Origin of the sequence: Pantoea sp. ANP04 (genome assembly GCF_041982285.1) — a bacterium.
GTDB classification, from domain to species: Bacteria; Pseudomonadota; Gammaproteobacteria; order Enterobacterales; family Enterobacteriaceae; genus Pantoea; species Pantoea eucalypti.
On the sequence record NZ_JAUTYS010000003.1, the window covers coordinates 230304 to 345646 of the forward strand.

Here is a 115343-nt window from a genome sequence, read left to right on the forward strand (position 1 = left end):
CGGCGAACAGGCGCTGCAAACCGGCATAGGCGTCGAAATGGAAAAGGGTATCATCCGCATCAAACAGGATGCAGTCCCAGTTATCTATCATTAAAACTCCTTAACACCACTACGGCGTCAGGGCCATGAGAATGGCATCTTCACGACCGCTGGCGGTGGGATAATAGTTGGGGCGACGACTGACCTGATTGAATCCAAGCTGCTCATAGAGCGCAATGGCGGGCAGGTTCGAGGCCCGCACTTCCAGCCACAGCGTCAGCACGTTGCGTTTGATCAGCTCATCGATCAGATGCTGCAACAGCTGGCGGCCATATCCCCGGCGCTGAAAGTCAGGATCGACCGCGATGTTAAACAGCGAGGCTTCGTCCAGCACCACCTGAGTAATGGCAAAGGCGACCATTTTGCCGTCGGCGTCGAGACGTAAATTAATAAAGCGCTCGCCCTGATTGCTGGCAAACGTCTTTTCACTCCAGGGAAACGCGTGGCTACGACGCTCAATGGCAAAGGCCTGCGCCAGGTCGTCAGGGGTGAGTAAAGAGATGGCTGTCATGGTTACACATCTGTTGCCAGAGCGCGCGTTTGGCGACGCCGCTGCTGATCAGTTCATTGAAAGAGGCGCTGGTTAATGCCACGCCATTAAAAGTCTGTTCGCTCTCTACGCCGAGCAGCCAGCCCGCGCAGTTCAGCGTTTCCGGCAGCATCTGCAGCTGATCCGGCGTCACGGTCATTACCTGAGCGGGTTGCAGATTGAGGGTATGCAGCACATCGCGCATCAGCGGTTCATGCAGACCGGGTGGCGCGTCAGCGACAATAATTAACTGCGTGTCCGGTGCCAGCGTGACGGCAATTTCGCCCTGAAGCACGCGCGGGCGGCGCAGCTGATACTGCGTAATTCCCATTTGCTGTAAAAGCCAGTCGCGCCTGGACGTCATGGTGTTACCTGTTCTGCTAGCTGAATGCGACGCTATGCTAGCAAACCCATCGAACATGCGCCAACAAACCACTATAATCCCCGCTCAGATCTTACAGGAGCCCTACATGTCTGCTTTTACCCCGGCCAGCGAAGTCATTCTGCGCCACAGTGATGAATTTACCGCCCGCCATGTTTTATTTGCTGGCGATCTGCAGGATGACCTGCCCGCTCAGCTGGAAACCGCCTCATCCCGCGTTCACACCCAGCAATATCATCACTGGCAAAACCTGAGCCGCCGTATGGGCGAGCAGGCGCGTTACGGAATGGTTGCGCAGCCGGAAGATGTGCAGGGATGCGATACCCTGGTCTACTTCTGGACCAAAAATAAGCCGGAAGTACAGTTCCAGCTGGAGAACCTGCTCTCGATGCTGCCAGTGGGCTGCGACGTGTTCGTGGTGGGTGAAAACCGCAGCGGCGTCCGCAGTGCCGAAGGCATGCTGGAGTCGTGGGTGAAGCTGGAGAAGATCGACAGCGCGCGTCGCTGTGGTCTCTATCATGGTCGCCTCGACAAACAGCCTGCATTCGATGCCAGCACCTTTGGTCATCAGTATCAGCTGGAAGGTCTGACCATTCACACTCTGCCTGGCGTCTTCAGCCGTGACGGTCTGGATAGCGGCAGCGCCCTGCTGCTGTCGACCTTTACCCCGCACACTAAAGGTAAAGTGCTGGATATGGGCTGTGGCGCAGGCGTAATTGCCGCCTCACTGCCTGCCCGTTCGCCTAAAGTACGCCTGTGGCTGTGCGACGTGCATGCCGCAGCCATTGAAGCGAGTAAATTGACGCTGGCCGCCAATGGCATCGAGGGCGAAGTTTTCGCCAGCAACGTCTTCTCTGACGTGACCGGCCGTTTCGACATGATTATCTCTAACCCGCCGTTCCATGAAGGCACCCAGACCAGCCTCGACGCCGCACAGGCGCTGATCCGGGGAGCAGTAAAGCACCTGAACACCGGTGGCGAACTGCGTATTGTTGCGAACACGTTCCTGCCTTATCCGCAGGTGCTGGATGAAGCTTTCGGCAGCCACGAAGTCATCGCACAGACCGGCCGCTTTAAAGTTTATCGCGCCGTCTATGGTCGTGGTGCCAAAACACGATAAGGGCTTTTAACGTCATTAATCGCGTTGCCGGGCTGAAAACGTTGCTTTTTACAGCGATCGTTTCAGCCCGACGAAATAGTTGTTGACGCAAAGAGTAAAATCTCTAGAATGCGCCTCCGTGGTTGTAACATTCTCAGGATGTTACGGGTATGCGAAGGTGGCGGAATTGGTAGACGCGCTAGCTTCAGGTGTTAGTGTCCTAACGGACGTGAGGGTTCAAGTCCCTCTCTTCGCACCAAAATCACATGTTTCATATCGCGAGCACTGCGCGAAGGTGGCGGAATTGGTAGACGCGCTAGCTTCAGGTGTTAGTGTCTTAACGGACGTGAGGGTTCAAGTCCCTCTCTTCGCACCATTGCGGTGATATGAACAGACAACTCGATGCGAAGGTGGCGGAATTGGTAGACGCGCTAGCTTCAGGTGTTAGTGTCTTAACGGACGTGAGGGTTCAAGTCCCTCTCTTCGCACCAACGTTGTCATCCTCTGGCTTTCCTGCTGGTCTCAGCTGCATTGTTGCAGCGTCGCTTTATCCCTTTCCTGTTTTGTTTTTTTCGCGTGGCATTCACTTTCCCGGTCGCGACACCCTGAACACCCGCTTTACGCCTGTATTAACTCAGATGAAAATTCACAGAGACTGCCGCCAGTCCGCCCGCTAACGCCAGGCACGAAGGCAATAACAGATAGTGACGCAGACGCTGGTTAAATAGCATGACGACAGTCAGCAGCAGCGCAACTGTCATCACCAGTCGCCACTGGCTGAAGCTGGGTTCCCATAATGCGAACAGCGGCAGCGCGATGCAGGGCAACAATACGCCCCACGCACTATCCAGTTTTTTACCCAGCGCCCAACTGACGCCCCACAAACCGCAGGCCGCAATAATCGCTATTCCCATGACGCAAACCTCAAATGATAAGCATTCCCATTATCATATGTCAGTTTTGCTTTGCTTGCAGCCTGTTTTTGTCACGCCTGGCAACGAAGATGACAGACCAGTTGGAAAATGCTAGATTGCGACCGATAACACCTTTAATAACAGCACCAGCAATAATTTGCTCACTGTCTGGCACAACCTGTTTATGCCGGCTTGCGCTTTGGTATTTCAGGGTCGTCACGAGTATTTATAATGAAATTACAATCATATGAAGAACTGAAACAGAGTAAATACCGGCTTTCAGTGATGCTTTTTCTGTTTTTAAATATCGCCGTTTCGCTATTTTATCTGCTGCCAATAATGAGCAATGAGAAAATCGATACCACGTTGCCGGTAATTTGTGTCGCGTCTTTTAGCGGCATAATGTTAATTACCCATTTAATATGGTCTAAAGTAAAACTTCCCCTTTTAAATCCTGTCGCGCTGGTGCTGGGCGCGCTCTGGGCCTGGCACATTAATTATCGTTTTCATCAGGTATTCTATTTTGATGGCGGCTTTCTTATTATCAGTTTGATCAGTGTGTTATTTATTAGTGCCATCGCCCTGAGCGATTATCTGGGGGCTTTTTGTCTTCATGTCGCGCCACCGGTGCTCACCGTATTACTGCTTGATAATGGGCAGCATCTGCCGCTGATTCTGCTGACCATTATGCTGCCGCTGATTGGTTTCTCACTCCAGCATCTTATGCGTCGCCGTGCCGACAACTTTACCCTGCGGCTGATGCACCAACTCTATGAAGAGAAAGAGACCTTCAGTGACCTCAGCATGCTCGACCCACTGACCGGACTGTATAACCGTCGTGGCCTGAAGAACCGACTGGACAATATTCTGGAAAACCATGCTGGCAGCCACTATGTGCTGCTGCTGGATATCGATCACTTCAAAGCCTACAACGATAATTATGGGCATGCGATGGGTGATCAGGCACTGGCGCGGGTCTCTGTGGCTATTCGGGATGCAGTCCGTTCACGCGATGTCGTCACCCGCTATGGCGGCGAAGAGTTTCTGGTGTTAATGACCAATGTGAACAGCTCCATCGCCATGAAACTGGCAGAGCGCATCCGTCAGTATGTGCTGGATTTAGAAATACCCCATCTTTTTAATGAGACTGTTTCAACCCACGTCACCATCAGCGCCGGCATTGCGCCTATCTACGATAATGATTTTGATCAGGCGGTAGCCAATGCTGACAGCGCATTATATGTGGCTAAGAATCAGGGCCGGAATACCATTCTTGCCTGGGAAGATCTTCCGCGAAAACAGCATGAGACCTTAACTGAACCTGCCTGATTAAGCACAACTCGGCTGGTAATAACCCTGACATTGCCGCGCTATGGCCGGTTCTGCACTGCGCAGACGGGTTTGTTCGCTGATCGCATTCCCCACCCAATCCCCGATGGCAGCGACGTTTTTTTACGCGACTTGTAGAGTTAATCAATAACGATTATCATTTGCTTTCTTATCTACACTTTTCGCGAGTCGTCATGGCAACCGTTTCAGCTCAGGAACAGCGTTTCAACGCTCAGTCGATGATCTTTCGGCAGAATGACCGTCCACTGGCGGAAAGTCTGCACGAGCAGCTGCAGCAACAGCGTAGTTATCTTCTTGATTCTGTTAAATTCAGCCAGCCCGCTCCGCACGACACGCAGACACTCGTTGCCTGGTCACAATCAGAGGCTTTTGCCCAGCTTATCCAGCGCTACAGCGATTATCTCTATCGCGATCATCCTGATGCGGTTCGTGAAGCAAAGCCGGTGCTCTCTCTGTGGGCGCAATGGTATTTTGGCCTGCTGCTGCCCCCGATGATCATGGCGTTGTTACAGGAGTCGCGCGCGCTGGACTGCTCACCAGAGCATATTCGTGTCGGTTTTCATGAGAATGGTCATCCGGCCACGTTCTGGATTGATGTGCAGGAGGATGAAGAAGCCCGCTATCTTAACCCTCAGCAGCGCATTGATCGGCTGATTCAGCAGCATCTGATCCCGGTGGTTAATGGTATTACTCAGCATGGTGATATCAACGCCCGACTCATCTGGAACAACATGGGCTACTCATTGCAGTGGTTTCTGGGTGAGCTGAAAAGTCAGATCGATGAGACGCTGGTGCTGCAACTGGAGCAGGCGCTATTCTTTAACCAGAAACTGCTGGATGGCAGCGAAAATCCGCTCTACCGCACCATGATCATGCGTAATGGCGAACTGGTCCGTCGCAGCTGTTGCCAGCGGTATCGCATTCCTGATGTCGAACAATGCGGCAATTGCACCCTGAGCGGCAGCTAAACAGACGTAATTACCACGAATTCTCCGTTTATCTCGTTTACAGGCACTGAGGCTTGTGGCAATTTTTACGCCTTCGATCAGCCTGGAGAGAAAGATGAGTCTGGAGTCCGTGCGCCAGTTCTTTGCCGAACACGCCCCTGAAATTGAAATTATCGAGCTGGCAGAAAGCACTGCAACGGTCGGAATGGCTGCGCGCGCCCATGGCGTGACGCCAGGAGAGATTGCGAAAACCCTGTCACTGAAAGTGAAAAACGACGTCGTGCTGATTGTGACACGCGGCGATGCCCGGCTGGACAATCGCAAGCTGAAAGCCGCGCTAGGCGCAAAAGCGCGGATGCTGAGCGTTGATGAGGTTATTAACTGGACCGGCCATCCGGTTGGCGGCGTCTGTCCGTTCGGTCTGGAGAATCCGCTGACCGTTTACTGTGATGTCTCACTGCGCAGTTTCGACGAAGTGTTACCCGCCGCTGGCGCTATCCACAGTGCCGTCCGCATCTCGCCACAGCAGATGGCTGAGCTGACCAACGCCCGCTGGATCGACGTGTGCGAAGCGATGTAATGCTTTGCATCTCTTGATCCAGCCCTGATGCTGCACACCTCCTGACAGCGTTTATCAGCCTTTGAGGGTCATTGCCGCATCATGCAAACCTATCAGGCGCGCCAGTAAGCGGGTGAGTTAATCGCCCATCGCAGTCAGCCGCTTAAAGGCTTCTTCGATGATCGACAACAGCATCGTGTTATCGACGCGGTGCAGCACATGAACCCATGCGCCGCAGTGCTCAGGTACGCCGACAGCAAGCCGTAGCGGCTGACGATAACGCCAGCTTTTACCGCGCGTTGCACCGGGACGTAGCTCGATATCGACACGGTAATCGATGCCAGACGCGACCCGCTGGTTCAGCAGCCAGGCCACAACCAGTGCATCGTGGATCCAGCATCCCGCCAGTTGACGCGTTTCCATGGAATAGTTGATCCATGGACGCAGCGTGTCTCGCACAAAATCGGCCAGCGGATGATCGACAGCAGTAAGACGGGTGAGATCCTGCTGGGTCAGCAGCGTCTGCGTGGTGACATCCATTGGCACCAGCGTCACGGCGGCACCGCTGTGCAATACCTGATGCGCAGCCTCCGGATCCAGGCCAAAATTGGTGTCTTTGATATAATCATCCAGCGTAAACACGCCACCCATGATGACAATTTCTGCCACAGAGTCTGCCATGGCAGGATAGCGCTGCATTGCCAGCGCCACATTCGTCAGCGGACCAATCGCCACCAGGGTAATTTCGCCCGGATTGTCGCAAATCAGTTTGCCCATCGCGTCAGCGGCATCATACGCATCCGCTGCAATATCTGCTGGTTGACGCACGCCCTTCCACAGCTCACTCAGCGCAAGCTGATTGACCCGATTATCCAGCGTTTCACGCCACGGCGCAGGATCTTCCTGTAACGCCTGCGTCGCACCCTGGATGACCGGAACAGACGATCCCAGCCGGACAATCAGATCTTTGGCGACGCGCGCGCCCACGTCGCTGGGTGTATTGCCCGCCACGGTAGTGATTAATTCCAGCGACAGTGCAGGTGAAGCTAATGCCAGCGCAATCGCCAGCCCATCATCGGTGTTGGCACCCGCGATACCGTTGCCGGGATCGCAATCAATAATGATTCTTTTCATATTTTTTATACATTAACTCTGACTTTGCGGCTGGCAACCGCAGGATTCACCGATTTCAAGATAGTGTGGAAACTCCTTCAATTGCGCTTCGCTCTCTCCCTCTTTCAGCATCTGAATCGCAGAGCGGGCCATGTCACGCAGTGGCTGGCGCACAGTCGTTAATGTCGGGACATGAAATGACGAGTGATTGGTTCCGTTAAAGCAGACCAGCGCCACATCCTGTGGCACCCGAATCTGATGTTCGGAAAAGGCGCGAAGCGCACCAATCGCCTGACCTTCGTTACTGGTAAACAGTGCACGCGGCACACAACCCCGCGCGATCATAGCCTGCGCTGCCTCGTAGCCACCCTGAGGGGTGTAGCTGGCGGGAAACATCAGCGACTCATCAATGGGCAGGCCACGATCCTGCATTGCATCACGCCAGCCCTGGATGCGATCCTGTGCATTGAGCATATCGACCGGACCGCTGATAATGCCGACCTGCTGATAGCCGTGACTTAACAGATGCGCCGTTACCTGCCAGGCGGCCTGACGTTCATTCACCCGCAGCATGTTAACGCCCGGCTGTGGCTCAACCCGCTCCAGCATCACCAGCGGCGTACCGCTGGCTTTAATCAAATCAATGTAAGGATGGCGATCGACGCTGTTGTAAAACAGCCCATCCACCTGACGGTTAAGCAGTCCCTGAATTAACTCCAGTTCTCGCCTGCGGTCATCACCGGCATCTCCCAGCAGCATAACGTGACCGTGGTTCATCGACTCCTGCAGCAACATGTGCGCCATGGAGGCGACAAAAGGATTGCCGATATTAGGCACCACCAATCCAAAGGTCTTGGTATTACCGGATGCCAGTGCGCGTGCTGCGGCATTTGGCCGGTAACCCGTCGCTTTAATCGCTTCAAGTACCCGCTGACGGGTGGCCTCAGCGACCGGACGCGGCCCGTTGTTAATGACATAACTGACGACTGCCACTGAGGTGCCTGCCGCTTTCGCAACTTCTCTGCGGGTCACTTTTCCCGTTAATGACTTAGGCACATCATGTCCCTCCATAAAAACAGGCCGCTTTACACGGCCTGCTGGTTGTCGCTCTCTTCTGGCAGATGAGATCCTCAGGTACTGCTAGATGGCATCTTCAGGCAGATTCAGATTTCGCCCTCGCGTCTCAGGCGCGACAAAGGTAGTAAAGAATCCAATGGCGGCCATTGCCGAGAAATAGACTGCAATCGGCCACCAGTGACCGGTATAAGAAAGCATAGCAGCGGCAACAAGCGGTGCGGTGCCGCCGGACAAAATCGAGCCCAGTTCTTTAGCCACCGCCATTTTGGTATAGCGATGATGAACACCGAACATCTCGACACCCCAGGCCGCCTGCACGCCAAAAATACCCAGTGACGCCAGCGCCATACCGACCACGATTACCGGAATCACCAGCATCGGTTCACGGGTATCCAGCAGCGTAAAAGCAGGCCAGGCGTAAAACATCAGCAACAGACAGAAAACGCGATACACGATCCGGCGACCAAAGCGGTCAGAAAGCCAGCCCGCTAAAGGAATGATCAGGAAGCCCAGCAGCGACGCGAGAAACACGGCGGTGGTCGGTACAGACTTATCCACCATCAGCACTTTTGCGACGTAACCCACGATGAAGCCTTGCGCCAGATAGGAAGGGCCGTTTTCGCCGATGCGCAGGCCAACCATGGTCCAGAAAGCGCGGGTACGCTGGAAGAAAGGCCGCTGATCGACCACCGACGCTGCCTTCATGCCAGCACGTTCCGCTTCCATCTCCGCTTTTCTGCGCTCAAACACCGGCGTCTCTCGCAAATGACGGCGAATCCACAATGCAACCAGTGCAATCAGCGCACTGCTGAGGAAAGGAATACGCCAGCCCCACTCCAGCAGGCTCTGCTGATCCATCTGCACCACCAGCAGCCAGACCAGCGAAGCCAGCAGCGTGCCACTATTGGAACCCAGCGCGATCACAGAAGAGACCAGTCCGCGGCGCTCTGTCGGCGCATATTCGCCCAGCATCACCGTGCCGCCCGATAACTCCGCACCCGCGCCGAATCCCTGTGTAAAGCGGAGCAGAACCAGGCAGGCAGGCGCCCATACGCCAATAGAGGCGTAGCCCGGGATTAAGCCGATAAAGGTTGTGGAAGCACCCATCAGAATAATGGTGGAGATCATGACGACCTTTCGGCCTTTGCGATCGCCGAGCCAGCCAAAAAACAACGCGCCGATGGGCCGGGCAACAAAGCCGACTGACCAGGTCGCGAAGCTGGAGAGCAGCGCCATGGCTGGGGTTGATTCGGGAAAGAAGACGTCGCCAAAGATGATACCGGCAGCCAGGCCATAGAGCGCGAAATCCGCGTACTCCATTGCCGTTCCGAGCCAGCATGAGAAAGTGGCTCGCCAGAAATCTTTGCGGCCTGAAGGGGTGTCAAACCGCTCATCGGCGGCTGAAGTGGATGACAGTGATGCCTGCTGCTTAACGGAATTGTGTGCCGTCATAACCCTATCCCTGAATGAGTATGCAGATCGATAAACGCCCGTCCATGGGTCGATTCCCTGATGAAAGCGGAATCCCCCGGTGACGACGTTCAGTGGGCGAACCATGATGAAAGGTTAAAGGATTCCCTGGTGTTGGAATCGTATTCATCGCCCCCTTTCGCCGGTGTATTTTTCACCGGTCGCTTAAACTGAGCGAATATAACTTAACAATCGATGGAGCCTACTGTGCATCGGGCACCGTGAGCAATCACTGGGGACTTAGTGTATCTACGCGCGTAGATAAATCAATAGATCCTGACGATATTTGTTAGAAAAACTTCATTATAACATTCCGTCATCACCCATTTTTTGCGCAAATTCAGCGAGTTAACCGCCTTCTTATTGCACAAAAAAAGTCATCAGCGCCTGTAAGTTATCTGATTCACTAATCATTAAGCACGATAAAAGGGGCAACGTTCCCTTCATCATTTTCAGTTATCGCACGCGCAGATTACCTGCAAATGACACTGGCTGTTTATTCTGAAAAATCACCGTAAACACAGGCAATGCGTTACCCTGACCAAAAGGCCGGACAGAGATACGATGAAAATTATTCTGATGCGACACGGTAAACCTGACCACCAGGCGGCGGGTCGCCAGAGTGTGCAGGCACTGGCTGACTGGTGCGAAGCGTACGATCTGTCACAGGTCAGTGACGGACCGCCGCCGCGCAGCATCGAAATTGCCCGTCAGGCTACGTTTATCGTCTGCAGTCCCCTGCCCCGCGCGCAATCCTCACTGAGCCAGCTCGGTCTGGAACCCCATGAGGTTGATGCGCTGTTCAGCGAAGTCGCCGTGCCGCTGGTGAAAACCGGTGAGGTACAATTACCGACCGTGTGCTGGCTGGCCCTGCTGCGGCTTTTGTGGTTTTGCGGTTATGCAGGCGACGCGGAGTCGCTGCAACATGCACGCAGCCGCGCTTCGGCGGCGGCAGAAAAACTGATCGATCATTCACAGCAAGGCACGGTACTGCTGCTGGGCCACGGCATCATGAACAAAATGATTGCGCGTGAGTTACGAAAACGCGGCTGGCAGGCAGAGAAGCATGCCAGCAGCCGGCACTGGAGCACTGCGATCTATCATCGTCCGTTTATCTGACCGAGCGGAAAATAGCCCAGTACCTCACAGCCCGTGCCAACACGCGGCGTGGCAATGACTTTACGCTGTGCCAGATCGATCACACTCAGCGTGCCATCATCCTGATTGGCAATCAGCAGCTGTTGCCTGTCGGGCGTGAAGCAGCCATCCATCGGCATGTTACCCACGCTGATATCGCCCAGCGGATTCAGCAGATCGTCAAACAGTGTCACCCGCGGTTCCTGATCCCCTATTGCCACCAGCTGTTCGCCATCGGCGCTGAAGCGAACCACCTGACAAGGCTGCTGATGACCCGGCAACGTAATGCGCTGGCGAATACGGTGGCTCTGCCGATCGATCAGATAGAGCAGCGGCGCGTCAGCGGCACTGGCGACCAGATAAGGGTGTTTCGGTGATGCGGCAATGCCCGCAATCGGGCCAGGAAGCAGGATGGTATCGATCACTCGTCCTTCCGCTTCACAGAGATCCACAACGGTGATGGTCGCATCCTCTTCGTTATCGGTGAACAGCTTGCGGCCGCTGGGTGACAGTGTCAGGCGATGCGCATTGTGAGAAGGAATCGGGATAATTTTTTCTACTTTGTCAGTCTGCGGATCGATCACCGCCACGGCGGCACTCTGCTCACAGCAGAGATAGACTTTGCCATCGCGCCCCAGCTGTCCGCTGTGGGGTGCCCGCAGCGGCGACAGATCGATAAAGCCACTGATCTCGCGACGCTGTAAATCAATGACCGCCACTTTATGACCCGGATGCGGGTTATTACCATGAACGCCGTCGCCATAAATAGGGACATAGGCCTTACCCCAGGGGGCCAGCATCAGGAGTTCATGCGGCCGCGGTGGAAAAGCGTTCAGTTCCCGCTCGACCGCGAAGGTTTCCGGATTAAGAAACAGGACGCGATTACCCTGCTTATCGACCGCCAGTAAACCGTAAGCTTCACTCTGCATGCGCACTCCTTTCTCAGTAAGTTCTTCTTAAGCGTAGACAATCCTCTTCAGCCTGTCTGATGCTGCGGATTGATGAGCCGGGCTTACCCCACCTATTAAGTGCAATATTCACGACTGCGGTGACCAGGCCTTATGTCAGCCCGATAATAAAGCATGATATTAAGATATTCCTTAATTAAAGATTTCGTCATATTTAAATAAATGATTAACAGCGACAATATTATTATTTCGCTAAGGTGACCGGATTATTTCCGTATTATCCTAAAATCAAAAAAAGACATAGCTAATGTGTAAATAATGTTTTATTAAAAAGGTGCAGTGCAATTAAACAGCCGTGAGGAAACTTCCGCGCGCTAAACCACTGCGTCGCCACCAGGGAAAACCATTCATTCATTCCCGCACTCATCGGAATTGCAGCCAGTATGCAATGCCAGCCGTTGCCGCCGCACGCGGAACGGGCAGAGCCTGTACTGTGACGGGAAAATAAAAATAACAGGTGCACCATGACTTCACATCGCCAACGTCCAGCGCATAAAATCTGGCGTAACTGGAAAAGAATATCGTTCAGTAGCCAGATGTTATGGAATAAGAAACAGCAGAGACTCTGTCAGGCACCGGAATATGATCCGGGACAGGAAGATAATGTCGTATTGGTCTCGCAGCAGAAAGATCTGCCGGAGATTCCAAAAATTGTCTGGATGGTCTGGCATAACGATCACCTGCCCACCTCAATGGCGCTGAACATCAGTAAAATCCAGCGGGATAATCCCGATCACCAGGTGTATCTGATTACACAGCGCACGCTGTCGCAGTGGCTGCCCGAACTCAGCTTTATCTCTTCGGATCTGACGCTGGCACATAAAAGTGAAATTATCCGGCTTGAGCTGATTCACCGTTATGGTGGCATCGGCATCGACTGCAGCACCCTGCTGTTTGAGAACCTCGCCTGGGTGCATCGCGCGCACGAGGCACGGCCAATGGATCTCATCGGTTACTACCGCGAGCAGTCAACGATGAACCTGCTGGCGCCGGTTACTGAGAGCTGGTTTCTGGCCGCGCCACCGCAAAACCCGTTTATTCGCGAATGGCTGAAACAACTGGCGCCGGTTAAAAACGTCGGTATCCGCAACTATTTCCATGAACTGAAGAAGCGCGATGATTTTCCGCTGATTGTGCAGAATATTGATAATCCCTCGCGCCAGCTCCTGTCGCTGGCACAGCAGGTTGCAATGCGTGAATACCGGCGGGCCAATCTCTATCTGCGTAAAGGCGAAGCCAGCGCCTGGTACTATCAGCGTTTACATGCCGACAGCAGCAGCGCCTTTGCGCAGTCCGTGATGTTTCATCAGCGGCCACAGACGCCACCGCCGATTATCAAATTAACCGGCAACGAGCGGCTACATCTCGATTTCAATCTGCGGCTGGGTTTGTATAACCGCAGCAGTTTGATCGGCGAGATGATGCAGACCACGCCACCTGCGCTGGCATTGCCCTCAGCGGTCAAAGCGCGCGCGTAGCCACTGCGTGAACGTGGTGACCGCGCGGGGGACCTGCGCCGCCCAGGGCCGGACGATCCACAGGCGGGCGGCAAAGGCCTCAACAGGCTGCCACGCCGGCAGCACCTGCCGCAATGTACCGGCTGCCAGCGCCTCACGGGCGCTGAAATCGGGCAGCATCGCAATCCCCAGTCCCTGCAGCGCGGCATCGCGTATCGACTCGCTGTTGTTGGTGGCAAAGCTGCCCTGAATCCGCACCTGCACCTGTTCGCTATCCGTTGTCGTCTCAAACCGCCAGCGCGGTGATTCGATGCCACGTGGGTAGTAAAGACAGTTGTGCTGCTCCAGATCCTGTGGCGACAGCGGTACACCCTGCAGGCTGAGATAGGCGGGTGAGGCCACCAGCAACGTCCGGGTATCGCATAGCGGCAACGCGACATGGGTTTCCGGTAGCGTGTCACTGTGTCGAATTGCCAGATCAAAGCCTTCGCTGCTCAGTGACACGATGCGGTCGGTCACATCCAGCTGCAGACGCACCTGCGGATAGTCACGCAGAAACTCGCCAATGATTGGCACCAGTTGCTGACGGGCAAACGCCACTGGCGCGGTCATCCGCACCAGACCCCGCACAGGTCCGGCGGTATCCCTCACGCTGAAAAAACTCTGCTCGATGCGGGAAAACGGTTCGCGGAGCTCCTCCACCAGCTTCTCGCCTGCTGACGTCAGTCGCACACTGCGCGTGGTGCGCTGTACCAGCAACACACCCGCCATCTCTTCCAGCTCTTTGATTTTCTGACTCATCGCCGCTTTGCTGACGTCGAGCCGCTCTGCCGCGCGGGTAAAACTGCCCTGCTCTGCCAGTACGGTCAGCCAGTGCAGATGATCCCACAGCGCATCCGTTTTCATCTCTTTCATTGTGATTGTTCACTATAGTGAATAATCATTTCAGGCTACGCGCTTTTTCCCGCCGGATAAAGCGGTCACCATAGCGTTATTAATCATGATGAGGAATTCGCTATGCCACTGCTGCAATTTGATGTTATTCAGGGTCGTTCAGAATCCGAACTGCGTACACTGCTGGATGCAGCACACCGCGCTGTGCTTACGGCTTTTAACGTGCCAGAACGCGATCGCTACCAGATTGTTCAGGAAAACAAGCGCTATCAGATGGTGTTTCAGGATACCGGGCTGGGATTTACACGCAGCGATAATCTGGTGATGGTGCGGGTCTATACCAGCCCACGCAGCAGCGAACAGAAACAGCATTTTATGGCGGAGCTGGCACGTGAGCTGCGCGAACATTGTGGTGTGCAGGGCAACGATTTAATGATCAGCTTTATCACCAACGACAAAGGTGACTGGAGTTTTGCCGACGGCGAAGCACAATATCTCACCGGCAAACTCTGAAAAACGTCCTGACCTCTGCTCTGCCGACGGTGCGCGCCAGCCACCGTCACGCCTGATAACCTCCCTTCTGGAATGACAATTAACCAATCTGCTCTCCACCGCACAATTCGGGCCGGATATGTTGCAGCCGGATGACAGCCAATATAGATTGTCGAAAAACCATCCCCCGAAGATGGCTGGTTGCGTGAAGCCTCGCGTAACCCTGAAAAGAGGATTTCCCATTGTCCGAATTGGTGTCCGTCGCCTTGTTTCTGGCCGCTATTGCCATTTATTCCTGTAAAGCCGGGCGTAACAAATTCTGGTTTATTGTTGTTCTGATTCTGCTGGTGCTTTTCGTTGTGCTGAACGCCACCCTTTATGCCAGCAACTATTTTACGGGTGACGGCATCAACGATGCGGTGCTCTATACCCTGACCAATAGCCTGACCGGCGCGGGCGTCAGTAAATATGTGGTGCCGGCGATTGGCCTGATCATCGTACTGTTTCTGCTGTTCTGCCTGCTGTCGTGGATTCTGCGTCGGCGTAAGCGTCCCCATCACATGGGCTGGTCGCTGCTTGCGGCTGTCTGCGCGCTCGGCTCCGTGCAGACCACCCCGGCTTTTCGCCAGGTCGCGACGCTGATTGTGTCGCATACCCAACTGGCGGATTCTGACTTCGACAACTTCTACAGAGTGCCGCGTAATCGCATTGAGCAGCCGCACCTCAACGTGGTTTACATCTATGGTGAAAGCTTAGAGCGCACCTATTTTAACCCGATCGCTTTTCCTGGCTTAGCGCCGGAGTTAAGCCGGCAGAAAGAGCAGAGCATCGACTTCAGCGAAACCGAACAGCTGCCTGGCACCGATTACACTATCGCGGGCATGGTTGCCTCACAGTGTGGCATTCCGCTGTTTGCGCCGTTTGACGGCAATGCATCGGCGTCACTCTCCAGTTTCTATCCCCAGAACGTCTGTCTGGGCGACATCCTGAAAAACTCCGGCTACCAGAACTGGTTTATTCAGGGCGCCGATCTGCGCTTTGCCGGTAAAGATATCTTCCTGAAATCGCACGGTTTCGATCCCGAAAACCTGTATGGTTCGCAGGAACTGAAAAGCCGCGTTGCCGATCCCACCTACCGCAATAACTGGGGTTATTACGACGACACCGTGCTGGATGAAGTCTTTGAGAAATATCAGGAACTCTCACAGGCCGGTAAACCTTTTGCGCTGTTTACCCTGACCGTCGACACCCATCATCCTGACGGGTTTATCTCGCGCAGCTGCGATCGCCGGAGTTATAGCATTGAGGGCAAACCAAACCAGTCATTCAGTGCAGTCGCCTGTTCGCAGGAGCATGTTGCGCGTCTGATTTCGCGCATACAGGCATCACCGTGGTTCAAAAATACCGTGATTGTGGTGAGTTCCGATCATCTGGCGATGAACAACACGGCGCATGCATGGCTGGTTAAACAGCCTCGTCGCAATCTGTTCATGGTGATTCGCGGCGATAAACCGCAGGCGGAGCTGATGGAGGCGAAGCGCAGCACGCTGGATAATGGCGCCACGCTGCTGGATATTCTTGGTGGTGACAATGCGATTGGTCTGGGCCGCAGCAGCCTCTCCTCGATTTCGCTCTCCACCCAGTTCGACGATATGAAAAGTAAGGTGACGAGCTGGAAACCCGACATCATCCAGTTGTGGAACTTCCCGAAAAAAATAGACGACTTCACGGTGGATCAGGCGAAGAATACCTTCAGCTTCTCAGGTACCACCTTTAAATTGCCGATTCTGTTCCGTATCAGTGACAAGCATGTAGAGCCGATGCCGGAAGGAGAATATTCGGCTCCGCTGCGCTATCAGCTGGCCGATTTTGCCGCCGCTGATAAATTCCTCTGGGTCGATCGCTGTTTTAAAATGGCGCGGCTCTGGCAGCCTTCGCTGGCCCTCTCCGGCGATCTCTGTGTGGCGATGGGGCAGCTCGGTGGCACGCCGTCGGTGACGCACGTCGATAAAGCGCAGTGGAAAGGCAACGTGAAGTTCCCGGACGGCGCCGTCAGCGATGCGCGTTACCAGCAGAACCTGGCGCAGCTTCGTATTGAAGATAACAATATTCGCTACATCGCCGACAGCTTCCGGCTCGACGTGCCCGGCGCACCGGAGAGTGTTAAAAGCTTTAGCGGCATCTCACGACCAGAGATCTGGGGACGCTGGTCTAACGCCAATCTCGCACCAGAAGTGCATATCGACTATGTCGATGCGCTGCCCGCAAAGTTCGATCTGGTGATCACCGCGCGCGCATATGGCCCCAATGCACACCGCGCCATTCCGGTTCGGGTCGGCGACCAGCAGCAGTTGCTGTCGCTGGGTGAAGAGATATCGACGCATACCCTGCATTTTGACAATCCAACTGCCAGCCATCGTCTGGTGATTGCACCACCGGAGCCACAACTGAGTAACACCGGCAATATCACCGGTCAGGATCCGCGCAAATTAGGCATTGGTATGGTTGAAATTAAAATCGTACCACAGCCTTAACGCCCGTTTTTCTGGTCACGCCTCTGCGGATTACCGCAGAGGCCCATCACCTCAAATCCTGTCTGACTTAACCGGGTCAGCTCCCTGCTCAGGGCCTGTCGCGCAGCGCTTCCAGCTTCTCGCGCTGCTGACCGTCGGCGGTAAAGTTATCCGCGGCCAGCCAGCGCTGCATCCCCTTTTTCACCTGTGGCCATTCGCTGTCGATAATCGAGAACCAGCGGGTGTCACGCGAACGCCCTTTATAGACGATGGCCTGACGGAACTCGCCTTCAAAACGGAAACCAAGCCGTGCCGCCGCTTTTCGTGAAGGGGCATTACAGCTGTCGCACTTCCATTCATAACGGCGATAACCCAGCGTTTCAAACGCGTAACGCATTAGCAAAAAGTGCGCTTCCGTTGCCATGCGGGTCTGCTTCAGCCGGGGCGAAAAGGTGACATGCCCGACCTCCATCACGCCATGTTCAGGCTGAATGCGCATTAACGACAGGGTGCCCACTGCCTGCTCTGTAGCGAGATCGATCACAGCGAAATGCAGCGGGTCGCGGCTGGCCTCCATTTGCATTGCATAATCCTGAAATGCCTGCCGGTCACTAAACGGCCCCATAAACAGATAAGTCCAGTCACGCTCATCCTCCGCCAGCGACCACGCCTCAAACAGGGCATCGCTATGCCGTGCCACGCTGTAAGGCTCCAGCCGGCACGCCTGCCCAGTGAAAATCTGATGCTGCGGTAATGGACGGGTTCGCCAGTCTGGTAAAGGCTGACCGACCGGCTGACCATATTGATTAGTATGTTGTGACATGCTGCCTCCCGGCTACAGATGATATCTGCAGATTGCCACTATCATGGTGGGTTAAAAAGTACCACAATCATGAAAAATGATAGATCCACGGGAGCAGACGATGAAGCCACAGATCCCCCCTTTGCTGCTGGCTCCATTGATACCAGCCGGCGGTACGACGCTGCAACAGCAACTCTATCAGCGGATAAAACAGGGTATTTTGCAGGGTCAGCTTGCTGCAGGAACAGGGTTACCTTCCACACGTCAGCTGGCACTTGAGCTACAGGTTTCACGTAATACGGTGCTTAACGTCTGGACACAGCTTCAGGCAGAGGGCTATCTGATGAGCGATAGGCAAGGCAGCCGTATCAGCTCACTGGCTTTGCCGGCCCGGCAGGCGGATGACGACACGTTAGCCAGCTGGCCGCTGGCAAAACGGATGGATCCCTTTTATCTAAGTCAGTGGGCCGACACCGGCTCACTACCCCTGCGTCCCGGCATACCCGCCCTGAACCATTTCCCGATGGCGGCATGGCGACGAGCGCTGAGTCAGGTAACGCACCACACACCACCGCAGCTACTCGGCTATGGCGATCCGCTCGGCGATCCCGAACTGCGTGCTGTACTGGCGCAACAGTTGCGGATCACACGCGGTGTACGTTGTGATGCCGGACAGATTGTGATTACCGAAGGTGTGCAGCAGGCGCTTACGCTGTGCGTCGCACTGCTAAGCAATCCGGGCGACCATGGCTGGATTGAAGATCCGGGTTATCGCGGTGCCAAAGCGGCTCTGCAGGGCGGGGAACTTAACGTGATCCCCATCTCCACCGATCACCAGGGGCTGGCCCCTCAGCCGATACACTGGGAACAGACCCCGCCCCGTCTGATCTACACGACGCCCACCCATCAGTATCCCACCGGAGCAGTAATGAGTGCGTCCCGTCGTTTGGCGCTGATTGCTGCTGCGCAACAGCATCAGGCGTGGATTATTGAAGATGATTATGATGGCGACTTCCATTACCACGGTGAGCCTATTATGGCGATGCAGGGCATGACAGATAATGCCCCGGTTATCTACCTCGGCTCATTCAGCAAGACCCTGTTCCCTGCGCTGCGTATCGGTTTTATGGTGCTGCCCGCGCCGCTGGTCAAGCGTCTTCGACCGGCACTGCATCAGATCCTGCGCGGCGGAAACCGTCTGGAGCAGCAGGCGCTGACCCGTTTTATTCTCAATGGTGATTATCGTCGCCATCTGGGCAAAATGCGTCGTCTCTATCGTCAGCGACAGGCATTGCTGCGAACCGGACTACAGCGCGCTGCGGGTCAGGCGATTTCGTTGCTGGGCGGTAACAGCGGTATGCATCTGGTGCTGCCACTCGAGCCTCATCGGGATGACGTCGCCATTACCCGCAAGCTGCACCAGGCTGGCTACGCGCCTGGTGCTCTTTCGACTTTCTATCTGACTGAACCGGTGCAGCAGGGGCTGGTTATTGGATATGGTAACTGCAGAGACACACAGATTACCGCAGCCACAGGCCAGCTAAGTCGATTACTTGGCTGGCCCGGCTAACGTGATCATTTCGCGCTGATGAGGCTGGCCGGTGCGGCAATCGACTGGCGAATCATCAGACGGGCATCAAAGCGCGGCATCGGCCCGACGGCTTCGCCGCGTATCTCTGCAATCAGGCGTCGTGCCGCTTCACGGCCCATCTCATAGACTGGCTGTGCCACCACCGTCAGCGGCGGGGTGACAATCTCACTCCACGGAAAATTGTCATACATAACAAATGAGAGATCGGCAGGGATTCGCAGTCCGCGCTGCGTCACTTCACGCAGCAGCCACATCGCGACCACGCTGTCAGAGGCCACCAGCGCCGTGGGCGGCTGCGGACGCTGCCACAGCTCGGCCACGATACGGGCGATTTCCACTTCATCCAGCGCGTTCACTTTCACCAGCGTCGGATCAAATTCCACACCCGCGGCGGCAAAGGCCTGCATCATGCCGCCGACGCGCTGGGCGACTGGCGTCAGGCCAAAATCGCCTGGCGTGCTGTAGTCGGTTGCCAATGCCATGCTGGTGATATAGGCGATATAACGGTGGCCTGCCTCCAGTAACCGGGCGGTGGCGTCTGCGGCGACATCAGTAAATTCGCAGCAGATCGCCTCTACTTTAAGGCCATTCACAGCGCGATCAAACAATTTCACTGCTCTGCCCTCCTCCAGAACCTGAGTCAGGTGACTGTTGAGATGGTGCTCTGAACAGCAGGGCGCAACGATAATGCCGTCAACCCGCTTTTCCAGCATCACCCGCACCGCATCCTGCTCAGCCTGCAGCTTTTCATCGCTGTTACTGAGCAGCAGATGGTAACCGGCCGTGCGCGCCACATCGGCCATGCCGCGCAGCGCCAGGCCAAAGTGGGGATTTTCGATATCGCCGACAATCACTCCAATGGTATTGGAACGTCCTGTGTTCATGCTGCGGGCCAGAGCATTCAGACGGTAGCCCAGCGCGGTGGCGGCGCTGTTGACCCGCTCCTGCACTTCATCACTGACTGCCCCATAGCCTCCCAGCGCGCGCGCCGCCTGAGCTTTAGAGACTTTTGCTGCGCGTGCCACATCCGCCACGGTAGGCGCTTTCGATTGCCGTTTCTGACTCGTCATAATTATTTTGAATCACAGGTTGATGACAGGAATATTGACGCCGAAAAAAGGCTGTGCTTAAACTCATTGTAACCCCTTGAGACCGGTCTCACAATGCCCATGTCTTAAGGTGCCACCTGTGTTGAGACCGGTCTCAATTATAATCGCTGGCTCAACAGTCTCTGATGTTTAAACCTGCAAAAACGGATGAGCTATGAAATCGCAAACCCCCCGGGGCAAACTGCTGGGCACACTGCTCGCACTCTGTTCACTTTCGTTCTGTACGCTGGCTGCCAGCGATAACAATCCTTATGGGCTGATCGAACCCGACCAGCTACGCATCGCCAGCGTCGGCGACTCCAAACCCTATACCTTCACGGATGCCAGCGGTCAGTTCACCGGCTTCGACGTCGAATTCTTCAGAAATGTCGCCCACCGAATCGGAATCGATAAGGTCGATTTTATTGGTCAAGACTTCTCGGCGATTATGCCAGCAGTGGCCAATGGTCAGTATGACGCGGCGGTGGCGGCTATCGGCATCACCCCGGCGCGGGAAAAGACGGTCGACTTTTCAACCGGCTATCTGGCGGGATTTCTCACCGTTCTCACCCGCGCTGACAGCGGCGTGAAGAATGTCGCCGGCCTGGCGAAACACCGGCTTGGCGTCGTTCAGGGCACGCTGCAGGAGAGCTATGCCGTCGAACACTTCACCCAGACCGATCTTGTCCGCTTCCCGGATAACAACAGCGCCGTTTCCGCACTCAACAACGGCACGTTAGACGCCATCTTCCTCGACTATGAGGCGGCAAAAAGCTATGCCGAACGCTTCAGGCTGGTCTCTGCCGCCGACATCCCCTCGTTTGATGCACCGGCCGGCATTGCCATTGCCAAAGGCAAGCCCGCCTTCAAGGCCGCACTGGACAAGGCCATCAAAGCCGCCATGCAGGATGGCACCTGGCAACGGCTCTATGAGAAATGGTTTCCCGGATCGCCGATGCCAAAACAGTATCTGCCTGGCGGCCAGTAAAGAGGCGGACGTTCGCGTCCTGAGTTAACCGGGGGAACCCCCGCCCTGCATGGAGACGGCGATGGACTTGCTCACCATTCTTTCCCGCACCTTCTTTGATTTTCCATCCATGATGGAAGTGCTGCCGCAGATGCTGGCCACCGGACTGGTCAACACGGTGATTATCTCGCTGGCGGCAACGCTGCTCGGCACGCTGTTTGGTCTTCTGCTGGCGCTGATGGGCATCTCGCCTTCACGCTGGCTGCGACTGCCTGCCCGGCTCTATACCGATCTGTTTCGAGGTCTGCCCTCTATTCTAACTATTCTTCTGATTGGTCAGGGCCTGGCGCGATTCAGCTATCAGCTGTTCGGTCCGACACCCTACCCACTGGGGATCTTCGCGCTTAGCCTGATCGCCAGCGCCTATATGGGCGAGATTTTCCGCGCCGGTATTCAGAGTGTTGAACGCGGCCAGATGGAAGCCTGCCGCGCGCTGGGGATGAGTTATGGACGGGCAATGCGACTGGTGGTGATCCCGCAGGGGATCCGCCGCGTGCTGCCCGCCATCGTTAACCAGTTTATCGCCATCATCAAAGATTCCTCGCTGGTCTATCTACTGGGCCTGATGACCCAGCAGCGCGAGCTGTTCCGCGTGGGTCAGGATGCGGCGGTACTCACCGGCAATCTCTCGCCCCTGATGCTGGCCGGACTGTTCTATCTGATCATCACCGTACCGCTGACGCACATGGTCAACTATGTCGATGTGCGTTATCGCACTGGTCGCCGTCGCCTGACGGTTCCGCAAAGCGGCTTAAAAGAGGTGGATGAAGTCAGGCCGCCCAGCGGCGCACTGATCACGCATCCCCGCATCGGAGGCAACCATGAATAACCTGAGCAGCACAACGGACGCGACCTGGCACGGTGCCAGCCTGGAGCTGCGCGAGCTGACGCTGGCCTATGGCCCGATTGAGGTGCTGCGTAAGGTCTCGCTGCGGGTTGCGCCTGGCAGCACCACCTGCATCATCGGGCCATCCGGCTCAGGTAAATCGACACTGCTGCGCGGCATCAACCGACTGCATGAGCCGCAATCGGGAGATGTCCTGCTGGCTGACCGATCCGTGCTGCACGACAAGCCCGATACGCTGCGGCTGCGGATTGGCATGGTGTTTCAACACTTCAATCTCTTCCCCGATCACAGCGCGCTGGAGAACGTGGCGCTGGCCCCGTGGCGGGTCAAAGGCCTGCCCAAAGCGCAGGCGATGGCGATAGCGCGTCAGCGGCTGGAAGAGGTCGGGCTGGGTCAGCGCGCAGACCACCGGCCACGCGATCTCTCCGGCGGCCAGCAGCAGCGTGTCGCGATTGCCCGTGCGCTGGCGATGGATCCCGAAGTCATGCTGTTTGACGAGGCGACCTCCGCGCTCGATCCCGAACTGGTGAAAGGTGTCCTGACGCTGATGGCGGATCTCTGTCGTCGCGGCATGACGATGGTAGTGGTGACACATGAAATGGGCTTTGCGCGCAAAGTGGCGGATCAGGTGGTGTTTATGGATGAAGGCGAGATTGTTGAAGCCGGGCCGCCGGGCGCCATTTTTGATGCACCGCAGTCACCGCGTCTGCAACGTTTTCTCTCTGAAGTGCTGTAACTGAGTAAGGAACCTGATAATGGCAGTAAAAACTGAAATGAACGTGGTGGTACTGGGTGGTGGCGTCATCGGTGTGTCGACGGCGCTGGAGCTGACAAAACGCGGTGCCACCGTCACACTGGTGACCGAAGCCGCGCTCTGTTCCGGGGCATCGGGACGCTCGCTGTCGTGGCTTAACTCGGCGGGTGAACGCTCCTTGCCCTATCACGCGCTGCGTATGGCGGGCATTGATCGCTATCGCACCTTATTTGCTCAGCATCCTGACCTCGACTGGCTGCGTTTTGATGGCGGGGTCTGTTGGTTTAGCGACGATGAGGCCGGAACGCAGGCGCGGCATGCCTATGAAAAAGCACACGGCTACGACTCACAGCTAATAACCGCGGATACCGTGGCGCAGGCAGATGCGACGATCGATCCCGATGCGCTGCCGTCACAGGCGATATTCAATCCCGGTGAAGGCTGGGTCAGCCTGCCACACCTGACCGATTATCTGGTGAATCAGTTCCGGGCGCGCGGGGGTGAAGTGATAGAGCACGCCGGTAAAACCAGTGTGATCACCGGGCATGGCCGTGCCTGCGGCATCCGCAGTGATCTGGGAGAACTGCGGGCTGATGCGGTGGTAGTCGCCTGCGGCCCCTGGACACCGGATGTGGTTGCACCACTGGGCGTATCGATCCCCAACGGATCGCCCGTCTCAATGCTAGTGATCACTGAACCAAGCCAACATGAACTCAAAGCGGTGCTGAACACGCCACGCGCCGCTATCCGGCCCAACCCTGGCAACCGTTACGCTCTGGATCATGACTGGTATGAGGAAGATATCCAGCCACTGGCCGGAGGCGATTACCATATTGATAAGCAGGTGGTGGCGAAGCTGGCGGACGAAGCGAGCAGGCTATTACGTGGCAGCGAGTCGCTCAGCGTCCAGAGCTGGAAAATTGGCCTGAAGCCGATTCCCGGTGATGGCGATCCGGTGCTGGGCCAACTGCAGAAGGTGCCGGGCTGTTTTGTCGCGTTCACGCATTCGGGCGCAACGCTGGCGCTGATTGTCGGAGAATTACTGGCGGAAGAGATCGTAAGCGGTGAGAAGCATCCGATGCTGGCGAGCTTTGGTGCGGAGCGTTTCAGCTAAAAAAAGCCGGTCATTGCGACCGGCTGATTTTATTTAGCCACGGAAGAAGATATCGCCTGATTTACCCATGACGATTTTGCCGGTGTCATTGGTAATAAGAATGTAGTTGGCGTTGATATAGGCCCAGTGGGTATTTGCCTGCGGGGCGGGCAGATTACGCTTTTGCCACTCGGTGATGGTGTACGTTTTATCGGTGTACTTCTCTGGCACGATGTCACCGATTTTGTACTCTTTGTAGTCGATGATGATGGTGCTGAGTTCGTAATTAGGGCGTGCGCCGTTGGACGGTGCCGGAGAAGTCGGCGTCGTCGGCGTAATGCCATCATTAGATTGTGAGCTGGTCTGTGGCTGGTTTTGTGCGGCACCGGCGTCCGGCTGAACGCTGCCCGTATCAGGCGTAGCGGGCTGGGCACCCGGGTTTGCAGGCTGAATCTGCGGTGGTGGCGGAACGCTATCCGTTGCTTCGCCAGCAGCCTGTACAGCGGGGATCAGGCTCAGTGAGCCAACCAGTAATCCCATTGATAAAAGTACACGTTGAGTCCTGCGCATAATGATTTCCACGTTGAATTTTGACAGTCAGGCTAAAATTTATCGCACTTCAGTTCCGGTACGCTAATGCTATGTGTAAGGCAAAACAGCGCGATTCACTTTACTGCGCACAGCTCAGGTAACGGATCACTGTACGACCACTTTATCCTGAGTTGCCAAATCGACCAACAACGCAATGCCTAAATAGTTGCTCCAGTTAAAGCCGTTCTGCAGCACCACAATCGCATTGCCATGACGTTTATCGTAGCCGATAAAACTGGCATAGCCGCCAATATAGCCCACCTGATAAGTGATCTGCTGTCCTTCAATGGTGTCGGTGACCCAGGCGATATTCTGCGCCTGCGCGCCCTGCTGATACCACGGCCGGTTCACCGCCGCAAAAGCCCGACCCTGCGCCGTATCATCGGTGGCATTGAGGTGCGCGCGCAGATAGGCACTCAGATCGCGCGCATTGCTATAAAGACTGGCCGCGGCCACCATGTTGCCGTGAAAATGCCAGTCAGGCGTCAGCGTGCCACGGCGGATAAATTTCGGCTGATCGCCTGCATGGCCCAGCGCACGCAGCGGATAGCCCGACAGTGTTTCCGGCACAAAACTGCTCTGGTCCATCTTTAACGGCGTGAAGATCAGCTGTGACGCCAGCGTCTGAATGTCCTGATGAAAACGGGTGCGCACAATAAAACCGATCAGCGCATAGCCAAGGTTGGAGTAGTGTGGCATGCGTTCCGGAGGTGCTGAAAAATCCGCCAGATAACTCAGCAGTTTGTCGCTGTCGAGATTAATATAAAAGTTTTCGCCCGTATCCAGATAACGAACGAACTGCAGCAGCATCGGCAAATCCATATCCTGACGCGGCAGGCCTGAGGTATGCGTCACCAGTTGCAGCAGGGTGATGCGCTGCGCATCAGCACTAAGATGAACCTCTTTCGGTAGCAGGTCGGCCAGCGTGTCACTCCAGCGCAGCTTACCCTGTTCAACCAGCTGGATAATCACTTCAGCCGTCACGCCTTTACTCAGCGAGCCCAGCGCAAACAGGGTATCGGGCGTGATCGGATAGCGATGCGCCCCATCAGTAACGCCGAAAGGATAATAGCGGGTCGGGCCGCCGCGATGAATCACCGCAATGCTGATGCCGGGAACCTGCTTCTGCTGCATGTAGTGCTGCACGATGTCATCGACATTTTCGTGAAAGGTGGCGTGCGTCAGATAAACGCGGTCGCCCACCGGCGCGGAGGTTTGCGACAGCGTTCCGCAGCCCGCCAGCAGGAAGATCATGACGGGCATAAATCGCATAATGACTCTGCCGATCCCGTGGCTGCTCCCGGCCAGCCGTGCGAAGTATGCGGCAAAAGCCTGGCTGCCGGAGAATCCATTTTTCATTTAATAATCATCAGGTTAATTTTATTTACTACGCAGCAGCCTCTCTGTAGCGCAAAAATGTACCACAAAGTGCAGCAGGCTATCGCCTGCATAATGGGGTCAAAATGGTGTTAAACGCGGTTTAACCTCATGCCAGCGCCGGACAGGGTTAGCTGTGTTGAACGCCCACAAGGGTGTACACTGCTGCGGTTTTAAGGCTCAACGCCGCGCTGAAATTTTCACATGCCCGGGAGGCAACCGCATGAAAGAAGGCCCACTGTCCGAGAAAGAGCTGCAATGGCTGGAAGATATGCTGGAAAAATATGGCAGCGAAGCGTCGATTATTGATGTCTCCGAGCTGGATGGTCTGCTGACTGCCGTTCTCTCCGGCCCCACTACCGTTGAACCCAGCCAGTGGCTGGTGGCCCTTTGGGGCGGCGAGAAGCAGATTCCAAAATGGAGCAACGAGCGTGAAATGACGCGCTTTATGTCGCTGTGCTTCCAGCATATGAATGATGTGGCTGATCGTTTATCTGAGTTCCCGGAGCAGTTTGAACCGCTGTTTGGCATCCGCGAGATGGAAGGTCTGGAATTTACCGTGGTGGAAGAGTGGTGCTTCGGCTACATGCGCGGTGTCGCGCTGACCGACTGGTCTGCCCTGCCTGCGGATCTGCAGCCTGCGCTGGACGCTATCGCTCTGCACGGCGTGGAAGAGAATCTCGAAAAGATCGACGCCATGACGCCAGACGAAATGGAAGCCAGCATTGAGGCGATCCGCCCTGCCGCCCTGGCGCTGCACGATCACTGGATCTCTCAGCCGGAAGCGATTCCCGTGCCTCAGAAACCGGTCGCGGCAGAGAAACTGCCTGGCCGCAACGATCCCTGCCCGTGCGGCAGCGGCAAAAAATATAAGCAGTGCTGTCTGCATTGATTGACTGCTTAGCCTCACGATCTGCCGGGCGGCTATTTGGCCCGGCATGCTTCTCTCACGATCCACGACAGTTTGACCTGCATCACTCTACCCATCCCCTTACCTGAATAGACTGCTCACGACTTGAACAGCTTCACGCTTATCGCTAAGGTAAGCGCGATTTTACCCGTCAGGAATAACCATGATCACCATCGCGCTGATTGACGATCACCTCATCGTCCGCTCCGGCTTTGCCCAGCTGCTGAGCCTGGAATCTGATTTCCAGGTGGTGGCGGAATTTGGTTCAGGCCGTGAGGCGCTGGCGGGTCTGCCCGGCAGGAGCGTGCAGGTCTGCATCTGCGATATCTCAATGCCGGACCTTTCCGGACTGGAGCTGCTGAGCCTGTTGCCCACGGGAATAGCCACTATCATGCTCTCTGTCCATGACAGCCCGGCACTGGTGGAGCAGGCGCTGAATGCCGGTGCGCGTGGCTTTCTTTCCAAACGCTGTCGTCCCGATGAGCTGATCGCGGCGGTGCGCACGGTCTCCACAGGCGGCTGTTATCTGACGCCAGAGATTGCGATCAAGCTGGCCACCGGTCGGCAGGACCCGCTTACCCGACGTGAACGTCAGGTGGCGGAAAAACTCTCACAGGGCATGGCGGTTAAGGAAATTGCCGTTGAGCTGGCGCTGTCACCGAAAACCGTACATGTCCATCGCGCGAATCTGATGGAGAAGCTCGGCGTCAGCAATGATGTGGAGCTGGCGCGCCGCATGTTTGATGGCTGGCAATGAGTCCTTTTGTTTCGCGGCTGATCTCCGTTGTCGCCAGCTTTTTTATCTTTTCGGCGGCCTGGTTCTGCCTGTGGAGTATCAGCCTGCATCTGGTGGAACGCCCGGAACTGGCGGTGCTGCTATTCCCGTTTGGCCTGCGTCTGGGGCTGATGCTGCAATGTCCACGCGCTTACTGGCCGGTGCTGCTGGCAGCTGAGTGGATCATGCTGGTCTGGCTGGCGAAGGTGGTCGCGCTGGCGCATCTGCCGCTGTTAATGGCGGGCAGTGTACTGACGCTGCTGCCAGTGGCGCTGATCTCCCATTACCGCCATCAGCGTGACTGGCGCACGCTGCTGAGCCAGGGTGCGGCACTGATCGCCGCGGCGCTGCTGCAATCTCTGGCGTGGGCGGGACAGCAGGAGATGCTGAACGCCCTGCTACTGACGCTCACCGGTGGTCTGACGCTGGCCCCGACCTGCCTGGTCATCTGGCACTATCTCACCAGCACCCGCTGGCAGCCGCTGGGGCCGTCGCTGGTCTCACACCCGGTCAACTGGCGCGCCCGGCATCTTATCTGGTATCTGCTGCTGTTTGTCATCAGTCTCTGGTTGCAGCTTGGCCTGCCCGCTGAACTGTCGCGCTTTACGCCATTCTGTCTGGCGCTGCCGATTATTGCTCTGGCCTGGCACTACGGCTGGCAGGGTGCGCTGATCGCGACGCTGATGAATGCAATCGCGCTGATCGCCAGCCAGACCTGGCACGATCATCCGGTCGATCTTCTCCTCTCACTACTGGCCCAAAGTCTGACCGGACTGCTGCTGGGTGCGGGTATCCAGCGGCTGCGCGAGTTGAATCAGTCGCTGCAGAGCGAGCTGGCGCGCAACCGGCTGCTGGCGGAACGGCTGGTCGAAACAGAAGAGAACGTACGCCAGGAGGTGGCGCGCGAACTGCACGATGATATCGGCCAGACGATTACGGCAATCCGCACCCAGGCGGGCATTGTGCAGCGCCTTGCGCCGGATAATGGCCGGGTGATCCAGAGCGGCGTCCATATTGAGCAGCTCTCACTCGGTGTCTACGATTCAGTGCGGCGACTGCTGGGACGTCTGCGACCCCGCCAGTTAGATGACCTGTCACTTGAACAGGCAGTCCGCTCCCTGATGCGTGAGATGGAGCTGGAGGATTGCGGCATCGTCAGTCACCTTGAGTGGCGTATTGATGAGACGCTGCTGAGCGAAGCGCAGCGCGTCACGCTGTTTCGCGTCTGTCAGGAGGGGCTGAACAACATTGTAAAACACGCCAGCGCCAGCGCCGTGATGCTGAAAGGCTGGCAACAGGATTGTCGCGTTTTGCTGGTGATTGAAGATGATGGCTGCGGTCTGCCGCCAGGTTCCGGTCAGCAAAGCTTTGGTCTGGTCGGGATGCGCGAACGCGTGAGTGCGCTGGGCGGCTCCCTGACGATCTCCTGCACCCATGGAACCCGCGTCAGCGTGCATCTGCCGCTGCGTTCGGCCTGAGGAATCACCGTGTTTAACTTCCTGAAAACGCCCGCTAACGCCGCCCCGCTGCAGGACAAAGGTGAGATTGATAGCCGCTATCGCTACTGGCGACGGCACATCATGTCAACCATCTGGATCGGCTATGCCCTGTTCTACTTTACCCGCAAAAGCTTCAACGCGGCAGCACCTGAAGTGATCGCCAGCGGTGTGATGATGCGAACCGATATCGGCCTGCTGGCGACGCTGTTTTACATCACTTATGGCCTGTCGAAGTTCTTCTCCGGTATCGTCAGTGACCGCTCCAATGCCCGCTATTTTATGGGACTGGGGCTGATCGCTACCGGCGTGGTCAATATCCTGTTTGGCTTCTCCACCTCGCTATGGGCTTTTGCGCTGCTGTGGACCATCAACGCCTTTTTCCAGGGCTGGGGCGCGCCGGTCTGCGCGCGCCTGCTGACCAACTGGTATTCGCGTAACGAGCGCGGCGGCTGGTGGGCATTATGGAACACCGCGCACAACGTTGGCGGTGCGGTTATCCCGATCGTTATCGGCGCGGTGGCACTGCACTATGGCTGGCGAACCGGGATGATGATTGCGGGCAGTTTAGCGATACTCGCCGGACTGTTTCTCTGCTGGCGTCTGCGCGACCGGCCTCAGACTGTCGGCCTGCCCACTGTAGGCGACTGGCGACAGGATGAGATGGAGATGGCGCAGCAGCAGGAAGGCGCAGGTCTGAGTCGCAAAGCGATCCTGACCCGCTACGTGCTTTTCAATCCCTATATCTGGCTGCTGTCATTGTGTTACGTGCTGGTCTATGTGGTTCGCGCCGCGCTCAATGACTGGGGGAATCTTTACATCTCCGACACGCTGGGGGTGGATCTGGTGACGGCCAACTCGGTAGTCACCCTGTTTGAGCTGGGCGGTGTGATAGGCGCGCTGGTCGCGGGATGGGGCTCGGACAAGCTGTTTAATGGCAACCGTGGCCCCATGAACCTGATTTTTGCAGCCGGGATTTTGCTTTCCGTCGGCTCACTGTGGCTGATGCCCTTTACCAGTTACGTGATGCAGGCTGCCTGCTTTTTTACTACCGGTTTCTTCGTCTTCGGCCCGCAGATGCTGATCGGCATGGCGGCTGCCGAGTGTTCGCATAAAGAGGCGGCGGGCGCGGCAACCGGCTTCGTCGGTCTTTTCGCCTATCTCGGCGCGTCACTCTCCGGCTGGCCGCTGGCGTGGGTAATCGACGTCTGGCACTGGAGCGGCTTCTTTGCGGTGATTGCCACGGCGGCGGGGATATCCGCCCTGCTGCTGTTGCCGTTTTTAAATGCTCAGGCGCCGAGATCCCTGCCTGAAGCGTGATACGCCTCTCCTTTTTGCCCAAGGTGGGGCAAAACTAAGAAATTTTCCTGGTTTCGCCTGGATGCTGTCTCAGGCCAGTCTGGCGGCAAGTTTTTACAATGCCAGCCATTAGCTGCCCATTGCAGCTATTCCAACCAGGAGAATCCCCTTACATGCTGGCATTCCTCAAACAGGTGCGCAGACCAACGCTGGATCTGCCAATCGAACTGCGGCGCAAGATGTGGTTCAAGCCGTTTATGCAGTCCTATCTGGTGGTCTTTATCGGCTACCTGACCATGTATCTAATCCGCAAAAACTTCAATATCGCGCAGAACGATATGATCACCACCTACGGACTGAGCATGACGCAGCTGGGGATGATCGGTCTGGGTTTCTCCATCACCTATGGCGTCGGGAAAACCCTGGTTTCTTATTATGCTGACGGCAAAAATACCAAGCAGTTCCTGCCGTTTATGCTGATTCTTTCGGCCATCTGTATGCTGGGTTTCAGCGCCAGCATGGGCACAGGTTCCGTCAGCCTGTTCCTGATGATCGCCTTTTATGCTTTAAGCGGATTCTTCCAGAGTACCGGCGGCTCCTGTAGCTACTCCACCATCACGAAGTGGACGCCGCGCCGCAAGCGTGGCACCTATCTGGGGATGTGGAATATCTCCCACAACCTCGGCGGTGCCGGTGCGGCAAGCGTGGCGCTGTTTGGTGCCAATGTGCTGTTCAACGGCCATGTGATTGGGATGTTTATCTTCCCGTCTATTATCGCGCTGATTGTTGGTTTTATCGGCCTGCGCTACGGCAGCGATTCCCCGGAGTCTTATGGCCTGGGCAAGGCCGAAGAGCTGTTTGACGAAGAGCTAAGCGATGAGGATAAAGAAGCTGAAGATGAGTCGATGACCAAATGGCAGATCTTTGTCGAGTACGTACTGAAGAACAAGGTGATCTGGCTGCTCTGCTTCGCAAACATCTTCCTCTATGTGGTGCGCATCGGGATCGATCAGTGGTCAACGGTTTACGCCTTCCAGGAGCTGAAGCTCTCTAAAGAGGTGGCGATTCAGGGCTTTACCCTGTTTGAAGTGGGTGCACTGGTGGGTACGCTGATGTGGGGCTGGCTATCCGATCTGGCCAATGGCCGTCGTGCGCTGGTGGCCTGCGTCGCACTGGCGTTGATTATCGCCACGCTCGGGATCTATCAGCATGCCAGCAACCAGTATGTCTATCTGGCCTCGCTGTTCGCACTGGGCTTTCTGGTCTTTGGCCCACAGTTGTTAATCGGCGTTGCCGCGGTCGGCTTTGTGCCGAAAAAAGCGATTGGCGCAGCGGATGGGATCAAAGGCACTTTCGCTTACCTGATTGGTGACAGCTTTGCTAAGTTAGGTCTTGGGATGATCGCTGACGGCACACCGATATTTGGCCTGACCGGCTGGGCTGGCACGTTCGCCGCACTGGATATCGCCGCTATCGCCTGTATCTGCCTGATGGCGTTGGTTGCGGTGATGGAAGAACGCAAGATTCGCCGCGAGAAACGACTACAGCGTTTGAAGATGGTGTAAAGATAAACTCTGGCCCGGCGTAAGCCGGGCTTTTTTTGGCAACTGGTATGTCCCAGACTGGCTGCCGATTAGCCTGCAAAACCCTCCCAATCTCTTCCCTCACATTTTTCACCCCACCCGAATTATTTCAAAAATACCCCTTCAGGTGGTCAGCCTGCCCACTCTGTTGTGGCCATGTTTTAATATTTACATGGCTGAGGGCCTTTGTTTAGATGATAACTGACACCTCGAATAACAAATTAAGCGGAACCTGATGATGATGAAGGCGCTGACTGAGCGGCAACTGACGATTATGCGACAGCTTATTTCTCATAACAGTTACGTGAGCCTGCAATTTATTTCTGAAAAAACAGCCATCACCAGCCGAACCTTACGCCGCGACATCGCTGACATTAATGAAAAACTGGCTGACTTGGGGATCAATATCAGCGGAAAAAGTGGGAGAGGGATCACAATTAAATTCTCTGATGCCCAGGCAGAAATAGCTGCGCGCCGGATTTTTTCAACCGAGGTGGATGATTTCAGCAGCAACTTCAGAATGCTAAAAATAGCATCGGATTTATTAATGCTTTCACCAAAAAGTTCATCCATTAGCGAGCTCGCGGATAAATACTTTATCAGCCGTGCGTCGATAGTGAATGATTTAAAAACACTGGAAGTCTGGTTGCATCAGTTTAATTTAACGTTATTGAAAAGTCGCGTCGGCACCAGTATTAAAGGCAGTGACCAGAATATTCGCATGGCGATGAAAGCGCTGGTATTAAAATCGATTTATAACCGTCAGGACATGATGGAAAGCCGCCTGGATGAAAGCACGCTGCAGGAGCTTTCAGAGAAATTTGGTCAGCAGGCTGTCCATTTTACCCTGCAACTCATCAATTTTATTGAACAGAAACTGCACTATACGATTAGCGATCCTTACTACATTAATTTGTTTACCCACATTCTGGTGCTGATTCACCGCAGTCACTCGCCGATGCCCAGGACCGACGCGCGCGCAGTGACCATGAACAGGGTCAGCGATCATCACGCCTGGCAGGTTTCGCTGGCGGTGGTAGAGCGCATCGAGACCGCCTGTAACACGGTGCTGGTGGCTGAGGAGTCTCACTCTATCTATCAATATCTTGTCTCCTCCGGTAAAGCGGGCGGTGAAGTACCACTGCAGGATGAGTCGTTAATTTCGGAACGTGAAACCCGCTTTGCGCAGGAGTTGATTCGCCGGGTGGCGCAGCGCATCAACATTGAAATCACGACCGACCAGAACCTGCAGGCGTCGTTGTCCTCGCATATCAAGCCGATGCTGAACCGTCTGAGATATCACATCCGGATTAAAAATCCGCTGCTGCATGATATCCAGACCGAGCTGGGAACAGTGTTTGCCGCCGTCAAAGCGGTGATCAACCAACTGACGCAGGAGTACAGCCTGGATGAAATCAGTGACGATGAGGTGGCGTACCTGACGGTGCATATCCAGGCGGCCATCGAAAACAGCATCAAAGTTAAGCGGGTACTGCTGGTCTGCTCCAGCGGTCTGGGCACGTCGCAGCTGCTTTACGGGCGGATTATCCGCGCCTTTCCCGACTGGAAGATCATCGACATCGTACCTGGAAAAAATATCGCGGACTCCCTGAAACGCCATGAGTGTGATGTGGTGATCTCTACTATCCGGCTGGAGCCGCTGGAAAAACCGGTGGTTTATGTTTCAGCCCTGTTTTCGGCGAAAGATATCGCAAGAGTCACAGAGTGTCTGGTATCGAATTCAATTAATTAATAATGGAGAAGTAACATGACAACAGCCGTGGCGATTAATGAAGTGCTGAAAGAAGAGTGCATTATTCTCGATGTCGATTGCCAGACGAAAGAGCAGATTATTTCTCAGCTGACTGACCTGCTCTGCCAGACCGGCGCGGTGACCGATAAAGCAGCGTTTCTGAAGGATGTTTATCTGCGTGAAGAATTAGGCTCTACCGGATTTGAAAATCATATTGCGATTCCGCACGGTAAATCTGCTGCCGTCGCAAAAACCCGGATTGCCGTGGGCCGTTTACGCCGCGATATTCCATGGGAAACCATTGATGGCACCAGTGTTCGTTTAGTGATTCTTTTCGCGGTAAAAGAGTCTGATAAAGATGTCGGCCATATCAAAATGCTCGCCAGAATATCTATTGCGCTGGGCGATGAAGATGTCGTCGAACAGTTACTGACTGTCCCGCATCGTGAAGAGATGTTTCATTTGCTGTTATCCCGCTCGGGAGCCTGAATAAACCGGAGAGTGTAATGAGATAAAAAGCTTAAGGAGGTATTCCAGGTTGTAGCCATTCCTTCAGACCGAAAAACATAAATATAAAATTTTCACTGGAGAACGTTTATGAACATTATTGCCATTACCGCCTGTCCTACAGGTGTCGCCCACACCTACCTGGCCGAAAGTAATTTGAAAAAAGCGGCTAAAAAACTGGGCCTGAATGTATTAGTTGAAACCCAGGGCGCGATTGAAAGTGAATATATTTTCAGCGACGACGATATTCATCGGGCCGACGTGGTGTTAATTGCCGCGGATAAGAAAGTAGAGATGGCGCGCTTCCAGCACAAAAACGTGATTGAGGTGCCCGTCACCCGAGCCGCAAAAGATGCCGAAGGCCTGTTAAACGCCATCGTGAACGGTGAGCTGGCTCCCCGCTTGGTGGATTCAGCATCGCAGACGAATGCGTCTGAACCGGCTAACAGTGCCCGTGAAACGTCAGGTTCCCGCTCCTGGATGTCTGAGATTTATGTGCATCTGATCACCGGTGTAAACCTGATGATTCCGTTTGTCGTGGCGGGCGGCATTCTGATCGCCCTGAGCTTTTCATTCGGGATTACCGCGGCCACACCAGGGGACGCGAATTTCAGTCCGATAGCGAAGATGCTCTCTGATATCGGCGGCGGTTCGGCTTTTGCCCTGATGCTGCCGATTCTGGCACTGGGCATCAGCCAGTCTATCAGCGGCAAAGCGGGCATCGTGGCGGGCGCAGTGGGCGGGATGATGGCGATCCACACCGGCTCCGGATTCCTGGGCGCACTGATTGCGGGATTCCTGGCCGGATACATCACGCTGTTGATCAATAACCATATTCATCTGCCTAAAGCGGTCGCCGGCCTGAAACCCATTTTGATTGTGCCGCTGCTGAGTGTGCTGCTGACCGGTGCACTGATGGCGCTGTTGATTGGTGAGCCGATTAAAATGCTGCTCGGCTGGCTGACCGCCTTCCTGAGTTCTCTGGGTAACGCTAACGCCGCCCTCCTCGGTCTGCTGTTCGGCATGATGGTGGCCTTCGATATGGGCGGCCCGCTGAACAAAACCGTCTGTATGTTTGCGATTGGCCTGATGTCGAGCGGCATCTATGGACCGATTGCCGCCTGTATGGCGGCGGGCATGGTGCCGCCGCTGGGCATCGCGCTGGCAACCACCCTCTTCCGCCGCAAATTCACAGAGCAGGAGCGTGAAACCGGCAAAGTCACTTACATCCTCGGCCTGTCGTTTATTACCGAAGGCGCGATCCCCTATGCGGTCGCCGATCCACTGCGCGTCATCCCGGCCATTGTGGCGGGTTCCGGCCTCGCAGGCGCCCTGTCGATGATGCTGGGTTGCGCTTCCCGCGCCCCGCACGGCGGCATTTTCGTCATCTTCATTCCTAACGTGATCAGCCATGTCATGGCTTATCTGTTTGCGATCGCTGCAGGCAGTCTGCTGACAGCGCTGATCCTGCTGTTTCTGAAAAAAGATATCTCCGTTCCTGAACAACAAGGATAAAACCTATGCTTTACAACATGAAAGACTTGCTCAGCGTTGCACAACAGCATCAGTTTGGTGTCGGTGCATTCAACATCGCCAGCGCGGAATTTGGACGGGTGGCGGTTGAGACTGCCGAGCGGCTGGATTCACCGCTGATTCTGGAGATCCATCCTGAGGAGATGGCCTTCACCGGCCCGGAATTTATTGGCTATCTGCGGACGCTGGCGATTCAGGCACGGGTGCCGGTGGTGATCCATCTGGACCATGGCCGCTCGCTGGAAGAGGTGATGAAAGCGATCTACGCCGGTTTTACCTCTGTAATGATTGACGCCTCGTCTCATCCTTTTGAGCAGAACATTGCGCTGACGAAGAAGATTGTCGAGATAGCGCACACGATTAATGTTTCCGTGGAAGCGGAGCTGGGCACCATCGGTGTGGCGGAAGGCAGCGGTGAAGGCGGCAGTAACGAGATTCTCTATACCGATCCGCAGCAGGCGGAGACCTTTGTGCGCGAGACCGGCACCGATACGCTGGCCGTCGCCATCGGCACCTCGCATGGCCTCTATCCCAAAGGGAAGCAGCCGAAGCTGGATATCGAACGTCTGCAGCAGATCCGTAAGGTGGTGGATATCCCGCTGGTGCTGCATGGCGGGTCAGGCAACAAAGACAGCGAGGTCGCGGAATCCATTCTTTATGGCGTCGGTAAAATCAATATCTCCAGCGATATGAAGAAGGCCTTCTTCGTGGCGCTGGAACAGGAACTGAAACAGGGTGGACACGAGCCTAATTCACTCTTCGTTAAACCGATGCAGGCGGCAGGTGAAGTGGTCGCGGCGAAGATGGCGCTGTTTAATTCAGTGGGGAAAGCGGCGCTGTATCGGTAAGCCAGTCGCCAATGACTAGTGGAACACGGCTGCGATTCAAAGAGACACTGAGGATTCGGTGTCTCTTTTGCTGCTATCACAACACTCAGCGCTCTGTGCGGCTGACTAAAATTCAGGGGCGTTTAGCGAAGCGACCTCTTCAGCCACGGACGATAATAAATGTGTTCAGCCTGGAAATCGACCGCGCCTTTATTACCGGTGAGACGCTGAGCCAGCGTTAATGCAAAATCGAAGGCGACACCCAGCCCCCGGCCACTGAGCAGATTGCCATCCTCCACCACATCCTCCATTACATACTCGCCATCTTTGACCTCCAGCCCCAGCTCGCCTGAACATGTATAGCGACGGCCTTTCAGAAGGTTATTGCCACCCAGCACCCGGGCGGCGGCAGAGCAGATAGGGGCAATCAACATGCCGGCGTCATCATGTCGCTGAATTAAAGCAGTAACAGCAGAGCTGGCGGCCAGATTCTTAGAACCCTCAGGCCCGCCTGGCATGATCAGCGCATCGAATAAATGTGCGTCCGCTAATTCTTCAATCAGCGTATCTGTTTTAATGACAGCACCGTGGTAACTGACGATCTCGCGCTGAGGCTCACAGGCAACGGTGGTGACAGTGATGTCCAGCCGGCTGAGTATATCGAGAGTAATAAACGCTTCTGCTTCTTCAAATCCTGTGGCCAGGAGTAATGCTGCATTTTTGGACATATTGCCTCCGATGATTCTCAATAAATGAAACACTGTTTCATTTTAATGGCATTCTACCAGAAGTTTTCTGCTGTCGATGACTCTGTTTAAAAAAGGGAGGGTTTACAGCGTGTGCATGACAGGATGCCACTGGCAGCGCGCGGGGCCGCTGGTCTTTATTCATGCGTGAGCCATGAGCTGGTTTTTCTGCGCGGGTGATCTCGTCCTCTTCAGCCGGGTTCATGCTATCAGAGGGCTTAATTACAGCAGTGCGGTTGGGTTGGTTGAAGGTTCAGGGTGATGAAGATTGGTTACTCCCTGACTGAAACGTCAGCCGGCGGCGCTGAAAGAATAGCGCAGCGTTTATCCAGTAGCGACTCAACGGATGCCCGATTGCCCTTATCCCAGCCGCGCCGGGTGGTTAGCAGGATAAATCCTTTTTCTCCCGAGAACGTCGTGGGGATGAGCGCCACACCAGACTCCGCAAGCTGCGGCGGCGACAGATGGAAATGGTCTGCCACGGAGGAGACAGGATAGATCCCCATCGCCGTGGGCTGTATAACGCGTCGGGCATAGTAGGTGTGATTCAGCAAACGGTCGGGCAAGGGTCGCCAGTCATCACCAATATAGGGGCGCTCGGCCTGAAGCTGGCGATAGACATCCTCCCGCAGGCAGGTCAGATGAATATGCAGTTGATTCTGGCTGCGGCCATAAGCGGAATTCAGTGCCATGCCGAGCCGATCCTCCGGCACTTCAGCACCATAGGCCGCCATCAGACGATAACGCATTAACCAGGCGTCGCCGAAATAATCGGGACGTCCAGGCCGCGTCAGCGCAATACTCTCAATGCCAGACATCGCCATTGTCGGCACCAGAATAAAGTGCAGCTTGTGGCGGGGATTCTGGATGATGCTGTAGCCCTGTGTGGCGTCCTGCGGAAGATAGACTTGCTGGCAGGGAGCCGGATCGCGACGGTAATGATAGTTATTCATGCAGAGATCATGCGTGACCGTCCACAATGCGTCAGAGCGGGCGCATCCTGTCAGCAGCAGCGCGATGACCAGCGGCAGAGACCGGCATCGCCATAACCATTTCCCATTTAGTGGATTCCATCCGCTCAGGCGACTCAATGCAGGTATAACCTCATCAGCAAGGGTTTGTATTAGGGAAGTGTTTAGCTGAATGGCAAATCAGCATTCAGAAAGAGATGCACTCACCTTTTGCTTCAAAAGCTTCAGGAATTCTGCAGGCGTCGTTTCCCATAAATCTGTAGAAAATTCCGCGCCATAGCAGCTTTCGAAATCCTGCTCCAGATTGTCAGTCTCCCTCATAAATTGTTCAATATCACCTATCAAGCCATGCCGGGAGGCGGGAGTAGAATCTGCAATCCATGCGTTGATTTGAGCATCTACACTTTCACCACTACCGAACAGGTCATAATCCTGTCCAAAATAGATGGCGATAAGGCTATCCAGTCCGGCTATGTTAATGTTTTTCAAAGTCGTAACCTCGGCGACTCAATTATTCAGAACCTTGGTCAGCTCAACCTCACGGGTTATGGGATTAAAGTATAGATAGAACTGATCCCCATCCAACTGATCAGGCCTTGCCCATATTTCCTTCTCACCCAGACTGCGCTTTTGCTTCGCGTATCCCAGCTTTTCGAGATAAGCGCGCAGCGATGCAGTATCTGCAGCTCCTTTAAATACGATGCTATTTGTAGGAGAATAACCGTCACCAGGGTGCGACTCGAAATAGAACTCGTCCGTTATACGTGGTGCTTTTTCGATATCTGAGTCTGTCAGTGTATGGTATTTAAAAAAATCGTGTTGTTTGTAAACAGTCGCCTCATTTGAGCACGCTGCAACAAACCAGACAAACAGACCGCCACAAATAAGCACGGTAGCAACCATAAGCGCGGACCACTTAAACAGGTTTTTCATTGCTTCGTCCCCATGAATGAGAGTGATGTCCCATCATTGGTAACGACCTTAACAATTCCAGATGTGAAATCGTTCCACGGCCTGAGCCAGGTCATAAAATGCGGAAGATATACTTTATACGGCTGATGTCGCAGGCATTTATCATCCGGGTCGGGAAAAAGAATCGGACGGAATCCATGATTTTTATGGGAACCGATAGCCCCATAGTAGTCCCAGCGCCGAACAGCTGAATCATAGCTGACTGGCTTGAGACGATAGCCATATCGACCCGGTATGATAGCCCGATAAAACCCGAACAGATCAGACACGAAATCCTCACCACTGAAGCCACTGTCTGTATACCATGAGAATGACCGCAGACTTTGCAGGCCTTCAAATCTGGACGCGGTGTTCATCATCATCGCCAGCATGATTCTGTTAATCTCATCAGTGCTCCGGCCTCGCTTTATTTCCCAGTGAGAAAACTTCCCGACGCCAAACCGCGATTTGAACTTAAAAACGCCCATATCCTGCCGGTACATGACTGGATAAGATGGCTTGCTGCTACGCTCACCTTCAGCGAACTGACGCCTCAACGCAGCCACGTCATTGCCACGGGCATGGCCCATATCAATCCAGCCCAACACCTCGGTGTAAACTATGCCTCTGTCGAGTACGTCAAAGGATGCCCCATCCTTAATTTCTCTTCGGGTGCTCATACTTACATCTCCTTATGTAGTTTGCTCGTGAATGGTATAGATGATTTTTCAGACAGTCCAGCCGGGAAGCTGTTTCATTAGCCTGCTTACCATTGATTAATATTCCAGATGTGCTGCATGCCGGTTTGGGCAACAAAGCGGGCGCTCCGCCTTCTTATTCTTTGTAATAAGAGAAATCAGCTGTGACTAGATGCGAAACTGACTTAGCAGATTGAACCTCATAGGCGAAATAGTATCGCTCTCCCGTTGTGAATTTAAATCCGAACACAGGAAGGCATTCATCTTTTGGAACATAAACAGGCTTGTCATCAAAAACCCTGTGAAAGGAGTCACTTTTATCACTGTTGATTTGAATGGCAGTGATACTTTCTTGTGGCTCCAGTGGCGACACTACACAAACTCGATTGTCTTTGAGAAACGCCGTTGTAGATACGCGCCCCACCATTCGATCGCCAGGCCCAGGACATCCCGTTAAGAGAAATACGACACCCAGCAATATTTTGTTTTTCATGTTAAACGCTCCTTCCCTGTTACGACTTTATGGCAATGCGAGGGGAAAAAAACTACTTCACTTATTATAAAATTCGTTTTTTTTATTCATCTTCTTCTCAATCACTCTGACTATGATCTGATAACCGTTGAGGGTTACCACTGTTCTGATGACTATTAGCGTAACCCCCACAGACCTTCAATATCGCGTTGATTGTATAGCTTTGCTAACGCTGTCCAAAAATTCTGCTCTCCCTCTGTAGATTGATCTGATGGCTTTACCAGAAGGAAAGTTATTACGAGCAAGGTGACGGCGATAAGGATTCCATCCCTTGCCGGGACACGTTTCGCTTCCATTTAACACCAACTCAATTGTGCAAAAGACATTAGCCCGTTACGTAATTTTACCTGTGAGGTATAGAGTAATGTCTGCCGAATAGCCATGAAATCAGTTCGGTGTTGTAAAGTGATGTAGCCTAAAGACACGCCGAGCGGCGCCGCGAAAATGCAGCCTGAAATTCCCTCGCTCTATATTATTCACCTTGATATTTAACCGCTCCCGATGCGATCTCGGGAGCGGCTTTCCATTCAAACGACTTTCTGTTTACCGGATATAACCTGAATAAACTCCTGAACCTGCTTTTTTTTCCGCGCCGACAGCTTGCATACCTGGCGCAGCGACTGCACTAGTTCGCTCTCCTGCCGGGCAGTGAGCACAATACAGCCTTCCATTACTTTTACCTCTACGGCTGTGCCAGTGACAAAGCCGGCTGCTTCCAGCCATTGTCCTTTCATAGTGATGGCGGGAATCCGGCTGTAATCCGGATAGCGGCTCGCGTAGCCAACCGTCAGCTGGCGGTTATTTGAAGGCGAGACTTCTGGTTCCGACAGTTGTGCAATAGAATGGGCGTCAGTCATGATTACTATTCCCTATAAATAGTGATTGTGATTAGCGGCGCGGGTGTGTTGGCGCACATTCGCACCGCGCTAAATACCTGTATATATCATCAGTAAAGCGACAAAAAGTCCAGCTGAAAGCAGCGAGATATAATCTTTTTATAAAATCACTTGAATATAAATATTAATATTTATCTGGCGGTAAATAATAAGGCGCGCACCGGCAAGGCCCGCACTAAAATAATAACCAGGATTTTCTACGCGGGCCTTTTTACCTGTTCAGACTGTACGTTCGGATTTAATTTTCTCCAGCAACGCGGCAGCGCTGTTTTCTCCGCTGATTAATTCAGGGTCTACAGCCGCCACTGCACGGTGAGTTCACCCTGGAATACTTTCGCCAGGATTAGTTGTCGGATTTATTGACGGACTGATAGTCGCGGCTTAGGGCGATTCAGCGAAAACCATGGGTCCAGGTACCACGCCAGGCTTATCATTCGATCCCGCTCGATCCCGCTTGATAGTGAAGGGACTGATGTGGCTGGCAGAGCCGATTTTTCTTGTACCAGAGTATGTGTTTATAGCTGCGGCGGCAGGGATTGGGCTGACAGTATCGATTACGGGCGGATCTATCAAAAAATACATGTGATGCAATCATTTCCAGCCTGACTGAAACAAACTGTTCAGGATTTACCAGCAGGCTATCAATAACTTTCGCTGGCAACATTTATGCTGTGAGAGACACTGTACATTGACTTTTCACTTCCCAGATAGTTTACTTTTTTTATTATAGTTACACTCTGAGTTAATCTATGCCATCAAAAATAAACTGGCTGTTGCAAAACACCTCTCCAGGAAGCCTGGTTTTGCAATCCTGGCTAACCCGGAACAACATATCGCCTTCTCTGGCCTATAAATACGCGCAAAGTGGCTGGCTGAAAAAACTGCGGGCTGGCGTTTATGCGCGCGCAGGACGAGAACCGGACTGGAGTGATGCGCTATGGAGTCTTCAAAGCCAGCTTGACGCGCCAGTGCATCTGGCCGGACTGAGCAGCCTCTCCTGGCAGGGCCGTTCCCATTACCTGCAACTTAAGCAGAGTCAATGCTGGCTTAGCGTTGAAAACAAAACAATATTGCCTAAATGGTTTAAAGAATTTCCCGGCGTTGAGTGGCTGATAGTATCAGCTCTGAAGCTTCCTCAACTGGATGAGAAGTTCCGAACCGAGCTCGACGTTAAAGGAAAAAAATTAACTGCCAGCGTACCAGAGCTGGCAGCCTATGAGCTGTTAAGCGCAGTTCCTCAGGTAATCTCATTCGAGCACGCTGCCGAGCTTTTTCAGGGACTGGTCAATCTCAATCCACGTAAAGTCGAGAAGCTACTTACGCTCAGTCAGTCCGTACAAACAAAGCGATTGTATCTGTTTTTCGCCAGTTTTTATGATCATGCCTGGTTCAGGCGCGTAGATACCAGCAAAATCGACCTGGGTTCGGGCAACCGACAAGTTGTTGTTAATGGCAAGCTGGACACGCAGTACATGATTACTGTGCCCGAAAATTTTACCAGAAAGGGAATAAGCCATGGATAAAACCTCCCCCTACTACCGCCAGGTCTCCCTGCTGGTTAGAGCATTACCTTATGTCGCTAACGAGACCTGCTTTGCGCTGAAAGGGGGAACGGCGATCAACTTATTCATTCGCGATTTTCCCCGACTATCCGTTGATATCGATCTGGCTTATATCCCACTGGAAAGCAGAGATGTCGCCTTACCCAATGTGCGGAAAGCGCTAAGCCGCATCGCCGCTGAATGGAAACACAAGCCGAGATCAGTGCAGTGCTGCAAACCCATAATCCCGATGAGATGCGTATCATAGCCACTACGGACGACGCGCAAATTAAAATCGAGGTTTCACCCGTTGCCCGGGGAACATTGTATCCACCGCAAGAACGCGACGTCGTGGAAGCTGTGGAAGAAGAGTTTGGTTTTGCCGCGATCCCGGTAGTCTCACTGCCTGATCTATATGGCGGCAAGCTATGTGCTGCGTTAGATCGACAACATCCCAGAGATTTCTACGACGTTAAAATGCTCCTTGATACACAAGGAATCGACCGCGCAATATTCAATGGCTTTATCGCTTATTTGCTTAGCCATAATCGCCCCTTATCCGAAGTTCTTAGCCCACGCTGGAAAGATATTAACGAACCCTTTCAAAATGAATTCAGCGGCATGACCCTTGAGGAGGTCTCACTGGAAGCGCTGGGAGAGGTCCCGGAAAGAATGCTTAGCGCGCTGAAAGCGCATTTCACTCAACAGGATTTCGACTTCCTGATGTCATTTAAACGCGGAGAACCTGACTGGAATTTAGCACCAGAATCCCACATTCAGAATTTACCAGCCGTTCAATGGAAGCTGCGAAATATAGGACAGATGAATGAGGAAAAGCGCGTGCAGTCGCTGAATAAACTGGAAAAGGTCATGGCAGAATGGCTAAGCTAATTTACTTTTTTTGTTATAGTTACACCAATAGTGTAACTATATGATTCTTAATAAACTAACAAAGCCCTGTGAGGATAAATTTCCCTCCGACACTTAAAAATAAGGTTGCTATTGGCCTCGCAGGCGATCTGGTTTGTTTGTAAGTATCCCGCTTAACGGGCCAGAAGTGGTCTCACTGGCACTGGTGTAATGAGCCGAAGAGCATGGTGTATTGCTGGAATTTATCAGGACGGAAAAGCCGACACAGAATGCGTTTATTGAGCGTTTTAACCGACGATTTCGCCATGAATACCTTAATGAACACTGGCTTAACGATATAAACCATGCCAGGAAAATCATCAGTAAATGGCGTAAAGATTATAACGAGTGCCGCCTGTACTCCATGCTGAATTCTCAGATACCGTCTGCATTTGAGGCGGGTTAGAGAAAGGGTTATTCTTACATAGAAGGATCCGACATTACTAACTGAGCGTTGTATCTAATCTTGGGGGGGGGCAGGTCATAACCACCTGAATGCCTTAAATTTTTGTGGTTCACGAACTCGTCCATCTATACGAACGAAAGCCTAACGAGCGTTTTACCGCTTTGATAAACATGCATTTACCAAATTGGTGCCAACACAGAGCTAACTTGAATAAAATGCCATTAGCTTATAATCCTTGGGGTTTTAAAATTTAATCAGAAAATGGTTGATACTATTGCACCAACCATTTCCATCAATTATCAATAAAATCTTTCATTTCTCTTTCTAATTCATGCAATGTTGATAGTAGTTCTTCACGCTGTTGACCTAATCTCTCAAGATCAACAAAAACCTGCTCTTCATGCTTCTTAACATATCGAGATATATTTAAATTAAAATCATTTCCTTGTATTTCATCATAAGAAGCCACATGTGAAAAATCATCGACACTACTCCTTTCAAAGTAGCACTTTGATACTTTCTCAATGATTTCACTTGTTATCAAATTGCGCCCCTTTACGGGTTTAGCCAAATCAGATGCGTCAATAAACACGACATTAGAATTGTTTTTATCTCTCCTGAATATCAAAATGGCGGTTGGTACCCCTGTCCCAGGAAGAAGCCTATCTGGTAAACCGATTACCGCATCCAATAATCTCTTATTTACTAAATTCTTCCTTATGCTCTCCTCTTGGCCTCCACGGAACAATACCCCGTGTGATACCAGTATGGCCATTCTACCAGTTGCACTTTTAAGTGTTGAAACCATGTGCAAAATAAAGGCATAATCACCCTTAGACTGCGGTGGAAAACCTAAATTAAAACGACCATAATCATTATAAACTAAATCATCATGATTCCAACCGATAATATTTAACGGAGGATTAGAAGCAACTACATCAAACTTCATTAATCTATTATCAGCTTCCAGAAACTGAGGGTTTGATATTACATCCCCCCATTCTATCCGACTATTAATCTCATTATGCATAACCATGTTCATTTTAGCCAAAGCCCAACTGGATCTATTAGCCTCTTGACCAAATAAGATATAATTATTGCTTCTAACGGATTTTTTTATTTTTTCACCTAGGGTAATTAAAAGAGAACCAGACCCACAAGTAGGATCACAGATACTATCTCCATCCTTAGGCTGCAATAACTCTGCAAATAGTAATGAAATACCTTCTGGGGTATAAAACTCTGCCCCCCTCATCGCCGAGTCAGATGTAATCTTTTCTAAAAGATATCTACATGCTACTTTTATCTTATCATTACCATCCTGGGTATAACCAAAATTCATTTCAGGACGTGCAAAAATATCGAGTAAAACATTCAGCATCCGATCTCTTTCTGATCTTGCACCAAAATTAACCGTCGAAAATTGTATAGACTCGAATAAATAACCACATCTACTTTGACAGACCGAATCTATAGCCTGATCAATTAATCTCAGCGAGTCGTCAATCCTCTCTCCAATATAATCACCATGATTCTTAGCCTCATGATATATTTTATAAAAGCTCGCATCCTCTGGTACTCGAGAAACAATGTCTAACAACTCAGAATATTCTTCATTAGTCAAATAATCTGCATAGCCAATTTTTATATCAGAAATATATTTCAACAATAACATTGAGAACATATAATCTTTATAAGACGATGAGTCAACTTTCCCTCTAAATAAATCACAAGCAAGCAAAAGTGATTTATGGAGTGCCTTCATTTCACTCATTTTCTAACTCCTTGCCATTAATGATATTTTCACATATACCATCAAAGAGCACATCGCCATTTTGTATTAGTGAATTATAGATTACTTTTTGTTTAATCCAGTTCCTATTAATAAAACCAATCTTTTCTTGAACTCTCAAGCTTGGGATTTTAACAGTAATTTTAGAAACCGTTTTTGAATTAATTTTACTAATACTAGTACCTTCACTCAAACTGCGAATATATTTACTTCCAGACTTAGAGTTTATATACCAATGTAAATAATGTGGTAGTACTTGATTTTCATTACATCTAATCACTGCTAACTGATTGGACGTAATGATTGGTTTGCCTAGACTCCCTTCGATAATACCAGCTGAAAACACAGGCCCCCGCAGACGTAATAAAATATCATTAGGGAAAAGATAATGTTTCTCAGGATTACCTTCTGGGATTACAGAGGTTAAAGCACCAAGATCTAAAATGCCGTCAAGTCCAATATCTTTCGTCTGGATAAGATAGCAGGAGCCTTGCTCACCAGCTTCTTGAATCGCCGATTTAAAGGGCATCCCTAAGCGGATATCAGCAACACTCTCTAATGTAACAATTTTATGCATAAGTAAGCTAGGGAGATTACTCGCCCTTTCCTCCAGTGGTTTTAAGCACAATCGAGTGTTTCCAATTCACATCCCCCACACGTACATCTAAATCCATCTGCAATGAGGAAAAGGAGATCGCGTGTATCAGCATGACAACACAAGCCATATTCCCTCCCTTGCTTATTGACTTTTTACGCAGGGATTGATATTTTTTCTCGTTCATTTTGTTAGAGCCTCTCATACGGTTTTGGTCAGAATGTTTCGGGTAAATAGCAGCGGCAACTGCTAATTACTCACCCTCTTACTTGGGTAGTAGCGTCGTACTAGGTCAGTGAGAAGACTATAACAGGTTTTACAGAACTAACACAACAGTAGCATCGTACTACTTTTTTATGATGTGATTATTGCTATACTTCATGGAACCATTAAGATCATGATTATTATCATTTATCTTGTGACTTCATGATGGAAAAATATTTTTGTATTACTTTCCAAAATCGAACGGGCTTACTCCCTTCTCCTGATTCGCATCCAGATAATCCGCCCACCACTGCAACATTAGCCTGCGCTCCCCCAGATGTTCGGCCTTATGAATGTAAGCCGCACGGACAGAGTTACGTTCCTGGTGACTCATCTGACGCTCCACTGCATCCCTCGACCACAATCCTGACTCAATCAGAGAACTACACGCCATCGTCCTGAAACCATGCCCACACACTTCCGTTTTCGTGTCATAACCCATCACTCTCAGCGCCTTGTTCACCGTGTTCTCACTCATAGGCTTACGCGGATCGTGATCGCCCACAAAAATCAGCTCACGGTTCCCATTCATGCTTTTGATCTTTTCCAAAATGGCTAAGGCTTGCCGCGATAAAGGAACGAGATGAGGTGTACGCATCTTTGAACCACGTTGAGAATGCTTAACGCCTTCCAACGGTTCTCGCTCCCCCGGAATCGTCCACATAGCAGTTTCAAAATCGACTTCTGACCAGCGAGCAAAACGTAGCTCGCTTGAACGGATGAAAACTAACAAAGTGAGTTCCACTGCCAACCGGGTTAAAGGCCTGCCAGAGTAGTGATCAATGCGATGAAGTAATTCAGGAATGCGATTGAGTTCTAGCGCAGCACGATGCTGTCGTTTAGCTGTGGCGACCGCTCCAGCGATTTATTGCGCGGGGTTGTAGTCGATTAAGCCGCTCTGAACGGCATACCGCATAATCGCGGTAGTACGCTGCTGTAAACGGGCGGCGACTTCAAGGCGTCCGGATGACTCGACGGCTTTGATGGGTACAAGCAGATCCCGTGTCTTCAATTCAGCAATGTTCCGCTTACCAATAGCAGCAAAGAGATTATCTTCTAGGCTTTTCAGTACACGAGCACTATGCGATGCCGACCATTTCTGATTACTGGCATGCCAGTCTCTGGCAACCACTTCAAACGTTATTGCCTCTTGCTCCTGCTCTACCTTAACGGCTTTCTTGTTCTCACTGGGATCGACACCGTTAGCCAACAGCTTACGCGCCTCATCCCGGCGAGCCCTGGCATCTGCTAGCGAGACTTCGGGGTATTTCCCCAGCGCCAGCATCTTTTCTTTACCGCCGAAGCGATAACGCAGCCGCCAATATTTAGAACCATTAGGGTGAACCAGCAAAACCATGCCTTCAGCGTCAGTAAGTTTATAGGCTTTTGCTTCAGGCTTAGCCGAACGAACCTTCACATCACTCAGAGCCATGATGAATATCCTTTCAAGGGTTCTGTGTGGGTACAAACATTATCGAACCGGGATATACCCGCAGATGTACCCGCATCAGTAAGTTGATGTAGATTGAATCAGGTTGACTTAGGTTGAGTGAAAAAGCGAGGAAAGCCTTGCGGATACTGGATTTCAGGCACAAAAAAAGACGTCCGTTGACGTCTATTGATGTTCCGATGGTGCCGAAGGCCGGAATCGAACCGGCACGCCTCGCGGCGGTTGATTTTGAATCAACTGCGTCTACCGATTTCGCCACTTCGGCACTGAAGGGTATGCGGAAAACGTTGAGGATTATACCGTTACCCCCTGTTTCCGCAACCCTTATCCGCAGACGAAGGTGCAACTGCTGAAAAAAACGTCTTTTTGGATCTCAGGTTCACCGGCTTAACCCGAAACAGGCTTCACATCCGTCACCAGCGTCGGCAGATCCCAGGTGCCGCCCGCATGGATATAACGACACATGCCGGTCCCACCATCATAACTTTTGCGGAAAGCCTTGCCATCCCATACCCAGTTTTCCTGGCTCATGCAGTCGCCGATGCCACGGCCTTTCTGCACGCTGGTAATCTCGCCCTTGTCGTAATCCGACCCGGAAATGGTCACCAGCTCAGGCTTGCCTTTTAGCTGGTTATCAATGACCCAGTAGCCATAGCCTTCGTTATACGCGGCCCGCCAGCAGAGCGATGAAAGCAAAGCATGTGTATCATCCAGTGGCGTAAGCGTAAGTCCGTCAGTTTCAGGATCGCTGTTTTCTGCCGGTGAATAGAGGCTGTCGCACGTGTCATCGTCATTGTGATTGACCGTTGCAAGCAGCCGGGTTTTCAGTGCGTCGCTTTCCGAAGCGGTCAGCAAACGGGGTTCGCCGCCGAGGGTTTTAGCCGCCTGAATAACCGGTGTAGGCACAGCCTTAGCCACGCTGCTTTCCGGTTTATTGCCCTTTTTAGTAAGCGCACCTGGCGTGCCGATACGGCCCTGCACGTCGTCCGCTTTCAGCAGCACAGCGTAAGCGCCCTCACCGGAAAGCAGAAATGGTTTGGTGCCGCCTTTAAACTCGACTTTACCGCTGCCTTTGACGGCGCTGATGACCGCTGAGGTCTGACTTGCCGACATTCGCCAGTTGTCGTCAGCCGCCACCAGATCACCTGCTGATTTCCCGTTAATCCAGAGCGTCAGCTTTTCCGCCGGTTCGCTGTCATCTTCGGTGTCGCCCAGCGTCACTTCTCCCACTGTCTCAGTTCCAGGTCCAGCGGCACGGGTGAGCAGGATGGAGCCGGAGGGATCCTCTTCTTTGCCATAACCCGCAATGCGGCAGGTCAGGGTGTTATCACAGACAACTTCCCAGTCTTTGTGCTCAAGCGTTTTTCCGCTCTGGGCGGCCTGAGCCGACAGGGAGAGCATCGCCAGCACAAAAAGCATCGGTTTACAGTTCACTTTATTTCCTTATGTTTTATTTCTGACATCAGCACTGGTATCACTCTTACATCACGAGTGCGAGAAAACCAACAGCCATTGTTAATTGCCGCCAGGCTTTAACGAAAGGCTGAGCCACGTTCCTGGGCGATGCAGCTATAGGGTAACTCTCTCTTTTTTGTTACGCGCTTCAACCAGCACACGGTGCAACTGGCCGACTGAAAGGTCGCGGATAACGGGCGCAGGAATGCCGCGCAGACGTCTGCAAAGATAAACAATGCCCAAGAAGTCGATGCCTTCACTATGGAAAAGATATTCGTTTTCTTTCAGAGAGAACGTCTTACGGAAATCCTCTTCTTCTGTAGAAAAACTCACGTCGAAAATTTTTTCCGCTTCCTCCAGCAACTCAACACCATCATCGCCGGTAATCCCCAGATCCTTTTCCAGCCAGGTATTTTCATTGATGGTTTCACGTTTACATCCTGCAAACTCGCGAACAAAAGCGATAACGTCCGCCATTGAGGGTTCCATATCATTGCTCATGCTAAAGCGCTCCGCGCTATCCTGCCAATTTACAGTCGTCCTAAGGTCATTTCCTGCACCTCAGCCGCTGGATTGGCCTCTTTCACGGCGGCAAGAAAACCGACAAAATCCCGATTAATAAGGGTGTAGTTGTTCAGGACTCTGAACTCCCTTTCGGTGCTATAAGACCCGGTGACGTAACGAACAAGCCATACCCGGCGATTGCTGACTTCAGTTCCGGTAACTTTTATCCTGATAATATTCTTCAGCGGAACTTTGCAAATCGTTTCGCCTTCGCGATGCTGATACAGGAAGTCGCAGTCATAGTAATAATCTTCCGTGTTCATGCCCAATTTTTTCAATATCGGCGTATTAGCCGATATCTTTTTCATCTCGCCTGGAGAAGGAGGAAGCCCTTTTTTGAGGGGCAAAGGCTTGAAGCAATACCAGATGAGCAAAATGAAGAAAACTAACGACAGCAGTGAGAAAATAAAATAAACAAACTGATGCATTTAAATGACCCGATCTGTTCGGATAGCTCCTGATTATATCGAAGAAGATATGACGCCGTTATCCGTTTTTATTGCCCTGCCAGCTCATCTTTCAGTGCACTACGATCTGTCTGGCGAGTGCCAGAGACAGGCAGTGCCGAGCGCCAGCCCCACAACTGAGTTGCCTGAATAAATCCGGCTATGGCCCAACGTTTTAACCTGAGCATCCTCCCTCAACTTATCTCTTACGCTGATGTTGTCTTGATTGTCTTACAGCGCCTGCTCGCCTTTAAAAACTCCCAAATCCCTCCCCACCTTTACGGTTTACATTTACCTGCATTTGTTATGTGATCCTGTTACATGAATTTCTCGAGCTGTCTCGCAAAACAGGATCCTGCATGCGCTTTTACCAGGCCGATCCCCGCCTCGAAAACTACTGGCGCGGCGTTATTCTTTTTGGCAAAAACGTCGCGTCCTATAAATTTGCTCTTGCCCATGCGCTATACGACCTGAAGCAGCCGGACAACGATTTGATTACGCTGGAAGCGCTGGCCGTGCCTTTTGTCCGGCATTTGTGCGCTCACCTGCGTCATGCGCCAAAGCAGATTACCAGCAAAAGCAGCGAGTTTCTGGAGGCGTGCAGGCAATTCAACGCAGGCGAAATCAACGAAGAACAGTTAATCGCTATTACCGTTAAGCGCGGTTTTGCTAACGTCATCGATGCTTTTCATAATGTGAATCATGCCGAGATCGACAAACGCTTTTTCCTGGATGAACGGCGAAGTCATAAAGGCATACGACTTACGGATAATTTTTATCAGCTGACGGAAAACGAACAGTTCGCCAGTCTGGAAGCGGAAACGGATGCAAGATGGCGGCTGGTTGAAGAAGCCTGGGCGATGAATGTTTCACGCAACCTGATTGCGGTTGATTATGACGATAATGACAAAATGCTTTTCAGCCGCCAGAGTGGTCGCCGCGTCGATATTACCAGCTGTCGCAGCAGCCTGAACGGCTACCAGAAAGGACTGTGTTTTTACTGCTTCCGCGCCATTGGCGTGACGGGCGGCGAAGAGAACCTGGCGGATGTCGATCACTTTCTGCCGCTGATACTCAGCGAGCAAATCGGCAACCTCAACGGCGTCTGGAATCTGGTGCTGGCCTGCCAGACCTGTAATCGTGGCGCTCAGGGTAAGTTTGCGCGCATCCCGTCAATAGCGCTGCTGCAGCGACTGCATGATCGAAACGAATACTTTATTAACAGCCATCTGCCATTGCGGGAGACGTTACTCCGCCAGACCGGCGCAACGCCGATACTACGGCACAGCTTCCTGCAAAACAGTTGGGATACGGCAAAATTTTCCCTGCTCCACGAGTGGCAGCCAGCGGCACAGGGAGGCAGCCAGTTTTGAGCAACGAAGATTATTACCGTCAGAACGCTCAACAGTTTTTTACCGACACGGCAAGTGTGGATATGTCTGCGCTTTACCTGACATTTACCGGTTACCTGCCGCCAGGCGCTCGCATTCTTGATGCAGGCTGCGGTTCAGGTCGTGACGTCAAAGCCTTTAGTGAAATGGGTTTTGACGTCGAAGCCTTCGATGCATCAGCAGAGTTGGTTGCGCTGGCTCGTCAGTGGTCCGGAAAGCCTGTAGCGCAGATGCGCTTTCAGGATGTTGATGCGGTTGAAAAATATGACGGTATCTGGTGCTGCGCATCGGTGCTGCATGTTTCCCACACTGAACTCCCTGACGTCATGGCAAAGCTGGCCACAGCGCTAAAGCCTGGTGGCGTCTGGTATCTCTCCTTTAAGCATGGTCACGGCGAACGGGAAAAGGACGGGCGCAGATTTACTGATATGGATGTAACTGGGTTTCAGAAACTGGTTGAAGGAATGAATACTCCCGGCAGGGCCCCCCTGGCTAAAAAAAAGCTGGGGATCATAAAAGAGGCTGGATCTAAGGACGCAACGGGGAACAGGTTCGCTTTTGAAACGGCAAAAATCTGGCAGACCGGTGATGTACGTGCGGGACGCAGCAATGAGATCTGGCTGAATGCGATTATCAGGAAAAGTTTAATTTGATAGCTGGCCTGGGAAATCCCTGACTCCTGCTACAACCTTAATCACTCACCCAGCCCCCAAACGCAAAAGAGCCAACCTCGCGGTTGGCCCTTTCTTGCATCTTGCATCTTGCATCTTGCATCTTGCATCTTGCATCTTGCATGCTCAGCATGCGGGTATCAGCGGTGCCCGTTTACAGTTCACTTTATTCTCTCGGGTTGTATTTCTTTCCGGCTAGTACGGATATTTTGTGACTATATCGAAGAAAACAGGTCACGGTTATCCGTAGAAACTTTACAGAAAGTTTTTACATAAAATCATTAGCAGCTGTCCTTTCAGTTCAGCCTGCACTGCCAAAAATTTGCCATGACCATTACAATATTTTAAAGTTAATTCATCAATGGACGCGATTTCCGGGGAAAAGCAACGGACGCAACAATGTTCCCCAGCTCAGTCTTATCGGGCATGGTTTCAGTACCGATGGATTTATCTGGGGCTGGAGCGAACCCTCAGGGCGTAATTTCCCGCGCCTGTGAAGCCTCCAGACGACTTCAGATGCAAAACCCTGAACTGTGGAGAAAACTGCGGGTTAACGACTACGACATGCTCTATTTCATGTTTGAAGAACCCCTGCAGAACTTCATCAAAATGGGTGAAATGTTACGTAAAAACCCCTCAGCCTCCAGAGAATTTATTAATGCTATCGAAACTTATTAGACTTCTTCGTAAGCTCATCGCCGAAGTGTCCGGCGGTCTGGTATTAATGGCTATGGTCGTGGGCATATTTTTGGCAGCCACGCTGAATGAAGGTGCCATGCGCATCATTGTTCCGCTGCTCGTTCTTGTCGCTGGACTGGTGGTTTACGGCCTGACCTGGTTGATTGCTGAAAAGCCAGACCGTCGTTAACCCCGCACTGACTTCAGCCCGGACAACAAGCGTAAGTCGTCATGAGTTCAGACCAGATACCTAACGAACACGCTGTCTTTGCCTCTTGCACAATAGGTCAGACAGGACGTGAATATGGCGATTTTTGCAAGGCTGGATAGTAAAAACCTTCCATCCTCAATTTAATTACGGCATTAAATTCATCAACGCGATTATTATTTCCGTGATGATAAAAGTAAAAAAACAATGAAGACAGTTCGGCAAATATAATTTTAAAGATAGACATTAACCAATCCCAGGCAATCGCTAATAAAATATACCGAAAGAAAAGCGGAAAACTTAATTCAAACCAAGATAATACATTATAAAACCAGCAAGGATATTAAACAACTTATCATAGGAGCGTCCTTATCACTGACTTCAGAAAATCACTTCACAGAATAATAACACCCACAACCACCTGAATATCTTATCACTTTTATTACTGAAGATTCCCAAAGCGCTATTTAATGAAGAAAGTCAGGAACGTTCAGCTCCTCAGCTTTTTAGGAAAACTGAATAAGCACATAACGAGGTTGCGATGGAACAAGCACAACGCCGTCCGTGGGGATGGGGACTGGCGGCACTTCTGGTCGCAGGCAGTGCATCAGCGGCGAGCTGGCAGGATCATCAGCTGAGCAGTACAGCGTCGCAGCTCAGCACCGGCACCGGCACCGGCACCACACAGCAGAATAGCGGTATATCGCTCTCTTCTATCACCAGCAGGCAGCCCGGCCTCAATCAGCGCGGGCCACTCGGATAAGGCACGGATCTGCCAGCGCGATACATTCAGTAAGCTTTCGCCAGCGATAGCGCTCAATGCCAGCATCAGAAGCGTCATGGTCAACAACAGTGTGGCGGCTAAAAAAGCTTTGGAATGATCGCCAGTCCGGTAAATGGCAGGCAGGCCAGAAACAGAATTGAGGCGACCGCGTGTAAAGGCAGCACCACGTTTACAAGCCGCAACCATAACCGCTCCCCCCCAAACGCAAAAGAGCCAACCTCACGGTTAGCTCTTTCTTGCATCTTGCATGCTCAGCATCGGGCATCAGCAATGCCCATCATCATCATCTGTTGTTGTCAGGATGAGCGCCTCAATGTGAGTGATCATGCAACTTACTTTCAACCTTGTCCTTCACTTCGCTGGCTTTCTCGTTCATCTTCTCAGTCAGGCTCTCTTTGTGGTCACGGTTATGTACCCCCGGTGACTGCGCGCCTGCTGCTGCGGTCGCAGGTTTTACGCCTGCAGTCGTACCCGGCAGTTCGCTCTCCAGACCGCCTCGTGCATGGTCGATATCCACTTCCTGACGACGCACCGTGTCATTAATGGTCTCGGTACGATCGCTGCCGTCGGTACGCACCACCACTTCTTCTTTCACGTGGGTCGTTTTGTTGATCACCGGCTGCTCATGGGTCTCAGCAACTTCGACGGTTTTCTCGGACCAGTCCACTTCTCCCGCCAGCGCCGGTTCATTCACCGAGCGACGGAAGATGTCAGCGTGCTGTTCATGCAATGAAATATTTTCAGAGACGGTATCGGTCACGGTATAGCGGCGTACGCGGGTGGAGCCTTCGCTTACCAGACGTTTACCCACTTCTACCTGCTCTTCGGCCAGACGCAGAATATCGGCTTCGCTCTCGTCACCGGTCAGTGAGGTGCGTCGCGGTTCAACCTGGCGGTCGTTGGTCTCACCGGCAAACTGCTTACCTGCTGTCGGGTTGATGCCCGGCGCGCTGCTGCCATTATTAACTGAGCTTTGCATGCGTGACGGCACATCTACCGAGTCATGAGAATGGAGAATCGTCATGGCGCGGGCCAGTTTCTCCTCCTCAGTACGGATGGTCAGCACGACGCCGCCCTTATCCATGGCTCTGGTATAGACATCCGCCTCATCTTTATCGACGTCGTGCCCAAACAGACGCTGCCACAGGCTCGGATGGCGGACAGACTGCCCTTCCTGCTGCAAACGTTCTCCACTGATAAGACTGATGTCCCGATCAGAAAAGCCTGCTTTCACGAGATTTCTTTTCGCGGCCTCTGCCTGAATTGCAGAATCGAACAGTGTTACGATTTTTTCCTGTGCCATGATAGGTTCCTCTCTGTTAGCTAATTTGATCGTCATCTCTTTCAACGTTCACCTGCTGCTTACGTCGGGTCACCACTTCCTGAAAAGGAACATTCTCCTGCACTTTTCGGATGTGGATCTCCTCTTTAAGCACCAGCTTTCTGACAATCTGGATTTCTTCCTCTACTACCGGGACAATCAGTACACCGTTCTCTTCCCTGATTTCGGGCATCGTTTCAACGGGATGCGCTTTTGCTACATGCTCAATCTCAACCTTCTCCCGGTTAAGCAGTGTACTGATGACCTCGTCATGCTCAGTTGTGGAACGGGTAACGCGGACATGTCCATCCACAATCTTTTGCTTCGTCAGGGCTATTTGCTCTTCAGCGAGTTTAAGCGTGACGTCTGCATTATTATTGTGCTCTGGCTGTCCAGCCATAATATCGCTCCCGTTAAATTAAATAATTACCACAACTGCCTGACACAGTGATTAAGCATGAACACTCTGGCTGATTTCGCAAGCCGGAATAATAAAAAACTCCGCTAACTCAATTTAATTACGGCACAGACACTTGCATCAAAAACAAGCACCCCGGTTTAAATTACCGCTACGTTAAATATAAAAATTACATGAAACACATGATGTTATATTAAAATAGTTTCTCAGGTAAATATTAACAGCCCAGACGCAAGCGCTTAGAAAGCACTCTATAAGCAAAGCGGTAAATTTAATTTAAACCAGGACGATTCCTGATAAAAAACGTGAGGATATTAAATAATGTTTCAGCGAGAGGCACTTATTACTGCCTTCAGCAAATCACTTCACAGAATAATAACACTAACAAGCATCTGAATATTTTATCGTTTCTATTACAGAAGATTCCCAAAGTGCTATTTAAGACGCTATTTATAAAAGGAAGTCAGGAACTTTCTGCTCGTCAGCCTCTCTTAGCAAAACTGAATAAGAAGATACTGAGGTTAAGATGAAGCAGGCACAACGCAGTGCATGGGTTTTGGGCGTGGCAGCACTTCTGGTGGCAGGCAGTGCATCAGCGGCAAGCTGGCAGGATCAGCTGAGCAGTGCAGCGTCGCAGCTCAGCCAGCAGAACAACGGTAGCACCACCAGCACCACGCAGCAGAATGGTGGTCTGTCGCTCTCTTCTATTACCAGCATGCTGGGCGGCGGCGACAAAGCGGTCAGCGCCAACAGCATGACCAACGCGGCTGGTGTGATGCAGTATTGCGTCGAACACAACGTGGTGAAAAACAATGTGCAGTCGGTGAAAGATCAGGTGCTGAGCAAGCTCGGTCTGAATACCACCACCGCGCAGGAACAGAAAACCGATTACACCCAGGGTGTGGCAGGTCTGCTGAATACCGGAAATGGCCAGCAGCTGAATCTGCAAAGCCTGAGTAACTCGCCGATGGGTGAGAAGCTCAAAACCAAAGCCTGCGACGTGGTACTGAAGCAGGGCAAAAACTTTATTTCCTGATCCCCCTCTTCATCTCTCCCCTCGCAGCACTGAGGGGAGCGTTAAACCCCGCCATGCTGTGATGCCTGACATTCCCATAACCTGGGGTTGAGCGCTATAGTGTTGTTTTGGTTTCTACAGGACAGCACGCATGAAAGGCATCAACATCGCACTTTACTTCGACCCCGATCAGATTCAGGCCTGCGTTCACGAACAGGATGACAGCTATCTCAGCAAAAAATTCGAGTATGACGATGGCGTGATAGAAGAGATCTACCAGTGGCTGGAGCAGTATGAACCCAAACGCACGCACATCTGCCTGATTGAGAACGAAACGGCCGAACTGCTGGCCGATGAGCTGGTCGACAGTGGATTCCGCGTCCATCAGGTCACCATGCATCAGCTGCTGAGCTGGTTCGCCACCGAACCACCGTCCACGCCAGACGGCACGCCTATGCGCGCCATGCTGCGCTTCCTGGAAGATGAACATCCGCGTGAATATGAGTCCCGCACGCCGCAGACTGAAGCACTGATGGAGATGTTCGACGAGCTGGATGCACTGGAGATGGTCGATGACGCCGACGACGAAGACACGCTGCCAGGCGATCTGCTGCGCGCCATGAAGAAGCACAAAATCACCGCCAGTGCTGCGGCTCAGCGTCTGTTGCCGGACGTCAACGAGCGTATCCGCGAACATCTGATGCAGTATCCCGAACTGATGACGCCAGAAATCCTGCAGGACTTCTTCCCGGAGCTGCTTGAGGCGCTGGAGCGCCCGAAACACTAATCAGGGAGTGCAGACATGCTGGAGCTGATTAAAGCCGTTAGTCTGGGGCTTGTCGTGATCCTGCCGCTCGCCAATCCGCTCACCACCGTGGCGCTGTTTTTAGGGCTGGCGGGTGATATGAATTACCAGCAGCGGAACCGGCAGGCGCGCCAGGCGTCAATCTATGTTTTTGCCATCATGGTGGTGGCATGGTACGCAGGCAGCGCGGTGCTGCATACCTTTGGCATCTCGATACCGGGCCTGCGTATGGCCGGTGGGCTGATCGTTGCCTTTATCGGTTTTCGGATGCTGTTTCCGGCCAAGCCTGCGGGCCATTCGGTTGAAGCAAAGCAGAAACTGGATGAGCTGGATGAAGCCAAAGAGCCGGTGAATATCGCCTTTGTGCCACTGGCGATGCCTAGCACCGCGGGACCCGGGACCATTGCGATGATCATCTCGTCCGCCTCGACGGTAAGAAGTGGCGTTGATTTTCCCGCCTGGGTGATTAGCGTGGCGCCGGTGCTGACCTTCCTGCTGGTGAGCCTGATCCTCTGGATCTCTCTGCGCAGTTCGGGAGCCATCATGAAGCTGGTGGGCAAAAGCGGCATTGAGGCGATCTCGCGCCTGATGGGATTTTTGCTGGTCTGCATGGGCGTGCAGTTCATCATTAACGGCGTGCTGGAAGTGGTGCGCACCTTTCACTGATCCGGAATGTCCCCTCTCCTGACTGGCAGAGGGGACTGCCTGATTACTTCAGCGTTTTACGCACCTCAGCAACCTGATCTTTACTCACCGCTGGCGCGGTGTTGCTCCAGCCCTGGCGAATAAAAGTCGCCAGCTGCGCGACTTCATCATCGCTCAGACGCTGGGCAAAGCCCGGCATCGCCAGCTTAGACGGTGCTTTCGCTGTAGAAGGCTGCTGCGCACCGGCCAGAATGGTATGGATCAGACCGGTTGGATCCTTCGCATTCACGATGGTTGCCCCATCCAGCTCCGGGAAGATCGCGGGTGCGCCTTTGCCGGTCACGAAGTGACAGGCACCGCAGTTATCCAGATAGAGACGCTCCCCTTCGCTGAGGTTCTTCGCCGCCGTGAGCTTCGCTTCCGTTGCCTGCTGCGCCTGCACGCTGAACGCCTGCAATGGCGGATTGCCGCCCAGGAACTTCAGGTAGGCCGCGATGGCTTTCAGATCGGCATCAGTCATGTGTGAGCTGCTGTGCTCAACCACCGAGGTCATCTCACCGCCCACTGCCGCTTTATCGTTACGGCCGGTCTGCAGGTAATCCACGATCTCCTGCTCGCTCCAGTGCGGCACACCGCGCAGTGACGGCACATCCCAGTTGTTCAGGCTGCCGCCTGCCAGGAATTTATCATCACCACTGTCCAGCGCTTCCTCGTTCATGCCCAGACCGCGCGGCGTATGGCAACTGCCGCAGTGGCCCAGACTCTCCACGATATAGGCACCGCGATTAACCTCGGCTGATGCGCCACCAATCGGCTGGAACGGCTTATCTGACGCGAACGCCCAGTTCCAGAAGCGCATGCCCCAGCGCTGGCTGAACGGGAAGCTCAGATCGGTTTCCGGCGGCTGTTCTGCGCTCGGCTGCACGCCTTTCATGAAGTAGACGTAAAGCGCGTGGATATCGGCATCACTGATTTTGGCGTAATCAGGGTATGGCATCGCCGGATAGAGATGCGATCCATCCGGTAACACTCCCTTGCGCACCGCGTCAGAGAACTGCTGCTCGCTGTAGTTGCCGATACCGTGCTGCTTATCCGGGGTGATGTTGGTGGAGAAGATGGTGCCGAGGTTCGACTCAATCGCCAGTCCGCCTGAATAAGCAGGTTTGCCGGGCAGTGAGTGGCACGCCATGCAGTCGCCCAGCCGGGAGAGATATTCGCCCTGCTTAATCAGTTGCGCTTCATTTTCGGCGTGAGCAGGCAGCGCAAATCCGCTGGCCAGCAGCAACGCGTTGGCAAAAATAAAAGACTTCAGTTTCAGCTTATTCATGCGCTTATGCCTGTACCAGTGGGCCGGGATTTTTCAGGTAGTGATCTTTGATCGCCTGCGCCGCCATCAGGGTAATTGCACCGATGGTATCGGTCGGGTTCGCCTGGAAGTTCTGCGGGAAGGCATTACCGCCCGGCACAAAGACGTTATGCACATCCCAGCTCTGGAGATACTTGTTGAGTGCAGAAGTTTTCGGGTTATCGCCCATCACTGCGCCGCCCACGTTGTGGGTAGAGACATATTTAGTGAGATCGAAATCCGCGCCCATCGGCAGGAAGCTCATACTCATGCTGTCCGGGTTCAGCTCTTTGGCGATATTGCCGACGATGCCTTTCAGATGCTGCTGCAGCTTCAGCTCGTTCTCTTTCCAGTTAAACGTCATGCGCAGCAGTGGCAGACCACGGTGATCGTTGTAGTTGGGATCGAGATCCAGATAGATATCGCGGTAAGACTGGCAGGTGGTGGTGATGCTGATCTTCATCGAATGACCGTACCACTCTTCCAGACCTTCCTTGTAGCCCATGCCCCAGGATGGCGTGCCTTTTGGCAGCGCGGTGCTGATTGGCGTACCGGTCGCCTGCGAGCTGTGGATCTTCGCGCCGCCCAGGAAGCCGAGCGAAGGACCGTCGAAGTTGCCTGGCGAGATATCGTTAAACATCTGGCCGGTGGCGCCCGCGGTGGCGTACGGATTGAAGTTTTTATCTTTGAAGAACAGCGTCGCGCCGCCGTTCGACAGGAACGCGTAGTTACGCCCTACCACGCCCTCTTCGGTAATCGGGTTATAAGGCTTGCCGATGCCGGAGAGCAGCATCAGACGCACGTTGTAGAGCTGGAAGCTGCTCAGCACCACAATTTTCGCGGGCTGGAAGCACTCGTTGCCCTGCGCATCGATGTAGATCACGCCTTTCGCGGTTTTCTTATCATCGTTCAGCACCACCTTGATCACTTCTGCGTTGACTTCATACGAGAAGTTCGGCATGCGCTTCAGCGAATCCATGACTGCGGTCTGCGGCGATGCTTTGGAATAGTTCAGGCAGGGATATTTACTGCAGTAGCCGCAGTAGTTGCATGGGGCGATCTGGTTGCCGTACGGGTTTTTCCATGCACGCGACACACAGGCTGACGGGTTCGGGAACGGATGGTAACCGAGTCTGGTCGCCACCTCTTTGAACATTACGTTGTTTAACGTGTCATCCAGTGCAGGCAGCGGATAAGGCTCAGAGCGCGGGCCTTCAAACGGATCGCCGCCTTCCATGATTTTGCCGCGCAGGTTGCCGGTGTTGCCCGACTGGCCGCAAATCAGTTCGAATTTGTAGTAATAAGGTTCGATCTCTTCCCAGCTGAACGGGAAGTCCATTACCCGCATATCATCCTGCAGAATGCCCGGCTTATACGCCTCGTCGACATAGGTCTTCAGTTTGATATCGGTTGGCGTCGGACGGATCAGTACCGCTGTCCAGTGCAGGCCAGAACCGCCTACACCGGTGCCCGGTGCAAAGGCGCCCCATTTACGGGTGGGTAATGCGGTCTGGCTGCTGTTGTAGCGCACGGTGACCGCCACTTCGGCGGGCGTTGCAAACACTTTGTTGCGCACTGCATAGGCGTATTCATCCGCCGGTTTTGGATAGGCGAACTCGTCGTAATCACGATCGCCGCCACGCTCCAGCGCGCGCACGTCCAGACCGGCCAGCGCCAGCTCGATGCTCATCAGCGAGCCTGCCCAGCCGAGGCCGCAGACCACGACGTCGACTTCTTTTTTAGTAACCTGTGCCATGATAATCCTGTTTCAAATACCTGATGTGGAAGCGCGTTATGCGCGTTCACCTTTGATGCTGACCGGGCCCAGCGGATAAGGCACGTTGTGCTGTTTCACCCATTCGGTGAAGCTGGCACGCGCGCCCGGGAATCCGATGGCGATCCAGGCTTTCATGCCTTTATTACCGCCGTACATCGGGTCGGCCAGGTAGCCATGCTTGGTATCTGAAAGCAGCTGGCTGAAGAAATGGGAAGGTTTAAGATCGGCTTCGCCCAGCGCGGCAAAATCGATCTCGTTTTTGTTGACCTGGGTCAGCACCGCATCTTTCTCTTCCAGCGTCAGTGCATGAAACGCTTTCTGATGTGTGTTCTGCGACCACTGATTAATCAGCCGGATACCGGTCTGATACATCTGCTGTGGGCGGAACGGAATCTGATAACCCATGGTGGCCGGCGCCTGGGTATTAAAAGGCCCCTGCAGGTAGATTTCGCTGCCAAACGCCTCGCTGTGCAGCTGCTGATCGATAAAGATTGGCACGTTGGTTTCCAGCGCGCCCGGCGCTTTGCCTTTGCCGCCCGCCGGAATCAGGCGGTCGGTAGCAGCCAGAATGAATTGCCACTCATCGGCGCTGAAAAAGATCGGTTTGTAATCGGTTAACTCGGGTGCAGCCATCTCTGCAGCCTGTGCCGCAGTCATGCCTTTCAGGACCAGCTCACTTAATGGCAACGCCAGCAGTGAACCGAGCAAAAATTTACGCCTGGTGGTGGGTTTTTCTAAAAGCATATCCGCACGACTCTCATCTGCTAAATACCCGTTTAATTTGTTATGTCGCTGAAAGGCTGAATAGAGTCAGAAAACTCTCCACAGAGATAAATGCAAACAGCACTGACGACGGCAAAACAGACAAGGGCGGGTAAAATTATGGTTCGGTGACTAACGGAACTTATCGGTTAATAACCTGGCAATATTAGGGATATAAATATTTCTGAATGTAAAAATTGAATTAAAAAGATGTCGAAGTGAAAGTTTATCATGGTGTTGCAGAAGGGTTATCGAGAGGTAAAAGATTTACATCGCTGAAATCGGGGATAAAACCGCATAAACATCGGGTATTTGGCTGATTCGACGCAGAATGGAGGGTGTTATTTTCACTCTGTCATCATCACGTCTGCTAACCGATAAAAAAAAATCATACTTCCATACAAGAAAAGCGTTTCTGATCGTTAACACTATAGTGGCTTTATCAGCCGCACAATCAGACAGTGCGCAATTTGTGATCGCATGAGTAAAAGCGTATTAATTTTGTGCATTTTAAAGTAACGACGAAATAATTACTGACAGACACTATCTTATTTTGTCTCTTTGCCCAAATCGCTGCGCAAATATTTGTGCAAAGCTCATAACAAACCGGCATTTTGAGATTATCAGGCGCCCGATAGAGTAGAGCAATCAACGGCTCAGGATAATGCTCAATGCGCAAAACACTCTTGTCACTGGTTACTGCTCTGGCACTGGTTCACCCGGCACATGCCGCCACGCCTGCTGACACTCTGGTGGTCGCTGTGCCACTCGATGGCATCATCAGTTTCGATCCGGCGGAAAGTTTTGAAACCGTCAGTAATAGCAGCCTGCGCAATATCTACCAGACGCTGCTGGAGCCGGATCACCAGAACCCGCAGAAGCTCTCGCCACTGGCCGCCACACGCTGGCAGGCCGGGAAAACGCCCCACAGCCTGGTGTTTGACCTCAACCCGCAGGCTCATTTCGCCAGCGGTCATCCGCTCACCGCGCAGGATGTTGTTTTCTCCTTAACCCGCGCAGTCAGACTCAATAAAGCACCCTCTTTTATCCTGGGCGAGTTTGGCTGGACGCCGGAAAATATCGATCAGCAATTCACGGCGATCAATGACCACCAGCTTGAGCTGCGCTGGCCCGCGGAGATCGGCAGCGATCTGGCGCTGCGCCTGCTTACCGCGCCGGTCGCCTCCATCGTCGACAGTAAACTGGCGCAGGAACACGCCAGCAGCAACGATTACGGCAATGCCTGGCTGAAGAACCACTCCGCTGGCAGTGCGGCTTATGCCATAAAACAGTTCGTGCCGCTGCAGGCGCTGGTGCTGGAGGCCAACCCCCACAGCACGCAGAAGCCGCATCTGAAGCGCGTATTACTGAAAGGTGTAGCCGATCCCGGCTCCCGGCGTCTGCTGATCCAGCAGGGTGACGTGGATGTCGCCTGTCAGCTCGGCCCGGATCAAATTGCCGCACTGAAAAATACTGCCAATGTGCGGGTCGATGCTTTTCCGTCCAGCCTGATCTATTACCTTGGCTTTAACACCCAAAGTCCGCAGCAACCGGCGCTGGGGAACCCGGCGCTGTGGCAGGCGGCACGCTGGCTGGTTGACTATGACAGCCTGGCAAACCAGTTGCTGAAAGGTCAGTACCGCATCCATCAGAGCTTCCTGCCGGACGGCTTTGACGGTGCGCTGAACAGCACGCCGTTCCATTACGATCTGAAAAAGGCGCAGGCGATACTGCAAAAAGGCGGCATTAAACCCGGCACGCATATCGCGCTCACGGTAGTGAACCAGCCGCCTTATATTGATGTGGCGCAGGCGCTGCAGGCGAGTTTTGCCAAAGCAGATGTGCAGCTCGACATCCAGCCGGTGGCGGAATCAGAGCTGTGGAGCAAAATGCGCAGCCGCGACTTTCAGGCAATCTTCACCTACTGGGGCGCGGACTACATCGACCCTAACAGTAATGCCAGCACCTTTGCCTCTAACGTGCCAGGCGGCGGTAAAACCCTGGCTTGGCGCGTCGGCTGGTCCATTCCGGAACTCAGCGCCCAGACCCGCGCCGCCGCCGGAGAGAGCGACGCCGTGAAACGCCGCAACCTCTATACCGGATTGCAAACCCGCATCCAACAGGATTCGCCGTTTGTTGTGCTGCTACAGGGTGCGGTCCAGGTGGCGGTACGCAGCAACCTTAATCACCTGCAGCAGGGCATCGGTGTCAGCCTGCTGAATTTTGAAGAGGTGCAGAAGTAAGTCCTGGTTTGAGGCCGTTGCTTCACGCAGCAACGGCTTTTTTGGTGAATAGTTCTACTCCTGTGCCGCTCTGGCTTGCTATCCTTCAGGCATAACCTTCAGCCTGAGAGTGGAAAATCATGACTTCCCCGCTACTGATTGCCCGTACGCCAGACGTTGAACTTCATCTGTTACCGCAAATGGCCAACCGCCATGGCCTGATCACCGGCGCGACCGGTACCGGTAAAACCGTCACGCTGCAGAAGCTGGCCGAATCGTTCTCTGCCAGTGGCGTGCCGGTCTTTATGGCCGACGTCAAAGGCGACCTGACCGGCGTGGCAATGGCGGGCCAGTCCAGCGAAAAGCTGCAGGAGAGGCTGGCGAAAATCGGCGTCACCGACTGGCAGCCGCAAAGCAGTCCGGTGGTGCTATGGGATATCTTCGGCGAGAAAGGTCATCCGGTGCGTGCCACTGTCTCCGATCTCGGGCCACTGCTGCTGGCGCGTCTGCTGAACCTCAATGAAGTACAGAGCGGCGTGCTGCAGATTATTTTCCGCATCGCCGATGACCAGGGTTTGCTGCTGCTGGACTTCAAAGATCTGCGCGCCATGACTCAGTACATTGGTGACAACGCCAAAAGTTTCCAGACGCATTACGGCAACATCAACAGCGCCTCGGTCGGCGCAATCCAGCGCGGATTACTGACGCTGGAGCAACAGGGCGCGGAACACTTCTTTGGTGAACCGATGCTGGATATCGCCGACTGGATGCGCGTCGACAGCAATGGCAAAGGGGTGATCAACATCCTTTCCGCCGAGAAGCTTTATCAAATGCCAAAACTCTATGCCACCAGCCTGCTGTGGCTGCTGTCGGAGCTTTATGAGCATCTGCCGGAAGCGGGCGATCTCGATCAGCCAAAGCTGGTGTTCTTCTTTGATGAGGCGCATCTGCTGTTTACCGATGCACCCGCGGTGCTGCTGGAGAAAATCGAACAGGTGATGCGGCTCATCCGCTCCAAAGGCGTCGGCGTCTGGTTTGTCACTCAGAACCCAGGAGATATTCCCGATCGGGTGCTGGGGCAGCTCGGCAACCGCGTGCAGCATGCCCTGCGCGCTTTCACCCCCAAAGATCAGAAAGCAGTAAAAACCGCCGCCGATACCCTGCGTGCCAACCCGTCATTTAACAGTGTTGAGGCGATTCAGGCACTGGGCACCGGCGAAGCGCTGATATCCTTCCTGGATGCCAAAGGCAGCCCGTCGGTAGTGGAACGCGCCATGGTGATTGCGCCCGGCTCGCGCATGGGTTCGGTTACCGGCGATGAACGCAACGGCTTAATCAACCATTCGCCGCTGTATGGCAAATATGATACTGAAATCGATCGCGAATCGGCATTTGAAAAGCTGCAAAAAGGCGTCCAGGCCGCCAGCGATGAAGCCGGTGCACCACCAGCCAAAGGCGACGAGGTTGCGGCAGACGATGGCATTATCGGTGGTCTGAAAGAGATCCTGTTTGGCCGAACCGGTCCGCGCGGCGGTAAGCACGACGGTGTGGTGCAAACCATGGCGAAAAGCGCCACCCGCCAGATCACCAGTCAGATCATTCGTGGGGTACTCGGCAGCCTGCTGGGTGGCCGTCGCCGATGAACCCGGCTCTCTGCTAAGATCAGGTTATGGATAAACAATACGAACTGAAACGGACGAAACGTCTGGCACTGTTGCTGTTACTGCTCGCCGCAGCCACTTTTATCGTCACCCTTTTTCTGCCTCCTGGCTTTTGGGTCAGCGGCGTCAAAGCGATTACGGAGGCCGCAATGGTCGGCGCACTGGCGGACTGGTTTGCGGTGGTGGCGCTGTTCCGGCGCGTGCCGGTGCCCTTTATCTCACGCCATACCGCCATCATCCCGCGCAACAAAGATCGTATCGGCGAGAACCTCGGGCGCTTTGTGCAGGAGAAGTTTCTTGATACCGATTCACTGCTGAATCTCATTCGCCGTCACGATCCTTCAAACCTGCTGGCGCAGTGGCTGAATGCGCCGGGCAACGCGGACCGCATCGGCCGCCATCTGCTGCAGGTGATGCGTGGTTTCATCGATCTGACCGATGACGCGCGGATCCAGACCTTTATGCGCCGCGCCGTGCATCGTGCGATTGACAAGGTCGACCTCAGCCAGACCAGCGCCATGGTGCTGGAGAGCCTGACCAAAAATAACCGTCATCAGGCGCTGCTGGATGCGGCCATCGAACAGCTGCTGAAGTTGCTGCATAAACCCGCGACCCGCGAGTTTATTGCCATGCAGCTGGTGCGCTGGCTGAAACGCGAGCATCCGATCAAAGCCAAAATGTTGCCGACCGAATGGCTGGGTGAACACAGCGCCGAGCTGGTGGCAAACGCGGTCGATTCGCTGCTGGATGATGTGGCACTGGATCAGGGCCATGAGCTGCGTCTCGGCTTTAACCGGGCGGTAGACAAGCTGATCGTTAAGTTGCAGAACGATCCGGAAATGGCCCAGCGCGCCGAAGAGATCAAAGGCTGGCTGAAAGAGGATGCCTCATTCAACCGCTACATCGGCGAGCTTTGGAATGACATGCGCAACTGGCTCAAAGCCGATCTCAGCAGTGAGGATTCGCGGGTGCAGGAAAAAGTGCGTGGTGCAGCCTTGTGGCTGGGTGAAACCCTGGCAGCCGACCCGGCGCTGCGTGACTCGATGAATCAGCATCTGGAACAGGCGGCGCGCAGCGTGGCGCCGGAGTTTGCCAGCTTCCTGACGCGTCACATCAGCGACACCGTCAAGAGCTGGGATGCACGCGACATGTCGCAGCAGATCGAACTCAATATCGGCAAAGACCTGCAGTTCATCCGCATCAACGGCACGCTGGTGGGCGGCACCATCGGGTTGATTCTCTATCTGCTGTCGCAGCTACCCCAGTTAATCCCGCTGCTGAGCCGCTAACCGCCTGGTTTAGCCGGATGCAGGTGGATAGAGGCCAAACCCGGTGATAATGGCATTAACAAAGCTACGAATCTTCACCGTCTGACGGCGGCCCGCCGGGATCAGGACATGCATGGGGCGTGCTGGCCCGGCATAATCGGGCAGCACCTGGACCAGCCTGCCCAGCCTGATCTCTTCAGACAGAATGGTGGCCGGTCCCAGGGTAATGCCGTAGCCCTCCAGCGCTGCGTGCAGGAGCGCTTTCCAGTCATTCGATCGCATTCTTCCCTGCGGATGCACTTCTTCGACTTTCCCGGCCTGAGTAAACACCCAGCGGCAGGGTTTTGAAGGCGACCATATCCCATAAACGAGACAGGCGTGGTTCTCCAGATCTGCTGGCGTGGCTGGAAAACCGTGCCGTGCCAGATAGGCGGGTGACGCACAGGCTATCAGCTCATAGGGCTGCAACGGATGGGCGATGATCGAACTGTCCGCCAGCGCACCAATCCGGATCACCACCTCATATCCCTCTTCAAACGGATCAACCAGCCGATCGCTGAGTTCAAGATCAACCTGCGTATCAGGAAACCGATCAAGATAGCGGGTCACAAACGGCGCCAGGCTGAAAGAACCAAAGGTGACCGGCGCGCTGACCTTCAGCGTACCGGATGGACGCTGCTGCATATCCAGCGCAATTGCATCCGCTTCCTGCACGTCAGCCAGCACGATTTTGCAGCGTTCGTAATAATTGCGGCCCACATCCGTCAGGCTTTGTCGTCGCGTGGTGCGATGCAGAAGTAGCGTGCCGAGATGCCTCTCCAGCGCCGCGATATGCTTCGCCACCATTTGCGGTGAGATGAGCAATTTCCCGGCGGCGGCGGCAAACGAACCTGATTCCGCGACGGTAACAAATACGTTCATGCTGGTAAGTCGATCCATGATTCCCTCCTGTTGGTTGTTTATATTGCGTCCGTTTGTCGGTTTATTCACCTCCTGTTTTCAATTAAGGTCAGGACGTGAAAACTCATCGAGGAACAACCCATGAAAATAGGCATTATTGGCGCAGGTTTTGTTGGCCGGGCGATAGCAAAACTGGCAATTAAAGCGGGACATGAGGTGATGCTCAGCAACTCGCGTGATCCACGAACGCTGTTCAGTCTGAAACCGATGATTGGTTGCGAAACCGGTACTGCCACCGAGGCTGCAAACTTCGGCGAAGTGGTCGTGATCGCTGTGCCGCTCACGGCAACTGAGCAACTTCCGGCAGCGGAGTTACGGGGAAAAATCGTGCTTGATGCGGTCAATTACTATCCCGACCGCGATGGCGACATCGTAGAGCTACTTAGTGGTGGCATCAGCACCAGTGAACGGCTTGCCCGCCAGTTTCCCGGCAGCCGGATCACCAAGGCATTTAATGCCATCCGCATGACCGATCTGGAAACCCAGGGCCTGCCCCCGGGCGATGCGAACCGTCAGGCGCTACCGCTGGCGGGAGATGACAGCGAAGGAAAGGCTATCGTCACGGCGCTTTATGATGCCTTTGGGTTTGATGCGGTGGATGCGGGCGCGTTAGCGGAAGGCTGGCGTTTCGAGCGTGCGACACCCGCCTATTGTGTCGCACTCAGCAGAGAACAACTTATCAGGACACTTTTGGAGACCACCCGGCGCTAAGCATAAACAGCCTGTGGGTATAGAGAAAAGCGGCTGAAACCGTCATTCGCAGACGGCTAATAAACGTATGCTCCCTGAGCTGGCACGGTTAGCCAACTAAAAAGGCCGCTTTCGCGTAATGCCGACCAGTTAAGACAGAAATGATCGGTTGAACGATCCAGTGGCTGAGTGAAAATCCTTAAAGAAGCATTATCCGCGGGCGGTAAAAAAGAAACCGCAGCGTTACCCGCTGCGGCGTTCTTAAAAGCTTAACTGACAAGCATTACGCCTCATCAGCAGGTTTTTTTGTGGTCTGCGCCAGGTGATAAACGGTGGTTAAGCCGGATCCAGCGCAGCCTGTGCGATCGCCATAAAGTGTTTTACCCTCTCGCGATCCACATCGTTCCACCAGACACCATCCACCTTAAGTGCACTGGCCACAATTACGGCCTGCGTGCGGCCCAGAATCTGGCAGACGTTAGCGGGTGTGACGCCCGACCCCACCAGCAGTGGTAAGGTGGTGGCGGCGCGGATCTCGTCGATTTCCTCCAGTGTGGCGCTGTCACCGGTGCGCTGTCCGGTGGCGATAACTGCATCTGCTTCAAAGAAATCAACATCGCGTGTCAGTTCCTGAATGGAGCGATCGGCCACTATCGCATGGCTGCCGTGTTTAACGTGACTGTCGGCAAACACCCGAATATGTTCGGCGCGCAGCTGGCTGCGGTAGCGCAGCGCTTTCGCGGCAGCCCCTTCAATAAAACCTTCGTTGGCGATATAAGCATTGGCCCACTGATTGACGCGGATAAAATCCGCCCCGCCCGCCAGCGCGGTGGCAAAAGCAGGTAATGCAGCGTTCGCCAGCACGTTAATACCCAGCGGCACGCCGAAACGTTCGCGTACTTTTTCCGTAATCACCGCCATCAGCGCCGGCGTTTCCGGGCCGATATCCTCAGGTTTGGAAAAAGGAATATCGCCATGATTTTCCACAATCAGGCCGTGAACGCCGCCCAGAATATAGTTTTCCGCATCACGTAATGCTCGATCAATTATCGCGCTGACGGGTTTACCGCGATATTTAGGCGAACCCGGAAAAGGGTCACAGTGAATAACACCAATAACAGCTTTAGGACGGGAAAATATCGCTTGTATTGCATCAATTTTTTCTGCTGATATAGCAACCATCGCTTCTTAATCCTGTTCAGGAAAACACTATGCGTGTTTATGTGGCTGGTAATATTACTGTCGATGAAACCTGGTCTGTTACCGATATTCCAGCTAAGGGCGCCTCTGTTCACGGTTATCAACGTTCGCAGGATATCGGCGGCAAAGGCGCGAACCAGGCGATCGTATTATCCCGCTGCGGCATCGAGACCTGTTTACTTGCCGCGACCGGTCATGACAGCAATGGAAAATGGATCCGTCAGCAGCTCATGAACGAGCCCGTGACGTTATTGCCCACGCAGTCCATTACCGCGTTGAGCGACACCTCACTTATTCTGCACAGCGCCGATGGCGATAACGCCATTATTACCAGTAAGACGGCGGCCGAGGCGCTGGATATTGATACGCTTCGCCACCATCTTGCCAGCGCGCGTCCGGGCGATCTGCTGGTGCAGCAGGGCAATTTCTCCCCTGAGAAAACCCATGCGCTGTTCAGTCTGGCTAAGTCCCAGGGACTGATTACCGTCTTTAACCCCTCGCCAGTGCACGCCGGTTTTGCCGCATGCTGGTCGCTGGTGGATATCGCCGTGGTCAATCAGCACGAAGCGCAACAGTTACAGCCCGACGCAGTAAACACAGTGGTGACTACGCTCGGAAGTGCAGGTGTCTGGCTCACTCAGGGCGACCAGCGAATATTCTGCCCGGCGCACCCCGCCGATGCAGTAGATACCACCGGCGCAGGCGATACTTTTCTGGCCGTGATGCTGGCTTCCGCGATCCTGCGCGAGGGTGACATTGATGCATTAGCACTCGCGCATGCCAGTCAGGCTGCTGCGCTGACCGTCAGCCGTTATGGCACACGTCAGGCCTTTCCCACTGCAGAAGAGCTCGCCGCACTGCTCCAGTCAGGCGGCGAGTCAGCGATTACTTAAACATCGCGCGGTAGCTGTCCACGTTAGCTTTGGTTACCACTGTGGCCGGCACCAGAATGGTTTTTGCCACCGTTTTGCCCGACGTAAGCGCGTTCAGCGCTTTTACTGCCTCTTCACCCATCTTTTTCGGATCCTGCTGCAGTACGGCCGTGACATAACCGCCATCAATGCCGCTGATGGCTTTTGAGGTCAGATCCCAGCCAAAGACTTTGATTTCCTTCTGGCGCCCCTGATTTTCAACGGCAGCAATCGCACCCAGCAGAGCGGGTTCACCGGTCGCGTAGATAGCCGTTAAATCCGGGTTACCGGTAATCAGGTTTTCTGCTGCTGTCATCGCAGTATCCTGCACGTTCTGACCATCAACCACATCCGCCACGGTGATACCCGGATTGCTCTTGATGGTTTCTTCAAACCCTTTCTGACGCTGGTTCTGTACGGCCGAATTCAGTGCGCCCACAATGCCCAGCCGCGCTTTGCCGCCCATATCTTTCGCCACGTAGTCGACAAAATATTTACCAATAATTTTGCCGCCTTCCAGGTTATCCACGCCCACCTGTGCTGCCTGCGGCCCCGCTGGTAATACCGCATCAATGGCAATCACCGGTATTTTAGCTGCCGCTGCTTCTTTTATGGCTGGCATAATGCCGTTGACGTCAATTGCATCCACCATAATACCCTTCACGCCCTGCTGAATATAATTTTCTATCGCATCGTTCTGCGACACGGGATTATCGTTGGCATTGAAGATCACTAAATTTTTACCACTTGCTTTCGCTGCTTCCTGGGCGCCCTTGTTCATCTGATTAAAAAACAGGGCCTGCTGATTAATCTGAACCAGCGCATATGTGGAAGCGGCTTGCGCCAATGAAAATAACGAACCCGCAGACATTAAGCCGGTTGCCAGTGCAACAGCGCGCAGTTTTCTGGTGTTAAATGCCATCATCTTAAAATTCCTCGTCGGGAATGAGAGATAACCAGTCGATCTCCGCATCGAAATGCAGAGGGATTATTGTTGGCGGGCAAATATCGTCTGAATGGCTGCTTCAGCCAGGACCTGAATAATCGACTTTCTGCACACCGTCCATTATGGTGCACGTATGAAAGAGAGTAATCGGGCTTGGGAGTGACTCCCGGGTAATGCGGTAAACTGCCTCTAACATTCGCTTCTGCTTAAATTTTGTCAAGCGATTATTTTATCGTCAGCGGTCAGGGAAAAAACTGTATTCGCTGCGCGCAACTGTGTTACTGATAGCCGATTCCGGGCAAGATGGCAGATGATATGAGTAAAAAACGGGTGCTGTTATCCGATGTTGCAGCGCTGGCCGGACTGTCAAAAGCGACCGTTTCCCGCTATATGAATCAAAGCATTATCCTGCCGCAGGAGACGATCGACCGCATTGAAGCGGCGATTCGCCAGCTGGATTATCGCGGTAATAGCCTGGCTCGTCGCCTGAGCAAGGGCGGCAGTGAAACCCTGGGGCTGGTGCTACCCGATATTACCAACCCCTTCTTTGCCGAACTGGCGGATGCCGCCGAAGAAGCCGCCTCTGCCCATGGCTACAGCCTGGTGCTCTGCATTACCCGAAACCACCCTGGCAAAGAGAGTCAGTTTATCCGCTGGCTGGATACCTGCCAGGTGGACGGCCTGCTGTTTACCACCAACCATCCTGATAACGGCCTGTTACGTAAAGAAATTAACCGCCACCAGCGCATCGTGCTGCTGGATGAAGATATTCCGGGTAGCATGGTGCCTAAGGTCTTTGCCGACAACGTTCAGGGAGGCCGGATTGCTACCGAAAACCTGATCGCCGCAGGTCACCGGCACATTGCCTTTGTCGGCGGTCCGGATGAACTGATGAGTGTGCGTGAACGCTACCAGGGCTTTTGCACCGCCATGGAGCAGGCTGGCCTGCATGTTCTGCCTGAATGGGTGATGTATGGCGAATACCAGCGCGAGTTCGGTAAACAGGCGCTGGAACGGCTGTTTAGCTGCGCTGAGCGCCCTACCGCCGTCTTTGCTGCCAGTGATTTTCTCGTGCTGGGATTGATGGATGGCCTGCGCGCGCGCGGACTCAAAGCACCCGAAGCGCTGTCGCTGGTGGGCTTTGATGACGCGACCTATGCCGACTTCACCCTACCCCGTATTTCAACCATCCGCCAGCCCGCACGCGAGCTGGGCCGCACGGCGGTAGAGATTATGTTGCGTATTCTGAATGATGACCTGTCGATCCCCGCCGAAACCCGCCTGCCGATAGAGTGGGTGGCGCGTGACTCGATCCAAATTTGTTAACAACGTCCCAGAATGGCGCAAAAGCGCACAGCTTTGGCGCAAATAATGAGCTTTTTAATTTCTCAGGTTTATAGTAAGTAAACCGGTTTACCTAAAGTAAAATGTTAAATGCATTTTATTACAGTTAGTTAGACCGCGAATGTAGCGCCTGTTCACAGGCTGGCACGGAAGCTGCAATGTCGTACCTGGCAAACAAATATCGTTGTAGCGTGTTGTTCTGTGTGTTGAGACAAAGGTTTTATCCTGCAGGTAAACCGGTTTACAAGGGTGTAAACCGTGCCGGATAACCCTTTTTACATGCAGATTGACAGTCCTGTTAGCGGTGATGGGAGTAATCACATGCAGCAAGCACAAACTGCCCAGACACGGGTAGAGATGGTGAATATTACCAAGACCTACGGCGCGATACGGTCGCTTCGCGGCGTAAACCTGCAACTGGCTAAAGGTGAAGTGCTGGGGCTGGTGGGCGACAACGGCGCGGGCAAATCGACCCTGACCAAGGTGCTGTCAGGGGCTGTCGTGCCAACCAGTGGTACGATTCGTATTGATGGTGAGGACCAGCATTTCAGTAACCCGGCGGATTCTCGCCGCTGCCATATCGAGATGGTTTATCAGGACCTGTCGCTGTGCGATACCGTCGATGTGGCAGGCAACCTGTTTATGGGACGTGAGCCGATGAAGTCCATTCTCGGCATTCCGTTTCTGGATGAAGAGAAAATGCACGCTGATGCACGGGAGATGCTGAAAGGGCTGGGGATTTCTATCCCGGACACCCGGCTGCTGGTGCGCAATTTATCCGGCGGGCAGCGCCAGGCGATTGCCATTGCGCGCGCGGCCGCTTTCGATCCCAAAGTGCTGATCATGGATGAACCTACCGCCGCACTGGCCGTCGCCGAAGTGGAGGCGGTACTGGAGTTGATCCGCCGGGTGTCAGCACGTGGGGTGAGCGTCATCCTGATCACGCATCGCCTGCAGGATCTGTTCCTGGTCTGCGATCGCATCATGGTGATGTACGAGGGCACCAACGTGGCGGAACGCCGGGTGGCCGATACGGACCTGACTGAGATCGTCAATTTGATCGTGGGTGAAAAATTTGTCGCCCGCTCGGCCGCAGCGCACTGAGCGAGGAACAGGATGACTATTATGAATCTGAGCAGTTCCCGTATGGCACAACACTCGCTGCCGCGTCGCCTTCTGCATAACCACTCTGGCGTAGTCAGCATCGCGCTGTTTTTCGTATTCTGCTGCGTGGTGTTTTCTCTGATCACCGGCAACTTTCTCAGTAGCGCTAACTGGCTGAATATCATCCGTCAGAGTGCGCCATTGCTGATCGTCGCCACGGCAATGACGCTGGTGATCACCACGGGTGGGATCGATCTTTCCGTGGGGTCAACACTGGCCCTTGTCGGCGCCTTGTCCGCTATCGCCCTGAATAACTGGGGCCTGCCCTGGCCGGTGGTCTTGCTGGGCGGCCTGCTGCTGGGTGCGCTGGTCGGTGCTATCAACGGCTTTTTTATCGCCTATGAAGGCATTCCTGCCTTTATCGTCACGCTGGCGACGCTGGCGGTGGTGCGCGGCGTGGCGCTGCTGATCACTCAGGGTTACTCCATTCCCATCCCCGCTGATAGCCTGTTCGCCTTTATGGGACGCGCATGGGTGCTGGGTGTGCCGATGCCTGCGCTGATTGGCATCGTGGTGCTGGTGGTCGGCCATATCGTGCTGAACCATATGCGTTTTGGTCGCTATGTCACGGCCATTGGCGCAAATGCAGAAGGTGCGCGCCGTAGCGGGATTAATACCAAAGCCGTCACCATGAAAGTTTACATCATCAGTGGTATGGCGGCGGCGCTGGCGGGCATGATCATCACTGCTCGCCTGGGCAGCGGCTCTTCTAACCAGGGCGAAGGCTTTGAGCTGCAGGTCATCGCTGCGGTGGTGCTGGGCAGTACCAGCCTGTTCGGCGGCTTCGGCACCGTTGTTGGCACGCTGTTAGGCGCGCTGTCGATTGCCATCATCCAGAACGGCCTGATTTTGTCGCATATCTCCCCGTTTTATACGCAGATCGCCACCGGTACGATTATTCTGCTGGCCATCTGGCTGAACACCCGCATTCTCAACCCGACGCGGTCGGCGGCGAAAGGATAGCGCATGAAACATTCTATTTTTCGCCATCCCGATCCGCTGCCACTGGGTATCAGTAGCGGCTATGTGATGACCGTGCTCGGCCCATTGCCGGTGAGTGAAATGGGCGTAACGCTGATGCACGAACATATCCTGCTGGATGCCTCAGGCAAATGGGTGCCGCCCTGCTGCTGCGGCGATCGTCATCTGGCGGAAATGCCGGTCAGCATTGAAAACCTGGGCGAACTGTCACTCAACCCGCTTATCAGCCGCGACAACTGTCAGCTGTTTGATGTGGATTTGGCGATTGAAGAGCTGATGAAGTTCCGGGCGCTGGGCGGCGATACGGTGGTGGATCCCACGAATATCGGCATTGGCCGCGATCCCAAAGCCCTGCAGCGGATCGCGCGCCTGACCGGGCTGAATATCATCATGAGCACCGGGCTGTATCTGGAACCGTCACATCCGGACTGGATGAAAACGATCAGCATTGAAGCACTGACCGACAAGCTGATTTACGACCTGGGCGGCAGAGAAGATAAACCCGACGTGCTGGCAGGTCTTATTGGTGAGATCGGCGTTTCCAGCCGCTTTACCCCCAATGAAGAGAAATCCCTGCGGGCTGCAGGCCGCGCCAGCGCTGCGACAAATGTGCCGATTGAGGTGCATCTGCCCGGCTGGGAGCGTCTGGGTCATCGTGTACTGGATATTCTTGAAGAAGAAGGGGCTGACCTGCGCCATGTCGTTCTGTGCCATATGAACCCCAGCTTTGCGGATAAGCGTTACCAGCGCGAGCTTGCACAGCGCGGAGCCTTCCTGGAGTACGACATGATCGGCATGAGTTATTACTACGCCGATGAATCTGCGCAGTCGCCGTCCGATGAAGAGAATGCCCGCGCCATTCGCGAGCTGATTGATGACGGCTTTATTGAACAGGTGTTGTTGTCGCAGGACGTGTTCCTGAAAACCATGCTGACCCGCTACGGCGGTCACGGCTATGGCTATATCCTTAAACATTTTGTTCCGCGCCTGAAACGCCACGGCGTCAGCGGCGAACAACTTGAAACCTTACTGATTGCTAACCCACAGCGCGTTTTTGGTGGGTAAGGGAGAACCGTAATGCAGAAGAAAATTTTACTGGTCGGCGAGTCCTGGACCAGCACGTCCGTTCACGTCAAAGGCTTCGATCAGTTTGCCACTGCCACCTGGCATAATGGCGCAACCGACTTTATGGCAGCGCTGGCCGACAGTGATTATGCCATCACCTATATGCCCGCTCATGCTGCCGCCACCGGGTTTCCACTTACGCCTGATGGGCTTTCGCAGTGGGACGCGATCATTCTGTCCGACATCGGTGCGAATACGTTGCTGCTGCACCCGGATACCTGGCTAAAGAGCCAGCGCACAGCGAACCGCCTGACACTGATCCACGACTATGTGGCCGCAGGCGGCGCACTGATGATGATTGGCGGCTACTTTAGTTTTCAGGGTATCAATGGGGGTGCGCGCTATCGCAACACGGCCGTGGAGAAAGTCTTGCCGGTACGCTGCCTGGCCTGGGATGACCGCATTGAAACGCCTGAAGGGGCTTATCCCAGCGTCACGGAATCTCACCCGCTGTTTAGTGATATCCCCAACGAATGGCCATGGTTACTGGGTTATAACGAGGTGGAAATGCACCCTGAAGGCAAACTGCTGGCGACCATTGCCGGCACGGAACATCCGCTGCTGGCGGTGCGCGAATATCAGCAGGGCCGTTCACTGGTCTGGACCAGTGATATGTCGGCGCACTGGCTGCCGCAGGAATTTGCACAGTGGCCGGGTTATCGCCAGCTGTGGATCAACTGTCTGGACTGGTTAACGGTGCGTGGCGAATGAGCCAGAGCCTGATACTGGCGCAGCAACTGCTGCGTTTTGACACCATTAATCCCCCGGGCAATGAAGCAGCCTGCATGCAGTTCCTGGCAGACTGGCTGACGCAGCGTGGCTTCGACGTCACCCTGTCGACCTTCGGTGAAAACCGCCTGAACCTGATTGCCAGCCTGCCTGGCAGCCTGCCTGGACCGAAGTTAGCGTTTACCGGCCATCTGGATACGGTTCCTCTCGGCAACGCCGACTGGCAGTACGATCCGTTTGGGGAAGTTGTGGGCGACAGGCTATATGGGCGGGGATCGAGTGACATGAAGGCCGCCGTCGCGGCTTTTGCCGTCGCCTGCGTGACGCACCAGCAGGCAATTCAGCAAGGGTCGGGTGTTGTCCTGTTGATCACAGGCGGAGAAGAGACGGGGTGCGACGGCGCGCAAGCACTGATTGATACCACCGACCTGCCCGAGGTTGGCGCATTGATTGTCGGCGAGCCTACCAGCAACTATCCGGTTATCGGCCACAAAGGCGCACTCTGGCTACGCTGTGAAACCCGGGGCAAAACAGCGCACGGCGCGATGCCTGAGCTGGGTATTAATGCCATTTATCTGGCGGCGGAGGCACTGGGCAAGATTCAGCACTTCTCACCCGGCGCACCTCATCCGCTGATGAAGCAGCCAACCATTAACGTCGGACGCATTGCCGGCGGTCTGAACATTAATTCCGTGCCCGATCGTACGCAGTTTGACGTGGATATCCGTAGCGCGCCCAATCTGCATCACGCAGCAATTCGTCAGCAATTGACAACATTACTGGGAGAGAGCGTCACGGTGACGACGCTGGTGGATCTGCCAGCGGTGTTGAGCGAAGAGAATCAGGCCTGGATTCAGTCGGTTTATCAGCACTGTCAGGCATTACATGACGCCCCGCTGACACCGCGCATTGTGCCCTACTTTACCGATGCATCATTACTGCTGCCCGCGCTGGGCACGCCGCCCTGTATTATCCTGGGTCCCGGCGAGCCCTCAATGGCACATCAGACCGATGAGTATTGCCTGCTGACCCGGTTAGCAGAAGCGGAAACGCTGTATGGTGCAGTGATAAACGACTGGATGCGTTGATGCATTAATAAAGGGATTTATGACACTGCGGGATGACTGAAATGGCACAGGGTGCGTGCCATGAAAAAGGCCGCCCTGAGAGGCGGCCTTTTTGCGGCTGACTGTTAGCGCCGCTTAATCAACATAAACATACTGATCGCGAAGAACGCAAAGCTCGGCAGAATTGCGCCCAGAATCGGCGGCAAGCCATAAACCAGGCTTAACGGGCCGAAAATCTGATCCAGCACGTAGAACAGGAAGCCAAAGCTGATACCGGTGACGACACGCACACCCATCGACACGCTGCGCAGCGGACCAAAGATAAATGACAGCGCCATCAGCATCATCACCGCGACGGACAGCGGCTGGAAGATTTTGCTCCACATATTCAGCTCATATCTTCCCGCTTCCTGACCACTCTGCTTCAGATATTTACTGTAGCTATGGAGACCGCGAATCGATAATGCGTCTGGATCCAGCGCGACGACACCCAGCTTATCTGGCGTCAGATTGGTTTTCCATTCGCCAGTCAGGCTCTGTGAACCGGTAATCTGCTTTGGATCGGTTAGGTTCGACTCATCGACCTGGGAGAGCAACCAGCGTTTTTTGTCTTTGTCCCATGTGGCCGTCGCCGCGTAACGTACACTCTGCAGACGACGCTGGTCATTGAAGTTGTAAATGCTGACGCCATCAATTTCGTTGTCGCCTTTAATGCGCTCAATATAGATGAAGCTATTGCCATCTTTCGCCCACAGACCATTCTGCGTCGAGACCAGTGCACCACCGTAAAGCTGCTGCGCCCGGTAGTTACGTGCCATCTGCTCGCCCGACGGCGCGACAAACTCGCCAATCGCCATGGTCAGCAGCACCAGCGGAATCGCCGTTTTCATGACTGACAGCGCCACCTGCATACGGGTAAAGCCCGCCGCCTGCATCACCACCAGCTCACTGCGCTGCGCCAGCGCGCCCAGTCCCAGCAGCGCACCCAGCAGCGCCGCCATCGGGAAGAAAATCTCAATATCTTTAGGCACGCTGAGAAGAGTGTAATAACCGGCACTCAGCGCGCTGTAGCTACCCTGGCCGGTTTTACGCAGCTGATCGACGAACTTGATGATGCCGGAAAGCGACACCAGCATGAACAGCGTCAGCATGATGGTATTGAAGATGGTTTTACCAATATAGCGGTCAAGTACGCGAAACATCAGACCGACCCTCCGCGGATAAAGCGGGCGCGAATCCGACGCATCGGCACCGTATCCCACAGGTTAAGGAGCACCGCCAGCACCAGATAGCTGATATTCACCACCCACATCCAGAGCGCCGGATCGAGCCGCCCTTTCGCCCCGCTCGACTTCAGCGAGCTCTGCAGCAGGAAGAAAATCAGATAGAGCAGCATCGCAGGCAGCATTGACAGCACGCGCCCCTGACGTGGATTCACCACACTGAGCGGCACGACCATCAGCGCCATCACCAGCACCGCGAACACCAGCGTCAGACGCCAGTGCAGCTCAGCCTGGAAATCAGGTGTTTTATTCGCGACCAGGTCGCTCAGGCTCGCCTGCTCTGAATCGTTAGGGTCAAGCGTTGCCGCTTTATAGCCCACAATCGCCTGATAGTTGGTGAAGTCGGTAATACGGAAATCACGCAGCAGTGCGGTGCCCTCAAAGCGGGTGCCTTTATCCAGCGTCACCACCTGCGAGCCATCTTTACGCTGTTCCATGTGGCCGCTGTCAGCCAGCACCACCGAAGGGCGCGCGTTGCCTTTTGGCCGTAACTGCGCCAGGAAGACGTTACCAAAGTTGTTGCCCTTCACATTCTCGACAAACAGCACGGCGCTGCCGTCGCCGGAGGTCTGGAATTGTCCGGCGGCCATGGCTGCCGCACCCGGATTGGCTTTGGCGTTCTGTGTCACCTCATCCTGATAACGGGATGACCATGGTCCCAGCCAGATGACATTAACCGCTGCCACCACGGAGGTGAACAGCATCAATATCATCGCGGCTTTCACCAGGACGGCTTTACTCAGGCCGCAGGCGTGCATCACGGTAATTTCACTTTCCGTGTAGAGACGCCCCAGCGTCATCAGAATTGCCAGAAACAGACTTAAGGGCAGTATAAGTTGTGCCATTTGAGGCACACCGAGTCCTAACAATGTCAGAACGAGGTTTGTCGGCACTTCGCCATCCACCGCGGCACCCAGGATCCTGACTAACTTCTGACAAAAGAAGATGAGTAACAGGATAAACAGGATAGCCAGCTGGCTTTTGAGCGTTTCCCGAACCAGATATCTAATGATGATCACGCTTAGTACGCCTGTGAAAACTTGTCTTTTTGCAGGAAAATCGCTAGTTTCAACGCTTATCAGCCATTTTTCTTCATCAATGGCCGTCGCCGTAGCTAAATTTGTATGAAAAACGCGTCCGGGTGGTGAAAAAACAACATCTTGTCACCCTGATTCATTATGACCTCCAGCGGCAGAATGTCATGCTGCGACAATGAATAAATGGGTCATGAGCGCGCTACATTCTAGCGGCAGCAGCGGCCGTTGTCTTTAAGATTCAGGAGAGTGCATGGAGTTCAGTGTAAAAAGCGGAAGCCCGGAAAAACAACGCAGTGCCTGCATTGTCGTTGGCGTTTTCGAACCGCGTCGTCTGTCACCGATTGCCGAGCAGCTGGATAAAATCAGCGACGGCTATATCAGCGCCCTGCTGCGCCGCGGCGAGCTGGAAGGAAAAGTGGGCCAGACACTGCTGCTGCATCATGTGCCAAATATCCTGTCAGAGCGTATTCTGCTGATTGGCTGCGGTAAAGAGCGTGAGCTGGATGAACGCCAGTACAAGCAAGTCATTCAAAAAACCATTAATACGCTGAACGATACCGGCTCAATGGAAGCGGTCTGCTTCCTGACCGAGTTGCATGTCAAAGGCCGCAATACTTACTGGAAAGTGCGTCAGGCGGTGGAGACTTCTAAAGAGGCACTCTACAACTTTGACCAGCTGAAAAGTAACAAAGCAGAGCCGCGTCGTCCGCTGCGCAAACTGGTGTTTAACGTGCCGACCCGCCGTGAACTGACCAGCGGCGAACGCGCAATCCAGCATGGCTTGGCGGTTGCAGCCGGTATGAAAGCAGCGAAAGATCTCGGCAACATGCCACCCAATATCTGTAACGCCGCTTATCTGGCGTCACAGGCACGTCAGCTGGCGGACGCTTTCAGTAAAAATGTCACAACCCGCGTGATCGGCGAACAGCAGATGAAAGAGCTGGGCATGAACGCCTATCTTGCGGTCGGTGCCGGTTCACAAAACGAATCGCTGATGTCGGTGATTGAATACAAAGGCAATCCGGATGCGGAAGCGCGGCCGATTGTGCTGGTAGGCAAAGGGCTGACCTTTGACTCCGGCGGCATCTCCATCAAGCCTGCCGACAGCATGGATGAAATGAAGTATGACATGTGCGGCGCAGCCGCCGTCTATGGCGTGATGCGTATGGTGGCCGAGCTGAATCTCCCACTGAACGTGGTCGGCGTGCTGGCGGGCTGTGAAAACATGCCGGACGGACGTTCAATGCGTCCGGGCGATGTGCTGACCACCATGTCTGGTCAGACCGTTGAAGTGCTGAATACCGACGCCGAAGGCCGACTGGTCCTGTGCGATGCGCTGACCTATGTCGAACGTTTCGACCCGGAAGTGGTGATTGACGTGGCGACGCTGACCGGCGCCTGCGTGATTGCGCTGGGCCATCACATCAGCGGCCTGCTGTCGAACCACAATCCGCTGGCGCATGAGCTGATTAGCGCCTCTGAGCAGTCAGGCGATCGCGCCTGGCGTCTGCCGATGGCGGATGAGTTCCAGGAGCAGCTGGAGTCCAACTTTGCCGATATGGCGAACATTGGTGGCCGTCCTGGTGGCGCAATTACCGCCGCCTGCTTCCTGGCACGTTTCGCCCGCAAATATAACTGGGCGCACCTGGATATCGCCGGCACCGCCTGGCGCTCCGGTAAAGCCAAAGGCGCCACCGGACGACCGGTGCCGATGCTGTCGCAGTTTCTGTTGAATCGGGCAGGATTGAACGGCGACGACTAAGCGCCCTCTTTTCTGACAGCAAGGGCGGATCTGATTCCGCCCTTGATCTTCTGATGAGCAAACCGATGAAAAACGCAACCTTCTACGTGCTGGAAACCGATGCAACGAGCGATGGCCTTAGCGCCGTTGAAGCGCTGGTGTGCAATCTGGCGGAAACACGCTGGCGGGCCGGAAAGCGGGTGTTGATCGCCTGCGAAGATGAGCAGCAAGCCATTCGTCTTGATGAAGCACTGTGGCAACGGCCAGCAAATGCCTTTGTGCCGCACAACCTGGCGGGCGAAGGCCCGCGCTACGGTGCGCCGGTCGAACTGGCCTGGCCCCAGCGTCGCGGCAGTTCACAGCGCGACCTGCTGATTAGCCTGCTGCCCCACTTCGCAGATTTTGCTACTGCTTTCCATGAAGTGATAGACTTCGTTCCTTACGAAGACGCTCTCAAACAACTGGCGCGCGACCGCTATAAAGCGTATCGCAGCGTTGGATTCCAATTGAATACGGCAGCGCCACCACAGCCGCAAACGACATAGCAGAAATGGAAAAGACATATAACCCGCAAGATATCGAGCAGCCGCTTTACGAGCATTGGGAAAAGCAGGGCTACTTCAAACCGAATGGCGATACCAGCCAGGAAAGCTTTTGCATCATGATCCCGCCGCCGAACGTCACCGGTAGCTTGCACATGGGTCACGCCTTCCAGCAAACCATCATGGACACCATGATCCGTTACCAGCGCATGCAGGGGAAAAATACCCTGTGGCAGGCGGGTACTGACCACGCGGGCATCGCCACGCAGATGGTGGTTGAGCGCAAAATTGCGGCTGAAGAAGGCAAAACGCGCCAGGACTATGGCCGCGATGCATTCATCGACAAAATCTGGCAGTGGAAAGCAGAATCTGGCGGCACCATTACCCGTCAGATGCGCCGTCTGGGTAACTCCGTCGACTGGGAGCGCGAGCGCTTCACCATGGACGATGGCCTCTCCAATGCCGTTAAAGAAGTGTTTGTTCGCCTCTATAAAGAGAACCTGATCTACCGTGGCAAGCGCCTGGTAAACTGGGATCCTAAGCTGCGCACGGCGATCTCCGATCTGGAAGTGGAAAACCGCGAGAGCAAAGGCTCAATGTGGCATATCCGCTATCCGCTGGCTGACGGCGCAAAAACCGCTGACGGCAAAGATTACCTGGTGGTCGCCACTACCCGTCCGGAAACCCTGCTGGGCGATACCGGCGTGGCGGTTAACCCGGAAGATCCACGTTATAAAGATCTGATCGGCAAATTTGTGATGCTGCCGCTGGTGGGTCGTCTGATTCCGATCGTGGGCGATGAACATGCCGACATGGAAAAAGGCACCGGCTGCGTCAAGATCACCCCGGCGCATGACTTCAACGACTACGAAGTCGGTCGTCGTCACAAACTGCCAATGATCAACATTCTGACCTTCGACGGTGATATCCGCGACCGCGCTCAGGTGTATGACACCAACGGCGAAGCCAGCGATGCCTGTTCCGATGAGATCCCGGCTGCTTTCCAGCACATGGAGCGCTTTGCCGCGCGTAAAGCGATTGTCGCCGCCGTCGATGAACTGGGTCTGCTTGAAGAGATCAAACCGCACGACCTGACCGTACCTTACGGCGACCGTGGCGGTGTGGTTATCGAGCCGATGCTGACCGACCAGTGGTATGTGCGTACCGCACCGCTGGCGAAAGTGGCGGTTGAAGCCGTTGAGAATGGCGACATCCAGTTCGTGCCGAAGCAGTATGAAAACATGTACTTCTCCTGGATGCGTGATATTCAGGACTGGTGTATTTCCCGTCAGCTCTGGTGGGGTCACCGCATCCCGGCCTGGTATGACGACAACGGTAACGTCTACGTTGGCCGTACCGAAGAGGAAGTCCGCGCTGAGAACAACCTGGCCGCCGATGTGGCGCTGCGTCAGGATGACGACGTGCTGGATACCTGGTTCTCATCCGGTCTGTGGACCTTCTCCACCCTGGGCTGGCCAGAAAACACCGAAGCGCTGCGTACCTTCCATCCGACCAGCGTGCTGGTCAGCGGCTTCGACATCATCTTCTTCTGGATTGCCCGCATGATCATGCTGACCATGCACTTCATCAAAGATGAAAACGGCAAACCGCAGGTGCCGTTTAAAACCGTCTACATGACCGGTCTGATCCGTGATGAAGAAGGTCAGAAGATGTCGAAATCCAAGGGCAACGTGATTGACCCGCTGGATATGGTCGACGGCATTTCGCTGGAAGCGCTGCTGGAAAAACGCACCGGCAACATGATGCAGCCACAGCTGGCTGAGAAGATCCGCAAACGTACCGAGAAGCAGTTCCCGGACGGCATCGAGCCATCAGGCACCGATGCGCTGCGTTTCACGCTGGCAGCACTGGCCTCAACCGGTCGCGACATCAACTGGGACATGAAGCGCCTGGAAGGGTATCGCAACTTCTGTAACAAGCTGTGGAACGCCAGCCGCTTTGTGCTGATGAACACTGAGGACCAGGATTGCGGCCAGAACGGCGGCGATATGACGCTGTCGCTGGCGGATCGCTGGATTCTGACCGAGTTCAACAACACCGTGAAAGCCTACCGTGAAGCGCTGGATAGCTACCGTTTCGATATCGCGGCTAACCTGCTGTATGACTTCACCTGGAACCAGTTCTGCGACTGGTATCTGGAGCTGACTAAGCCGGTGATGAACAGCGGCAATGAATCTGAATTGCGTGGCACCCGCCATACGCTGGTTCACGTGCTGGAAGCGCTGCTGCGCCTGGCGCATCCGATCATTCCGTTTATCACTGAAACCATCTGGCAGCGCGTGAAGGGACTGAAAAATATCAGCGACGACACCATTATGCTGCAGCCTTTCCCGCACTACGATGCGTCGAAAGAAGATGCCGAAGCGAAAGCGGACATTGAGTGGATGAAGCAGGCGATCGTCGCGGTGCGTAATATCCGTGCCGAGATGAACATCGCGCTGAGCAAGCCACTGGATGTGCTGTTGCGTGACTGCTCGCCTGCAGCGCTGCGTCGCGTTGAAGCTAACCGCAACTTCCTGTCGCGCCTGGCGCGTCTGGAAAGCCTGACCATTCTGCCTGCGGGCGAGAAAGGTCCGGTGTCGGTGACCAAGCTGGTTGAAGGCGCAGAGCTGCTGATCCCGATGGCGGATCTGGTGGACAAAACCGCTGAGCTGGAGCGTCTGGCGAAAGAGCTGGTTAAGCTGGATGTGGAGATTGAGAAGATCGAGACCAAGCTGGCGAACGAAGGCTTTGTTTCACGCGCGCCGGAAGCGGTCGTTGCGAAAGAGCGCGAACGCGTGGCAGACCTGCAACAATCAAAAGCAAAACTGATTGAACAGCAGGCGGTCATTGCGGCATTGTAAGCGTCTTAGCTGACAGCTTATTCATAAAGCCGGGCTTGCCCGGCTTTTTTATTGACCTCGTACAAATCCGGAAGAGATGATGACGACCAGCGCCACCCCGCGTGTTGACCTCCAGGTGCGGCCGATTACTGCCGCCGATAATCCGCATATTGCCCAGGTGATTCGCGACGTTTCTGCGGAGTTCGGCCTGACGGCTGACAAGGGCTACACCGTCTCCGATCCCCAGCTGGATCACCTGTTTGAGCTCTACAGTGCCGACCAGAGCGCCTACTGGATTATTGAATATCAGGGCAAGGTGGTCGGTGGCGGCGGTGTTGCGCCTCTCGCCTGCAGCGCGCCCGATATCTGCGAGTTGCAAAAGATGTACTTTCTGCCGGAGGTGCGCGGGCAGGGTCTGGCGCGCGAACTGGCGCTGAGGGCGATGGAGCATGCACGCGGCCACGGCTTCCGTCGTTGCTATCTGGAAACCACCGCCAGCCTGACGCGGGCGATTAAACTCTATGAGTCGCTGGGCTTTGAGCATATCGATAGCGCGATGGGCTGTACCGGCCATGTCGACTGCGAAGTGCGGATGCTGAAACAGCTATGACAATCGGGGCTGCCAGCCCCGTGACTATAATTGGTTCAGAACGCCGGAACGCCGCTGTGAAAGCGTAATTCGGTGTCAGGTTCGCTGATTAACCGCCCTTCTGTTATCCCAATCGCCTGCACGCGTGGCGTAATGTCTTTAGTGGCAATCTGCGCCGCCAGCGTTAAATAATCCTGATAGTGCCGCGCCTCTGAGCGCAGCAGCGACAGATAGAACTTTGCCAGTTCGTCATCAAGATAGGGTGCCAGACTGGCGAAGCGCTCGCAGGAGCGCGCCTCAATGTAAGCGCCACAAATCAGCTTATCCACCAGGGTTTCCGGCTCATGCGTCGTCACTTCACGCAGCAGCGATTTGGCGTAGCGGCTGGAGGTGATCTTCTGATAGACCAGCCCGCGCGACTGCATAATTTCCCACACCTGATAGAAGTGATGCAGCTCCTCTTTAATCAGCAACACCATCTTCTCCACCAGCTCATCCGCCCAGGGCAGCGCATTGCGCACGATGATGCGTTTCGTCAGGTTTTTATGGGCATTGATAAAGTCGCTGTCGCCATCTTCGCGGAAGATAAAATCTTCATAGGGCTTCAGCCACGCCAGAATAGCGTCGCCGCTGGGTTTGTCGGCGACATATTTGCGGATCAACCACACCGCAGTCTGCGCGGCTTTCAGTTCGCACACCAGATGGTCGGTTAACAGCAGAGTCAGATTTTCTGGTTTGCGCGCCTCATCAATCCAGGCCTGGGGCGTGCGGCAGTGCAGAAACTGATAGATCGGTTCAAGTAACGGTGCGTAGTTCATGATGTCAAAACAGGTGTGGCAGAGGTGACAGGCGGAGAACTCTCCGCCCCGGCTACTTAGTGGCGAATACCATTATCATCTTCATCTTCGATGGCGTCGTCATCTTCGTCTTCGTCTTCATCTTCGGCATCGGGATCTTCGAAATAGGTGCCCCAGCCGTCATAATCGACGTTGTACTTGCCAATCAGGTTCACCAGCTGTTCAACCTGCGCATCAATCAGCTCCGGCTTCAGTGCAGATTCGCTGATAATATCGACACACATCACCGTGGTGCCATCTTCCAGCTCCAGCTCTTCCGGCTCGGTCACTTCATAACCCAGCTTGAAGGCGTCAACCGCGGCTTTTTCCAGTGAATCAAAATTATTGCATGAGAGATGATGCTCGATGGTATAGAGCGCATCAGGATCGCTGCCATCCTCCAGCAGCTCTTCAATAACCTGCCGCGTCTCTTCCTGCTGCTCTTCCAGTAATGCTTCATATGCCATGACAATGTCCTCTCTGAGTTCGGCAATAATCAATTATTTTCCCACACTGCCTGTCGCGCCACTACACAAAACGAAAAGTTTATTCAGCTCACACTTGAAAATGAATATTCATACGGTTAAATTGAATTTTAATTCATTTTAATGCTTACCGGAGTGTTGTATGAGTCAGCTGTATCAGCGCCATTTCCTCAGACTTCTGGATTTTACTCCCGCCGAAATTGATCATCTGCTGTCCCTTTCCGCTGAATTAAAACAGGCGAAAAAAAGCGTCAGCGAAGTGCAGTATCTGAAAGGTAAAAACATCGCGCTCATCTTCGAAAAAGACTCGACCCGTACACGATGCTCTTTCGAAGTTGCCGCTTACGATCAGGGTGCAAACGTCACTTATCTGGGCCCGAGCGGCAGTCAGATCGGCCATAAAGAGTCGATGCGCGACACTGCAAGGGTGCTGGGACGCATGTACGATGGTATTCAGTATCGCGGCTACGGTCAGGCGCTGGTGGAGACGCTGGCGGAACATGCGGGCGTGCCGGTGTGGAACGGTCTGACTACCGAGTTTCACCCGACCCAGTTGCTGGCTGACCTGCTGACCATGCAGGAGCACCTGCCGGGCAAAAAGCTCAGTGAGATGACGCTGGTTTATGTGGGCGATGCGCGCAACAACATGGGTAACACTATGCTGGAAGCGGCGGCACAGGTGGGTCTGGATCTGCGTCTGGTGGCACCGAAAAGCTGCTGGCCAGAGGACGAACTGGTGGCGCAGTGCCGTCACGCCGCGCAGCAGACCGGGGGTAAAATCACCCTTACCGAACATATTGCCGACGGTGTGAAAGGCGCTGACTTTATCTACACCGACGTCTGGGTGTCGATGGGCGAAGCCAAAGAAGTCTGGGCCGAGCGTATCGCCCTGCTGCGTGACTACCAGGTTAACCGTGCGATGCTCGATCTGACCGGCAATCCGCAGGTTAAATTCCTGCACTGCCTGCCCGCTTTCCACGATGATCAGACCACGCTGGGTCAGCAGATGGCCGAGCAGTACGATCTGCCCAACGGCATGGAAGTGAGCAACGAGGTGTTTGAGTCGCCGCACAGCATTGTGTTCGACCAGGCTGAGAATCGGATGCACACCATTAAAGCCGTGATGGTCGCCACGCTGGGCCAGCGCTGACCGATGGCGCTCGCCTTACCGTTAAGTAGCGTTAGTCAGATAAAGAAGCGCAAACGTTTTCCTCTTGCTGCTCTACCGCGAACGGGTATAATGCGGCCCAATTTGCCGGAGGAAATATGCTACAGCACAGCGGACAATTTGACGCTCTATCACGCCTGACCGCAGGCGGTGCTGCTGTTTCTTTCGGTCATCGACCCGATCATAAAAAAGCCCCTCATTGAGGGGTTTTTTTTTGTCCGCAATCCGGCCGCGCAGAGGAGAGAGCTATGCCTAACCCGCTATATCGCAAGCACATCATTTCAATCAACGACCTCAGTCGTGAAGAGCTGGAACTGGCACTGGACACCGCCGCCAGGCTGAAAGCCCATCCGCAGCCGGAACTGCTGAAGCACAAGGTTATTGCCAGTTGCTTCTTTGAAGCCTCGACCCGTACCCGCCTGTCGTTTGAGACCGCGATTCATCGCCTTGGCGCATCAGCGGTAGGCTTTGCTGACGGCAGTAATACCTCGCTGGGCAAGAAAGGCGAAACCCTGGCCGATACCATTTCCGTGATCAGCACCTACGTTGATGCGATTGTGATGCGTCATCCGCAGGAAGGCGCGGCGCGGCTGGCAACGGAGTTCTCTGGCGGCATTCCGATTCTCAACGCCGGTGACGGCGCGAACCAGCATCCGACCCAGACCCTGCTCGATCTCTTCACCATTCAGGAGACCCAGGGCCGTCTTGGTCAGCTGAATGTGGCGATGGTCGGTGACCTGAAATATGGCCGCACGGTGCACTCTCTGACGCAGGCGCTGGCGAAGTTTGATGGTAACCGCTTCTTCTTTATCGCGCCCGATGCGCTGGCAATGCCGGCTTATATCACTGACATGCTGGATGAGAAGAATATCGCCTGGTCACGTCACGACAGCTTTGAAGAAGTGATGCCGCAGCTTGATATTCTTTACATGACGCGGGTGCAGAAAGAGCGGCTCGATCCGTCAGAATATGCCAACGTAAAAGCGCAGTTTATTCTGCGCGCCACCGATCTCACTACGGCACGTGACAACATGAAAGTGCTGCATCCGCTGCCGCGCATCGATGAGATCACCACCGATGTCGACAAAACCCCTTACGCCTGGTATTTCCAGCAGGCGGGTAACGGCATCTATGCGCGCCAGGCTCTGCTGGCTCTGGTTTTAAACAGCGAACTCGCCCTGTAAGGAGATTTCCCATGACGCAAGACAACAAATTGCAGGTCGAAGCAATCAAACGCGGCACGGTCATCGACCACATTCCGGCGCAGATTGGCTTTAAACTGCTCTCCCTGTTCCGGCTGACCGAAACCGATCAGCGCATTACCATCGGTCTGAATCTGCCGTCGGGTGAGATGGGCCGCAAAGACCTGATTAAGATTGAAAATACGTTTCTCACTGACGATCAGGTCAATCAGCTGGCGGTCTATGCACCCCATGCCACGGTTAACCGCATCGACGATTATGAAGTGGTGGCGAAGATCGCCCCGACGCTGCCGGATCATGTTGAACGGGTGCTGACCTGCCCCAACAGCAACTGTATCAGCCGCAGCGAGCCGGTCTTCTCCAGCTTTACCGTGAAGCAGCGCGCCGACGATGTGCATCTGAAGTGCAAATATTGCGAGAAAGAGTTCGCCCGCCATGTGGTGCTCGGTCACTGGTAATCGCCCTGCCCGACCTTATAATGGGCAACAGTGGCGGCATCGCCGCCTGACGACGTAATCAAAGGAGCCATGATGTCACGTGAAATCAGTACTGAAAAAGCCCCTGCCGCTATCGGTCCCTATGTTCAGGGTGTCGATCTGGGCAGCATGATCATGACCTCCGGTCAGATTCCGGTTGATCCGGCGACCGGCCAGGTGGCAGATGACATTGCCGCACAGGCGCGTCAGTCACTGGAAAATGTGAAGGCGATTGTTGAAGCTGCGGGTCTGAAGGTTGGCGACATCGTGAAGACCACGGTGTTCGTAAAGGACCTGAATGATTTCGCCACGGTCAACGCGACCTATGAAGCGTTTTTCACCGAGCATGAAGCTCACTTCCCGGCGCGTTCCTGTGTCGAAGTGGCGCGTCTGCCAAAAGATGTGAAAATCGAAATCGAAGCGATTGCGATTCGTCGCTAAAGCGTAAGCCGCCGCTCTCCGGGGATACAGGAGAGCGGCGGTGAATCACTTAACGCTTAGCAGGTCGCCACAGCCACAACACGGCGATCGCCAGCGCAAACAGCACGCCAAAGCCGACGCCCGTCGCTACCGCAGGCGCGCCCGCCTTAATCGCCAGTGTATAGAGCCCCAGCATAATCAGCATGGCGCTGTTCTCACCCAGGTTCTGTACCGCAATGGCATTGCCTGAACCGACACTCTCTTTGCCCCGCGCCTGTAACAGCGCATTCAGCGGCACCACAAAGAAACCGCCCAGTGCACCAATCAGCATCAGCACTAAATAAGCATTCAGCAGAGAGTGCTGCAGCGCAAAGACCACCACCATGACACCAATCAGCACACCAGCCGGCATACAGCGACGCACGGTCTCCAGCGTCACCAGCTTCGCCGCCGCCGCTGCGCCAATCACAATGCCAATTGCCACCATGGCATTCAGCGTGGTTGGCGTGGTGTTGTCATTGATCCCCAGCGCCACCGGCACCCAGAGCACCAGCAGGAAACGCAGCGTAACGCCTGCGCCCCAGAACAGACTGGTGCCGAGCAGCGAGAAGCGGGTTTCTGCATCACGCCATAGCAGCGCGGCAGCACTGAAAAAGCTGCGTACCATCACGCCGAACTGCCAGCTCTGACCAGGCCGCGCCGCCTGCAGTTTCGGGATAAACAGGTTCGCGACCACAGCGATGCCGTAGGTCAGCGCACAGATGCCCAGCGCCGCCAGAATATGCCAGTCAGCCAGCATGCCGCCCGCCACCGAACCCAGCAGAATGGCGGCGATGGTCGATGCCTCCATCAGCCCGTTGGCTTTCACCAGCTTCTCGCCGTGGGTGATCTCACCGAGGATGCCATATTTGGCCGGCGAGTAAGCCGCTGCGCCCGCGCCTACCAGGGTATAGCCGATGAAAGGATTGAAGCCGAAGCAGATCACCAGCGCGCCCAGCAGCTTCAGGCTATTAGCGAGCATCATCACCCGCCCTTTCGCCATGCTGTCCGCCACCTGACCGACAAACGGCGCCAGCAGAATATAGGCCGCGACAAACAGCATCTGTAAGACCGGCTGGCTCCAGTCGGGATAGAACTGACTTTTCAGTACCGCCAGCGTGGCAAACAGTAGCGCGTTATCGCCAAACGCCGAAAAGAACTGGGCGATAATCACGGCAATCATGCTGCGCGACATCAGCGGCGCATTACGATCAAGGCTCATGCCTGCTCCTCTTCCGCCATTTTTTTCAGCGTGACGTAATCGGGTTTACCACTGCCCAGCTGCGGCAACTGCTTCATGACGCGGATATCACGCGGCAGTGCCAGCTCTGGCGCACCCAGCTCGCGGGCTGCTTTCTGCAGCCTGTCGCGCACCAGTTCAGCGTCCGTGGTGAACAGCACCAGTGCCTCGCCGCGCTGTCCATCCGGACGCAGCGACGCCGCATGTTGTTTCTCCGGCGACGCCTTCAGCGCGATCTGCTCGACGATCTCCAGCGACACCATCTCACCCGCGATCTTCGCAAAGCGTTTGGCACGTCCCTGAATCTGGCAGAAACCGCCTTCATCGAAGCTGACGATATCACCGGTGTCATACCAGCCCGCTTCAAGATTACCTTCGCCATCGTCGGCGGCCGGGGCTTCCAGCACGCCAGGATTTTCGACCCGCAGATAGCCCTTCATCACGTTTGGTCCACGCAGTTGCAGGCGTCCGCCCTGCTCAATGCCCGGCACTGACATCAGGCGTGAATCCATGCCCGGCAGAATGCGTCCCACAGTGTGTGTCTTCGCTGCCATCGGCACATTAATCGCCACAACCGGCGCGCACTCGGTGACGCCGTAGCCTTCGAGAATGCGAATGCCATACTTCTCGATATAGAGCTGACGGGTGTTCTCCTGCAGCTTCTCCGCACCCGCAACGACATAGCGCAGACGGGCAAAATCATAGGGCGCGGCAAAGCGCGCGTAGTTACCCAGGAAGGTTGAGGTGCCGAACAGCACGGTGCAGTTACGGTCATAAACCAGCTCCGGCACGATGCGATAGTGCAGAGGGCTGGGATAGAGGAAGACCTGAGCACCGGTCATCAGCGGCGTAAACAGCCCGACGGTCAGACCAAACGCATGGAACAGCGGCAGCGCCGACATAAAGCGGTCGCGCGGCGTGAAGTCGGCGATGGTGCGGATCTGCTCGACGTTCGCCAGCAGACTTTTATGGGAATGCACCACGCCTTTAGGGTTGCCTTCAGAGCCGGAGGTAAACAGCACCATCGCGGCATCTTCCGGCTGTTGAGGTAACTGGGCGCGATGCGGCATCAGCAGATGGGCAAGGATCCACAGCTTGTCTTTGCCCGTGACGGTATCTTTCAGATCTTCCAGGTAGATCCACTGCACATCGTCCAGCCCCTGCGGCAGATGCCACAGATTGCCTTTGTCCAGGAACTGCCGCGACGTGAAGACGGTTTTAATCTGCGCCGCGGTCAGTGCTGCACGCATGCCGTTAACGCCCGCGCTATAGTTGAGCATGGCCGGAACGCGCCCGCGCAGTGTGGCACCGAAAATCGCCGCCGCCGTCACGGTGGTATTAGGCAGCAGGAGCCCCACCACTTCACGCGGCTGGCTGTAACGCTCCAGAATACGGCCTACGCCCAGCGACTTCTTCAGCAGGCCGTTATAGCTGTCGGGTTTGAAATTCACATCTTCGATGCAGCGCTTAAACGCGCCGTAACGCGTCCGCGCCGCCAGAAACGCCTCAAACAGGGTTTCACGCGGACGCACTGCCATGCGCGCTTCCATCATCACATGATGCAGATGCTCACCGGCCAGCACGCGGCGATCGCGCGCCCGTTTCGCCTCTGGCATCGGAATGCGGGTGGCGGGCAGAACGGTGAGAGTGATGCGCGGGAACAGGCGACGTTTAAACACGCCCGCCAGACGACCAAACGGCGTGTATTCAGCGCCTTCAATGCGCATTGGCACGACGTTAGCGCCGGAACGCGCCGCGACAAAGCCTGCCCCGCTGTAGATTTTCATCAGCGAGCCGGTAACAGTAATTCGTCCTTCCGGGAAGATGACCACCGGACGGCCCGTATCAATCAGCCGAACCAGCTGCTTCAGCGCCATGGGCCGGGTGGGATCCAGCGGCACAAAGTCGATAAAGGGTTTAACCAGACGCATAAACCAGCTTTCGCTGATGGTCGAGTAGACGGCAAACACCGGTTTAACAGGCAAAAATAGCGCCAGCAACATGCCGTCCAGAAACGACATATGGTTCGGTGTGATCAATACCTTCTGCTTATGCAGTTCGGCGACGTCGCCCCGCAGTTCGACCCGCCATAACAGGCGAAATATCAGGCGTAAAAATGTGAAAGCCATGCCAGCTCCTTAGCATCGTGAAAAATAGCCCTCACGATGCAGGATTTGACGCGGTTCGACAACCGAATTATCGGCAATCTGATACTGCTTCAGGGGGCCTGCCAGCCACCGCCCAGCGCGGCAATCAGCGCGACGCTGCTGACCCACTGCGTGGTCGCAAGCGTCAGCAAACTCTGCTGTGCGCTCAGGCTGCTGTTCTCAGTGGTCGCCACATCCAGGTAGTCAATCATGCCCGCCTCATACTGCAGGCGTGTCACCCGCGCCGAAGTCTGGGCCGCGTCGGTGGCGCGCTGCTGCGCGGCGATTTCGCCCTGCAGCGTGTTCAACTCCACCAGCTTATCTTCCACCTCCTGCATCGCGGTCAGCACCGTCTGACGATAGGTGGCCACGCTGGCATCCCAGCTTGCCCGCGCCTGATCGACCTTCGCCGAGGTCGCACCCGCGTCGAGCAATGTACCGCTTAGCGCCGGTCCCAGTGACCAGACGCGGTCCGGCAGCGAGAAGAGCGAATGCAGCACGGAGGCGCTGACACCACCACTCGCGCTCAGAGTCAGGTCAGGATAGTAACCGGCTACCGCCACACCGATGGCGGCATTGGCGGCGGCCATATTACGTTCGGCGTACGCGATATCGGGACGGCGCTGTAACAGCTCGCCCGGCAGGGCTGCCGGAATCGCGGGTAATGTGGCCGTCAGTGGCGCAGCGGGCAGACTGAAGTCGGCCGGAGCTTTGCCGATCAGCAGTGCAATGGCGTGCTCCATCTGCGCACGCTGCCACTGATAATCCTGCGCCGAGGCGCTGGCGCTCTCCCGTTGCAGCTGCGCCTGGGCCAGCGTGGCACGCGACGCGGTGCCCGCCTGATACTGGCTGGTGATCACGTTCAGATAGTGCTGATAAGCATCAACGCTCTGCTGATAGAGCGCGATTTTCTGATCCATGATGCGCAGCTGGAAATAGTCCTGCGCCAGCTCAGACTGGGCACTCAGCGTGATGTTGGCCAGTTCTGCCGCGCTGGCCGAAGCACTGGCGCGGTTCTCCTCCAGCGTGCGCCGCAGTTTACCCCACAGATCCAGCTCCCAGCTGGCACTCAATTCCGCCTGATGGCTGCTGCTGGTGGTGCGAACGCTGCTGTTGGTGGCATGGCTGCCGCTGCGCGTTACGCTGCCGTCATAGTCCAGCGAGGGAAACAGCGCTGCACGTGACTCAGCCGCCAGAGCCTGCGCCTGCCGGTACTGCGCGGCATAGGTTGCTACGTTCTGATTTGACACGCTGACCTGGCTCAACAGCCCGCTCAGCGTGGCGTCATGGTAAACCGTCCACCACTCGCCTTTGCTTTGCGCATCCAGCGGTGTCGCCGGCTGCCAGCCTCGGGCCTCTTTATAGTGAACCGGCATCGCTACAGACGGGCGCTGATAGTCAGGACCCACGCTACAGCCGCACAGCAGCATCACAACAAACGGGATGAGAGGTTTCATGGATCAGGATTCCGCAGGGCGCAAACGACGCCATTGACGTTGAGTGGCACGGCCCAGACGATCGAGCCAAAGATAAACAACCGGCGTGGTGAACAGTGTCAGCAGCTGGCTAAGCGCCAGCCCACCTGCAATCGCTATCCCCAGCGGACTGCGCAGGTCGGCATCACCGCCGCTGCCCAGCGCCAGCGGCAAGGCGCCAAAAAAGGCGGCCAGTGTGGTCATCATGATTGGCCGGAAGCGCATCAGGCACGCCTGGGTGATCGCCTGCTGCGGCGACATGCCCAACCGCCGCTCCGCATCAATGGCGAAATCAATCATCATGATGGCGTTCTTTTTCACGATGCCGATCAACAGGATGATGCCAATCAGCGCGATCACCGTGAGCTGCGTGTTGGTCAGCAGCAGCAGTAGCATCGCTCCGACGCCCGCTGACGGCAGCGTCGAGAGAATGGTCAGCGGATGGATATAGCTCTCATAGAGCACGCCGAGCACGATGTAGACCGCCGCCAGCGCCGCCAGAATCAGCCACGGCATGGTGCCGGTCAGCTGTGAAAAGGCCGCGGCGGTACCGGCAAAACCGGCATGAATGGTCGAGGGCAGGCCCAGCTTCGCCATCGCCTGTTTAATCAGTAACTGCGCCTGCTCCAGCGAAACGCCATCATTGAGGTTAAATGCCACCGTGCTGGTGGCAGACTGGCCCTGATGCGCCACCGACAGCGGCGCGTTGCCACCGCTGAAGCGGACAAAGGCGGAGAGCGGCACGCGATCACCGCTGTCGTTAATCACATAGAGTTGCTGTAGCGTCGCCGGATTCGCGGTGTCGCTGTCCTGCAGCGACATCACCACGTGATACTGATTCAGAGTGTGATAGAGCGTGGCGATCTGCCGCTGGCTGAAGGCATTATTCAGCAGTGTATCCAGCATTTTCACGTTGACGCCCAGTCGGGTGGCGCGGTCGCGGTCAATCGTCAGCTCCACCTCCTGACCGCCCGTCTGCGAGTCGGAATCTACGCTGTTAAGCTGGGGAATGGCTGCCAGCGCCGCCTGCACTTTCGGCGTCCAGACCCGCAGCAGCGCAAGATCGTCCGCCTGCAGGCTGTATTGATACGTCGCGTTAGCGCTACGTCCGCCAATGTGCAGATCCTGCGCCGCCATCAGGAACATCTGCGCCCCGGCGATATGGCTGGTTTTGCGCGTCAGTCGGTTAGCCACTTCAGTAGCCGTGGCATCGCGCTGGCTAAAATCCTTGAGCCGCACAAAGAAGTTGGCGCTGTTGCGGGAGCCAAACATCCCGCTGCCCATAGACGACATCACACTCTCGACCGCCGGATCTTTCTGAATGATCTTTGTAAACATCAGCATTTTCGGCTTCATCGCCTGGAATGAGATGTTCTGATCGGCACGCAGCGCGCCCATCAGCAGCCCGGTGTCCTGATTGGGGAAAAAGCCCTTTTGCACCACGGTAAAGAGAAAAACGTTCAGCAGCACGGTCAGCAGCAGGCTGAGCAGCGTCAGCTTCTGATGGCGCATCACCCAGGCCAGCCCGCGTCCGTAGGCAGCCAGCAGGCGGTTCAGCTGATTTTCAATAAACTGATAAAGCGGATGTGGTCGCTGGCTGACGGGCGGTTTGGGATTCAGCAGGCGTGCGCAGAGCATCGGTGTCAGGCTGAGTGAGACGAACAGCGAGATCAGCAGCGACACGGTGAGCGTTACGGCGAATTCGCGGAACAGCCGTCCAACAATGCTGCCCATCAGCAGGATCGGGATAAACACCGCAATCAGCGACACGGTCATCGACAGCACGGTGAAGCTCACCTCCTGCGCCCCGCGCAGCGCCGCCCGCAGCGGACTCAGCCCACGCTCAATATGGCGAGTGATATTCTCCAGCACCACAATCGCATCATCCACCACGAAGCCAGTGGAGACGATCAGCGCCATCAGCGACAGGTTATCCAGGCTGTAACCCAGCAGGTACATCACCGCGCAGGTGCCGATCAGCGACACCGGCAGCGCCAGCGCCGGAATGATCACCGCCTGCAGATTGCGCAGGAAAATAAACACCACCGCAATCACCAGCAGCACCGCGATCAGCAGCGTCTCTTCGGTGTCATACAGTGAGGCGCGCACGCCGGGCGAACGGTCAACCACCACTTTCAGCTGGCTGTCAGCGGGCAGACTTTTTTCCAGCAGCGGCAATTGCGCTTTGATCGCGTCGATGGTTTCGAGCATGTTCGCGCCCGCCTGACGTTTAATGCCGATCATCACCGCAGGCGTGGCATTGAGGAATCCCGCCTGATAACGATCTTCCACCGAGTCATAGACTGTGGCGACGTCGCGCAGCCGCACCGCCTTGCCCTGCTGCCAGGTGATGATCAGATCGCGGTAGCTGGCGGCCTTCTCCAGCTGGCCGTTGCTGTCCACCAGCCACGACTGGTCACTGCTCTGCAAAATTCCTTTGGGCAGATTGGTGGTGCTGTTGGCGACAGCGGCGCGCACCGTCTCCAGCGAGATGCCGTAATGCGTCAGCTTCAGCGGCTGCAGATCGATGCGCACCGCGGGTAAGGCGCTGCCCATCAGCGAGACTTCGCCGACGCCCTGCACCTGCCCCATCACCTGTTCGATTTTGCTCTCTGCCAGGTCATAAAGCTCACCGGGCGAGCGGGTGGCGGAGGTCAGCGCCAGCATGACAATTGGCGCATCTGACGGGTTGGCTTTGCGATAAGTGGGCAGCGAGGCCATCGCGCTCGGCAGCAGGCTGCGCGCCGCGTTGATCGCCGCCTGTACGTCGCGTGCCGCGCCATTGATATCGCGGTCCAGATCAAACTGCAGGATGACCGTGCTGGAGCCCTGCGAACTGCTGGAGGTCATCTCACTAATACCGGCAATCTGCCCCAGCGAACGCTCCAGCGGCGTCGCGACGGTGGCGGCCATCGTTTCCGGGCTGGCCCCCGCCAGGCTGGCGCTGACCATGATGGTCGGGAAATCGACCTGCGGCAGCGGTGCCACCGGCAGCAGCCGGTAGCCCAGCGCGCCGAGCAACAGTATCGCCAGCGTCAGCAACAGCGTCGCCACCGGACGAAAGATAAACAGCCGGGTCAGATTCATTGTCCACTCCGCGCCTGCTGCTGACGGCGTTTCACCCAGGCGTTGCCGCGCTGCGCCAGCCCATCAAACAGCAGGTAGATCACCGGCGTGGAAAAGAGCGTCAGCACCTGACTGACAATCAGCCCGCCGACAATCACCAGCCCCAGCGGCTGCCGCAGCTCTGCGCCCGAGCCGGAAGCCAGCATCAGCGGTAACGCGCCGAGCAACGCCGCCATGGTCGTCATCAGGATCGGGCGGAAGCGCAGCAGACAGGCCTGATGAATCGCGTCACGCGGGCTGAGATGCTGCTTATGTTCTGCCTCCAGCGCGAAGTCGATCATCATGATGGCGTTCTTTTTCACGATGCCGATGAGCAGGATGACCCCAATCAGCGCAATCAGGCTGAACTCCGTGCCTGCCAGCAACAGCGTCAGCAGCGCGCCCACCGCCGCCGACGGCAGCGTTGAGAGAATGGTGACCGGATGGATAAAGCTCTCGTAGAGGATGCCGAGTACCACATACATAGTGATCAGCGCCGCCAGAATCAGCCACAGCGTGTTGCTGGTGGCACTCTGGAACACCGAGGTTTCGCCCTGGTAACGCAGCGTGGTGCTCTCTGGCAGGTGCAACTGCTGCCGCACGTCGGCGATCGCCCGCTGCCCATCCTCCAGCGAGTAGCCCGGATTAAGGTTGAAGGAGATCATCACCGCCGGAAACTGATTCAGCCGCATGTGCATCAGCGAGCCGGTGCGCTGATGAATAGTGGCGATAGCGGTAAGTTTCACCATGCCGCTGCTGGCCGTGTCGCTATCAGAAGCTGAGCTGGACGTCGACGTTGATGAAGACGTTGATGTTGATGACGAAGCCGTGGATGAAGCCGTGCTGGTGGTTGATGACGAGCTGCTGCCGGAAGAGGGCTGCAGATAAACATCATCAAACGACGCCGGACCCTGCTGGTAAGCCGGAGCGACTTCCAGCACCACCCGATACTGATTCGACTGGGTGAAAATAGTCGAGACCAGACGCTGACCAAAAGCGTTATAGAGCGCGGTGTCCACGTCCGACGCAGTAATGCCAAAGCGCGCCGCTTTATCGCGGTTCAGCTCAACGTATGAGACGCGCCCCTGATCCTGCAGGTTACTTACCACGCCATTAAATTCGGGCCGCTGCTGCAACGCCGCCACCATTTTTGACGACCCGCTGACCAGATTCTCACTGTCGGCGTCGTCCAGGGTGAACTGATACTGACTCGGCGAGACCTGGTCGTTGACGGTGAGATCCTGCGCCGGTTGCAGATAGAGCCGGATGCCCGGCACATCGGCGGTCGCCTGTTGCAGTTGTTTAATCACCTCATCCGCTTTCACATCACGCGAGCCAAATGGCTTAAGGTTGATCTGTAACCGTCCGCTGTTGAGGCTGGTGTTGGTGCCGTCGATGCCAATCGTCGATGAGACGCTTTCCACCGCCGGGTTTTTCAGAATCAGAGCCGACAATGCCTGCTGCCGCGTGGCCATCGCTTTAAATGAGACATCCTGTGAGGCGACAGTAATGCCCTGAATCAGCCCGGTATCCTGGGTCGGAAAGAAGCCCTTCGGCACCATCATATAGAGCAGCGCGGTCAGCCCGAAGGTCGCCAGCGCCACCAGCAGCGTCAGTTTCTGATGGTTAAGTACCACGGTCAGCAGCCGGTCATAGCCGCGCACCAGCGCATCGAAAAGTTCGCCGCCCTTGCGGGAAAAAGTTGACTGCTGTTCGGGCGGAATGTGGCGCAGCAGATACGCACACAGCATTGGCGTCAGAGTCAGCGACACCAGCATCGACACCAGAATCGCCACCGCCAGCGTGATCGCGAACTCCCGAAACAGTCGCCCGACCACATCACCCATAAACAGCAGCGGGATCAGTACGGCAATCAGTGAAAAGGTGAGCGAGATGATGGTGAAGCCAATCTGCTGTGAGCCCTTCAGCGCAGCCTCCATCGGCGACTCGCCCTGCTCCAGCCGCCGGGAAATGTTCTCGACCACCACGATGGCGTCATCAATAACAAAACCGGTGGCGATAGTCAGCGCCATCAGCGACAGGTTATTCAGGCTGAAGCCTGCCAGATACATCACACCAAAGGTGCCGATCAGCGACAGCGGCACCGCCACGCTGGGGATCAGCGTAGCGGCCACGTTGCGCAGGAACAGGAAGGTCACCATCACCACCAGCGCAATCGACAGCATCAGCTCAAACTGCACATCACTGATCGAGGCGCGGATGGTCTGAGTGCGGTCGGAGAGAATCGTCATCTTCACCCCGTCCGGCAGCGCCGCCTGCAGCGCGGGGAGCTGCGCCTTGATGTTGTCCACCACCTGAATTACGTTTGCGCCCGGCTGGCGCTGCACGCTAATCACAATCGCCGGCTGGTTGTTGGCCCACGCTGACTGGAAGTTGTTCTCCGGGCCCTGTTCAATATGGGCGATATCTTTCAGGCGCAGCGCCGCGCCATTTTCATAGGTGAGAATCAGGTTGCCGTACGCGTCGGCGGTGCGCAGCTGGTCGTTGGCATCGATGGTGACCGAATGATATTTCCCGTCAAAGCCGCCTTTGGAGCCATTAACGTTGCTGTTGCCAATCAGCGTATTCACCGCCTCCAGCGTCAGATGATGCGCCGCCAGCGCCTGAGGATTCATCTGCACCCGAATCGCGGGCTGATGTCCGCCCGCCAGCGTCACCATCCCGACACCGGAGATCTGCGACAGCTTCAGTGCTACCCGGGTATTGACCAGATCCTGCACCTCGGTCAGCGGCAGCGTGTTAGAGCTCGCCGCCAGCGTCACCACTGCACTGTCCGCCGGGTTAACCTTTTTATAGGTCGGCGGATTGGGCAGATTGTCGGGCAGCAGGTTATTCGCCGCATTGATCGCTGCCTGCACCTCCTGCTCGGCGACATCCAGCGAGAGATCGAGGCTGAACTTCAGGGTAATGATCGACGCGCCGCTGGCGCTGGTGGAGCTCATCTGGCTCAGCCCGGCCATCTGCCCTAACTGGCGCTCCAGCGGCGACGTGACTGACGACGCCATGACATCCGGACTGGCGCCCGGATAGAGCGTGGTGACCTGAATGGTCGGATAGTCGACCTGCGGCAGCGCCGAGGTCGACAGAAATTTATAGGCAAAAATACCGGAGATCAGCACGCCGACCATCAGCAGAATGGTGGCGACCGGACGCAGGATAAACAGGCGAGACGGGTTCATTTCGACACGGCACCGGCAGCAGGTGTCTCATCGGCCAGCGTGACTTTGCTGCCGCTGGTGAGGCGATCGATCCCTTCCGTCACCAGCCGATCGCCTGGCGAAACGCCGCTGAGGATCGCCTGCTGATCGTCGCCGAACGTGGGGCCGGTGGTGACCGCTTTGCGCGTGACGGTGTGATCCTGATTGATCACAAAGACAAAGCTGCCGTCGCTGCTGAGCTGCAGCGCCTGCGCCGGGATCACCGTCGCGCCTTTCAGCACCCGGAGCTGCAGCCGCAGATTGACAAACTGGTTAGCAAACAGCGACTCATCCTGGTTGGCGAACACCGCCTTCAGCGCCACGGTACCGGTGGCGGTGTCGATCTGGTTGCTGATGAACTTTACTTCGCCGCTGGCGAGCTGATGCTGGTTGTCCTGATCAAACAGCGTGGCGGGCAGGCTCTGGCCCTGATGCAGCACGCTGACCAGCGCCGGGATATCACTTTGCGGCACGCTAAAAGTCACGGCGGCGGGCTGCATCTGGGTGATCGTCACCAGGCCCGTGCTGCTGGCGCTCTGAACCATGTTGCCGGGGTCGATCTGACGCAAACCGACGCGCCCGCTGATCGGGGCGGTGATGCGGGCATATTCAATGCTCAGCTTCGCACTGGCGATCTGCGCCTGATCGGCGGCGACCGCACCGCGATACTGCCCGACGGTGGCAATCTGGCTGTCCAGATCCTGACGCGCCAGCGCGTCCTGTGCCGCCAGTTTGCGGTAGCGCGCCAGCGTCAGTTCGGCGCTGTTCAGCAGCGCCTGATTTTCGCTGAGTTCGCCCTGATACTGGTTCAGCGTCGCCTGATAGCTGCGCGGATCGATCTGCGCCAGCAACTGCCCGGCACTGACCTTCTGCCCTTCGGTAAAGAAAACCTGCTCCAGCTGGCCGTCAACGCGGCTGGTCACCGTCACGCTGGCGTTGGGGATCACCGTGCCGAGCGCATTGAGCCACACCGGCACATCCGCCGTGCTGGCCATACCGCTGTGAACCAGCGTCGCCCCGCCGCCCATCATGCCATGTGCGCCATGCCTGCCCGGCGGCATCCCCTCACCCGGCCCATGACCCGCCGTCAGCAGACGCCAGATAACGCCCGCGACAATCGCAACCACCAGCAACAGGAGCAGCCATTTGAGCCCAAAAGTACGCCCGGGGCGAGAAAGGTGAGTCATCGTCAAACTCTTCAGGTAAGCAGAAAAAGAAATCCCGGAACATACGGAATGCGGCAGTGTGAACCGGCTGAGGCGAGCAAAAAAACGCCAGGATTCACGGCGGCCATTATCGGTGAAAGCCGACGCGCCTTTCTATTGGCAAACTGTCAGGGTTTCGTTAAGAACGATGATGATTTAACGGCGGTTATACAGCGGGGAAGAGAGCGTCCGGCGAGCAGGCAAAAAAAACCCACGCATCTGCGTGGGTTGGTGTAATAACAGGAATCTCACTGCCGAAGCGGTGTTGTTTTCACACCCATCAATACCTCTGGGACTGCTATCCTCGCACTGATTGACCGCGCGGGGACAGCGAGAAAACGCAACCGAATTCGGGGAAGTGCAACGAGGTGTGAATATCTTTCACGTCTCGCTTACACTCTGATTCCACTAAGATTTATCCGAAGTATTGGTCGCCGGTTTCGTGTAAATGGCATCTGGCGCAATGTTCATGTGTTTCAGCACCGGCCCCATAATATTACCGAACACCGGTGCGGCAACCGAGCCACCGAAGTGATCGCCTGCCGTTGGATGGTTGATCATCACCACCAGCGCCACTTCAGGATGGCTGGCTGGCGCAATACCGGCGGTGTAGTTGACGTAGCCGCCATCATACTTGCCGCTGGTGCCCATTTTTTCCGCCGTACCGGTTTTGGTCGCCAGACGATATCCCGGCACCGCGGCTTTCAGCCCGGTTCCGCCCGGCAGGACGTCACTCTCCAGCATATGCACCACCTCTTTTACCGTTTCCGGGTTGGCAACCTGCCGCCCCATGACCGGTGGCGTAACGCGGGTGATCGACAGCGGACGGTAAACGCCATAAGAGCCGAGCGTGGCGTATTCACGGGCAATCTGCAGCGGCGTGACACGCAGGCCGTAGCCAAAGGAGAAAGTGGCTCGCTCGATATCGGCCCAGCGGGCGCGGTGCAGCGGGAAGTAGCCGACGCTTTCGCCGGTCAGCCCTAATCCGGTGGGTTTACCCAGGCCAAACGCCTGATAGGTATTCACCAGCGCTTCCGCAGGCATCGCCAGCGCGAGGTGTGATACGCCAATGTCACTCGATTTTTGCAGAATGCCCGTCATGGTCAGGCGCGGCCAGTGACCGACGTCGCGGATCAGGTGGCCGTTCACGCTATAAGGCGTGGTATCGATGACGGAATCCGGGCGCACCAGGTGGCGCTCCAGCGCCTCCATGACCACTAACGGCTTAACAGTCGATCCCGGCTCATAACTGTCATTGATGGCCGAGTTACGCATCTGCGCCGGAGTCGCCCCTTCGTAGTTATTAGGGTTGAACGACGGATAGGAGGCCATCGCCAGAATCTCGCCGGTGTCAATTTTCACCAGCACGGCGGCGCCTGAATCCGCCTTGTTGATCAGCACGCCGTCACGCAGTTTGCTGTAAAGCGTGTACTGGTCATATTTGTCGATGCTGAGCTGCACCGTTGGCGGCTGAGTCGGCGGCTGATAGTTGATCATGGCGATGATATTGCCCGCCGCATCCTGACGATAGACCTCTTTGCCAGGCTCGCCCTGCAACACTTTATCAAAGCCTTTTTCCAGGCCATTAAGACCCACGTTATCCGCTCCCACAATGCCGAGCAGCGGCGCAGAGGCCTCGCTCATCGGATAGAAACGGCTGTCGTCGTAGACTTCGCTGATGCCTTTCAGCTTCAGTTCTTTAATATCTTTCGCGATGCCCAGTTCAACTTTACGGCCCAGATAGAGGAAGCGACGTTTCGGGTTAGCAGTGATCTGCGCCGCCAGCTCTTCAGGACGGGTGTTAAGCGCCGCCGCAAGATAGGCCCATTTAGCGCTGGTGAAATCGGGGTTACTCTCAAGCACTCGCTGCGGATCGGCAATGACATCGCGCGATGGCACGCTAAGCGCCAGCGCTTCACCGTTACGATCCAGCAGGGTACCGCGGCTGGTCGGCAGCGTGACGGTACGTAGCGATCGCTGATCGGCTTCGTGCTCCAGCATCGGCTGATTCAGGAACTGCAGGTCCGCGACGCGCGCCAGCAGCACCACCAGACAGGTCGTGACACCCAGGCAGATCAGCCGAAAACGAAAAGGGTTAAATGGCGCTTTTATCTGGTCTTTTCCCAGTAGTTTTTTAATCCGGGGCATGGCATTCCGCTGCGCAAAATAAGAGAAAGAGGCTGGTGCCAGCAGTTATAAAGAAAGCGCTGGCTGTATAACAGGAAAACTGTGTATCAGTTCGTTATCGGCCGCAGATTTTGGGCAAAAAAAACCTGCGCATCTGCGCAGGTTGGTGTAATCAAGAAAATCTATTGATGTTCACCCATCAATACCTCTGGGACCCTGAATGTAGCAAGAGGGATTAATCGGCTGCTATCTCTCAAACGCAACAGTTACCCGCAAAATGTAACCAGCCATGAGATCCTTACGCTATTGTGCAATCCTGATGTTTTTTGATTTCCACCAGGCAACTCATGGCGTTTGGTCCCTGCGTCAGCGACGAGGTTCCGATATCGAGCGTCAGCACATTGGGGTTACCCGCGCGATCGTGCGGCTGCCACGCCTTGCCAAAACCAGGATCAAACCAGGCACCGGTAGAGATAATGACCACGCCCTGCGTCACGCCCTCGGTGATCCGCACGCCCGCCAGCATCACGCCGCGTGCGTTGCTCACCTCAATCTCGTCGCCCTCCACCAGACCGCGCGCTGCTGCATCCTGTGGATGCATGTAGAGCGTTTCGTGTCCGGCAGTTTTATTGCCCTGCACCGTTTCGGTGGCATCCAGCTGGCTGTGTAACCGGTCCGAAGGCTGAATTGAGATCATGTGCAGCGGATAGTCGTGGCTGACCGGCGAGCCGAGCCACTCCTGCGGTTCACGCCACTCCGGATGACCGGCAAAATCGTCAAGCTGGTAGTCCGCAATGGTCTGGCTGAAAAGCTCGATTTTGCCGCTGGCGGTTTTAATCGGGTTCGCCTGCGCATCGGCGCGGAACGCCTCCATAAACTGATAGGGCTTGCCGCCTTCCGGAATTTCCACAAAGCCGCGCTGCCAGAACGCATCAAATTCGGGGAAATCGATGCCTTTGCGCTGATGCGCGGTCGCACACTGCTGATAAAGATGGGCGATCCACTGCATCTCATTGCGCCCTTCGGTGAAGGTGTCGCGATAGCCGAGGCGCTCGGCCAGGTCCGCAAAAATATCGAAGTCGTTGCGCGCCTGGTGCTGCGGTTTGATCGCCTGATGCATCGCCAGCACAAAGCGATCGCGTGAGGAGCCACCGATATCATTGCGCTCCAGCGTGGTGGTGGCAGGCAGCACGATATCCGCCATCTGCGCAGCAGGCGTCCAGACGATATCCTGCACGACCACCGTATCGGGCCGTTGCCAGCCTTCCACCAGCCGGTTCAGCTGCTGGTGATGATGGAACGGATTGCCGCCCGCCCAGTGCACCATGTGAATGTCAGGATAGTGCAGCGTTTCGCCCTGGAAGCGGTACGGCTGGCCGGGATTGAGCAGCATGTCGCTGATGCGCGCCACCGGAATCGACAGCCCGGACGGATTGGGGCCGGTGCTCATCATCGGGGCTGGCCCCTCCTGACGCGGGTTGCCAACGCTGTTCATTGAACCGTGACCAAAGGAGAAACCTGCGCCCGGCAGGCCTGGCTGGCCGAGCATCGACGACAGCGCAATCATCATCCAGTAAGGCTGTTCGCCGCGATGGGCGCGCTGAACGGAATAGGAGCAGGTCATAAAGCTGCGCTTGCCGGTCAGCTGCTGCGCCAGCTGCACAATTCTATCCGCTGGAATGCCGGTGATACGACTGGCCCAGCCAGCGGTTTTCGCCACGCCGTCGGTTTCACCCAGCAGATAGGCTCGCAACTGCGGCCAGCCGGTGCAGTGGCTGGCGAGAAACGCTTCGTCAACCGCGCCGCGCTGGGTGATTTCATAGCCCAGCGCCAGCATCAGCGCCACGTCGGTATTGGGGCGAATCGGGATCCACTCGGCGTTAACGAATTCCGGGCAGTCATCGCGCATCGGGCTGATGTTGATTACCGGCGTCCCTTTGGCCGCCAGCTGCATCAGCGCCGGTTTCAGGCTGTGCTGCCCTGCGCCACCCGAGGCAACCTGGGCGTTTTTCAGCGCCAGCCCACCAAAAGCGACAAAAATTTCGGCGTGTTCCACCACCTGCGGCCATTCGGTGACGCGCCCGGTCAGCGGCATATACGTGCCGATTACATAGGGCAGGAAGAACTGCGCGGCACCCCAGCTGTAGTTGCCCTGCTGATCGACGCCACCGCCACCCTGAAAGTAGAAACGACGAACCAGGGTGCGGGCGTGATTAACGCGTCCAGCCGATGACCAGCCGTAGGAGCCGTTGAAAATGCCCGATGCACCGTAACGCTCGCGCACGCGGCGATTCTCCTCCGCCACCAGGTCCAGCGCGGTTTCCCAGTCGACGGCGACAAAATCTTCCCGGCCACGCAGCGTGCGATCGCTCTTTTCGCGTGACTTTAGCCACGACCGACGCACCATCGGCTGGCGAATGCGTTTGTCGGAGTAGACCAGTTCAGGAATGGTGTGGATCATCGGTGACGGATCGGCATCGGCGAAGAAGGGTTCGCAGCCAATCAGGCGATCGTTTTCAGTGACGGCGGTAAAGGCGCCCCAGTGAGCCAGATGTGGCACTTTGGTTTTCATCGTTGTTTTTCACGGTAGCCAGGTGGGAGATTGAGCATAACACGGGGCGGCGGCTGAGCAGAAGATGTGCCTGAGTGCCCGATTTCGCCCCTTTTTGCGACGACGCTGACATTCTGTCGGGTTGATGTGTCCGCCCTTTTCCGTAACACTGATGTGATGTGTAAACGTTTTCCCCAAAGCAGGTCAACGCATGGCTACCATAAAGGATGTTGCGCGACTGGCGGGCGTTTCTGTCGCCACAGTCTCACGTGTAATCAATAATTCTCCCAAAGCCAGCGACAGCTCCCGACAGGCCGTAGGCCAGGCGATGGAGCAGCTTCAGTATCACCCGAATGCCAACGCACGCGCGCTGGCGCAACAATCGACCGAAACGCTCGGCCTGATTGTCGGTGACGTCTCCGATCCCTTTTTTGGCGCGATGGTTAAAGCCGTGGATGAGGTGGCAGGCGATACCGGTAACTTTTTGCTGATTGGTAACGGTTACCATAATGAGCAAAAAGAGCGGCAGGCGATTGAACAGCTGATGCGTCATCGCTGCGCGGCGCTGGTGGTTCACGCCAAGAAAATTCCCGACGCAGAGCTGGAAGTGCTGATGAAGCAGGTGCCCGGTATGGTGCTGCTGAACCGGCTGATAAAAGGCTTTGAAAAGCGCTGTATTGCGCTTGACGATCGCTACGGTGCCTGGCTTGCCACCCGTCATCTGATCCAGCTCGGCCATCAGAATATCGCCTTTATCTGTTCGACCCACACCATCTCTGATGCCGAAGATCGCCTGCAGGGTTACTACGATGCGCTGAAAGAGCACGGCCTGCCGTGCAGCGACCGGCTGGTCACCTGGGGCGAACCGGATGAAGTCGGCGGTGAGCAGGCGATGACGGAACTGCTGGGGCGCGGCAGGAACTTTACCGCTGTCGCCTGTTACAACGACTCCATGGCGGCAGGTGCACTGGCAGTGCTGAGCGATAACGGTGTTCGCGTGCCGGAAGAGATGTCACTGATCGGCTTTGATGATGTGCTGGTGTCGCGCTATGTGCGACCGCGCCTCACCACCGTCCGCTATCCGATTGTCACCATGGCGCAGCAGGCAGCCCAGCTTGCGCTGGCACTGGCTAACGATCTGCCGCTGCCAGAAGTCACCCACATGTTCAGCCCGACGCTGGTGCGTCGCCATTCAGTCAGCGGCCCGGCCTGATGCCACGGTGGCCGGTTCCGCACCGGCCACCGCATTTACTGAAAGGCGCGCAACAGCGTCTCCAGCGGCCTGACCAGCGCAATCACCGTTTCATCCTGCACCTGCGCAGCGGCATCGAGTGTCGCATGCATCTCCGCCACTTCGCTGGCACCAAACGCCTGATTGCGGACGTAAGCATTCACCAGCGCGAGGCCCATGGTGCTCAGCACCTCAATCTGCTGCACGCTGTGTGCCAGCGGCTTCAGCGTCGCGCTACCGTTGATGATCGGCATTACCGCAGTCGTGTTGGCCTGCCAGCGCTGCAGCGGCGCACGAACTGCGGAGGCAGCGGCCGGGTTATTACGGTTGGCGATTAACACGGCGACATGCTGCGCCAGCTGGCGCACCGCCTCACTCTCGGCAGGCAGCACATCCGCCAGCCGGTTTAACGGCTCGTGATAGTCGTAATGGCCCGCCTGAAACTTCAGATGCTGGCGGGTGTAGTACTGCGCCGGTTCCAGCACCTCAGCCAGTATTTGCAGTGGGGCAATATCGTGCCCGTTGGACAGCCGCATCATTTGCTGCTCCGTCTGGGCTTGCTGCAGCGTTCCCACCGATACAGTGCTCCAGCGATCCATCGCTGACAGCCGCGAATACATTGAATCCATGTTCGTGACATCCTCTGCCGACCATAACCGCTCAGCCACCACAAAGGCGCGCGGCCACAATTTGGTATCAATAATCTGGCTGTTGATGTTTTCCGCCCACAGCGCTGCCTCACCACCCAGCAGATTGTGCTGCACCTGTTCTGGCGTGGGCAGCACGGGCGCGATGCCCGCCGGCGGCTGCATCAGGCGCTGACCGCTGGTGGGATAACGGACGTTGCCTACCAGCACATAGCCTTTGAGGGACGGCTGCTGCAGCGTGAACACCGGCTGGAACGGTCCCATCCAGCTATCCACGCTGAACTGCACCTGCTGCGTCGAGAGCCAGTTGATCTCACGGATCATCCGCCGGGACTTGCCGTCGAAGTCGATAAAACCGCGCCAGCCCGACTCGCCCTGAATGAGCGTAAAGCTGCCCTTCACCGGGCTGCCTTTGAGGCGCGGCATCGTGAATGACCAGCTCTGCGCCTGATCGCCGGGCCGCAGACGATCCAGGCCGTTGAGCCCGCGCGGCGTGACCTCATTGCGGTAGTGGTAGCTGGCAGGCTGGGGCTGATCGAGGTAGAACCCGGTGGAGAGAATGCCGCGCGTGTTCTCTTTTGCCAGCGCACTCAGCGTATCCTGGCCCTGCCACGACTGGATCAGAATGCTGCGCGGCAGATCGGGATGGGCGATCTCATCCCAGCCCACCATCTGACGGTGATGGGCTTCCAGGATCTTTTCCACCCGCTGATTGAAGTACGCCTGAAGCGCATGCGCATCTTTCAGATTGTGATCGCGCATGAACTGCTGAATCGCGGGTGAGTCGTTCCACTGGGTGGGATCGACTTCATCGCCGCCGATGTGTAGCCAGGGGTCGGGGAAGATCGCCGCCATCTCACCCACCAGCGAGTCGATCACCTCATAAACCTGTTCGTTACTGGGATCGAGCAGCGGTTTAAAGACGCCCCAGCCGCGCTCCATCTGATAATTTCCCGGTCTGCTTATCAGCTCCGGCATCGCCACCGCCAGCGCAGAGGCGTGTCCCGGCATATCCAGCTCAGGCACCACACGCACCCCACGCTCGGTGGCATATTTCACAATCTCCCGCATCTGCTGCTGACTGTAGTAGTTGCCATCGCTGGCTTTCTGCTGCAGCTGGGGATAGTGGCTGGAGGCAAAGCGCCAGCCCTGATCGTCAGTGAGATGCCAGTGAAAGACGTTCATTCGCGCGGCGGCCAGGCCGTCGATCTGACGTTTAAGTGTCTCTACCGGCATAAAGTGGCGCGCTGTGTCGATCAGCACACCACGCCACGGAAAGCGGGGATGATCGTGGATGGTCACGTAAGGAATCGTCGTGCCCTGTGCACCGTTCTGGATAAGTTGCAGCAGGGTTTCCATACCGCGCATCGCGCCAAAACGGCTGGGTGAAGTTAACAGGACGCCGTCGCCATCGACCTGCAACTGATAGCTCTCATCGCTGTCGGGCAGTGGCAGCGGGTCCACCGCCTTTGCAATGACGATACGTATAGTCGGCGCGGCCACCGGCTGGGATGCAGGCAACAGCGGCCAGCCCGTCTGGTTACTGATTCGCGCCAGCCAGCGTGCTTCCGCACCTGCCAGATGATCACCTGAGATTTGCAGCGTCAGTTGCGGCGTCAGGGTAAGTGCACCGCCACTGGCGGGCTGCTCCACCTGCTGCGGCCAGGGCATCAGTGGCAGCGGACTGGCCAGGACGAGTGGACAAAAGGCTGAAAGCAGGAGCAGAGAACGGGGTAACCACATTGGCGGGCATCCTTGTGACGTCAACGTTTTAACAGGGCATAACGTTGATTAAAGTTGCTGCACGCCAATACGCCAGTTAATCACCCGGAAACCTGATCTCAAAACCTGATTCTTACCTCAGTCGGCATTCCCTGCCGTGTTGAATCTTCCTTGTTTCAGGTCAAAACAGAACGCAATAATTCGCAGCAATCACTACATGTAGGGGATAGAATCCATCAAGCACCTATATGTAGTTTACGGAGAGAGAAATGGCGACGGTGGTCATCAAGCGTGATGGATGTCGGACGGGTTTTGATGCGCAGCGTATTGAGCAGGCCGTCGCGGCGGCGGCACAGGCAGCAGAGGTCGATGACCTGGCCTGGTGCACGCAGGTCGCTGAGCAGGTTGCACTGCGGCTGGCCGATCGTCCGGAAGTGGATATCCGGGAGATTCAGTGTGCAGTGGAAGAGACGCTGATGGCGGGCCCATACCCGCAGCTGGCACGCGCTTACATTGAATACCGCCACGATCGCGATGTCGCTCGCGATCGCCAGAGCCAGTTACATCACGCCATTCGCGGCCTGGTCGATCAGACCAACGCGGCGCTGCTGAACGAAAATGCCAATAAAGACAGCAAAGTGATCCCGACGCAGCGCGATCTGCTGGCCGGGATCGTGGCAAAGCACTACGCGCAGCAGCAGATCCTGCCGCGCGATGTGGTGCTGGCGCACGAGCGCGGCGAGATCCACTATCACGATCTCGACTACTCGCCCTTCTTCCCGATGTTCAACTGCATGCTGATCGATCTGAAAGGTATGCTGACCAACGGCTTCAAAATGGGCAATGCTGAGATCGAGCCGCCTAAATCGATCGCCACCGCCACCGCCGTCACGGCGCAGATCATCGCCCAGGTCGCCAGCCACATTTACGGTGGCACCACCATAAACCGCATTGATGAAGTGCTCGCTCCGTTTGTTGAGCAGAGCTATACCCGGCATCTGGCGATTGCTGAGCAGTGGCAGATTCCACAGGCAGAAGAGTATGCACGCCAGCGTACGGAGAAAGAGTGCTACGACGCTTTTCAGTCGCTGGAGTATGAGGTGAATACCCTGCACACCGCCAATGGCCAGACGCCGTTTGTCACCTTTGGTTTTGGTCTGGGGACTGACTGGGCAGCGCGGCTGATTCAGCAGTCAATTCTGCGCAACCGACTGGCGGGGTTGGGTAAAAATCGCAAAACAGCGGTGTTTCCAAAACTGGTGTTCAGCATTCGCGAGGGCGTTAACCGCCGGGCGGGCGACGTTAACTACGACATCAAGCAACTGGCGCTGGAGTGTGCCAGCAAGCGGATGTATCCCGACATCCTCAATTACGATCAGGTTGTGAAAGTGACCGGCTCATTTAAAACGCCAATGGGCTGCCGCAGCTTCCTGGGCGTTTATGAAGAGAATGGCGAGCAGATTCATGAAGGGCGCAATAATATCGGCGTGATCAGCCTGAATCTGCCGCGCATTGCGCTGGAAGCAGGCGGCGATGAGGCGCGTTTCTGGAGGCTGCTCGATGCGCGCCTGCTGCTGGCTAAGCGGGCGCTCATGACGCGGGTCGCGCGGCTGGAGAAGACCAAAGCACGCGTCGCGCCCATCCTCTACATGGAAGGTGCCTGTGGCGTCCGGCTGAATGCGGATGATGAAGTTGGTCCTGTTTTCCGCAATGGCCGTGCGTCGCTGTCGCTGGGCTATATCGGCCTGCACGAAACGCTGAACGCACTCAGCGGCGGTCATAAACACCCTTACGATGACGCGGCGCTGCGTGCTAAAGGTGTGGATATTATTGCCTGTATGCGTGATGCCACCGAGCGCTGGAAAGAGGAAACCAGCTACGGTTTCAGCCTTTACAGCACGCCGAGCGAGAATCTGTGTGACCGCTTCTGTCGTCTTGATGCCGCGCAGTTTGGCCTGGTGCCGGGCGTCACCGACAAGGGCTACTACACCAACAGCTTCCATCTCGACGTTGAGAAGAAAGTGAATCCTTACGACAAAATTGACTTTGAAGCACTCTATCCGCCGCTGTCGAATGGCGGATTCATCTGTTATGGCGAATACCCGAATGTGCAGCACAATCTCAAAGCGCTGGAGGATGTCTGGGATTACAGCTATGACCGCGTGCCCTATTACGGCACTAACACACCGATTGATGAATGCTACGAGTGCGGCTTCAACGGCGAGTTCACCTGTACCAGCCGCGGCTTTACCTGCCCGAACTGCGGCAACCACGATCCGGCGCGCGTCTCTGTCACCCGACGGGTCTGTGGCTATCTGGGCAGTCCGGATGCAAGGCCGTTTAACGCCGGTAAGCAGCAGGAAGTGCAGCGTCGGGTAAAACATCTTGAAGAGGGACCGCTGGGATGATGCATATCCATCGCTACTATGATGTCGATATTATTAATGGTCCCGGCACCCGCTGCACACTGTTTGTCGCCGGTTGCGAACATCAGTGTCGCGGCTGCTACAACCAGAGCACCTGGCGGCTCGACTCCGGCGTGCCCTTTACACTTGAGATGGAGGAGCAACTGCTGGCGGATTTGCAGGATACGCGCATTCCGCGCCAGGGATTGTCGCTGAGCGGCGGCGATCCGCTGCATCCGCAAAACGTGCCGCACATCCGCCGTCTGGTAAAACGGGTCCGGCAGACATGTCCCGATAAAGATATCTGGCTCTGGACCGGTTACCGGATGCAGGAGCTGAACAGCGCGCAGCGCGCTGTGCTGGACTATCTCGACGTGCTGATCGATGGTCGCTTTGTCGAAGAAGAGAAAGATGCCACGCTGCAATGGCGCGGCAGTCGTAATCAGATTATCTGGCCGTTACGCTGAGTGACGCGGGATATCGCCTGACTCAATGACAGTGACGCTCTCACC

Annotated in this window: 102 protein-coding genes, 4 tRNA genes and 4 pseudogenes (2 of these 110 cut by a window edge); 59 read left to right on the forward strand and 51 right to left on the reverse strand. The window is 55.1% G+C overall.

Annotation, left to right across the window (positions count from 1 at the left end; all coding sequences use genetic code 11):
• The 3 genes in view from yjjG to Q7C21_RS05850 are tightly spaced (at most 18 nt apart) and all read right to left on the reverse strand, a layout consistent with a single transcriptional unit that may run on beyond the window.
• Positions 1–91, reverse strand: the 5' portion of a protein-coding gene (gene yjjG / locus Q7C21_RS05840) for a pyrimidine 5'-nucleotidase (protein WP_375150496.1). It extends 590 nt beyond the left edge of the window; only the first 91 of its 681 coding nucleotides appear in the window; it begins with the start codon at positions 89–91; the stop codon falls past the left edge of the window.
• An 18-nt stretch (positions 92–109) separates the two neighbouring features.
• Positions 110–550 (reverse strand): ribosomal protein S18-alanine N-acetyltransferase, encoded by a 441-nt coding sequence (gene rimI / locus Q7C21_RS05845; RefSeq protein WP_003850861.1) that lies wholly within the window; start codon positions 548–550, stop codon positions 110–112.
• Entirely contained in the window at positions 522–932 is a 411-nt protein-coding gene (locus tag Q7C21_RS05850; RefSeq protein ID WP_003850863.1) for a DNA polymerase III subunit psi, read from the reverse strand. The genes rimI and Q7C21_RS05850 overlap by 29 nt, the downstream gene beginning before the upstream one ends.
• Before the next feature lie 106 nt (positions 933–1038).
• Between Q7C21_RS05850 and rsmC the strand changes: the two genes are divergently transcribed.
• From rsmC to Q7C21_RS05870, 4 genes are all read left to right on the forward strand, one after another.
• Positions 1039–2070, forward strand: a complete 1032-nt coding sequence (gene rsmC, locus Q7C21_RS05855; RefSeq protein WP_375150497.1) for a 16S rRNA (guanine(1207)-N(2))-methyltransferase RsmC — start codon at positions 1039–1041, stop codon at positions 2068–2070.
• A gap of 151 nt (positions 2071–2221) precedes the next feature.
• Positions 2222–2308: transfer RNA gene (locus Q7C21_RS05860), tRNA-Leu, on the forward strand.
• Between the two features lie 30 nt (positions 2309–2338).
• Positions 2339–2425 (forward strand) — tRNA-Leu (locus Q7C21_RS05865).
• A gap of 28 nt (positions 2426–2453) precedes the next feature.
• Positions 2454–2540: transfer RNA gene (locus Q7C21_RS05870), tRNA-Leu, on the forward strand.
• Between the two features lie 138 nt (positions 2541–2678).
• Here Q7C21_RS05870 and Q7C21_RS05875 read toward each other — a convergent pair.
• Entirely contained in the window at positions 2679–2963 is a 285-nt protein-coding gene (locus tag Q7C21_RS05875; protein WP_003850867.1) for a DUF1435 domain-containing protein, read from the reverse strand.
• Positions 2964–3194: 231 nt separating this feature from the next.
• On the opposite strand from Q7C21_RS05875, the gene Q7C21_RS05880 reads away from it, so the two are divergent.
• From Q7C21_RS05880 to Q7C21_RS05890, 3 genes are all read left to right on the forward strand, one after another.
• Positions 3195–4292 carry a diguanylate cyclase gene (locus Q7C21_RS05880; RefSeq protein WP_283543990.1) on the forward strand — a complete coding sequence of 366 codons (1098 nt, stop codon included), beginning with the start codon at positions 3195–3197 and terminating at the stop codon, positions 4290–4292.
• Between the two features lie 194 nt (positions 4293–4486).
• Positions 4487–5281 (forward strand): siderophore-iron reductase FhuF, encoded by a 795-nt coding sequence (gene fhuF / locus Q7C21_RS05885; protein WP_375150498.1) that lies wholly within the window; start codon positions 4487–4489, stop codon positions 5279–5281.
• Positions 5282–5375: 94 nt separating this feature from the next.
• Positions 5376–5840: a YbaK/EbsC family protein gene (locus Q7C21_RS05890; protein WP_008925525.1), complete on the forward strand. Its 465-nt coding sequence runs from the start codon at positions 5376–5378 to the stop codon at positions 5838–5840.
• A gap of 117 nt (positions 5841–5957) precedes the next feature.
• Here the strand turns inward: Q7C21_RS05890 and Q7C21_RS05895 are convergent, their stop codons facing one another.
• From Q7C21_RS05895 to Q7C21_RS05905, 3 genes are all read right to left on the reverse strand, one after another.
• The gene (locus Q7C21_RS05895; RefSeq protein WP_375150499.1) at positions 5958–6953 is read right to left on the reverse strand and encodes a nucleoside hydrolase; all 996 of its coding nucleotides are present in this window, start codon (positions 6951–6953) and stop codon (positions 5958–5960) included.
• 12 nt (positions 6954–6965) lie between these two features.
• Positions 6966–7988: a LacI family DNA-binding transcriptional regulator gene (locus tag Q7C21_RS05900; protein ID WP_003850877.1), complete on the reverse strand. Its 1023-nt coding sequence runs from the start codon at positions 7986–7988 to the stop codon at positions 6966–6968.
• An 84-nt stretch (positions 7989–8072) separates the two neighbouring features.
• Positions 8073–9461 (reverse strand): MFS transporter, encoded by a 1389-nt coding sequence (locus Q7C21_RS05905; RefSeq protein WP_008925522.1) that lies wholly within the window; start codon positions 9459–9461, stop codon positions 8073–8075.
• Between the two features lie 582 nt (positions 9462–10043).
• Here Q7C21_RS05905 and Q7C21_RS05910 point away from each other — a divergent pair.
• Complete coding sequence (locus Q7C21_RS05910; protein ID WP_008925521.1) at positions 10044–10598, forward strand: histidine phosphatase family protein; 555 nt, start codon at positions 10044–10046, stop codon at positions 10596–10598.
• On the opposite strand, the gene Q7C21_RS05915 is transcribed toward Q7C21_RS05910, so the two are convergent.
• Positions 10580–11545, reverse strand: coding sequence for a hypothetical protein (locus Q7C21_RS05915; protein ID WP_003850884.1), 966 nt, complete (start codon positions 11543–11545; stop codon positions 10580–10582). The genes Q7C21_RS05910 and Q7C21_RS05915 overlap by 19 nt on opposite strands.
• A 503-nt stretch (positions 11546–12048) precedes the next feature.
• Here Q7C21_RS05915 and Q7C21_RS05920 point away from each other — a divergent pair.
• Positions 12049–13062, forward strand: coding sequence for a glycosyltransferase family 32 protein (locus Q7C21_RS05920; RefSeq protein WP_375150500.1), 1014 nt, complete (start codon positions 12049–12051; stop codon positions 13060–13062).
• On the opposite strand, the gene Q7C21_RS05925 is transcribed toward Q7C21_RS05920, so the two are convergent.
• Entirely contained in the window at positions 13039–13956 is a 918-nt protein-coding gene (locus Q7C21_RS05925; protein WP_003850891.1) for a LysR family transcriptional regulator, read from the reverse strand. The genes Q7C21_RS05920 and Q7C21_RS05925 overlap by 24 nt on opposite strands.
• A 102-nt stretch (positions 13957–14058) precedes the next feature.
• Here Q7C21_RS05925 and Q7C21_RS05930 point away from each other — a divergent pair, with 102 nt between their 5' ends.
• Both Q7C21_RS05930 and opgB read left to right on the forward strand, forming a co-directional pair.
• Positions 14059–14448 (forward strand): tautomerase family protein, encoded by a 390-nt coding sequence (locus Q7C21_RS05930; protein ID WP_105099532.1) that lies wholly within the window; start codon positions 14059–14061, stop codon positions 14446–14448.
• A gap of 221 nt (positions 14449–14669) precedes the next feature.
• The gene (gene opgB, locus Q7C21_RS05935) at positions 14670–16961 is read left to right on the forward strand and encodes a phosphatidylglycerol--membrane-oligosaccharide glycerophosphotransferase (RefSeq protein ID WP_375150501.1); all 2292 of its coding nucleotides are present in this window, start codon (positions 14670–14672) and stop codon (positions 16959–16961) included.
• A gap of 88 nt (positions 16962–17049) precedes the next feature.
• On the opposite strand, the gene Q7C21_RS05940 is transcribed toward opgB, so the two are convergent.
• Positions 17050–17763 (reverse strand): GNAT family N-acetyltransferase, encoded by a 714-nt coding sequence (locus Q7C21_RS05940; RefSeq protein WP_375150502.1) that lies wholly within the window; start codon positions 17761–17763, stop codon positions 17050–17052.
• A 100-nt stretch (positions 17764–17863) separates the two neighbouring features.
• On the opposite strand from Q7C21_RS05940, the gene Q7C21_RS05945 reads away from it, so the two are divergent.
• Positions 17864–19312 (forward strand): PLP-dependent aminotransferase family protein, encoded by a 1449-nt coding sequence (locus Q7C21_RS05945; protein ID WP_078804770.1) that lies wholly within the window; start codon positions 17864–17866, stop codon positions 19310–19312.
• 5 nt (positions 19313–19317) lie between these two features.
• On the opposite strand, the gene Q7C21_RS05950 is transcribed toward Q7C21_RS05945, so the two are convergent.
• Positions 19318–20403 (reverse strand): LacI family DNA-binding transcriptional regulator, encoded by a 1086-nt coding sequence (locus Q7C21_RS05950; protein WP_039658844.1) that lies wholly within the window; start codon positions 20401–20403, stop codon positions 19318–19320.
• A gap of 193 nt (positions 20404–20596) precedes the next feature.
• On the opposite strand from Q7C21_RS05950, the gene Q7C21_RS05955 reads away from it, so the two are divergent.
• The 4 genes from Q7C21_RS05955 (at position 20597) to Q7C21_RS05970 (ending at position 24163) form a co-directional block, all read left to right on the forward strand.
• Positions 20597–21409 (forward strand): ABC transporter substrate-binding protein, encoded by an 813-nt coding sequence (locus Q7C21_RS05955; RefSeq protein WP_039658846.1) that lies wholly within the window; start codon positions 20597–20599, stop codon positions 21407–21409.
• Between the two features lie 61 nt (positions 21410–21470).
• The gene (locus tag Q7C21_RS05960) at positions 21471–22277 is read left to right on the forward strand and encodes an amino acid ABC transporter permease (protein WP_039658848.1); all 807 of its coding nucleotides are present in this window, start codon (positions 21471–21473) and stop codon (positions 22275–22277) included.
• Positions 22270–23031, forward strand: coding sequence for an amino acid ABC transporter ATP-binding protein (locus Q7C21_RS05965; protein WP_105099530.1), 762 nt, complete (start codon positions 22270–22272; stop codon positions 23029–23031). The genes Q7C21_RS05960 and Q7C21_RS05965 overlap by 8 nt, the downstream gene beginning before the upstream one ends.
• Positions 23032–23050: 19 nt before the next feature.
• Positions 23051–24163 (forward strand): FAD-binding oxidoreductase, encoded by a 1113-nt coding sequence (locus tag Q7C21_RS05970; protein WP_078804772.1) that lies wholly within the window; start codon positions 23051–23053, stop codon positions 24161–24163.
• A 33-nt stretch (positions 24164–24196) separates the two neighbouring features.
• On the opposite strand, the gene Q7C21_RS05975 is transcribed toward Q7C21_RS05970, so the two are convergent.
• Complete coding sequence (locus tag Q7C21_RS05975) at positions 24197–24712, reverse strand: RcnB family protein (RefSeq protein WP_078804773.1); 516 nt, start codon at positions 24710–24712, stop codon at positions 24197–24199.
• A gap of 126 nt (positions 24713–24838) precedes the next feature.
• Complete coding sequence (locus Q7C21_RS05980) at positions 24839–26092, reverse strand: serine hydrolase domain-containing protein (protein WP_375150503.1); 1254 nt, start codon at positions 26090–26092, stop codon at positions 24839–24841.
• Positions 26093–26333: 241 nt separating this feature from the next.
• Between Q7C21_RS05980 and Q7C21_RS05985 the strand changes: the two genes are divergently transcribed.
• The 9 genes from Q7C21_RS05985 (at position 26334) to Q7C21_RS06025 (ending at position 36814) form a co-directional block, all read left to right on the forward strand.
• Positions 26334–27002, forward strand: coding sequence for a YecA family protein (locus Q7C21_RS05985; RefSeq protein WP_003850904.1), 669 nt, complete (start codon positions 26334–26336; stop codon positions 27000–27002).
• 181 nt (positions 27003–27183) lie between these two features.
• Positions 27184–27777 (forward strand): transcriptional regulator UhpA, encoded by a 594-nt coding sequence (gene uhpA, locus Q7C21_RS05990; RefSeq protein WP_110411675.1) that lies wholly within the window; start codon positions 27184–27186, stop codon positions 27775–27777.
• On the forward strand, positions 27774–29273 hold the full coding sequence (gene uhpB / locus Q7C21_RS05995; RefSeq protein ID WP_140916165.1) for a signal transduction histidine-protein kinase/phosphatase UhpB: 1500 nt from the start codon (positions 27774–27776) through the stop codon (positions 29271–29273). Before uhpA ends, uhpB begins: the two co-directional genes overlap by 4 nt.
• Before the next feature lie 9 nt (positions 29274–29282).
• Positions 29283–30611 carry an MFS transporter gene (locus Q7C21_RS06000; protein ID WP_003850910.1) on the forward strand — a complete coding sequence of 443 codons (1329 nt, stop codon included), beginning with the start codon at positions 29283–29285 and terminating at the stop codon, positions 30609–30611.
• Between the two features lie 152 nt (positions 30612–30763).
• Positions 30764–32155, forward strand: coding sequence for a hexose-6-phosphate:phosphate antiporter (uhpT, locus tag Q7C21_RS06005; protein ID WP_375150504.1), 1392 nt, complete (start codon positions 30764–30766; stop codon positions 32153–32155).
• Between the two features lie 292 nt (positions 32156–32447).
• Positions 32448–33926, forward strand: coding sequence for a BglG family transcription antiterminator (locus tag Q7C21_RS06010; RefSeq protein ID WP_375150535.1), 1479 nt, complete (start codon positions 32448–32450; stop codon positions 33924–33926).
• A gap of 15 nt (positions 33927–33941) precedes the next feature.
• On the forward strand, positions 33942–34415 hold the full coding sequence (locus Q7C21_RS06015; RefSeq protein ID WP_050556834.1) for a PTS sugar transporter subunit IIA: 474 nt from the start codon (positions 33942–33944) through the stop codon (positions 34413–34415).
• A gap of 108 nt (positions 34416–34523) precedes the next feature.
• A complete protein-coding gene (locus Q7C21_RS06020) occupies positions 34524–35948 on the forward strand; it encodes a PTS fructose transporter subunit IIC (RefSeq protein WP_375150505.1) in 1425 nt (474 codons plus the stop codon).
• Between the two features lie 5 nt (positions 35949–35953).
• Entirely contained in the window at positions 35954–36814 is an 861-nt protein-coding gene (locus tag Q7C21_RS06025) for a ketose-bisphosphate aldolase (RefSeq protein ID WP_039658865.1), read from the forward strand.
• A 122-nt stretch (positions 36815–36936) separates the two neighbouring features.
• Here the strand turns inward: Q7C21_RS06025 and Q7C21_RS06030 are convergent, their stop codons facing one another.
• From Q7C21_RS06030 to Q7C21_RS06065, 8 genes and pseudogenes are all read right to left on the reverse strand, one after another.
• Positions 36937–37521 (reverse strand): DJ-1/PfpI family protein, encoded by a 585-nt coding sequence (locus Q7C21_RS06030; RefSeq protein WP_375150506.1) that lies wholly within the window; start codon positions 37519–37521, stop codon positions 36937–36939.
• Between the two features lie 290 nt (positions 37522–37811).
• On the reverse strand, positions 37812–38570 hold the full coding sequence (locus Q7C21_RS06035) for a CDP-diacylglycerol diphosphatase (protein WP_375150536.1): 759 nt from the start codon (positions 38568–38570) through the stop codon (positions 37812–37814).
• Between the two features lie 120 nt (positions 38571–38690).
• A complete protein-coding gene (locus Q7C21_RS06040; protein WP_003850923.1) occupies positions 38691–38999 on the reverse strand; it encodes a contact-dependent growth inhibition system immunity protein in 309 nt (102 codons plus the stop codon).
• An 18-nt stretch (positions 39000–39017) separates the two neighbouring features.
• Positions 39018–39443 carry a hypothetical protein gene (locus tag Q7C21_RS06045; protein ID WP_003850925.1) on the reverse strand — a complete coding sequence of 142 codons (426 nt, stop codon included), beginning with the start codon at positions 39441–39443 and terminating at the stop codon, positions 39018–39020.
• Complete coding sequence (locus Q7C21_RS06050; protein ID WP_375150507.1) at positions 39440–40141, reverse strand: hypothetical protein; 702 nt, start codon at positions 40139–40141, stop codon at positions 39440–39442. Before Q7C21_RS06050 ends, Q7C21_RS06045 begins: the two co-directional genes overlap by 4 nt.
• A gap of 154 nt (positions 40142–40295) precedes the next feature.
• Entirely contained in the window at positions 40296–40652 is a 357-nt protein-coding gene (locus Q7C21_RS06055) for a putative T6SS immunity periplasmic lipoprotein (protein WP_375150508.1), read from the reverse strand.
• Between the two features lie 566 nt (positions 40653–41218).
• Complete coding sequence (gene symE, locus Q7C21_RS06060; RefSeq protein WP_375150509.1) at positions 41219–41548, reverse strand: endoribonuclease SymE; 330 nt, start codon at positions 41546–41548, stop codon at positions 41219–41221.
• Between the two features lie 258 nt (positions 41549–41806).
• Positions 41807–41943 (reverse strand): annotated as a pseudogene (locus Q7C21_RS06065) (restriction endonuclease subunit S); the annotation flags it as partial.
• Positions 41944–42336: 393 nt separating this feature from the next.
• Here Q7C21_RS06065 and Q7C21_RS06070 point away from each other — a divergent pair.
• The 4 genes and pseudogenes from Q7C21_RS06070 (at position 42337) to Q7C21_RS06085 (ending at position 44697) form a co-directional block, all read left to right on the forward strand.
• Positions 42337–43110, forward strand: a complete 774-nt coding sequence (locus tag Q7C21_RS06070; RefSeq protein ID WP_375150510.1) for a type IV toxin-antitoxin system AbiEi family antitoxin — start codon at positions 42337–42339, stop codon at positions 43108–43110.
• Positions 43103–44019, forward strand: a pseudogene (locus Q7C21_RS06075) (nucleotidyl transferase AbiEii/AbiGii toxin family protein). The gene Q7C21_RS06070 and the pseudogene Q7C21_RS06075 overlap by 8 nt, the downstream one beginning before the upstream one ends.
• Positions 44020–44230: 211 nt before the next feature.
• The gene (locus Q7C21_RS06080; protein WP_375150511.1) at positions 44231–44443 is read left to right on the forward strand and encodes a transposase; all 213 of its coding nucleotides are present in this window, start codon (positions 44231–44233) and stop codon (positions 44441–44443) included.
• Between the two features lie 104 nt (positions 44444–44547).
• Complete coding sequence (locus Q7C21_RS06085; RefSeq protein WP_238329285.1) at positions 44548–44697, forward strand: YgjP-like metallopeptidase domain-containing protein; 150 nt, start codon at positions 44548–44550, stop codon at positions 44695–44697.
• 38 nt (positions 44698–44735) lie between these two features.
• On the opposite strand, the gene Q7C21_RS06090 is transcribed toward Q7C21_RS06085, so the two are convergent.
• The 8 genes and pseudogenes from Q7C21_RS06090 to Q7C21_RS06125 form a co-directional block, all read right to left on the reverse strand.
• Positions 44736–46217, reverse strand: coding sequence for an N-6 DNA methylase (locus Q7C21_RS06090; protein ID WP_078804795.1), 1482 nt, complete (start codon positions 46215–46217; stop codon positions 44736–44738).
• Positions 46210–46812: a restriction endonuclease subunit S gene (locus Q7C21_RS06095; protein ID WP_375150512.1), complete on the reverse strand. Its 603-nt coding sequence runs from the start codon at positions 46810–46812 to the stop codon at positions 46210–46212. Before Q7C21_RS06095 ends, Q7C21_RS06090 begins: the two co-directional genes overlap by 8 nt.
• Before the next feature lie 16 nt (positions 46813–46828).
• Positions 46829–47017 (reverse strand): hypothetical protein, encoded by a 189-nt coding sequence (locus tag Q7C21_RS06100; protein WP_078804798.1) that lies wholly within the window; start codon positions 47015–47017, stop codon positions 46829–46831.
• A 261-nt stretch (positions 47018–47278) separates the two neighbouring features.
• Positions 47279–48526 (reverse strand): annotated as a pseudogene (locus tag Q7C21_RS06105) (tyrosine-type recombinase/integrase).
• 198 nt (positions 48527–48724) lie between these two features.
• A tRNA-Leu gene (locus Q7C21_RS06110) sits at positions 48725–48809 on the reverse strand.
• 122 nt (positions 48810–48931) lie between these two features.
• Complete coding sequence (locus tag Q7C21_RS06115; RefSeq protein ID WP_078804902.1) at positions 48932–49963, reverse strand: DUF1176 domain-containing protein; 1032 nt, start codon at positions 49961–49963, stop codon at positions 48932–48934.
• Between the two features lie 150 nt (positions 49964–50113).
• Positions 50114–50500 carry a hypothetical protein gene (locus tag Q7C21_RS06120; RefSeq protein WP_003850945.1) on the reverse strand — a complete coding sequence of 129 codons (387 nt, stop codon included), beginning with the start codon at positions 50498–50500 and terminating at the stop codon, positions 50114–50116.
• Positions 50501–50529: 29 nt separating this feature from the next.
• Complete coding sequence (locus tag Q7C21_RS06125) at positions 50530–50991, reverse strand: hypothetical protein (protein WP_375150513.1); 462 nt, start codon at positions 50989–50991, stop codon at positions 50530–50532.
• A gap of 377 nt (positions 50992–51368) precedes the next feature.
• On the opposite strand from Q7C21_RS06125, the gene Q7C21_RS06130 reads away from it, so the two are divergent.
• From Q7C21_RS06130 to Q7C21_RS06150, 5 genes and pseudogenes are all read left to right on the forward strand, one after another.
• Complete coding sequence (locus Q7C21_RS06130) at positions 51369–52382, forward strand: HNH endonuclease domain-containing protein (protein WP_003850950.1); 1014 nt, start codon at positions 51369–51371, stop codon at positions 52380–52382.
• Positions 52379–53053, forward strand: coding sequence for a class I SAM-dependent methyltransferase (locus Q7C21_RS06135; RefSeq protein WP_375150514.1), 675 nt, complete (start codon positions 52379–52381; stop codon positions 53051–53053). Before Q7C21_RS06130 ends, Q7C21_RS06135 begins: the two co-directional genes overlap by 4 nt.
• Positions 53054–53470: 417 nt before the next feature.
• Positions 53471–53749, forward strand: a complete 279-nt coding sequence (locus tag Q7C21_RS06140; RefSeq protein WP_231001619.1) for a hypothetical protein — start codon at positions 53471–53473, stop codon at positions 53747–53749.
• Positions 53730–53939 (forward strand): hypothetical protein, encoded by a 210-nt coding sequence (locus tag Q7C21_RS06145; protein ID WP_033762275.1) that lies wholly within the window; start codon positions 53730–53732, stop codon positions 53937–53939. Before Q7C21_RS06140 ends, Q7C21_RS06145 begins: the two co-directional genes overlap by 20 nt.
• 559 nt (positions 53940–54498) lie before the next feature.
• Positions 54499–54693 (forward strand): annotated as a pseudogene (locus Q7C21_RS06150) (hypothetical protein); the annotation flags it as partial.
• A gap of 358 nt (positions 54694–55051) precedes the next feature.
• On the opposite strand, the gene Q7C21_RS06155 reads toward Q7C21_RS06150, so the two are convergent.
• A complete protein-coding gene (locus Q7C21_RS06155; protein WP_003850959.1) occupies positions 55052–56044 on the reverse strand; it encodes a YsnF/AvaK domain-containing protein in 993 nt (330 codons plus the stop codon).
• 16 nt (positions 56045–56060) lie between these two features.
• A complete protein-coding gene (locus Q7C21_RS06160) occupies positions 56061–56462 on the reverse strand; it encodes a YsnF/AvaK domain-containing protein (protein WP_003850961.1) in 402 nt (133 codons plus the stop codon).
• A 544-nt stretch (positions 56463–57006) separates the two neighbouring features.
• Between Q7C21_RS06160 and Q7C21_RS06165 the strand changes: the two genes are divergently transcribed.
• The 3 genes from Q7C21_RS06165 to Q7C21_RS06175 all read left to right on the forward strand — a co-directional run bounded on the left by Q7C21_RS06165 (position 57007) and on the right by Q7C21_RS06175 (position 58966).
• Positions 57007–57516 carry a DUF2501 domain-containing protein gene (locus Q7C21_RS06165; protein ID WP_105099515.1) on the forward strand — a complete coding sequence of 170 codons (510 nt, stop codon included), beginning with the start codon at positions 57007–57009 and terminating at the stop codon, positions 57514–57516.
• A gap of 130 nt (positions 57517–57646) precedes the next feature.
• The gene (locus tag Q7C21_RS06170; RefSeq protein WP_003850964.1) at positions 57647–58282 is read left to right on the forward strand and encodes a hypothetical protein; all 636 of its coding nucleotides are present in this window, start codon (positions 57647–57649) and stop codon (positions 58280–58282) included.
• 15 nt (positions 58283–58297) lie between these two features.
• Positions 58298–58966: a MarC family NAAT transporter gene (locus tag Q7C21_RS06175; protein ID WP_003850965.1), complete on the forward strand. Its 669-nt coding sequence runs from the start codon at positions 58298–58300 to the stop codon at positions 58964–58966.
• Between the two features lie 43 nt (positions 58967–59009).
• On the opposite strand, the gene Q7C21_RS06180 is transcribed toward Q7C21_RS06175, so the two are convergent.
• The 3 genes from Q7C21_RS06180 to Q7C21_RS06190 are packed head-to-tail and all read right to left on the reverse strand — an operon-like array spanning position 59010 to position 62811.
• On the reverse strand, positions 59010–60272 hold the full coding sequence (locus Q7C21_RS06180) for a c-type cytochrome (RefSeq protein WP_375150515.1): 1263 nt from the start codon (positions 60270–60272) through the stop codon (positions 59010–59012).
• Between the two features lie 4 nt (positions 60273–60276).
• Entirely contained in the window at positions 60277–62046 is a 1770-nt protein-coding gene (locus Q7C21_RS06185; RefSeq protein ID WP_033762281.1) for a GMC family oxidoreductase, read from the reverse strand.
• 36 nt (positions 62047–62082) lie between these two features.
• Complete coding sequence (locus tag Q7C21_RS06190; protein ID WP_008925470.1) at positions 62083–62811, reverse strand: gluconate 2-dehydrogenase subunit 3 family protein; 729 nt, start codon at positions 62809–62811, stop codon at positions 62083–62085.
• 689 nt (positions 62812–63500) lie between these two features.
• Between Q7C21_RS06190 and Q7C21_RS06195 the strand changes: the two genes are divergently transcribed.
• From Q7C21_RS06195 to Q7C21_RS06205, 3 genes are all read left to right on the forward strand, one after another.
• A complete protein-coding gene (locus tag Q7C21_RS06195) occupies positions 63501–65072 on the forward strand; it encodes an ABC transporter substrate-binding protein (RefSeq protein ID WP_375150516.1) in 1572 nt (523 codons plus the stop codon).
• Between the two features lie 119 nt (positions 65073–65191).
• Positions 65192–66694: a helicase HerA-like C-terminal domain-containing protein gene (locus Q7C21_RS06200; protein ID WP_375150517.1), complete on the forward strand. Its 1503-nt coding sequence runs from the start codon at positions 65192–65194 to the stop codon at positions 66692–66694.
• A gap of 26 nt (positions 66695–66720) precedes the next feature.
• The gene (locus Q7C21_RS06205) at positions 66721–68001 is read left to right on the forward strand and encodes a DUF445 domain-containing protein (RefSeq protein WP_375150518.1); all 1281 of its coding nucleotides are present in this window, start codon (positions 66721–66723) and stop codon (positions 67999–68001) included.
• Positions 68002–68010: 9 nt separating this feature from the next.
• Here the strand turns inward: Q7C21_RS06205 and Q7C21_RS06210 are convergent, their stop codons facing one another.
• Positions 68011–68919, reverse strand: a complete 909-nt coding sequence (locus tag Q7C21_RS06210) for a LysR family transcriptional regulator (RefSeq protein ID WP_375150519.1) — start codon at positions 68917–68919, stop codon at positions 68011–68013.
• Between the two features lie 102 nt (positions 68920–69021).
• Here Q7C21_RS06210 and Q7C21_RS06215 point away from each other — a divergent pair, with 102 nt between their 5' ends.
• Complete coding sequence (locus tag Q7C21_RS06215) at positions 69022–69651, forward strand: NADPH-dependent F420 reductase (RefSeq protein ID WP_375150520.1); 630 nt, start codon at positions 69022–69024, stop codon at positions 69649–69651.
• Positions 69652–69966: 315 nt separating this feature from the next.
• Here the strand turns inward: Q7C21_RS06215 and Q7C21_RS06220 are convergent, their stop codons facing one another.
• A complete protein-coding gene (locus Q7C21_RS06220) occupies positions 69967–70812 on the reverse strand; it encodes a BtpA/SgcQ family protein (RefSeq protein WP_003850977.1) in 846 nt (281 codons plus the stop codon).
• Between the two features lie 29 nt (positions 70813–70841).
• Here Q7C21_RS06220 and Q7C21_RS06225 point away from each other — a divergent pair, with 29 nt between their 5' ends.
• A complete protein-coding gene (locus Q7C21_RS06225) occupies positions 70842–71723 on the forward strand; it encodes a PfkB family carbohydrate kinase (RefSeq protein ID WP_078804815.1) in 882 nt (293 codons plus the stop codon).
• On the opposite strand, the gene Q7C21_RS06230 is transcribed toward Q7C21_RS06225, so the two are convergent.
• Complete coding sequence (locus tag Q7C21_RS06230; protein WP_375150521.1) at positions 71716–72666, reverse strand: substrate-binding domain-containing protein; 951 nt, start codon at positions 72664–72666, stop codon at positions 71716–71718. The two genes, Q7C21_RS06225 and Q7C21_RS06230, sit on opposite strands and share 8 nt — an antisense overlap.
• 324 nt (positions 72667–72990) lie before the next feature.
• Here Q7C21_RS06230 and Q7C21_RS06235 point away from each other — a divergent pair, with 324 nt between their 5' ends.
• From Q7C21_RS06235 to Q7C21_RS06260, 6 genes are all read left to right on the forward strand, one after another.
• Positions 72991–74013, forward strand: coding sequence for a LacI family DNA-binding transcriptional regulator (locus Q7C21_RS06235; protein ID WP_375150522.1), 1023 nt, complete (start codon positions 72991–72993; stop codon positions 74011–74013).
• 375 nt (positions 74014–74388) lie between these two features.
• Positions 74389–75135, forward strand: coding sequence for an ATP-binding cassette domain-containing protein (locus Q7C21_RS06240; RefSeq protein ID WP_003850984.1), 747 nt, complete (start codon positions 74389–74391; stop codon positions 75133–75135).
• Positions 75136–75156: 21 nt separating this feature from the next.
• Positions 75157–76158 (forward strand): ABC transporter permease, encoded by a 1002-nt coding sequence (locus tag Q7C21_RS06245; RefSeq protein WP_164913091.1) that lies wholly within the window; start codon positions 75157–75159, stop codon positions 76156–76158.
• Between the two features lie 3 nt (positions 76159–76161).
• On the forward strand, positions 76162–77241 hold the full coding sequence (locus Q7C21_RS06250) for a phosphotriesterase (RefSeq protein WP_003850988.1): 1080 nt from the start codon (positions 76162–76164) through the stop codon (positions 77239–77241).
• Positions 77242–77253: 12 nt separating this feature from the next.
• On the forward strand, positions 77254–78012 hold the full coding sequence (locus Q7C21_RS06255) for a glutamine amidotransferase (RefSeq protein WP_375150523.1): 759 nt from the start codon (positions 77254–77256) through the stop codon (positions 78010–78012).
• Positions 78009–79118, forward strand: a complete 1110-nt coding sequence (locus tag Q7C21_RS06260; protein ID WP_039658906.1) for a M20 family metallopeptidase — start codon at positions 78009–78011, stop codon at positions 79116–79118. The genes Q7C21_RS06255 and Q7C21_RS06260 overlap by 4 nt, the downstream gene beginning before the upstream one ends.
• A gap of 104 nt (positions 79119–79222) precedes the next feature.
• On the opposite strand, the gene lptG is transcribed toward Q7C21_RS06260, so the two are convergent.
• Both lptG and lptF read right to left on the reverse strand, forming a co-directional pair.
• On the reverse strand, positions 79223–80299 hold the full coding sequence (gene lptG, locus Q7C21_RS06265; protein WP_033762287.1) for an LPS export ABC transporter permease LptG: 1077 nt from the start codon (positions 80297–80299) through the stop codon (positions 79223–79225).
• Positions 80299–81399, reverse strand: coding sequence for an LPS export ABC transporter permease LptF (gene lptF / locus Q7C21_RS06270; protein ID WP_375150524.1), 1101 nt, complete (start codon positions 81397–81399; stop codon positions 80299–80301). Before lptF ends, lptG begins: the two co-directional genes overlap by 1 nt.
• A 268-nt stretch (positions 81400–81667) precedes the next feature.
• Between lptF and pepA the strand changes: the two genes are divergently transcribed.
• The 4 genes from pepA (at position 81668) to Q7C21_RS06290 (ending at position 87153) form a co-directional block, all read left to right on the forward strand.
• Positions 81668–83179 carry a leucyl aminopeptidase gene (gene pepA / locus Q7C21_RS06275; RefSeq protein ID WP_010251654.1) on the forward strand — a complete coding sequence of 504 codons (1512 nt, stop codon included), beginning with the start codon at positions 81668–81670 and terminating at the stop codon, positions 83177–83179.
• A gap of 65 nt (positions 83180–83244) precedes the next feature.
• Positions 83245–83703 (forward strand): DNA polymerase III subunit chi, encoded by a 459-nt coding sequence (locus tag Q7C21_RS06280; protein ID WP_008925453.1) that lies wholly within the window; start codon positions 83245–83247, stop codon positions 83701–83703.
• A 5-nt stretch (positions 83704–83708) separates the two neighbouring features.
• Positions 83709–86564 (forward strand): valine--tRNA ligase, encoded by a 2856-nt coding sequence (locus Q7C21_RS06285; protein WP_039658909.1) that lies wholly within the window; start codon positions 83709–83711, stop codon positions 86562–86564.
• Positions 86565–86643: 79 nt separating this feature from the next.
• Positions 86644–87153 carry a GNAT family N-acetyltransferase gene (locus Q7C21_RS06290; RefSeq protein ID WP_375150537.1) on the forward strand — a complete coding sequence of 170 codons (510 nt, stop codon included), beginning with the start codon at positions 86644–86646 and terminating at the stop codon, positions 87151–87153.
• Positions 87154–87188: 35 nt separating this feature from the next.
• Here the strand turns inward: Q7C21_RS06290 and Q7C21_RS06295 are convergent, their stop codons facing one another.
• Positions 87189–87950 (reverse strand): tRNA-(ms[2]io[6]A)-hydroxylase, encoded by a 762-nt coding sequence (locus Q7C21_RS06295; RefSeq protein ID WP_039658912.1) that lies wholly within the window; start codon positions 87948–87950, stop codon positions 87189–87191.
• Between the two features lie 56 nt (positions 87951–88006).
• A complete protein-coding gene (gene rraB, locus Q7C21_RS06300; RefSeq protein ID WP_375150525.1) occupies positions 88007–88435 on the reverse strand; it encodes a ribonuclease E inhibitor RraB in 429 nt (142 codons plus the stop codon).
• A 160-nt stretch (positions 88436–88595) separates the two neighbouring features.
• Between rraB and argF the strand changes: the two genes are divergently transcribed.
• The 4 genes from argF to ridA all read left to right on the forward strand — a co-directional run bounded on the left by argF (position 88596) and on the right by ridA (position 91740).
• The gene (argF, locus tag Q7C21_RS06305) at positions 88596–89603 is read left to right on the forward strand and encodes an ornithine carbamoyltransferase (RefSeq protein ID WP_375150526.1); all 1008 of its coding nucleotides are present in this window, start codon (positions 88596–88598) and stop codon (positions 89601–89603) included.
• A 266-nt stretch (positions 89604–89869) separates the two neighbouring features.
• Positions 89870–90805, forward strand: coding sequence for an aspartate carbamoyltransferase (gene pyrB, locus Q7C21_RS06310; RefSeq protein WP_008925443.1), 936 nt, complete (start codon positions 89870–89872; stop codon positions 90803–90805).
• Between the two features lie 11 nt (positions 90806–90816).
• Positions 90817–91281, forward strand: coding sequence for an aspartate carbamoyltransferase regulatory subunit (gene pyrI / locus Q7C21_RS06315; protein WP_008925442.1), 465 nt, complete (start codon positions 90817–90819; stop codon positions 91279–91281).
• Positions 91282–91353: 72 nt separating this feature from the next.
• A complete protein-coding gene (gene ridA, locus Q7C21_RS06320) occupies positions 91354–91740 on the forward strand; it encodes a 2-iminobutanoate/2-iminopropanoate deaminase (RefSeq protein ID WP_003851016.1) in 387 nt (128 codons plus the stop codon).
• Positions 91741–91789: 49 nt separating this feature from the next.
• Here the strand turns inward: ridA and lplT are convergent, their stop codons facing one another.
• The 8 genes from lplT to Q7C21_RS06360 all read right to left on the reverse strand — a co-directional run bounded on the left by lplT (position 91790) and on the right by Q7C21_RS06360 (position 108847).
• Entirely contained in the window at positions 91790–92980 is a 1191-nt protein-coding gene (gene lplT / locus Q7C21_RS06325; protein WP_008925441.1) for a lysophospholipid transporter LplT, read from the reverse strand.
• Positions 92977–95127, reverse strand: coding sequence for a bifunctional acyl-ACP--phospholipid O-acyltransferase/long-chain-fatty-acid--ACP ligase (gene aas, locus Q7C21_RS06330; protein ID WP_008925440.1), 2151 nt, complete (start codon positions 95125–95127; stop codon positions 92977–92979). The genes lplT and aas overlap by 4 nt, the downstream gene beginning before the upstream one ends.
• Before the next feature lie 89 nt (positions 95128–95216).
• Positions 95217–96602 carry an efflux transporter outer membrane subunit gene (locus Q7C21_RS06335; RefSeq protein WP_003851021.1) on the reverse strand — a complete coding sequence of 462 codons (1386 nt, stop codon included), beginning with the start codon at positions 96600–96602 and terminating at the stop codon, positions 95217–95219.
• 3 nt (positions 96603–96605) lie between these two features.
• Complete coding sequence (locus Q7C21_RS06340; RefSeq protein ID WP_003851023.1) at positions 96606–99707, reverse strand: efflux RND transporter permease subunit; 3102 nt, start codon at positions 99705–99707, stop codon at positions 96606–96608.
• The gene (locus tag Q7C21_RS06345) at positions 99704–102925 is read right to left on the reverse strand and encodes an efflux RND transporter permease subunit (RefSeq protein WP_375150527.1); all 3222 of its coding nucleotides are present in this window, start codon (positions 102923–102925) and stop codon (positions 99704–99706) included. Before Q7C21_RS06345 ends, Q7C21_RS06340 begins: the two co-directional genes overlap by 4 nt.
• Complete coding sequence (locus Q7C21_RS06350; RefSeq protein WP_008925436.1) at positions 102922–104130, reverse strand: MdtA/MuxA family multidrug efflux RND transporter periplasmic adaptor subunit; 1209 nt, start codon at positions 104128–104130, stop codon at positions 102922–102924. The genes Q7C21_RS06345 and Q7C21_RS06350 overlap by 4 nt, the downstream gene beginning before the upstream one ends.
• Before the next feature lie 426 nt (positions 104131–104556).
• A complete protein-coding gene (locus Q7C21_RS06355) occupies positions 104557–106296 on the reverse strand; it encodes a penicillin-binding transpeptidase domain-containing protein (protein WP_039658924.1) in 1740 nt (579 codons plus the stop codon).
• A gap of 277 nt (positions 106297–106573) precedes the next feature.
• Positions 106574–108847, reverse strand: coding sequence for a molybdopterin guanine dinucleotide-containing S/N-oxide reductase (locus Q7C21_RS06360; protein WP_039658925.1), 2274 nt, complete (start codon positions 108845–108847; stop codon positions 106574–106576).
• A gap of 190 nt (positions 108848–109037) precedes the next feature.
• On the opposite strand from Q7C21_RS06360, the gene galR reads away from it, so the two are divergent.
• Positions 109038–110039, forward strand: coding sequence for an HTH-type transcriptional regulator GalR (gene galR, locus Q7C21_RS06365; RefSeq protein WP_003851033.1), 1002 nt, complete (start codon positions 109038–109040; stop codon positions 110037–110039).
• A 35-nt stretch (positions 110040–110074) separates the two neighbouring features.
• Here galR and Q7C21_RS06370 read toward each other — a convergent pair whose 3' ends face one another.
• Complete coding sequence (locus Q7C21_RS06370) at positions 110075–112447, reverse strand: beta-N-acetylhexosaminidase (RefSeq protein ID WP_375150528.1); 2373 nt, start codon at positions 112445–112447, stop codon at positions 110075–110077.
• Between the two features lie 248 nt (positions 112448–112695).
• On the opposite strand from Q7C21_RS06370, the gene nrdD reads away from it, so the two are divergent.
• The gene (gene nrdD / locus Q7C21_RS06375) at positions 112696–114834 is read left to right on the forward strand and encodes an anaerobic ribonucleoside-triphosphate reductase (RefSeq protein WP_375150529.1); all 2139 of its coding nucleotides are present in this window, start codon (positions 112696–112698) and stop codon (positions 114832–114834) included.
• On the forward strand, positions 114834–115298 hold the full coding sequence (nrdG, locus tag Q7C21_RS06380; protein ID WP_238343242.1) for an anaerobic ribonucleoside-triphosphate reductase-activating protein: 465 nt from the start codon (positions 114834–114836) through the stop codon (positions 115296–115298). Before nrdD ends, nrdG begins: the two co-directional genes overlap by 1 nt.
• On the opposite strand, the gene Q7C21_RS06385 is transcribed toward nrdG, so the two are convergent.
• A protein-coding gene (locus Q7C21_RS06385) for an NAD-dependent epimerase/dehydratase family protein (protein WP_078804843.1) crosses the window boundary here: on the reverse strand, positions 115290–115343 show its 3' portion. 582 nt of this gene lie beyond the right edge of the window; 54 of the gene's 636 nt are visible here — the last part of the coding sequence; the start codon falls outside the window, past its right edge — the gene reads right to left on this strand; its stop codon occupies positions 115290–115292. The genes nrdG and Q7C21_RS06385 overlap by 9 nt on opposite strands.

Bases quoted from the DNA above. Each gene is read 5' to 3' on its own strand.
- rimI (WP_003850861.1), bottom strand. From the start codon at position 550: ATGACAGCCATCTCTTTACTCACCCCTGACGACCTGGCGCAGGCCTTT.
- Q7C21_RS05850 (WP_003850863.1), bottom strand. From the start codon at position 932: ATGACGTCCAGGCGCGACTGGCTTTTACAGCAAATGGGAATTACGCAG.
- rsmC (WP_375150497.1), top strand. From the start codon at position 1,039: ATGTCTGCTTTTACCCCGGCCAGCGAAGTCATTCTGCGCCACAGTGAT.
- Q7C21_RS05875 (WP_003850867.1), bottom strand. From the start codon at position 2,963: ATGGGAATAGCGATTATTGCGGCCTGCGGTTTGTGGGGCGTCAGTTGG.
- Q7C21_RS05880 (WP_283543990.1), top strand. From the start codon at position 3,195: ATGAAATTACAATCATATGAAGAACTGAAACAGAGTAAATACCGGCTT.
- fhuF (WP_375150498.1), top strand. From the start codon at position 4,487: ATGGCAACCGTTTCAGCTCAGGAACAGCGTTTCAACGCTCAGTCGATG.
- Q7C21_RS05890 (WP_008925525.1), top strand. From the start codon at position 5,376: ATGAGTCTGGAGTCCGTGCGCCAGTTCTTTGCCGAACACGCCCCTGAA.
- Q7C21_RS05895 (WP_375150499.1), bottom strand. From the start codon at position 6,953: ATGAAAAGAATCATTATTGATTGCGATCCCGGCAACGGTATCGCGGGT.
- Q7C21_RS05905 (WP_008925522.1), bottom strand. From the start codon at position 9,461: ATGACGGCACACAATTCCGTTAAGCAGCAGGCATCACTGTCATCCACT.
- Q7C21_RS05910 (WP_008925521.1), top strand. From the start codon at position 10,044: ATGAAAATTATTCTGATGCGACACGGTAAACCTGACCACCAGGCGGCG.
- Q7C21_RS05915 (WP_003850884.1), bottom strand. From the start codon at position 11,545: ATGCAGAGTGAAGCTTACGGTTTACTGGCGGTCGATAAGCAGGGTAAT.
- Q7C21_RS05920 (WP_375150500.1), top strand. From the start codon at position 12,049: ATGACTTCACATCGCCAACGTCCAGCGCATAAAATCTGGCGTAACTGG.
- Q7C21_RS05925 (WP_003850891.1), bottom strand. From the start codon at position 13,956: ATGAAAGAGATGAAAACGGATGCGCTGTGGGATCATCTGCACTGGCTG.
- Q7C21_RS05930 (WP_105099532.1), top strand. From the start codon at position 14,059: ATGCCACTGCTGCAATTTGATGTTATTCAGGGTCGTTCAGAATCCGAA.
- Q7C21_RS05940 (WP_375150502.1), bottom strand. From the start codon at position 17,763: ATGTCACAACATACTAATCAATATGGTCAGCCGGTCGGTCAGCCTTTA.
- Q7C21_RS05945 (WP_078804770.1), top strand. From the start codon at position 17,864: ATGAAGCCACAGATCCCCCCTTTGCTGCTGGCTCCATTGATACCAGCC.
- Q7C21_RS05950 (WP_039658844.1), bottom strand. From the start codon at position 20,403: ATGACGAGTCAGAAACGGCAATCGAAAGCGCCTACCGTGGCGGATGTG.
- Q7C21_RS05955 (WP_039658846.1), top strand. From the start codon at position 20,597: ATGAAATCGCAAACCCCCCGGGGCAAACTGCTGGGCACACTGCTCGCA.
- Q7C21_RS05960 (WP_039658848.1), top strand. From the start codon at position 21,471: ATGGACTTGCTCACCATTCTTTCCCGCACCTTCTTTGATTTTCCATCC.
- Q7C21_RS05965 (WP_105099530.1), top strand. From the start codon at position 22,270: ATGAATAACCTGAGCAGCACAACGGACGCGACCTGGCACGGTGCCAGC.
- Q7C21_RS05970 (WP_078804772.1), top strand. From the start codon at position 23,051: ATGGCAGTAAAAACTGAAATGAACGTGGTGGTACTGGGTGGTGGCGTC.
- Q7C21_RS05975 (WP_078804773.1), bottom strand. From the start codon at position 24,712: ATGCGCAGGACTCAACGTGTACTTTTATCAATGGGATTACTGGTTGGC.
- Q7C21_RS05980 (WP_375150503.1), bottom strand. From the start codon at position 26,092: ATGAAAAATGGATTCTCCGGCAGCCAGGCTTTTGCCGCATACTTCGCA.
- Q7C21_RS05985 (WP_003850904.1), top strand. From the start codon at position 26,334: ATGAAAGAAGGCCCACTGTCCGAGAAAGAGCTGCAATGGCTGGAAGAT.
- uhpA (WP_110411675.1), top strand. From the start codon at position 27,184: ATGATCACCATCGCGCTGATTGACGATCACCTCATCGTCCGCTCCGGC.
- uhpB (WP_140916165.1), top strand. From the start codon at position 27,774: ATGAGTCCTTTTGTTTCGCGGCTGATCTCCGTTGTCGCCAGCTTTTTT.
- uhpT (WP_375150504.1), top strand. From the start codon at position 30,764: ATGCTGGCATTCCTCAAACAGGTGCGCAGACCAACGCTGGATCTGCCA.
- Q7C21_RS06010 (WP_375150535.1), top strand. From the start codon at position 32,448: ATGCGACAGCTTATTTCTCATAACAGTTACGTGAGCCTGCAATTTATT.
- Q7C21_RS06015 (WP_050556834.1), top strand. From the start codon at position 33,942: ATGACAACAGCCGTGGCGATTAATGAAGTGCTGAAAGAAGAGTGCATT.
- Q7C21_RS06020 (WP_375150505.1), top strand. From the start codon at position 34,524: ATGAACATTATTGCCATTACCGCCTGTCCTACAGGTGTCGCCCACACC.
- Q7C21_RS06025 (WP_039658865.1), top strand. From the start codon at position 35,954: ATGCTTTACAACATGAAAGACTTGCTCAGCGTTGCACAACAGCATCAG.
- Q7C21_RS06030 (WP_375150506.1), bottom strand. From the start codon at position 37,521: ATGTCCAAAAATGCAGCATTACTCCTGGCCACAGGATTTGAAGAAGCA.
- Q7C21_RS06045 (WP_003850925.1), bottom strand. From the start codon at position 39,443: ATGAAAAACCTGTTTAAGTGGTCCGCGCTTATGGTTGCTACCGTGCTT.
- Q7C21_RS06050 (WP_375150507.1), bottom strand. From the start codon at position 40,141: ATGAGCACCCGAAGAGAAATTAAGGATGGGGCATCCTTTGACGTACTC.
- Q7C21_RS06055 (WP_375150508.1), bottom strand. From the start codon at position 40,652: ATGAAAAACAAAATATTGCTGGGTGTCGTATTTCTCTTAACGGGATGT.
- symE (WP_375150509.1), bottom strand. From the start codon at position 41,548: ATGACTGACGCCCATTCTATTGCACAACTGTCGGAACCAGAAGTCTCG.
- Q7C21_RS06070 (WP_375150510.1), top strand. From the start codon at position 42,337: ATGCCATCAAAAATAAACTGGCTGTTGCAAAACACCTCTCCAGGAAGC.
- Q7C21_RS06090 (WP_078804795.1), bottom strand. From the start codon at position 46,217: ATGAGTGAAATGAAGGCACTCCATAAATCACTTTTGCTTGCTTGTGAT.
- Q7C21_RS06095 (WP_375150512.1), bottom strand. From the start codon at position 46,812: ATGCATAAAATTGTTACATTAGAGAGTGTTGCTGATATCCGCTTAGGG.
- Q7C21_RS06100 (WP_078804798.1), bottom strand. From the start codon at position 47,017: ATGAACGAGAAAAAATATCAATCCCTGCGTAAAAAGTCAATAAGCAAG.
- Q7C21_RS06115 (WP_078804902.1), bottom strand. From the start codon at position 49,963: ATGCTTTTTGTGCTGGCGATGCTCTCCCTGTCGGCTCAGGCCGCCCAG.
- Q7C21_RS06120 (WP_003850945.1), bottom strand. From the start codon at position 50,500: ATGAGCAATGATATGGAACCCTCAATGGCGGACGTTATCGCTTTTGTT.
- Q7C21_RS06125 (WP_375150513.1), bottom strand. From the start codon at position 50,991: ATGCATCAGTTTGTTTATTTTATTTTCTCACTGCTGTCGTTAGTTTTC.
- Q7C21_RS06130 (WP_003850950.1), top strand. From the start codon at position 51,369: ATGCGCTTTTACCAGGCCGATCCCCGCCTCGAAAACTACTGGCGCGGC.
- Q7C21_RS06140 (WP_231001619.1), top strand. From the start codon at position 53,471: ATGTTCCCCAGCTCAGTCTTATCGGGCATGGTTTCAGTACCGATGGAT.
- Q7C21_RS06145 (WP_033762275.1), top strand. From the start codon at position 53,730: ATGCTATCGAAACTTATTAGACTTCTTCGTAAGCTCATCGCCGAAGTG.
- Q7C21_RS06155 (WP_003850959.1), bottom strand. From the start codon at position 56,044: ATGGCACAGGAAAAAATCGTAACACTGTTCGATTCTGCAATTCAGGCA.
- Q7C21_RS06160 (WP_003850961.1), bottom strand. From the start codon at position 56,462: ATGGCTGGACAGCCAGAGCACAATAATAATGCAGACGTCACGCTTAAA.
- Q7C21_RS06165 (WP_105099515.1), top strand. From the start codon at position 57,007: ATGAAGCAGGCACAACGCAGTGCATGGGTTTTGGGCGTGGCAGCACTT.
- Q7C21_RS06170 (WP_003850964.1), top strand. From the start codon at position 57,647: ATGAAAGGCATCAACATCGCACTTTACTTCGACCCCGATCAGATTCAG.
- Q7C21_RS06175 (WP_003850965.1), top strand. From the start codon at position 58,298: ATGCTGGAGCTGATTAAAGCCGTTAGTCTGGGGCTTGTCGTGATCCTG.
- Q7C21_RS06180 (WP_375150515.1), bottom strand. From the start codon at position 60,272: ATGAATAAGCTGAAACTGAAGTCTTTTATTTTTGCCAACGCGTTGCTG.
- Q7C21_RS06185 (WP_033762281.1), bottom strand. From the start codon at position 62,046: ATGGCACAGGTTACTAAAAAAGAAGTCGACGTCGTGGTCTGCGGCCTC.
- Q7C21_RS06190 (WP_008925470.1), bottom strand. From the start codon at position 62,811: ATGCTTTTAGAAAAACCCACCACCAGGCGTAAATTTTTGCTCGGTTCA.
- Q7C21_RS06195 (WP_375150516.1), top strand. From the start codon at position 63,501: ATGCGCAAAACACTCTTGTCACTGGTTACTGCTCTGGCACTGGTTCAC.
- Q7C21_RS06200 (WP_375150517.1), top strand. From the start codon at position 65,192: ATGACTTCCCCGCTACTGATTGCCCGTACGCCAGACGTTGAACTTCAT.
- Q7C21_RS06205 (WP_375150518.1), top strand. From the start codon at position 66,721: ATGGATAAACAATACGAACTGAAACGGACGAAACGTCTGGCACTGTTG.
- Q7C21_RS06210 (WP_375150519.1), bottom strand. From the start codon at position 68,919: ATGGATCGACTTACCAGCATGAACGTATTTGTTACCGTCGCGGAATCA.
- Q7C21_RS06215 (WP_375150520.1), top strand. From the start codon at position 69,022: ATGAAAATAGGCATTATTGGCGCAGGTTTTGTTGGCCGGGCGATAGCA.
- Q7C21_RS06220 (WP_003850977.1), bottom strand. From the start codon at position 70,812: ATGGTTGCTATATCAGCAGAAAAAATTGATGCAATACAAGCGATATTT.
- Q7C21_RS06225 (WP_078804815.1), top strand. From the start codon at position 70,842: ATGCGTGTTTATGTGGCTGGTAATATTACTGTCGATGAAACCTGGTCT.
- Q7C21_RS06230 (WP_375150521.1), bottom strand. From the start codon at position 72,666: ATGATGGCATTTAACACCAGAAAACTGCGCGCTGTTGCACTGGCAACC.
- Q7C21_RS06235 (WP_375150522.1), top strand. From the start codon at position 72,991: ATGGCAGATGATATGAGTAAAAAACGGGTGCTGTTATCCGATGTTGCA.
- Q7C21_RS06240 (WP_003850984.1), top strand. From the start codon at position 74,389: ATGGTGAATATTACCAAGACCTACGGCGCGATACGGTCGCTTCGCGGC.
- Q7C21_RS06245 (WP_164913091.1), top strand. From the start codon at position 75,157: ATGAATCTGAGCAGTTCCCGTATGGCACAACACTCGCTGCCGCGTCGC.
- Q7C21_RS06250 (WP_003850988.1), top strand. From the start codon at position 76,162: ATGAAACATTCTATTTTTCGCCATCCCGATCCGCTGCCACTGGGTATC.
- Q7C21_RS06255 (WP_375150523.1), top strand. From the start codon at position 77,254: ATGCAGAAGAAAATTTTACTGGTCGGCGAGTCCTGGACCAGCACGTCC.
- Q7C21_RS06260 (WP_039658906.1), top strand. From the start codon at position 78,009: ATGAGCCAGAGCCTGATACTGGCGCAGCAACTGCTGCGTTTTGACACC.
- lptG (WP_033762287.1), bottom strand. From the start codon at position 80,299: ATGTTTCGCGTACTTGACCGCTATATTGGTAAAACCATCTTCAATACC.
- pepA (WP_010251654.1), top strand. From the start codon at position 81,668: ATGGAGTTCAGTGTAAAAAGCGGAAGCCCGGAAAAACAACGCAGTGCC.
- Q7C21_RS06280 (WP_008925453.1), top strand. From the start codon at position 83,245: ATGAAAAACGCAACCTTCTACGTGCTGGAAACCGATGCAACGAGCGAT.
- Q7C21_RS06285 (WP_039658909.1), top strand. From the start codon at position 83,709: ATGGAAAAGACATATAACCCGCAAGATATCGAGCAGCCGCTTTACGAG.
- Q7C21_RS06290 (WP_375150537.1), top strand. From the start codon at position 86,644: ATGACGACCAGCGCCACCCCGCGTGTTGACCTCCAGGTGCGGCCGATT.
- Q7C21_RS06295 (WP_039658912.1), bottom strand. From the start codon at position 87,950: ATGAACTACGCACCGTTACTTGAACCGATCTATCAGTTTCTGCACTGC.
- rraB (WP_375150525.1), bottom strand. From the start codon at position 88,435: ATGGCATATGAAGCATTACTGGAAGAGCAGCAGGAAGAGACGCGGCAG.
- argF (WP_375150526.1), top strand. From the start codon at position 88,596: ATGAGTCAGCTGTATCAGCGCCATTTCCTCAGACTTCTGGATTTTACT.
- pyrB (WP_008925443.1), top strand. From the start codon at position 89,870: ATGCCTAACCCGCTATATCGCAAGCACATCATTTCAATCAACGACCTC.
- pyrI (WP_008925442.1), top strand. From the start codon at position 90,817: ATGACGCAAGACAACAAATTGCAGGTCGAAGCAATCAAACGCGGCACG.
- ridA (WP_003851016.1), top strand. From the start codon at position 91,354: ATGTCACGTGAAATCAGTACTGAAAAAGCCCCTGCCGCTATCGGTCCC.
- lplT (WP_008925441.1), bottom strand. From the start codon at position 92,980: ATGAGCCTTGATCGTAATGCGCCGCTGATGTCGCGCAGCATGATTGCC.
- aas (WP_008925440.1), bottom strand. From the start codon at position 95,127: ATGGCTTTCACATTTTTACGCCTGATATTTCGCCTGTTATGGCGGGTC.
- Q7C21_RS06335 (WP_003851021.1), bottom strand. From the start codon at position 96,602: ATGAAACCTCTCATCCCGTTTGTTGTGATGCTGCTGTGCGGCTGTAGC.
- Q7C21_RS06340 (WP_003851023.1), bottom strand. From the start codon at position 99,707: ATGAATCTGACCCGGCTGTTTATCTTTCGTCCGGTGGCGACGCTGTTG.
- Q7C21_RS06345 (WP_375150527.1), bottom strand. From the start codon at position 102,925: ATGAACCCGTCTCGCCTGTTTATCCTGCGTCCGGTCGCCACCATTCTG.
- Q7C21_RS06350 (WP_008925436.1), bottom strand. From the start codon at position 104,130: ATGACTCACCTTTCTCGCCCCGGGCGTACTTTTGGGCTCAAATGGCTG.
- Q7C21_RS06355 (WP_039658924.1), bottom strand. From the start codon at position 106,296: ATGCCCCGGATTAAAAAACTACTGGGAAAAGACCAGATAAAAGCGCCA.
- Q7C21_RS06360 (WP_039658925.1), bottom strand. From the start codon at position 108,847: ATGAAAACCAAAGTGCCACATCTGGCTCACTGGGGCGCCTTTACCGCC.
- galR (WP_003851033.1), top strand. From the start codon at position 109,038: ATGGCTACCATAAAGGATGTTGCGCGACTGGCGGGCGTTTCTGTCGCC.
- Q7C21_RS06370 (WP_375150528.1), bottom strand. From the start codon at position 112,447: ATGTGGTTACCCCGTTCTCTGCTCCTGCTTTCAGCCTTTTGTCCACTC.
- nrdD (WP_375150529.1), top strand. From the start codon at position 112,696: ATGGCGACGGTGGTCATCAAGCGTGATGGATGTCGGACGGGTTTTGAT.
- nrdG (WP_238343242.1), top strand. From the start codon at position 114,834: ATGCATATCCATCGCTACTATGATGTCGATATTATTAATGGTCCCGGC.